Here is a 112,956-nt window from a genome sequence, read left to right as displayed (position 1 = left end):
ATTCACCGCCGTCATCAACTTCCCATCCGGCATCGTCCCCAGCGCAAACGGCGCGCAACCGCACTGCCTGCAGAAGTGATGGGCGATCACGTGCTTGTTGAAGCGATACACGCCGAGCTGGTCTTCGCCGCCGTGGACCTGGACCTGCTCGCGCGGCACGAACCACAGCAGGTAACCCTTGCGGCTGCAGTGCGAGCAATTGCATTCCATCGCCTGCTCCGGCAGATCGGCGCGGTCGACTTCCAGGGTGATCGCACCGCAGTGGCAGCTGCCTTTGAGCATGGGGAGTCCTCCTTGCCGGGTGAGGCGCAACCCTACGCGCCGCGGCTGCGGCGGACAACGTCCGCCAGCGCCAGCCATGGCGCCAGGTCCCAATGCCCGCGCGCCTGCCCGGATGGCGAGGGCAGCACGAACAAACGCGTCGCGCCGATGCGCTCCGGCTGCAGGCCGTAATCGGCCGCGCGGCCCAGCGCCGCGCGCGCGGCGGCCTTGCTGGTGAAGGCGAGCAGGGCAGGGGCGTAGCGTTCGATCTTGGCGTGCAGGGCCGGGGCGTCGAAGGCGCCGCGCGGCAGTTCGTCGTCGTTGCCTGAGTGCAGCTTGGCTACGTCGGTCAGGCCCACGCCGTAATCTGGCAGCTGCGGATACTCGGCCGGCCGCAGCAGGCGCGGCGTCAGGCCGCAGGCATGCAGTGCGCGCCAGAACATGTTGCCGGGATGCGCGTAATAGGCCTGCTCGGCCGCCGAGCGCTTGCCCGCGGCGGTGCCGCAGAACACCAGGGCCAGGCCAGGGCGCAGCACGTCGGGAAGGATATGCGCCGGCGCGGCGGCGAGCGGGCGGGGAGTGGCGGGCATGACGCGCACTGTAACGGGGCGTCGCGCGTTCATCGATCGACCACGGAATCTGGACATCCCCTGCGGCACGGTAGGGCGTCGTTGTATCCCCTACGCCTCCCCCGCGACGTATGGCCATCGATCTCGCCAGTTTCTGGAACGACCATCCGCTCGGCCGCCTCGGCATCACGGTGGCCATCGCGCTGGCGCTCGCCTTCGTGCTGCGCCGCGTGGCGCGCGCGGTGCTGCGGCGGCTGTCGCGCCGGCACCCCGCCGCCTACGGCATGGTCAGCCGCGCCAATGCGCCGATGGAATGGCTGGTGCCGCTGCTCACCGTGGCGGTGGCGCTGCGCGTCACGCCGGACGTGGAGTCGCTGCGCTTCATGGGCGACGTCCGCCACCTGCTGCTGGTGGCGCTGATCGCCACCACCACCTGGCTGGTGGTGCGCTGCATCGGCGCGCTGGAAGACCTGGTCATCCGCCTGCATCCGGTGGACCTGGCCGACAACCTGCGCGCCCGCAGTGTGGTCACCCAGGTGCGCGTGCTGAGCCGCTCGACCATGGTGCTGTTCATCCTGGCCGGCCTGGCCGCGGTGCTGATGACGATTCCCGCCGTGCGACAGTTCGGCGCCAGCCTGCTGGCCTCGGCCGGCCTGGCGGGGCTGGCGCTGGGCATCGCGGCCAAGCCGGTGCTGAGCAACCTCATCGCCGGCCTGCAGATCGCCCTGGCCCAGCCGATCCGCCTGGACGACGTGGTGATCGTGAAGGGCGAATGGGGCCGCATCGAGGAGATCACCGGCACCTACGTGGTGGTGCGCATCTGGGACGAGCGCCGGCTGGTGGTGCCGCTGAACTGGTTTATCGAGAACCCGTTCGAGAACTGGACCCGCCGCAGCGCCCAGCTGATCGGCACGGTGTTCCTGTGGGTGGATTACCGCCTGCCGCTCGACCCGCTGCGCGCCGAGCTGGAACGGCTGTGCCGCGAGACCCGGGAATGGGACCGGCGCGTCTGCGTGCTGCAGGTGGTGGAGGCCGGCGAGCGCGCCATGCAACTACGCGCCCTGGTCAGCTCGGCCGACTCCGGCCAGGGCTGGGACCTGCGCTGCCGCATCCGCGAGGGCCTGATCGCCTTCATCCGGCGCGAATACCCGGACTGCCTGCCGCTGACCCGGATCGACTGGCGCGCCGGCCACGAGGACGAGCCCGCCGCACCGGCCCGGGGCCCGGCGCCGGGCTGACGAAGGCCCCGAACCGGGCGAGGCTGATGAAACCCGCAGCCGCCGAGCCTGTCTCAAGCCAGGAGGCGCCGGCCACGGCGCGAACGGGTTCGCGGCCCGCGCACGGGCGCATCGACGCCCGTCCGCCCAGCCGCTATAAAGACCCTCCGAGAGGGGAGTGTTCGGTGAGTGAAGAGATTCTGATCAATGTGACGCCGCGCGAAACCCGCGTCGGCGTGGTCGAGAACGGCATGCTGCAGGAAGTGCATGTCGAGCGAGCCTCCCGCCGCGGCTACGTGGGCAATGTCTACAAGGGCCGCGTGCAGCGCGTGATGCCCGGCATGCAGGCGGTGTTCGTGGATATCGGCCTGGAGCGCGCGGCCTTCCTGCATGCCTCCGACATCGTGCGCCCGCCGCTGCCGGTGGCCGCCGAGGGCGAGGCGGTGGCGGTGCCGGCCGGCAACGGCCATACCCCGTCGATCAGCGAGCTGGTGCACGAGGGGCAGGAAATCGTGGTGCAGGTGGTGAAGGACCCGATCGGTACCAAGGGCGCCCGGCTGTCCACCCACCTGTCGATTCCCTCGCGCTACCTGGTGCTGCTGCCGCATGCGCGCACCCTGGGCATTTCCGCGCGCATCGAGGACGAGGCCGAGCGCCAGCGCCTGAAAGAGGTGATGACCTCGCTGATCGGCGAAAACCCGCTGGGCTACATCGTGCGCACCAACGCCGAGGAGCAGACCGCCGAGTCGCTGGCCTTCGACGTCACCTACCTGGGCAAGGTCTGGCGCGTGGTGCAGGAGAACATCGCCAAGGCCAAGGTCGGCGAGCGCGTGTACGAGGAACTCTCGCTGCCGCTGCGCAGCCTGCGCGACATGCTCAACGACGACATCGAGAAGGTGCGCGTGGATTCGCGCGAGACCTACGAGAAGGTCGTGAAGTTCGTGCACAAGTTCATGCCGAGCCTGGACGACCGCGTCGAGCATTATTCCGGCGAGCGCCCGATCTTCGACCTCTACGGCGTGGAAGACGAAATCCAGCGCGCGCTGCGCAAGGAGGTGCCGCTGAAATCCGGCGGCTACCTCATCGTCGACCAGACCGAGGCGATGACCACGATCGACGTCAACACCGGCGGCTACCTGGGCACGCGCAACCTCGAGGAAACGGTCTACCGCACCAACCTCGAAGCCGCCCAGGCGGCCGCGCGCCAGCTGCGCCTGCGCAACCTCGGCGGCATCATCATCATCGACTTCATCGATATGACCGACGAGGAACACAAGCGCCAGGTGCTGCGCATGCTGGAAAAAGGCCTGCTGCGCGACCACGCCAAGACCACGGTGTATCCGATGTCCGCGCTGGGCCTGGTGGAGATGACGCGCAAGCGCACCACCGAAAGCCTGGAACGCCAGCTGTGCGAGCCGTGCCCCGCCTGCGGCGGCCGCGGCACGGTGAAGACCGCCGAGACGGTGACCTACGAGATCTTCCGCGAGATCACCCGCGCGGTGCGCCAGTTCAATGCCGAGAAGCTGCTGGTGATGGCCAGCCCGAAGGTGGTCGGCCGCATCCTCGAAGAGGAGTCCGTGGCCGTGGCCGAATTGGAGGAGTTCATCTCCAAAAGCATACGCTTCCAGGCCGAAGAGCATTATTCGCAGGAACAGTTCGATGTCGTTCTCCTCTAGTTCGCTGCGCGGCGAGAGCCCGCAGTGAACATTGCCGCGCGCCACCTGCACCGGATCGCCCGCGCCCTGGGCTGGATCCTGGGCGTGGCCCTGATCAGCCTGGCGGTGCTGGCCGGGCTGATCCAGCTGCTGCTGCCGACCCTGGCCAGCCATCCGCAATGGGTGGCTGCGCAGCTGGGCAAGCTGCTGGAGCGGCCGGTCTCGTTCAGTTCGCTGGAAGGGCGCTGGGAGCCGTCCGGCCCCTTGTTCGTGATGCGCAATACGGTGGTGGCGGCGGGGCCGGGCGAGAGTCCGCTGAGCATCCCGGAGACCGAGCTGAAACTGGACCTGGGCGGCTGGCTGATGCCCTCGCGCCACCTGGTCAACCTGCGCGTGCGCGGCATGCAGCTGGACCTGGCGCGCGGCAAGGACGGCAGCTGGCACGTCAACGGCATCGGCGTGGCCGGCGGCGGCGAACGGCAGAACCCTTCCTTCGGCCGGCTCTCGGTGGAGCTGTGGCTGCGCGACCTGCGCCTGGACATCGCCGACGAAACCACCGGCAAGCACTACGCGCTGCTGGCCAGGCAATTGCGCGCCAGCCGCCAGGGCGGCCGCGTGCGCGTGGGCGCGATCCTGCAGCGCGAAGGCGTGGCGGGCGAGCTGCGCGGCGCTGGCAATTTCCGCGAGGACGGCGCCGACGGCCGCCTGTGGATCAGCGGCAGCAAGATGGACCTGCACGCCTTTACCGCCGGCGTGGATATGGGCGGCTATACGGTCGACAGCGGCAGCGGCAGCTTTTCCAGCTGGCTGGACTGGCGCGACGCGAAAGTGGTGCGCAACCTCACCCGCGTGGATCTGGACGGCCTGGCGCTGACCAACCCGCAAGGCCGCCAGGCCCGCATCGCCTCGCTGCATGCGCTGGGCGACCTGCACAAGACCGACCAGGGCCTGCACGTGCGCTGGGGCGCGGACGACGGCGGCGCGCTGGCGCTGGATGTGCGCAGCGGCAGCGACGGCCATGCCGACGAGGCGCTGATCGCCGCGCGCGACCTGCAGCTCAGTGCGCTGGCGCCGTGGGCGGCGCTCAAACCCGAACTCTCGCCCGGCATGGCGCAATGGCTGGGCACCGGCAAGCCGCGCGGCAAGCTGGGCAACGTGGCGCTGCGCTGGACGCGCGCCGACGGCCTGGCGAGCGCCACGGTCGGCTTCAGCGGCTTGGGCATCGACGCGGCGGGCAAGCTGCCCGGCATCGATCACCTCGACGGCACCCTGCGCGGCGACGCCGGCGCGCTGGCCATCGAACTGCCCGCGCAGTCCACCGTGCTGCGCTTCCCGCACACCTTCCGCAAGCCGTTCGTGCTGCCGCACCTGGCCGGCAGCTTCGCGGCCTGGCACGAAGACGGCGACTGGCATCTGGGTATCGAGCCGCTGGACTTCGAGGGCGAAGGCTTCGGCGGCCATGCGCGCGGCGAGATCCGCCTGCCTGACGCCGGCGGACGTCCATTCCTGGACCTGTACGCCGTGCTCGACCACGCCGACATGGAGGCCGCCAAGCTGTTCTGGCCGACCGACTCGATGTCGCCGCAGGCGATCGAATGGCTGGACCGCGCGCTGGTCTCCGGCAAGATCGAGCGCAGCGACCTGCTGGTGCGCGGCGACCTCAAGGACTGGCCTTTCCATGCCAACGAAGGACGCTTCGAAGCACGCGCCGAAATCAGCGGGCTGAACCTGGACTACGGCAAGAACTGGCCGCGTGCCGAAGGCATCAACGCGGTGGCCAGCTTCGTCAACAACAGCATGCTGGTGGAGGCCAGCGACGGGCAGTCGCTGGGGGTCAAGGCCGAACGCGCGGTGGCGCTGATTCCCGATCTCGCCCACACCGTGCTGGACCTCAACGTGCATGGCTCCGGCAGCGGCGCCAGCCTGCTCGATTTCGTCAAGCACAGCCCGATCGGCAGCCGCCAGGCCGATGCGCTGAACAAGCTGAGCCTGGGCGGCGCCGGCAGCTTCGATTTCCATCTGTCGCTGCCGATGAAGGACTCGAAGGACTTCTTCCTCAATGGCACGGCCGAGCTGAAGGACGTCGACCTCAATGCGCCGGACTGGAACCTCAAGCTCGACAACATCAGCGGCCCGGCCACCTTCGATGCGCACGGCTTCCACGGCGGGCCGCTGGATGCCGTCTTCCGCGGCCAGCCGTCCAAGCTGGACATCGCCATCGCCGCCGCCACCGGGAAGCCGGACACCGAGTTCTCCGCGCGCCTCAGCGGCCGCTACGGCATGGCCGAGCTGGTGCAGGGGCTGTCCCAGCTCGACTGGCTGAAGGACGTGGCCAGCGGCCGCAGCGACACCACCGTCGGCTTCGACATCGTGCGCCAGGACACCGTGGCCAGCAGCGCGCAGCTGCTCACGCTGGACACCAATTTCGCCGGCATGGCGCTGGACCTGCCGGCGCCGCTGAAGAAATCCGCCGACGGCAGCCTGCCGACGCATCTGGCGCTGACCCTGCCGGTGTCGGGCGGCGACCTGCAGATCGCGCTGGGCCAGGTGATGCGCCAGCGCTTCCGCCTGCCCGACGACAAGCGTCCGCTCGCCGCTACCTTCAACTTCGGCACGCGCATGCCCGATACCGTGCCCGACAAGGGCATCCGCGTGCGCGGCCGCGCCGCGCGCATGGACGTCACCGGCTGGGTGCAGCGCGCCGCGGCCGGCAGCAGCGGCGGCCCGGGGCTGGAGAGCATCGACGTCAGCGCGGACCAGGCCGAAGTGTTCGGCCACGCGTTTCCGTCCATGCGCATCCAGGCGGCGCCGGAAGGCGGCCAGCTGAACGTGGACGTGGACAGCGCGGATATCGTCGGCCGCTTTGTCGTGCCCACCGCCGATCTCGATAAACGCGGCGTCACGGCGCGGCTGCAGCGCTTGTACTGGCCCAAGACCAATAGCCAGTCCGGCGACAACAAGAACAACTCCGGCGACCAGCCGAAAGCCGATCCCGCCAATACCGGCATCACACCGTCCGCGCTGCCGCCATTCCACCTGTGGGTCGGCGACCTGCGCTTCGGCGAATCCAAGCTGGGCGAGGCGCGCCTGGAAACCTGGCCGACCGACCGCGGCATGCATATCGACCAGCTGCGCGCGCTGTCGCGCAGCGTGCAGATCAATGCCAGCGGCGACTGGGAAGGTACCGCCAGCAACAGCCACAGCCATCTGCGCATCGACTTCGCCGCCGAGAACCTCGGCGACATGCTCGGCGCCTTCGGTTTCGCCGGCATGTTCAACGGCGGCAAGACGCGCGCGCACCTGGACGCCACCTGGCCCGGCGCACCCTCGGCGATGGAGCTGGCCAATATGGACGGCAAGCTGAGCATGCAGGTCACCGACGGCAGCATTCCCGAAGTGGCGCCCGGCGTCGGCCGCCTGTTCGGCCTGGTCTCGCTGGTGGAACTGCCGCGCCGCCTCACGCTGGATTTCGGCGACGTGTTCGGCAAAGGCCTGGCCTTCGATTCGATCACCGGCGACTTCGCGCTGGCCGGCGGCAATGCCACCACCAACAACCTGGCCATGCGCGGCCCGGCGGTGGAGATCACCATCAAGGGCCGCACCGGCCTGCGCAGCAAGGACTACGACCAGCAGGCGCTGGTGATTCCGCATGTGGGCAACAGCCTGCCGATCGTCGGCGCGGTAGTGGCCGGTCCGCTGGGCGCGGCCGCGGGCTTCGTCGCGCAGGGCCTGCTGGGGCGCGGCCTCAACCGCGTGGCCAGCGCGCGCTATCACATCGGCGGCAGCTGGGATAAACCGGATATTTCGCTGGTGGAGAAGAAAAACCTCTCCGCCGCCGAAGCCGCGGCGGCAGCGCCGGCACCCGCCGCGCCGGTGCCGGTACCCGCGCCGGCGAGCAGCGCGGCGCGCTGAAGCGGTTTCAGGACTCGCCCGGCTCCACCGGCCTGGTGCTGCCGCGGAACGGGAACAGCTGCTGGCGCACGAAGCCGTCCGGCATGTAGTCGCCGACCACGCCGTACTTCTCCGGGAATTTCTTCGTCGACTTCACCGCCGTGCCGAATACGTAGTCGAGGAAGGCGTAGTGCGCCGCGTAGTTCTTGTCGATCGCCTCGTCGTCGGAGGCGTGGTGCCAGTGGTGGAAATCCGGCGTCACCACCACGTACTTCAGCGGGCCCCACGGCAGGTGCACGTTGGCGTGGTTGAACACCGCCTGGAAGCCGACCACGATGATGTAGGCATTCATCACGCCTTCGCTGAAGCCCAGGATGTACAGCGGCGCCAGCACGCAGACGCGGGTGAAGATCAGTTCCAGCATGTGCTGGCGCGAGCCGGCCAGCCAGTCCATGGTCTTCACGCTGTGGTGCACCGCGTGGAAGCGCCACAGGAACGGTACCTCGTGATACGCGCGGTGCGTCCAGTACTGCGCCAGATCCGCCACCAGGATGCACAGCAGCAGCTGCGGCACGAAGGCGATGTCGCGCACCGTCTGCTGGAAACCGCTGCTGACCAGCCAGCCGAACAGATGGTGCAGCAGGAAGTTCACCACCAGTAGGGCCAAGCCCACGATGAAATGATTCACCGCGAAATGCTTGAGGTCCGTCTGCCATTCCTTGCGGAACAGCGACTGGCCCTTGTACAGCGGAAACAGTTTCTCGATCACCACGAAGATCAGGGTGGAGCCGAGCAGGTCGAGGATGAACCAGTCCAGCCCGATATACGGCGTGTGATCCGGAAAATTGCCCACCGGCACGCGCGAGCCGCCCATCGCGGTGGCGGCCACCACCAGCGCGAACGCGACGATATTGATATTGCGCAGGCGCCCGAGAATGACATTGCCGAGCGAGATGCCGCCGGCGATCAGCAGCGCGGCCAGCAGCAGCTGGCGCAGCAGGTCGACCGAATACTTGTGGCGCAGGTCCGGCGTGGTCAGGTACTGCGGGAAATGGAAAGCCAGCACGCCGAGCAGGCTGAGCACGCCGAGCGACAGCGCGAGCACGCTGCTGATCTTGCCCAGGCCGGGCTTCAGCTCGCCGTCGCGGTGCAGCAGTTCGCGGGTGTCTTCGAGTGGTGCCTTGACGGTGCGGTCGATGACCTTCTGGGCCAGCTCGCGTTTGGAGGTGTCGCTCATCGGTGGTCCTTCACGTGGGGCGCCGGCGGTTCCGGCCAGCCTGGAGCATGGTAGCCGGGCGGGGGCGTGCCGCTCCACAACGGCTTTAAACGCGTGGCGGCGGCCCCCACTTGCTACAGTCTTACGTCCCATCGCACAGGCCGTCACCCCATGGATTCATTGATTGCCCAGGCCGAGCGCCGCCTCCTGGCGCCGGGCGGCCTGGCCGCCACCGATCTCGACCGCGTGTTCTCCCAGCTGATGGGGCCGTCGATCGACGCCGCCGACCTGTATTTCCAGCATTCGCGCAGCGAGTCGTGGATTCTCGAGGAAGGCATCGTCAAGGACGGCAACCACTCGATCGAGCAGGGCGTGGGCGTGCGCGCCATCGCCGGCGAGAAGACCGGCTTTGCCTATTCCGACGAGATCGTGCTGCCGCAGCTGCTGGAAGCCTCGCGCGCCGCGCGCGCGATCGCCCAGGACGGCAACGGCGCCGGCAAGCCGCTGGCGCTCAACGGCGCGCGCCAGCTGTACCCCGCGATCGACCCGGTGGAAAGCCTGCCCAACCCCGACAAGATCGCCCTGCTGCGCGAGGTGGACGCCTATGCGCGCTCGCGCGACCCGCGCGTGAAGCAGGTGATCGTGAGCATCGCGGCGGTGATGGACACCATCCTGGTGGCGTCCTCCGACGGCACCCTGGCCGCCGACGTGCGCCCGCTGGTGCGCCTGAGCGTGCAGGTGATCGCCGAGCAGAACGGCCGCCGCGAGCAGGGCCACTCCGGCGGCGGCGGCCGCTACGGCTACCGCGAGCTGATGGAAAACGGCCGCGCCCTGGCCTTCGCCGACGAAGCCGTGCGCCAGGCGCTGGTGAACCTGGACGCGGTCGACGCGCCGGCCGGCAGCATGACCGTGGTGCTCGGCCCCGGCTGGCCCGGCGTGCTGCTGCACGAGGCGATCGGCCATGGCCTGGAAGGCGACTTCAACCGCAAGGGCAGCTCCGCCTTCGCCGGCCGCATCGGCCAGCGCGTGGCGGCGCCGGGCGTCACCGTGGTGGACGACGGCACCCTGCCGGGCCGCCGCGGCTCGCTCAGCATCGACGACGAAGGCACGCCGACCGAGTGCACCACCCTGATCGAGGACGGCATCCTCAAGGGCTACATGCAGGACAAGCTCAACGCGCGCCTGATGGGCATGCAGCCCACCGGCAACGGCCGCCGCGAATCCTTCGCGCAGCTGCCGATGCCGCGCATGACCAACACCTACATGCTGGCCGGCCAGCACGATCCGCAGGAGATTCTCCGCTCGGTCAAGCGCGGCCTGTACGCGGTGAACTTCGGCGGCGGCCAGGTCGACATCACCAGTGGCAAGTTCACCTTCTCGGCGAGCGAGGCGTACTTGATCGAGGACGGCAAGGTCACCCGGCCGGTGAAGGGCGCCACCTTGATCGGTTCCGGCCCCGACGTGCTCACCCGCGTGTCGATGATCGGCAACGACCTGGCGCTCGACGAAGGCGTGGGCGTGTGCGGCAAGGACGGACAGAGCGTGCCGGTGGGCGTGGGCCAGCCGACCTTGCGCGTGGACGGCATGACGGTGGGCGGCACCGCTTCCTGATGTTTGCGATGCGCTTTCGCGCATGCGCTATTCGCGAGAAATCTCGCTGTATTCGCAAGGACTTTCTCGCTTTTTAAAAGGCAAACGAAAGCTTCTTCCCGTGTGCTAGCGGCACGCGGGGAGGGGCGGTGCGTTGCCGGGGAACGGGAGCTTCACAGGGGGAATCCAGACAAGGAACGGCGAGGTATCCGGGTTGCCTGCGTCCGGCGGCGTGCCGCCGGTACTCACGCCCATCACGGGCATCGAAGACAACCTTTTGGAGATGTTTTCATGCAGATGAAGAAGACCTCGTTGTGCCTGGCGCTTGCCGCGATCGTGGGGACGATCGCAGCCGCACCCGCCATGGCCGCAGGACCGAACAGCGCGTGGGCGAACACCGCCACGCATGCGCACGAACTGGCCGCGACGGCGACCACCGCGGACCTGGCCGAAGCCAGCCTGCCGGTGCACGTCGAAGTGGTGCTGAAGCTGCAGAACCGCTCGGCGCTCGACGACTTCATCAAGGCCTCGCAGGACCCGGCCAACGCACTGTTCCACGCCCGGCTCAGCACCGCCGATGCGCAGGCGATGTTCTCGCCGAGCCAGGCGCAGGTGCAGGCGGTGGTCGACCATCTGCGCGGCGCCGGCTTCAGCAATATCCAGGTGTCGGCCAACCGCCTGATCGTTTCCGCCGACGGCAACGCCGGCACCGCGCAGAACGCGTTCGCCACGCGCCTGGTCAAGGCGCACGACGCCGAAGGCCGCGCGGCCTACGCCAATATCGACGACGCCAAAGTGCCGGCCCATCTGGGCGACTCCGTGCTGGCCGTGATCGGCCTGCAGACCGTCGCGCACCCGCACACCATGCTCAGACTGGCGGCGCGCAGCGGCACCAACGCCACCACCGGCGTGACCGGCCACAATCCCACCGCGTTCCCGACCATCTACAACGTGGGCAGCACGCCGAACGCATCCACGATCACCGTCGGCATCATCAGCGACGGCAACATGACCCAGCCGCTGAAGGACCTGGCCAGCTTCACCAGCGCCAATGGCCTGCCGGCGGTGAACACCCAGGTGGTGACGGTGGGTACGGCGGGTACCGATACCAGCGGCACGCCGGAATGGGACCTGGACAGCCAGGACATCGTGGCGATGTCCGGCGGCGTGGGCAAACTGATCTTCTACGCGGCCAACTCGCTGTCCAACAGCGCGCTCACCCAGGCCTACAACCAGGTGGTGACCGACAACCAGGCGCGCGTGATCAATGTGTCGCTGGGCGAGTGCGAGACGTCCGCCAACAGCGACGGCTCGATGGCCGCCGACGACCAGATCTTTGCGCTGGGCGTCGCGCAGGGGCAGACCTTCTCGGTCTCCACCGGCGACTCGGGTTCGAACGAGTGCAGCAAGGCGCCGCGCGGCACCACGCCGAGCTATCCGGCCAGTTCGCCCTACGTGGTGGCGGTGAGCGGCACCACGCTCAGCACCGGCACCGGCAACAGCTGGGCCGGCGAGACGCTGTGGTCCAAGGCCGGCGGCAGCCCGAGCACGCTCGAACCCAAGCCGAGCTGGCAGACCCAGGGCGGCGGCACCACGCGCGACGTGGCCGACGTGGCGATGGATGCGGATCCGAACTCGGGCTCCATCATCATCGTCAATGGCAGCAACGCGCAGTACGGCGGCACCAGCCTGGCCGCGCCGCTGTTCGCGGCGACCTGGGCGCGCATGCTGGCGGGTCATTCGACCCTGGGCTTTGCCGGTCCGCATCTGTACCAGGTGCCGGCGACGGTCTATCACGACATCACCTCCGGCAGTAACGGCGGCGAGACGGCGACGGCCGGCTGGGACTATGCCAGCGGCTTCGGCAGCACCATCGTGACCAATCTCAACAGCAGCCTCTGAGGTTTCGCCACGCGCAAATGCAAAGGGGCGCCGCGAGGCGCCCCTTTGTCGTATCCGCCGGCGTAGGTTGGGGTTCGCCTGCGGCTCACCCCAACCTACGTCATTCGTCTTCGCCGGCGGCGGCCAGATCCTTCAGCAGCTGGAAGATCTCGCGGTACGCGCGCGGCGGCTTGTTCTTCTCGCGTTCCAGCCGCGCCTGGCGCAGCAGCGAGCGCAGGTGCTGGCGGTCGAGCTGCGGATAGGCGGCGATCAGTTCCGGCAGCGCGCTTTCCTCGTCGGCGAGCAGCCTGTCGCGGGTGGCTTCCAGGCGATGCATCGCCGCGGTTTCCTGGCGCTGGCGCTCGCGGTTCTCGCCGAGCGCGGCGCGCACGCCGTCGAACACCTCGGTGTCGTGCTTGCGCATGGTCTTGGCCAGAAAGCCGAGCTGGCGCTTGCGTGCGATATGCGAGGTGATCTTGCGGGTGTTGGCGATCTCGCGCAGCACGTCTTCCGGCAGGTCGAGCTTGGCCAGGCGGCTGGGCGGCAGTTCGACCAGCTGCTGCGCGAGCTCCAGCACGGCCAGCGCATCGCGGCGCTGCTGCGTGCGGGTCGGGCCGTAGTCGTGGTCGGGATTGTCGGTATAGGTGCGATGCACGGGTTCAGTCTCTTTCTGCGTCAGGGCGCGGCGATGGCCGCGCCAATGGCGATGCCGGGTTCGGCGCGTTCGAGCGCGAAGCGCGGCACGGTTTTTCCGTCGACCTGCACCGTCTCGCAGAACATCGCCGCGGGACGCACCCACAGGCCGTGCTCGCCGTACAGCGCCTGGTAGACCACCAGCGTTTCCATGGTCTCGCTGTGGCGGGCGGTGCCGAGCACGCGGTAAGGCTGCCCTTTGTAGTGACGGTACAGGCCGGTCTCCGGCACCATGGCGCTTTTCTCCGCGGCGAGGGCTTTGCATCGGCCGCGGCGCCCCCACGTCGGGAGGCTGCGCGGCTGCTGCTTGGAATGGGCCGCGTATTCTACCCGCCAGTCTTCAGGAAGCCCATGTGAGCGCGATTTCGGCCCCTTCAGACCGTTCCTCCGACCGCAGCCAGCAGGATCTCGACCGCCTCGCCGAACTCGCCCAGGACGTCATCCGCCGCGCCCGCGCCGCCGGCGCCAGCCAGGCCGAGGTAGCCGCCAGCATCGACACCGGGCTGAGCGTGAACGTGCGCCTGGGCGAGGTGGAGACGGTGGAGCACACCCGCGACCGCGGCTTCGGCCTCACCGTGTACTTCGGCCAGCGCAAGGGCTCGGCCAGCACCGCCGACCTCAACCCGGACTCGATCCAGGCCACCCTGGACCAGGCCTGCGCCATCGCCCGCTACACCGAGGAAGACCCCGCCGCCGGCCTGGCCGACCCCGCGCGCATGGCCACGGTCTTCCCCGAGCTGGACCTGTGGCACCCCTGGGCGCTGGACACGCCGGCCGCGATCGAGCTGGGTCAGCGCGTGGAGCAGGCCGGCCGCGCGCAGGCCGGCATCACCAATTCCGAGGGCGCCAGCGTGCAGGCGGGCGAGAGCCTGTCGGTGTACGCCAATTCGCACGGCTTCGTCGGCCGCGAGCGCGGCACGCGGCATTCGCTGTCGCTGTCGCTCATCGCCGGCGACGAGGACGGCATGCAGCGCGACTACTGGTACGACAGCGTGCGCAGCGCCGACGATTTCATGAGCGCCGAGGCGCTGGGCCGCAAGGCCGCCGAGCGCACCCTGGCGCGGCTGGGCGCGCGCCGCCTGTCCACCCGCCAGAGCCCGGTGCTGTTCGCGCCGGAACTTGCGCGCAGCCTGGTCGGTCACCTGGTGGGCGCGGTCTCCGGCGGCGCGCTGTACCGCCGCGCCAGCTTCCTGCTCGACCACGCCGGCAAGCAGGTGATGCCCTCGTGGCTGAACATCGTGGAGCGGCCGTTCCTCAGCCGCGGGCAGGGCTCGGGCGCGTTCGACGCCGAGGGCGTGGCCACGCGCGACAGTTCGCTGATCGAGGACGGCGTGCTCGCCCGCTACGTGCTGGGCAGCTATTCGGCGCGCAAGCTGGGGCTGGAATCGACCGGCAATGCCGGCGGCATCCACAACCTGATCGTGGAAGCCGGCGCCGCCGACGGCGGCCGCGACGACTTCGCCGGCATGCTGCGCCGCCTGGGCACCGGCCTGCTGGTGACCGAGGTGATGGGGCAGGGCGTAAACACCATCACCGGCGACTATTCGCGCGGCGCGGCGGGCTTCTGGGTCGAGAACGGCCGGATCGCCTACCCGGTGGAGGAAATCACCATCGCCGCGAACCTGCGCGACATGTACCTGGGGATCCAGGCGGTGGGCACCGACGTGGACCCGCGCTCGCATCTGCTGACCGGGTCGATCCTGCTGGACAGGATGACCATCGCGGGCGAGTGAGTCCGGCCGGACGGCCGCATAGGCCGCCCGTTGGCTCGGCAAACCGCCGCGCCCCTTGCTAGCATCGGCGCCACCGGCACCGAGGCCGGATCACCGCATGGCCAGGAGAGCACGCATGAGCGTCCCACCCGAATCCGTCGAGCCTACCGATCCGACACCGCCCTCGGACATGCCCAGCGCCGAGGAGCGTCAATGGGCCATGCTGGCCCATTTGTCGGCCCTGCTGGGCACCCTGGTCACCGGCGCCTGGTTCGGCATCGGCTGCTTCCTGGGGCCGCTGATCATCTGGCTGGTGAAGCGCGAGACGATGCCCTTCGTCGACGACCAGGCCAAGGAAGCGCTGAACTTCAACATCACCATGGCGATCATCGCGGTGGTGCTGCTGCTGATCACCGTGCTCACCTTAGGCATAGGCATCATCCTGGCCGTGCCGGCCGGCATCATCATCGGCATCGCGTGGCTGGTGCTGGTGATCATGGCGACGATCAAGTCGAACGAAGGCGAGCGTTACCGCTATCCGTTCTGCCTGCGCCTGATCAAGTAAGCCGGCTTGCCGGCGCAACGAAAGAGGCAGCCCACGGGCTGCCTCTTTGCGTTTCAGTGGTGGCGCCGCGCCGCGTACAGCGCCAGCCGTTCCAGCAGCGCGCCGCGTTCGCCCAGCGGGGCGATCGCCTGCAGCGCGGTGGCGGTGAGTTCGTCCAGCCGCGCGCGCGAGGCGTCCAGGCCGATGATCGAAGGGAAGGTCGGCTTGTCGTCGGCCGCGTCCTTGCCGGCGGTCTTGCCGATCACGGCGGACTCGCCTTCCACGTCGAGGATGTCGTCGCGCACCTGGAAGGCCAGGCCCACGGCGTGGGCGTAGCGGTCCAGCGCGTCGAGCGTGGCTTCGTCGGCCCTGGCGGCCAGCGCGCCCAGGCGCACCGAGGCGCGGATCAGCGCGCCGGTCTTGCAGGCGTGCATGTGTTCCAGCGCGGCCAGGCTCAGCGTGCCGCCGACCGCGCCCAGGTCCAGCGCCTGTCCGCCGGCCATGCCTTCGGCTCCGCAGGCGCGGCCCAGGCTGCGCAGCATGGCCAGGCAGCGGGCCGGGTCGGTGTGGCCGTCGTTGGCCAGCAGTTCGAAGGCCAGCGCCTGCAGCGCGTCGCCGGCCAGGATCGCCATGGCCTCGCCGAACACCACGTGGCAGGTGGGGCGGCCGCGGCGCAGGTCGTCGTCGTCCATCGCCGGCAGGTCGTCGTGCACCAGCGAGTAGGCGTGGATCAGTTCGACCGCGCAGGCCGGTGCGTCCAGCGCGGGGCCGTCCTCGCCCAGCGCGTGGCCGGCGGCGTACACCAGCAGCGGACGCAGCCGCTTGCCGCCGCCCAGCACGGCATAGCGCATGGCGCGGTGCAGGTCGGCGGGGGAGCGTTCTTCGGCGGGGAGGGCGCCGGCGAGAGCCTGGTCGGCGCGGACGATCAGCGCCTTCAGCGCCGGACCTAGATCAAAGTTCGGGTTCAAACGGTTCTGCGCTGTCGGGATGTTCGGGGTCGAGCAGCAGGCGCACGCGCAGTTCGGCCTGTTCCAGGGCCTGCTGGCAGTGGCGATAGAGGCCGATGCCGCGCTCGAACGAGGCCAGGGAGTCGTCCAGGCTCAGGTCGCCGCCTTCCATGCGCGCCACCAGCTGTTCGAGCTCGTCCAGCGAATGTTCGAAATCGGCGGGAGCAGCGGGTTCGGCAGGGGCGGGTGCGGGCTTGGCCATGGCCGGAAAAATTAACGCAGCACCCGCGCGGAATCAATCCGCGCGAGACTGAAAAGCATGCCGGAACGCGCCCGCCCGCGCTGGCGGCGCAGCGCAGCGGCTCAGCCGGCGGGCCGCCAGCGCGGCTGTCCGCCGGCAGCGCGGAACCGGTCCGCGCCGGCATCGCTGCGCCAGCGATCGGCGACGGCGAGCAATTCCTCGCCGGCATAGATCAGCGGACAGGCCGCACGCTGCCACGGCGGCAATTCGCCCTGCTGGAACAGGTCGCGCAGTTCGCGCGTGTGGCGGTCGCCGCTGGGGCGCAGGCGTTCGCCGCCCCGGCGCAGGCGCACGGTCAGCGGCTCGCGCAGCGGCGTGCCTTGCCACTCCAGCAGGCCGCCATCGGGCAGGCGCAGCGGCTGGCCCGTCCATGCCGCCTCCCAGTTGGGCGCTGGCGCCGGTGCCGGCGGCACGGCCCACAGGCGGCCTTTCCAGATGCGCAGGTCGGTGTCCGGCCAGTGGATGCACGGCACGCGTCCTTCGCGCAGCTCGCGCAACTGGCGTTCGACCTGTGCGCGTTGCGCCAGGGTGGGGATGCGCCGTCCGCGGGCGCGCAGCCAGTGGTCGAGCAGCGGGTCGCGCAAGGCGGGCGGCAAGGCGAGCCATGCCGCCGCGTCGAGGCTGCCGGTGGCGCGGTCGTGCAGCCGCTCGAACTGCACCAGCCACTGCTCGCGCAGCGTGTCCGCCGCGGCGCGCTGGTGCGCGGCGGCGTGCAGGATGGCATCGATCGCGTGCGGCCAATGTTCCATCACGCGCGGCAGCACCTGATGGCGCAGATAGTTGCGCGACAGCTGCGTGTCGGCATTCGACGGATCGTCGATCGCCGGCAGGCGGTGGCGCAGCACGTACTCGCGCAGCACCTCGCGCGGCGTGCGCAGCAGCGGACGCCACAGCAGGCCCGCGCCGAGCGGACGCAGCTCGCGCATGCCGCCCAGCCCTTCCGGACCGCCGCCGCGCAGCAGCTTGAGCAGCACGGTCTCGGCCTGGTCGTCGCGGTGATGGCCGAGCAGCAGGAGTTCGTGCTCGCGCAGCACGTCGGCGAATGCGGCATAGCGTGCGTGGCGCGCCGCGGCTTCCAGTCCCTCGCCGCCCTGGCGCTGCACCTGCACGCGCACGACGCTGCAGGCGATCTCCAGCACGGAGCAGAACTGCCGCGCCTGCTCGGCCCAGGCGCCGCTGTGCGCATGCAGGCCGTGGTCGGCATGCACGGCGCGCAATCCACGAGCCCGCGCTTGTTCCAGTCCGGCCAGCGCATGCAGCAGTGCGGTGGAATCGGGCCCACCACTGAAGGCGACGCACAGGCCGCCCGCGGGTTGTTCGTGCAAGGCCTGCCGCAGTCGTGCGTGCAGTGGTTCGGCGTTACTCACGAGTCACGGGTTTCTTCGACTTGTTGCGCACGTAGATCACCTTCGGCCGCCCTTCGCCCGGACTGCGCGCATCCACCTCGAACAGCGAGGTGGCGGCGATCAGTTCGCTGAGCTTGTTGTAGCCGTAGCTGCGCGCGTCGAAGTTCGGCCGCTGCTTGGTGATGATCGAGCCGACGCCGCCGAGCCCGGCCCAGCCTTCGTCGTCCGAGGCCGCTTCCACCGCGTTGCGCAGCAGGTTGACCAGGCCGCTGTCCTGCTTCAGCTGGGCGGCGGTGCGCGGCTGGCGCGGCGCTTCCTCGTCGGGCTTGGCGAGCAGGATGTCGGTGTAGATGAACTTGTCGCAGGCGGCGACGAACGGGTCCGGCGTCTTGCGCTCGCCGAAGCCGTACACGATCAGGCCGGATTCGCGGATGCGCGCGGCCAGCCGGGTGAAGTCGCTGTCGCTGGAGACGATGCAGAAGCCGTCGAAGCGGCCGGAGTACAGCAGGTCCATCGCGTCGATGATCATCGCCGAGTCGGTGGCGTTCTTGCCGCTGGTGTAGCCGAACTGCTGGATCGGCTGGATCGACTGCGTGAGCAGCTGTTCCTTCCAGGTCTTCAGGTGATGGCTGGTCCAGTCGCCATAGGCGCGCTTGACGTGCGCGGTGCCGTACTTGGCCACTTCGGCAAGCAGGGCTTCGGCGAGATTCGGCTGCGCGTTGTCGGCATCGATCAGGACGGCGAGCTTGGTGCTGTCGCTGGCCATGGCGGCCTCCGGCGGAATGGGCCGGGGGATGATAGCGCTAAGGAAACGCGGCGTAGGTTGGGGTGAGCGCAGCGAACCCCAACGTGAGGATGGCGTGGGAGGCCTGTTGGGGTTCGCCTTTGGCTCACCCCAACCTACGCGCTTCGTTGTTACTCGCTGTACGCGCCGTACCCGCGCAGCCGGTGATAGCGCTGCTCCAGCAGTTCGTCGATCGGCAGCGCCTCCAGCTCGTCGAGCTGGTTCATCAGCACGGCCTTCAGGCGCACCGCCATCGAATGCGGATTGCGGTGGGCGCCGCCCAGCGGCTCGCGCACCACCTTGTCGATCAGGCCCAGCTCCAGCAGGCGCGGCGCGGTGAGGCCCAGGGCCTCGGCGGCGTCCTTGGCCTTTTCGGCGCTCTTCCACAGGATCGAGGCGCAGCCTTCGGGCGAGATCACCGAATACGTGGAGTACTGCAGCATCACCGTGCGGTCGCCCACGCCGATGGCCAGCGCGCCGCCGGAGCCGCCTTCGCCGATCACGGTGCACACGATGGGCACGCGCAGGTCGGCCATTTCCAGCAGGTTGCGCGCAATCGCCTCGCTCTGGCCGCGCTCCTCGGCGCCGACGCCGGGGTAGGCGCCGGGGGTGTCGATGAGCGTGAGCAGCGGCAGCTTGAAGCGCTCGGCCAGCTTCATCAGGCGCAGCGCCTTGCGGTAGCCCTCGGGACGCGGCATGCCGAAGTTGCGGCGCACCTTGCCCTTGGTATCGCGTGCCTTCTGGTGGCCGATGATCACCACCGGGCGGCCGTTGATGCGGCCGATGCCGCCGACGATGGCGGCGTCGTCCGCGTAGGCGCGGTCGCCGGCCAGCTCGTGGAATTCGTCGCAGATCACGCTGATGTAATCCAGCGTGTAGGGGCGGGCCGGGTGGCGCGACAGCTGGGTGATCTGCCAGGAGCTGAGGTTGCGGAAGATCTCCGCGGTCTTCACCTTCAGCTTCTCGCGCAGCCGGACCACCTCGTCCTCGATGTTGAACGCCTGCCCGTGGCTGGCGTGGCGAAGCTCTTCGATCTTCGCTTCCAGTTCGGCGATGGGTTGTTCGAAATCGAGGAAGTTCGGGTTCATTCGATGCTATGGAGAGACGCAGAAGCCGCGCAGTATACCGGGGCGGCGGGAAAGGCGGAGAACGGGGCCGTATGGGGGTGGAGCCGGCAATAGGGAATGGGGAATAGAGAATAGGAAGAGCAGGCGCCCACAAGCTCGTGGGACGGCGCTCTTACCTATTCTCTATTCCCCATTCCCTATTCCCCGCGGCCTTCGGCCGTCCTGACGATGCGCAGCTTGGCCGCCTGCACCCCGGGCACGGCGCGCACGGCGCGCAGCAGGGCCGGGATGGCCTCCACCCGCCATTCGTCGCCCAGCTCCAGGTCGGCCTGGGCGACGGCGTTGTGGTAGCCGTGGAGCACCACGCTGGTGCGGCCGTTGCGGTAGCCGGCCAGGATCTGGCGCAGCTGGTCGACGAAGCCGGGGCCGACCCCGTTCAGCTTCACATGCAGCACGCGGGCGAAGCGGCGGCAGGCGTCGGCCAGGGTGTGGGCGCTGCGCGCGCGCACGGCGAAGCCGCCGCCGGAGAAATCGTCGATGCGCAGGCCGCCCTCGACCACCAGGATCTCGTCGCGCGTCAGCAGCGGCGCCACCTGCTGGTACAGCTCGCCGAAGAAGCTCACCTCGATGATGCCGGTGCCGTCTTCCAGCCGCACGAAGGCGTCGCTCTCGCCGCGCTTGCGGATGGCGGTGACCATGCCGGCCACGGTCCAGGGCGTGTCGGGGCCGCGGCGGAAGCGGTTGTCCTCGTCGCCCTTGCGCGGGCGCGGCGGCTGGTAGCGGTCGGCGATCTCGCCCAGCGGGCAGGTGGACAGCTGCAGCAGTTCTTCGCGCCAGGGGTCGGTGGGATGGCCGGAAAGGTAATGGCCCAGCGTGTCGCGTTCGCCTTGCAGCTTCTGCTCCAGCGGCCATTCGGGGGCGGTGGGCAGGTCGATCTGCACTACGGGCGCTACCGCACCCATCATGGCTCCGAACATATCGTTCTGCCCCGACTGCTTGTCGCGCAGATGCTGCTCCGCCGCCTTGATCGCATCCGGCAGCTGCAGCATCAGGCTGGCGCGGGTCGGCGCCAGCGCGTCCAGCGCGCCGGACAGGATCAAGGCTTCCAGCACGCGGCGGTTGAGCTTGGTGGAATCGACGCGGCGGCAGAAATCAGCCAGGTCCTTGTAGTTGCCGCCGCGCTTGCGCTCTTCGGCGATCGACTCGCAGGCGCCCTGGCCGACACCCTTGATGGCGCCCAGGCCGTAGCGGATCACCTTCGGTTCCACCGCGACGAACATGAACTCCGAGGCATTGACGTCCGGCGGCAGCACGGTCAGCCCGATCGCCTTGGACTCGTCGATGAAAGTCACCGCCTTGTCGGTGTTGTCCATGTCCGACGAGATCGTCGCGGCCATGAACTCGGCGGGGTAGTGCGCCTTCAGCCACGCGGTCTGGTAGGAGACCAGCGCATAGGCGGCGGCGTGCGACTTGTTGAAGCCGTAGCCGGCGAACTTCTCCATCAGGTCGAAGATCTCGTCGGCCTTTTCGCCGGAGAGTCCGTCCTTGGCGGCGCCCTCGCGGAACTTGGCGCGTTCCTTCGCCATCTCCTCGAGCTTTTTCTTGCCCATCGCGCGGCGCAGCAGGTCGGCGCCGCCGAGCGAATAGCCGCCCACGATCTGCGCCATCTGCATCACCTGCTCCTGGTAGACCATGATGCCGTAGGTCTCTTTCAGGATCGGCTCGACGCGCGGGTCGGGGTACTGCACTTCCTCGCGGCCGTGCTTGCGCGCGACGAAGCTGGGGATCAGGTCCATCGGGCCGGGGCGGTACAGCGCCACCAGGGCCACGATGTCTTCGAAGCGGTCGGCGCGCGCATCTTTCAGCATGCGCTGCATGCCGGAAGATTCGAGCTGGAACACCGCCACCGTCCTGGCCTGCTGCAGCAGCTTGTAGGTGGCGGCGTCGTCCAGCGGCAGCGCGGCGATGTCCAGCGGCTCGCCGCCTTCCTTCGCGCGGCGCGCGTTGATCGCCTTCACCGCCCAGTCGATGATGGTGAGCGTGCGCAGGCCGAGGAAGTCGAACTTCACCAGGCCCACGGCTTCGACGTCGTCCTTGTCGTACTGCGTGACCACGCCCGCGCCGCCGGCTTCGCAGTACAGCGGGGCGAATTCGGTGAGCGGCTTGGGCCCGATCACCACGCCGCCGGCATGCTTGCCGGCGTTGCGGGTGAGGTTTTCCAGGCTCAGCGCCAGGTCGATCAGCGTTTTCGCTTCCTCGTCCTGGTCGTACAGATCGCAGAATTCCTTGACGACGCGGTCGGGTTCTTTCTTGGCTTTCTCCGAGCGGCCCAGCGCGCACGACAGCGTGAGGTCGAGCGGGCGCGGCGGAATCAGCTTGGCGATCTTGTCGACCGCGTTGTAGCCCATGCCCAGCACGCGGCCGGAGTCGCGCAGCACCGCCTTCGCGGCCATCGAGCCGTAGGTGATGATCTGGCTGACGTGGTCGCGGCCGTACTTGCGCGCGACGTAGTCGATCACCTCGTCGCGGCGGTCCATGCAGAAGTCGATGTCGAAGTCGGGCATCGACACGCGTTCGGGATTGAGGAAGCGCTCGAACAGCAGGTTGAACGGCAGCGGGTCCAGGTCGGTGATCTTCAGCACCCAGGCCACCAGCGAGCCCGCGCCCGAACCGCGTCCCGGGCCCACCGGAATGCCGTTCTGCTTACCCCAGTTGATGAAGTCCGCCACGATCAGGAAGTAGCCGGGGAAGCCCATCTTGATGATCACGTCCAGCTCGCGGTCGAGCCGGGCGATGTAATCGTCCAGGGTGTAGCCGGGCGCCAGCGGATGGGTGGCGAGGCGCTCCTTCAGGCCTTGGTGCGACAGCTCGCGGATATAGCTGCCCAGGTCGTGGCCTTCCGGCACCGGGAAGTTCGGCAGGTAATAGGTGCCGAAGCTCAGTTCCAGCGTGCAGCGCCTGGCCAGCTCGACGGTGTTTTCCAGCGCCTCGGGGATGTCCGCGAACAGCTCGGCCATCTGCGTGGGCGTCTTCAGGTATTGCTGGTCGCTGTACTCGCGCGGGCGCTTGGGGTCGGCCAGCACGCGGCCCTGGTGGATGCAGACGCGCGCCTCGTGCGATTCGAAGTCGCTCTGGCGCAGGAAGCGCACGTCGTTGCTGGCGATCACCGGCAGGTCGAGCTCGGCGGCCAGCGCCAGCGCGGCGGCGTTCCAGGTTTCCTCGCCCTCGCGGCCGCAGCGGGTGAGCTCCAGGTACAGGCGGTCCTGGAACAGCCGCGCGAACGGGCGCAGGCGCGCGGCCGCGGCGGCGACGCCCTGGTTGACCGCGATGCGCGCCACTTCGTGTTCGCGCCCGATCAGGGCGATCAGGCCTGCGCTCGCCTGCGGCGTGAGCCAGGCCATTTCGGCCATCGGCTTGCCGTTGCCCTGGCCTTCGCGCCATACGCGCGAGACCAGGCGCGACAGGTTCAGATAACCGTCGCGGTTCTGGCAGAGCAGGGTGACGCGCGAGGGGCGCGGGTCGTCCGGCATCGACAGCCACAGGTCGCAGCCGCCGATCGGCTTGATGCCGGCCGCGCTGCAGGCTTTGTAGAACTTCACCAGCGCGAACATGTTCGTCTCGTCGGTGAGCGCGACGGCGGGGATGCCTTCGCGCACGCAGGCGTCGACCAGCGCTTTGATGCGGATGGTCGAGTCGACCAGCGAGTATTCGCTGTGCAGGTGGAGGTGGGCGAAGCGGACGGTCATGCGGACTCACGCGGTGAGTTTGGGGAGGCTAGCTGGCGCTTGCGGGCGGGGCAAGATTGACTTCCGCCGAGTTTGTGCGGCGCGGCTTTGCGCCGCGCCCGGCGTAGGTTGGGGTGAACGTAGTGAACCCCAACGGGGGGGGGCTGGTGATGTGCTGTCGTGTGAGTGTCTCGCCGTTGGCGAGGGTTTCGCCCCGCTGCCGCGGGGCGAGTTACTTCTTCTTTGCGTGCCCAAAGAAGAAGTAACCAAGAAGAAAGGGCACCCTGCTTGGCGCCCTCAGCAGCGCAGCTGCTGAGGGTCCGTGAGGGCTGGCCGGGCTTTTTGACAGGGCATCCATGCCCTGATCAAAAAGGCGGGGACATCGTGTCCCCGCCCCCCTGCGGGGGCCTTTTCGTCCAGCCCTCACCGCCGGCGCCAAGGGGACCCGGTAGAGCAAAAGCGCACAAGCGGAACGCCGCGGCTGCGCCGCGAGCTCTTCGCTTGATTGTCGCCCCGCCCGTCATCCCCCTCTCCCCGCCGGGGAGAGGGTCGGGGTGAGGGGCGGCACTTGCCACAAGGCCGCAACCACAGGCCCCACCCGATTCCAGTTGCCACGGCAGCCCCTGGCTGGCATGGTTCCTGGCTCTCTACCGCGCCCCGGAGCGCTCCGATGTCGTTGATCCGTTCGCTGTTTGCCGTGAAGCCTGTCGAGGCCTCGCTCACTGCCGATGATTCGCTGCGGCGGACTCTGGGGCTGAAGGAGCTGATCGTGCTGGGCGTGGGTGCGGTGATCGGCGCGGGTATTTTCGTGATCACGGGGCAGGCGGCGGCGGAGCATGCGGGGCCGGCCTTGACCTTGTCGTTCGTGCTGGCGGGGCTGGCGGCGGCGCTGGCGGCGCTGAGCTATGCCGAGTTCGCGGCGATGCTGCCGGTGTCGGGCAGTGCCTATGTCTACGCCTATGCCACGTTCGGCGAGCTGCTGGCCTGGTTTATCGGGTGGAACGTGGTGGCGGAATATCTGCTGGCGGTGTCGTCGGTGGCGGTGGGCTGGTCCGGTTACGGCGTGGGTCTGCTGAAGACGCTGGGTATCCATGTGCCGGAGGCGCTGGCCAATGCGCCGCTGAGCTTCAAGGACGGGCATCTGCAGTTCACCGGCGCGCTGCTGAATCTGCCGGCGCTGCTGGTGGTCGCGGCGCTTACCGCGCTGCTGTATCGCGGGACGAGGCAGTCCACGGCGTTCGCCAGCGTGGTGGTGGCGCTGAAGGTGATCGTGGTGGTGCTGTTCGTGGTGTGCGGGTTGCAGTACGTGGACCCCGCGCTGTGGCACCCGTACGTGCCGCAGAACCAGGGCGGCGATCACTACGGCTGGGCCGGCGTGTTCCGCGCGGCGACCAGCGTGTTCTATGCCTACATCGGCTTCGATGCGGTGGCGACGGCGGCGCAGGAAACGCGCAACCCGCAGCGCAACGTGCCGGCGGGCATCCTGATTTCGCTGGCGGTGTGCACGGTGCTGTACATCATCGTGGCGGCGGTGCTCACCGGCTTGGTGCCGTACCCGCAGCTGGGCACGGCCGAGCCCGTGGCGACGGCGCTGGCGGCGCATCCGCCGCTGGCCTGGCTGAAGCTGCTGACCCAGGTGGGCGCGGTGGCGGGGCTGACCTCGGTGATCCTGGTGATGCACCTGGGCCTGTCGCGCATCCTCTACACCATGGCCGGCGACGGCCTGCTGCCGACCTTCTTCGGCGCGGTGCACGAGCGCCACCACACGCCGCACCGCACCACCCTGCTGGTGGGCACGGTGGGCGGCATCCTGGCCGCGGTGTTTCCGCTCAGCCTGCTGGGCGACCTGCTTTCGATGGGCACGCTGCTGGCTTTCGCCACGGTGTGCATCGGCGTGCTGGTGCTGCGCCGCACGCATCCGAACCTGCCGCGCGGCTTCCGCGTGCCGGCCGCGCCGGTGGTGTGCAGCCTGGGCGTGCTGGTGTGCGGCTTCCTGCTGGCGCAGATGAACCTGGCCAATTGGATCCTGCTCGGCGCGTGGACCGCGCTGGGCATGCTGATCTACATCGCCTACGGTTATCGGCACAGCCTGCTGCGCGGGCGTTGAGCGGCAGTCCCGCTTCCGTTGGGGTTCGCCTTCGGCTCACCCCCACCTGCGTGTGCGGCGTGCGGGGTCAGGAAATGCGGAAGCGTTCGTTACCGTCGGGCTGGTCGATGAAGTGATCGAGGCCGCTCACCTTCAGCGGGTGCAGGTTGTAGTCGACGTGGGCGGTATCCAGCAGCGGCGGCGCGTCCTGCGTAGACGCGGGGGAGATCGCGGCCGGTTCCGCCGACGGGGCGTCGCCACCGTTCGGGACGACGGTGAGTGGCGTGTTGGGAAGTGTCATGGCTGAACTCCTGCGGCGTCTTGCATGCGCCGCTGGCGTGTTCCGCGTGGCGACGCGGAAGGCTGTACCTTGCGTCCGTGCCTGAAGCGGCGACCGTGCCGTGGAACCGGGGTGGCTCGGCGGTCGGCGGGGCGGTCGGCCCGGCTTCGTCCTGCTTCGAACCTTCGATGCGCGCCGCTGGAGAAGGGTTGCGCGGCGCGTGCGAGGGCGAAGCGCCGGTCGGATGGGCTCGGGGCCTGGTCCGACCGTGGAGCCAGTCTAGACCCGCATCGCAAGAAAAAACCCGTGTCGAAGGGCATGACGGAAATCGTTTGCGCGCGGCGGCTTTTGGCCTCGTTGATGCTTTGCGCCCGTGGACGAACAGCCGTCTAAAAAAGCACGCCCTGATCGAGCATGATCTTCACCGGCGCAAAGCTGCGGCGGTGCTCGGCGCACGGCCCCAGCCGCTGCAGCGCTTCGAAATGCGCCGGCGTGGGATAGCCCTTGTGCGCGGCGAAGCCATAGCCGGGGTACTGCGTTTCCATCGCCACCATCAGGCGGTCGCGGGTGACCTTGGCCAGGATCGAGGCGGCGCTGATCGCCGGCTCCAGCGCATCGCCGCCGACGATGGCGCGACCGGGGCAGGGCAGGTTCTTCGGCAGCGCATTGCCGTCGATCCAGGCCTCGTGCGCCACCAGCGACAGGCCCGCGACGGCGCGGCTCATCCCGGCCATGGTGGCCTGGAAGATATTGAGCTGATCGATCTCGGTGACGCTCATGGCGACGATGCAATGCGCCAGCGCATTCGCCACGATCTGCGGATACAGCGACTCGCGTTTCGCTTCGGTGAGCTTCTTCGAATCGTTCAAGCCGTCGATCGGGCGCTTGGGATCGAGAATGACCGCGGCCACCACCACCGGCCCCGCGAGCGGGCCGCGGCCGGCTTCGTCGACGCCGGCGATATGGCGCAGCGTTTTCCTGTTCATCGCGGACGCTCGATCAGTTCGATGATCGCGTCGGCCGCATGGTCGCCCGCTTCGCCTTCCAGCTCGCCGCGCAGCGCGCGGTGCAATTGCTCGAAGGCGGCGACGATCTCGCCGCGGCGCTGGCTGTCCTGGAACAGCGCGAGCACGGCGGCGGAGAGTTTCTCCGGCGTGCAGTCGTCCTGCATCAGCTCCGGCGCCAGCATGGCCCGGTCGCCGAGGCCGCAGGCGCGGGCCAGGATGTTCGGCAGCGCGTAGACGTCGGTCTTCAGCATGTTCAGCGCGCGCGCGATGCGGTAGCTGATCGGCGACACGCGGTAGCCGACCACCATCGGACGCTTGGCCAGCATGGCTTCCAGCGTGGCGGTGCCGGAAGCGAGCAGCACCACGTCGGCGGCGAGCATCGCTTCGTGCGCGCGGCCGTCGAGCAGGATGGGGGTGTCATCGTTGCCGGGACCTTCGCCAAGCATCGCTTTCAGCGTCGCATGCACGCGCGTGTTGGCCGCCGGAACGATGATGCGCAGGCCCGGCAACTGCGCGGCCACGCGGCGCGCCGCATCGAGAAACACGCGGCCCAGCTTTGCCACTTCCGAGGCGCGGCTGCCCGGCAGCACGGCCAGCACCGGTGCGTTCTGCGGCAGCTCGAGGAAGTCGCGCGCGCCGACGCGGTCGGAGACCAGGGCGAAGCGGTCCGCCAGCGGATGGCCGACGAAGCGCGCGTCGACGCCGTGGCGCGCATAGATCGCCGGCTCCATCGGGAACAGGCACAGCACGCGGTCGGCGCTGCGGCCGATCCTGGCCGCGCGCTCCTCGCGCCAGGCCCACACGGACGGGCTGACGTAGTGCACGGTGCGCAGGCCGGCGGCGCGGACGCGCTGTTCCACGCCGAGGTTGAAATCCGGTGCGTCGATGCCGACCACTACCGCGGGCTTGGCCGCGATCAGCCGCGCCACCAGTTCCTTGCGCAGGCGCAGCAGGCGGGGCAGGTGGCTGATCACTTCGGCGAAGCCGAACAGCGACAGCTCGCGGATGTCGTACCAGGATTCGAAACCCTGCGCCTGCATGCGCGCGCCGCCGATGCCGGCGAAGCGGGCGCCAGGGTAGCGCTTGCGCAGGGCCACGATGAGGTCGGCGCCGAGCTGGTCGCCGGAGTCTTCTCCGGCGATGAGTGCGATGACGATGGGGGTTTCGGCGGCTGAGCTCATGGCGTCAGCGTGCGAGAGCCCGCTCGCTGCGATCCAGGAATTCCAGCATCGAGCGCACGTCGTCGCTTTCCTGCGCCAGCGACACCAGCTGCTCGCGCGCGTCGGCCTGGGTCAGGCCGGCCATGTACAGCGTGCGGTAGGCGCGCTTGATCGCGGCGATGCGGGTGGGGTCGAAGCCGCGGCGCTTCAGGCCTTCGCTGTTGATGCCGCGCGGGCGGCCGCGCTGCTCGTTGGCCATCATCACGAACGGCGGCACGTCGGAGCCGACCAGGCAGCCCATGCCGATGAAGGCGTGCGCGCCGACCTTGCAGAACTGATGCACGCCGGAGAAGCCGGACATGATCACGAAGTCGCCGATCTCCACGTGCCCGGCCAGCGCCGAGTAGTTGGAGAACACGGTGTTGTTGCCGATCTGGCAGTCATGCGCCACGTGCACGTAGGCCAGCAGCCAGTTGTCGTTGCCGATGCGGGTGATGCCGCCGCCGTCGCCCGTGCCGCGGTTGACCGTGACGAATTCGCGGATCAGGTTGCGGTCGCCGATGACCAGCTCGGTGCGCTCGCCCTGGAACTTCTTGTCCTGCGGCGCGCCGCCGAGCGAGGCGAACTGGCTGATGCGGTTGTCGCGGCCGATGCGGGTGGGGCCTTCGATCACCACGTGCGGACCGACGACCGTGCCTTCGCCGATCTCCACCTCGGCGCCGATCACGCTGTAGGCGCCGACGCTGACGTTGGCGCCCAATTTGGCGGAAGGATCGATCTGTGCGGTGGGGTGGATGGCGCTGGCCTGGCTCATTTGTCGGACCTCGCCGCGCAGACCAGCGTGCAGGAAGCGACCTTCTTGCCGTTGACGCGGCTCTCGGCCTCGAACATGCCCATGCCGCGCAGCAGGCGCAGCAGCTTCACTTCCATCAGTAGCTGGTCGCCCGGCACCACCGGGCAGTAGAAGCGCGCGTCGTCCACCTTGGCCAGGTAGAACAGCGGGCTGCCGGTGTCGCCCTTCATGCGGCTGCTGATCTGGGTGAGCAGGCCGGCGGTCTGCGCCATGGCCTCCACGATCAGCACGCCGGGCATTACCGGATGGCCCGGGAAATGGCCCTGGAAGAACGGCTCGTTCATGGTCACGTTCTTCAGGCCCACCACGCGGTGGTCCGGCTCCAGCTCGATCACCCGGTCCACCAGCAGGAACGGATAGCGGTGCGGCAGCAGCTTCTGGATCTGCTCCACCGTCACCGGCAGGTGGTAGGGCTCGGTCTTGTCACTCATTGTTGCTGTCCTTCTCCAGCGCCGAAAGCCGGCGCACGTACTCGTCAAGGTGCTTGAAACGGGCCGCATTGCGCCGCCACAGGCGGTTTTCCTGCAACGGTACCCCCGAGGAATACTCGCCGGGCTCGCGGATCGAATGGGTCACCAGGCTCTTGGCCGTAATGGTAACCCGGTCGGCCAGCTCCAGATGGCCCAGCACGCCGGCGTTGCCGCCGATCATGCAGTAGCGGCCGATCTTCGCGCTGCCGGCCACCGCGGCGCAGCCGGCCATGGCGGTGTGCGCGCCGACGTGGACGTTGTGGGCGATCTGGATCTGGTTGTCCAGGCGCACGTCCTCTTCCAGCACGGTGTCTTCCAGCGCGCCGCGGTCGATGGTGGTGTTGGCGCCGATCTCGCAGTCGTCGCCGATGCGCACGCCGCCGAGCTGCGGCAGCTTGATCCAGTGGTCTTTGTCGAAGGCGAGGCCGAAGCCGTCCGAGCCGATCACCGCGCCGGGGTGGACCAGCACGCGCTTTCCCAGGGTCACGCGGGTGACCAGGGTGACCCGCGCCACCAGCCGCGACTGCGCGCCCACCGTGCAGCCGGCGCCGACGATGCAATGCGGGCCGAGCACGGCGCCGTCTTCGATCACGGCGTCTTCTTCCACCACGCAGCAGGGGCCGATGCTGGCCGTCGGCGCGATGCGCGCGGCGGGCGAGACCACGGCGCTGGCATGGATGCCGGCGGGCGAAGCGGGCAGGCGCTCGAACAGCGCGGCAATCTTGGCGTAGGCGACGTAGGGGTCCTTGGCGATGAGTGCGGCGGTGGGACAGTCGCTGAGGTTTTCTTCGCGCAGCACCACCACGCCGGCGCGCGCGCCGGCGAGCTGGGCGCCGTACTTGCTGTTGGACAGGAAGCTCAGCTGGCTGGGGCCGGCGCCGGCCAGGGTGCCGACGCCGTCGATCACGCGCTGGCCATCGCCCTGGAAGGCCAGGCCGAAGCGTTCGGCCAGCTCGGCCACGGTGTATTGGAAGGTGCTCATGCGGGCTCCCTGGCGGTGCGGGCATTGTAGGGCGCGGGGGGCGCGGCGTCTTTCCGCACGGGCAAAAGAAAGCGCGGCCGTGGCCGCGCTTTCGGGGGTGTTGCGGTGCTTCGGACCCTGCCGGTCAGGTGATTGCCCGGCTTAGAACTGGCTGCCGAAGGTGAACTGGATGCGCTCTTCGTAGTGACGATCTTCCTTCTTGGAGCGGATCGGCGTGGCGAAGTTGATGATCAGCGGGCCGATCGGCGCCTGCCACTGCAGCGAGATACCGGTCGAGGCGCGCAGCTCCGAAGCCTTGAAGGCGCTGTAGTCCTTGTACACGTTGCCGACGTCGACGAACCACGACACGCGGGCGGTGTTCACGTCCTTCAGGAACGGCAGCGGGATGAACACCTGCGCGGTGCCCAGCACCTTGAACGCGCCGCCGACCGGCTGGGCGTAGGTGTAGTAGCCACCGTTGCAACGGCCGTCCTTGTCGGCCTGCAGCGGCTTGCCGCTGGCGTCGGTGCCCACGCAGAGCTTCGGGCCCAGCGTGTTGTCCTGGAAGCCGCGCACGTCGCGCACGCCGCCGGAGTAGTAGTTCTCCCAGAACGGGAAGTCGATCTTCTGGCCCTTCACGTAGTCGCCGAAGCTGTTGTCGTACTCCTGGCCATAGGTCTTGCCGTAGCCGACCTGGCCGTCCAGGTACAGCACGAAGCCGCCGCCGATCGGCCAGTAGTGGTTGGCCTCGCCGAAGATCTTGTAGTACTGCACGGTGGAGCCGGGCAGCGCGATGTCGGTGGACAGCGTCATCATGCCGCCGCGGGTCGGCGCCCAGTAGCCGTTGCGCGTGTCGTGGGTCCAGCCCAGCTGGCCGGTCCACGAGTGGATGGTCTTGTGGCCGATCGCGTTCTGGTAGTCGATCAGCTGCTGCGGCGACAGGCTCTGCGTGACGATCTGGCCGGTGGAGTCGTAGGTCTGGTAGTCCAGGTTGATCTTGTTGCTGCTCAGGCCGAGGCCGGCGCGCAGGCTGTCGAAGTCGGTGATCGGGATGTTGAGGAAGGCCGAGAACGACTTCTGGCTGCTGGTGAAGTTGACGAAGTCGCTGTTGGCGTCGCCGTAGTCGCTCTTGCTGTACGCGGCGTTGTAGCCGATGCCGATGCCGTTGTCGGTCAGGTACGGGTTGAAATAGGTGGCGCTGACGCTGGTGACGTAGTCGCTGCGCTGCGCGGACACCGAGAAGCTGTCGCCCGTGCCCAGGAAGTTGTTCTGCGACACCGAGGCGGACAGGATGATGCCCGAGTACTGCGAATAGCCCACGCCGAACATCAGGCTGCCGGCGGACTGTTCTTCCACCTTCACCGTCAGGTCGACCTGGTCCTCGGTGCCCGGCACCAGCTTCTTGTCGATGTCGACCTTCTTGAAGTAGCCCAGGTGCTGCAGGCGGATCTTCGAGCGGTCGATCGCCGGCTGCGAGTACCAGCTGCCTTCCAGCTGGCGCATTTCGCGGCGCATCACGTCGTCTTCGGTGCGGGTATTGCCGTTGAACACCACGCGGCGCACGTACACGCGCTTGCCGGGCTCGATGTAGAAGGTGAGGTCGACGGTGCGCTTGTCCTTGTCCAGCTTCGGCACCGGGGTGACCTTGGCGAAGGCGTAGCCGATGCTGGCCAGGATGCTCTTGATCGCATCGGAGCTGGCTTCGATCGCCTTGCGGTTGAAGGTCTGGTCCTTCTTCTGGAACACCAGCTGGCGCAGGGTTTCTTCCGGCAGCACCAGGTCGCCGAGCAGGTGGATGTCGGAGACGGTGTAGATCTCGCCTTCCTTCACCGCGGCGGCGATGTACATCTCGCGCTTGTCGGGGGCGATGCTGACCTGGGTGGAATCCACGCCGAAGTCGGCGTAGCCGCGGTCCATGTAGTAGGACTGCAGCTTCTCCAGGTCGCCGGAGAGCTTCTCGCGCGAGTACTGGTCGTCCTTCGAATACCAGGACATCCAGTTGGTGGTGTCGGATTCGAAGTCCTTGCGGATTTCCTTGTCGGTGAACGCCTTGTTGCCGACGATGTTGATCTCTTTGATCTTGGCGACCTTGCCTTCGCGGATCTCGATGTCGATCGCCACGCGGTTGCGGTCGAGATTGGTGACGTGCGGTTCGACCGAGACGTTGTACTTGCCGCGGTTGTAGTACTGGCGGATCAGTTCCTGCTGCACGCGGTCGAGCGAGAGGCGGTCGAAGGTCTCGCCTTCGGAAAGGCCGATCTCCTTCAGGCCCTTGCGCAGGTCGTCTTCCTTGATGTCCTTGTTGCCGCGCAGGGTGAGCTTGGCGATGGACGGGCGCTCGGTGACCTTGATCACCATGATGTCGCCTTCGCGGTCGATCTCGACCTCGCTGAAGAACTTGGTCTGGTACAGGGCGCGGATGGCGCGCTGGGCGGCGTCCGTGGTCAGGCGGTCGCCCTTGTTGACCGGCAGGTAGTTGAGCACCGTGCCCGCCGAGATGCGGCTTAGGCCATCGATGCGGATGTCGGAAACGACGAACGGCTCGAACGCAAGCGCGTTGGCGGTGAGTGAGGCAAGCAGGATCAGGGCGGCGATACGCTTCATCGTCGATTCCGTTGTTTATGCGGACGCAGCGGCCGCCTTGGCCGCTGCGCGTATGAATTGAGCCGGAAAAGTGCCCGGACTCGAAAAAAAGCGCGCGCCGTTCGCGAGCGCGGCGGAGGATGCTTCAACGCATGGCGCGCCGGCACGGGCGACAACCGGTGTCGCCTTGCCGCGGGCCGGCCGTCCCCCGACGCTGGCGTTGGGCACGCGCGTCACAAGAACAGACTGCGATGGATGTCGTTGTAAAACGCCAGACCCATCAAGGTGAGCAGCAGGAACAGGCCGACGTACTGGCCGGCCATCATCGTGCGCTCACTCAGCGGACTGCCCTTGACCAACTCGATAAGGTAATACAGCAGGTGACCGCCGTCCAAGACGGGGATGGGCAGCAGGTTCAATACCGCCAGGCTCAGCGAGACCAGGGCGAGGAAGCGCAGGAACCAGGCGGGGCCCATGCTGGCCGAGGCATTGGCCACCTGGGCGATGCCGATCACGCCGGAGAGGTTCTTGGTCGAGGCCTGGCCGCTGACCATCTTGCCGATCATGTTGAACAGCGAGACGGTGTTGTCCCAGGTCGCGCCCAGCGAGGCGCCGACCGCGGCCACCGGCCCGTAGCGGCGCACCACCTGTTCCGGCTGCGGCGGCGACACGCCGATCAGCCAGCGCGGCGGCTGGCCTTCCATCGATTCCATGCGCGCGGTGACCGTGAAGTTCAGCGGCTTGCCGTTGCGCTCCACCGCGATGGCCAGGGCCGGCGACCGGGTCGCCTCGGCCACCACCAGGCGCGAGAAGGCTTCGAAATCGGCCACCGGCTGGCCGTTGATGCTGACGATGCGGTCGCCGCCCTGCATGCCGGCGGCGGCGGCCGGGAAGCCTGCGCGCACCACGGCGGCGACCGGCGCGGCGGGCGCGGTCTTGATGCCGAGCTTTTCCAGGTACTGGCCGATGTCCTGCCCGGCGGGCAGCTGGTTCAGCGGCAGGGTGACCACGCGCTCGGCGCCGTCGGTGCCGCGCAGGCGCAGCGGCAGCGGTTCGCGGCCGAGCAGGGCGTTGGCGATGGCGTCGTAGGCGTCGCTCAGGGTGTCGACCGGCTTGCCGTCGACGGCGAGCACGCGGTCGCCCGGGCGCACGCCGGCGTCGGCGGCCATGCTGTGCGGCACGGCGGTGACGTTGGGCGCGGCGTCGGGCATGCCGACCACGAACATGGCCCAGAACGCGGCCACGGTGAAAATCAGATTGAAGGCGGGGCCGGCCGCGACGATGGCGATGCGCTGCCACACCGGCTTGCGGGTGAACTCGCGGCCCTGTTCGGCCGGGTCGACCTCGCCCTCGCGGGCGTCCAGCATCTTCACGTAGCCGCCCAGGGGAATGAGGGCGACCTGGTACTCGGTGCCGTCCTTGCCGATGCGCTTCCAGATGGCGCGGCCGAAGCCCACCGAGAAGCGCAGCACCTTGACGCCGCAGCGGCGCGCGACCCAGTAGTGGCCGAACTCATGAAAGGTCACCAGCACGCCCAGCGTGACCAGCAACCAGAAGATCGAGCCGAAAAAGGAATTCATCTGCAAGAGCTTATCAGCATGCGTTGCGGAGGATGCGGCGGGCGGCCTCGCGGGCTGCCCGGTCACGTTCAGTAAGGGACCGGACATCGACCACGGCTTGCGGCGGCAGTTCCATGAGCACGCTTTCGACCACGTCGGCGATCGACAGGAAGGGCAGCGCGCCGGCGAGGAAGGCTTCCACCGCCACCTCGTTCGCGGCATTCAGGACGGCGGTGGCATCGCCCCCCGCGCGCAGTGCCTGGAAGGCCAGGGCCAGGCAGCGGAAGGTGGCCAGGTCCGGCGCCTCGAACTGCAGGCTGCCATGGGCGGCCAGGTCCAGCGGCGGCACGCCCGAATCCACCCGCTCCGGCCAGGCCAGCGCATGGGCGATCGCCGTGCGCATGTCCGGATTGCCGAGCTGGGCCAGCACCGAGCCGTCCACGTAGTCGACCAGGGAATGCACCAGGCTCTGCGGGTGCACCAGCACCTCGATCGCATCGGGGGCGGCCTGGAACAGGTGGTGGGCCTCGATCACTTCCAGGCCCTTGTTCATCAGGGTGGCCGAATCGACCGAGATCTTGCGCCCCATCGACCACTTCGGGTGCCGGCAGGCCTCGTCCGGGGTGATGCCGGCCAGCTCGGCGCGGCTGCGGCCGCGGAACGGGCCGCCGGAGGCGGTCAGCACCAGCCGGCGCACGCCGCTGCGGGCCAGCTCGGGGCGGCCGCCGGGCAGGCACTGGAAGATGGCGTTGTGCTCGGAATCGACCGGGATCAGCTCGCCGCCGCCTTCGCGCAGCGCGGCCAGCAGCAGCTCGCCGGCCATCACGATCGATTCCTTGTTGGCCAGCAGCAGGCGCTTGCCGCTGCGCGCGGCGGCCAGGGTGGAGTCCAGGCCGGCGGCGCCGACGATGGCGGCCACCACGGTGTCGCACAGTCCGCCGGAGGCGGCGGCGGTAATCGCGTCGTGGCCGGCGGCCACCTCGCAGCGCACGCCAGCGGCGGCCAGGCGGCGGGCCAGTTCGCCCTCCAGCGCCGGATCGCCGATCACGGCGAGATCCGGCCGGTGCCGCTCGCACAGCGCGGCCAGCGCTTCCACCTGGCGGTGGGCGGCCAGCACGCTGGCGCGGAAACGCTGCGGATGGCGCGCGATCACGTCCAGCGTGCTGCCGCCGATGGAGCCGGTGGCCCCCAGTACCGCGATCTGGCGCAGCCCGCTCATAGACCCAGCAGCAATTTGCCGGCGGCGAACACGGGCAGGGCGGCGAACACGCTGTCCAGGCGGTCCAGCAGGCCGCCGTGGCCGGGGAACAGGTTGCCGGAGTCCTTCACCGCGGCATGCCGCTTCATCAGGCTTTCCAGCAGGTCGCCGACGATCGAGGCGACCACGGTCACCATCGACAGCAGGATCAGGCCGACCAGCCCGCCGTCGCGCACCTGGAGCAGCCAGCCGCCCACGCCGGCCACCAGGGCGCCGGCGACGAAGGCGCCGTACACGCCGGCCCAGGTCTTGCCGGGGCTGATGGTCGGGGCCAGCTTGCGCTTGCCGAACAGGCGGCCGCTGAAATAGGCGCCGATATCGGCGGCCCACACGATGGCCAGCGCCAGCACGGTCCACTCGTGCCCGTACGGCTGGGCGCGGTGGATGCTCATCGCGGCCACCCACGAAGGCAGCAGCACCAGCGCGCCGGCGCCGAGCTTGAACAGCTGGTTCTCGCGGGTCGGCGCGGCGCCGAAGGCGAAGTGCCGCAGCCACACGCAGACCAGCGCCCACCACAGCACGCCGGCGGCGATCAGCACCGCCCACAGCGCGGTATCGCGCGCCCACCACAGCAGGGCGAACAGCACGGCGGCCACCGCCAGCAGGCCGATGCGCACGCCGGTGTCCTTCAGGCCGGACAGGCGCGTCCATTCCCACAGCGCCAGCAGGAAGGCTGCCGACACGAGCGGCGCGAACACATGGGTCGGCGGCCACAGGATCAGCAGGATCGCCAGCGGCGCGAGCAGCAGTGCGGTGAGAGTGCGCTGGAGCAGCATGCGATTCCCTGGGTTAGGCCTTGGCGGCGACCTGTTCGCCGGTGCGCCCGTAGCGGCGCTCGCGGCGTGCATATTCCTCGATGGCCTGCCGCAGGCAAGCCTGGTCGAAGTCCGGCCACAAGGTATCGGTGAAGTAGAGCTCCGCGTAGGCGGCCTGCCACAGCAGGAAATTGCTGATGCGCAGCTCGCCGCCGGTGCGGATGAACAGGTCCAGCGGCGGCAGGTCGGCCAGGCTCATCCAGTGGCCGAGCAGGTGCTCGTCGATCTCGTCGGCGCGGAACTCGCCGCGGGCCACCGCTTCGGCGGCCTTGCGCGCGGCCTGGACCACGTCCCAGCGGCCGCCGTAGTTCACCGCCACGTTGAGGTGCAGCTTGTCGTTGCCGGCGGTATGCGCGATCGCCTGGTTCATGCGCTGGCGCAGGCCCGGCTCGAACGCGCCCAGGTCGCCGACGAAGCGCATGCGCACGCCGTGCTGGTGCAGTTCGTCCACTTCCTTGTCGAGCGCGCGCACGAACAGTTCCATCAGCGCGCCGACCTCGTCCTGCGGACGCTGCCAGTTCTCGCTGGAGAAGGCGAATACGGTCAGCGCCTGCACGCCCTCGCGCAGGCAGCCCTCGACCACTTCGCGCAAGGCCTTGCGGCCGGCGTTGTGGCCGAAGCTGCGCGGGCGGTGGCGCGCCTTCGCCCAGCGGCCGTTGCCGTCCATCACGATGGCGATGTGGCGCGGGATCCGCGCGGCGTCGGCGCCGGTCATGGAGTGGGAACGATGGCGCGTCAGAGCGCCATCAGTTCCTCTTCCTTGGCCTTGGCGATGGTGTCGACTTCCTTGACGAAGCGATCGGTGAGCTTCTGGATGTCGTCCTCGGCCCGGCGCTCGTCGTCTTCGGTGATCTTCTTGTCCTTGAGCAGGTCCTTGACCTGCTGCATCGCGTCACGGCGCACGTTGCGGATCGAGATCTTGGCGTCCTCGCCCTCGTGCGCCACGTGCTTGGCCAGCTCGCGGCGGCGCTCTTCGGTGAGCGGCGGCATGTTCAGGCGGATCACGGTGCCGGCGGTGGTCGGCGTGATGCCGACGTCCGAGGACAGCAGGGCCTTCTCGATCGCGGCGATGTGGCTCTTGTCGAACGGCGTGATGATGATCGAGCGGGCGTCGCCCAGCGAGATCGAGGCTACCTGGTTGAGCGGCATCTCGGAGCCGTAGGCCGGCACCCTGATGTGTTCCACCAGCGCCGTGCTGGCGCGGCCGGTGCGCAGGCGGGTGAGGCTGTGCTTGAGCGAGTCGATGCTTTTGCCCATGCGGGTCTGGGCATCGGTCTTGATGTCGTTGAGCATGGGCATACCTCTTGAACGTGCAAGCCTGGAAGTATAGCAGCGGGGGAAGCCCGCACGGGGGCGGGCTTCCGGGGCTGGCGGGGCGCCCTGGGGCGGCCCCGCGAAGGCGTCAGCGGTCGGTGACGATGGTGCCGATCGATTCGCCGCGCATGATCCGCAGCAGGTTGCCCGGCACGGTCATGTCGTAGATGCGCAGCGGCATGCCGTGGTCGCGGCACAGCGCGATGGCGGCGGTGTCCATCACCGCCAGCTTGCGCTCGATCACCTGGTCGTAGGTGAGCTGGTCGTAGCGGGTGGCGCTGGGGTCGCGGGCCGGGTCGGCGGTGTACACGCCGTCGACCTTGGTGGCCTTCAGCAGCAGGTCCGCGCCGATCTCCACCGCGCGCAGCGCGGCGGCCGAGTCGGTGGTGAAGAACGGATTGCCGGTGCCGGCCGCGAACAGCGCGATGCGGCCCTTCTCGATATGGCGGATGGCGCGGCGGCGGATGAAGTCCTCGGCGACGTCGTGGATCTGGATGGCGCTCATCACGCGGGCGAAGCCGCCGCGGCGTTCGATCGCATCCTGCATGGCCAGCGCGTTCATCACGGTGGCGAGCATGCCCATGTGGTCGCCGGTGACGCGGTCCATGCCCGCCGCGGCGAGGCCGGCGCCGCGGAAGATGTTGCCGCCGCCGATGACCACGCCGATCTGGATGCCGGCCTTCTGGATGTCGATGATCTCGTCGGCCAGGCGGCCGATCACTTTCGGGTCGATGCCGTAGTCGGCTTCGCCCATCAGCGCTTCACCGGAGAGTTTGAGCAGGATGCGGCGATATTTAAGCGGTTCGCTCATGGGGTCTCCGGATTGTGTGTGGCAAAACGCGCGCATTGTAGCGGCTGCGCCGCTCCTAAGGTAAGCGCGAGGCGCCTGGTGGCGCGGGGTGCGACGATGTTTCGTTCATGCTTGCGTGTTTCCGCGGCGTGGCGCGGACGTCCGGCCGTCCATCCATGCGTGCTGCGGCAACGAATCGCGGGCAATAAAAAAGCCGCGGTTTCCCGCGGCTTTTTTATTGCATGCGCAAGCAGGTCAGACCTGCATGGCCTTCTGCACTTCGGCGAGATAATCCTCCTGGATCTTCTCGATGCCTTCGCCCACGACCAGGCGCACCACCTTCACCACGTCCGCGCCTTCCTTCTTGAGGGCGTCGCCGACGGTGACGTTGGTGTCCAGCACGTAGGGCTGGCCGACCAGGGTCACGTCCGACACGATCTTGTTGATCTTGCCGGAGATGATCTTGTCGAGGATGTCGGCCGGCTTGTTCTTTTCCTTGTCCGACATGGCGGCGAGGGCGATGTCCTTCTCGCGCGCGATGAAGTCGGCGGGAACGTCCTCGGCCTTCACGTAGGGCGGGTTCATGGCGGCCACGTGCATGGCGATGCCCTTGGCCAGCTCTTCCGAGCCGCCCTTGAGCGCCACGATCACGCCGATCTTGCCGCCGTGCGAATACACGCCGAGCGGGCCGTCGTTCTCCACGCGGGCGGCGCGGCGCACGTCGATCTTCTCGCCGATGGTCGCGGTCTTGGCCTTGGCGGCCTCTTCGATGCTGGCGAAGCCTTCGATCGCGGCGGCCTTGACGGCCTCGATCTCGGTCACGCCGGCCTTCAGCACGGCCTGCGCCACGGCATTGGTGAAGTCGACGAATTCGGCGTTCTTGGCGGCGAAGTCGGTCTCGCTGTTGACCTCGACCAGCACGGCCTTGCCGTTGTCGCTGGCGGTGGCCACGCGGCCTTCGGCGGCGACGCGGTCGGCCTTCTTGTCGGCCTTGGCCAGGCCGGTCTTGCGCAGGTGCTCGATGGCGGCTTCGATGTCGCCGTTGGTCTCGGTGAGCGCCTTCTTGCAGTCCATCATGCCGGCGCCCGAGCGCTCGCGCAGTTCGCCGACCAGTTTTGCGGTAATGGCAGTCATCTGGGTTCCTCGAAAATCTTTGAAACGCCCCGGCCGGTGCCGGCCGGGGCAGGGGATGGCTTACTCGCCGTCCGCTTCGCCTTCGGCCTGGCGGCCACCGCGGCCGCCACGGCCGCCGTCGCGGCGCGGGGCGCCGGCGCCCTTCTTGGCCGGACCGCGGTTGTTGTCGCGGCGCGGAGCGGCCTTGCGCTCTTCCTTGGCGACCGGGTTGCCTTCCTCGTCGAGCTCGACGAACTCGTTGGCGTCGCCCTGGGCGGCAGCCGGAGCGGCGGCACGGCCCTCGAGGATCGAGTCGGCGGCGGCGCGGGCGTACAGCTGGATCGCGCGGATGGCGTCGTCGTTGCCCGGGATGGCGTAGTCCACCAGCTCCGGGTTGTAGTTGGTGTCAACGACCGCGACCACCGGGATGCCGAGCTTCTTGGCTTCCTGCACGGCGATGTCTTCATGGCCGATGTCGACCACGAACAGCGCGTCGGGCAGGCGGTTCATGTCCTTGATGCCGCCCAGCGAGTTCTCCAGCTTGTCGCGCTCGCGGCGGCGGGCTAGCACTTCGTGCTTGACCAGGCGGTCGAAGCTGCCGTCGGTCTCGGCCGCTTCCAGCTCCTTCAGGCGCGCCACGGACTGCTTGACGGTGCGGAAGTTGGTCAGCATGCCGCCGAGCCAGCGGGCGGTGACGAAGGGCATGCCGGCGCGGCCGGCTTCCTCGGCCAGGGCCTCGCGGGCCGAGCGCTTGGTGCCGACGAACAGCACGGTGCCGCGCTTCTGCGCCACGCCCGACAGGAAGTTCATCGCGTCGGTGAACAGCGGGAGGGTCTTTTCAAGGTTGATGATGTGGATCTTGCCGCGGGCACCGAAGATGTACGGAGCCATCTTGGGGTTCCAGTAGCGGGTCTGGTGACCGAAATGCACGCCGGCTTCAAGCATCTGGCGCATGGTGACTTGTGCCATGGGAAAACTCCTTCGTTGGGCCTTGTCATGTGGCCCGGGGGTTGGGACCTCCACGCATCCCCGGCTTCGACCGCGGTACCCCAAGGGCCCGCGGCACCCCGAAGGCGGTGCCGATGCGTGTGTGGCGTTGGTTTGTCCGATCAAGGACTTAGGCGATCATGCCGCAGCGCGGTTACAATCGTTTTTCGCTTTGCGGCCGGTCGGGAAACGCCATGTATGGCGGGTTCTCCGGGCAGCAAAACTCCGAAATTATAGCCGGCGCGCCGGCATAGCAGCAAGCCGCCGGCCGGTTCAGCCTGAGCTGGGCCCATTGAAGCCGGGGTTTGCGGCGCCATTTGAGTGGAACTATGGCCGTTACCCTGAAATCCCCCGCCGATATCCAGGCCATGCGCGAGGCCGGCAAGCTGGCCGCCGAAGTGCTGGCCATGCTTAAAGAGCACGTCAAGCCCGGCGTCACTACCGAGGACCTGGACCGCCTCGCCTACGAGCACATCGTCAACGTGCAGAAGGCGATCCCGGCCAACGTCGGCTACAACGGCTTCCCCAAGACGCTGTGCACCTCGGTCAACCACGTGATCTGCCACGGCATCCCCAGCCCGTCCAAGCTGCTGAAGGACGGCGACATCATCAACCTGGACGTCACCGTCATCAAAGACGGCTGGCACGGCGACACCAGCCGCATGTACTTCGTCGGCACCCCGTCGGTGCTGGCCCGCCGGCTGGTGGAGACCACCCACGAGGCGATGATGCTGGGCATCCAGTCGGTGCGCCCCGGCGCCACCCTGGGCGACGTCGGCCACGCCATCCAGAAGCATGCCGAGGCGGCCGGCTTCTCGGTGGTGCGCGAGTACTGCGGCCACGGCATCGGCAAGGTCTACCACGACGAACCGCAGGTGCTGCACTACGGCAAGCCCGCCAGCGGGCTGGAACTGAAGCAGGGCATGACCTTCACGGTCGAGCCGATGGTCAACGCCGGCAAGCCGCAGACCCGCCAGCTGCCGGACGGCTGGACGGTGGTCACCAAGGACCACTCGCTCTCGGCCCAGTGGGAGCACACCATCGCGGTGACCGAGGACGGCTTCGAGATCCTCACGCCCTGGCCGGATGCCTGAGGGGCGGGCATAGAGAATGGTAAACAGGGAATCGGAGGGCGGCCGGATGGCCGCCCTTTTTGCTTTACGGGTCGTCATTCGAGCTCGTCGCCGATCCGTCGTGGCAGACTCCTATTCCCGATTCCCTATTTTCTATTCCCTCACCCATGACCGTCGTGCTGCCCCCGCTGCCCCGCCTGCCCATCGCGGTCCCGCGTTCGGGCGTGTCGACCGAGGCGCGGCGGGCCCTGCGGCAGCTGCTGGGCGACGTCGACCGCGCCATCGCCACCGCCTTCCGCGACGGCGCCGACGCCACCGCCCTGGCGCGCCGGCGCGGCGATTCGGTGTCGCGCATCGTGGCCCACGTGTGGACGGCCTGCCTGGGCGAAGTCGATGGCGCGGCGCTGTTCGCCGTCGGCGGTTTCGGGCGCGGCCTGCTGTTTCCGCATTCGGACGTGGACCTGCTGGTGCTGGCCGAGCGCGCCGAGCCGGCGCGGCTGCGCGCGCTGGAGCAATGCTTCGCCACGCTGTGGGATATCGGCCTGAAAGTGGGCCACGCCGTGCGCGATCCGGCGCAGTGCCGCACGCTGGCCGCGCAGGACGCCAGCGTGTTCACCAGCCTGCTCGATGCGCGCCGGCTGGCCGGCGATCCGGCGCTGGAGCAATCGCTGCAGGCGATCGTCGACGATCCCGCGCTGTGGCCGCCAGCCGCCTACCTGGCCGTGCGCCTGTCCGAACGCGACAGCCGCCACGCGCGCTACAACGACACCGCCTACAACCTCGAACCGAACATCAAGGACGGCCCCGGCGGCCTGCGCACGCTCGATTCGCTGCGCTGGCTGGGACGCCGCCTGGCGCATGCGGACGACTTCGACGACATGGTGGAAGAAGGCCTGCTCGACCCGGCCGAACGCTCCACGCTGGAAGAAGCCGAAGCCACGCTGCGCCGCTACCGCTTCGCGCTGCACCTGGAAGCCGGCCGCGCCGAGGAGCGCCTGCTGTTCGATTACCAGCGCGCGCTGGCCGAGCAGCTCGGCTTCCGCGACGAGCACGAAAAAAATCTCGGCGTCGAACAGTTCATGCAGGGCTATTACCGCGCCGCCAGCCAGGTGGAGCGGCTGGGCGTGCAGATCGCCGAGCGTTTCGAGGAAATGCTCGAACCGCCGATCGAGCCGCAGGCCGTGGGCGCGGATTTCCTGCGCTACGGTTCGCGCCTGGCGGTGCGCGATCCGGATCTGTTCGTGCGCCGGCCCGCGGCCCTGGTCGAAGTGTTCATCCTGCGGCTCGGCGAGCCGGGCATCGTCGGCTTCACCGCCGACACCATGCGCCGCATCCACCAGGCCACCGCGTTCTTCGGCGCCTCGCTGGCCGACGATCCGCAGGTGCTCGATGCCTTCCTGCGCCTGCTGCGCAAGGGCGCGCCGGCGGTGGAAGCGTTGTGGCGCATGAACCGGCACGGCCTGCTGGCGGCGGTGCTGCCGGCCTTCGGCAAGGTGTTCGGGCGCATGCAGTACGACCTGTTCCACGTCTACACCGTGGATGAACACACGCTGCGCGTGCTGCGCAACGTGGCGCGCTTCGCCGACCCGGCCGCGCGCGGCGAATTCCCGCTCGCCTGCGGCATCTGGCCCACGCTGGAAAAGCCCGAGCTGCTGCTGCTCGGCGCGCTGTTCCACGACATCGCCAAGGGACGCGGCGGCGACCACTCGGTGCTGGGCGAAGAAGACGCGCGCGCCTTCGGCGCCCGGCTCGGGCTGCCGCGCGAAGACATCGAGCTGATCGCCTGGCTGGTGCGCTGGCATCTGCTGATGAGCGTCACCGCGCAGCGCCAGGACATCACCGACCCCGACGTGGTGCAGCGCTTCGCCGAAGCCGTGGGCGAGCGCGAACGCCTGGACCTGCTCTACCTGCTGACCATCGCCGACATCATCGGCACCAGTCCGCGCTTGTGGAACGCGTGGAAGGACCGCCTGCTCGCCGACCTCTACACCGCCACCCGCTACGCGCTGGCCAGCGACGACGAGCTGCCGCGCGATGCCGCCGCGCGCGTGCGCGAATGCCGCGAGGCCGCGCTGGCGCTGCTGCTTACCGAAGGCTTCGCGCAGGCCGCCTGCGAACGCGTGTGGCTGGATTTCCCCGAGCAGAGCTTCCTGCGCCACCGGCCCGAGCAGATCGCCTGGCAGACCGCGGCGATCCTGCGTTCGGCCGGCGCCACGCCTTTGATCGAAGTGCATCCGCTGTCGGTGCGCGGCACGACGGAGCTGTTCGTCTACACGCCCGACCGCGACGGCCTGTTCGCCTCGGTCACCGCCATGCTCGACCGCCTGCATTTCTCGGTGATGGAGGCACGCATCCTCAACAGCCGCAACGGCATGGCGCTGGATACCTTCCTGCTGCTGGAATCGGACAGCCAGCAGCCGGCCAGCGCGGAGCGCGCCGAGGAGCTGCAGCAGCGCCTGCATCGCGCGCTGTCGCAGCCGGCGCATGCGCACCAGCCGTCGCGGCGGAACATGTCGCGGCACCTGAAGCATTTCCAGGTGGCGCCGAAGATCGCCTTCAGCGCGGTCGGCGACCGCACCCGGCTGTCCCTGGTGTGCAGCGACCGGCCGGGCCTGCTCGCCGCGGTGTCGCAGGCCATGGCCGACGCCGAGGTGCGCGTGCACGACGCGCGCATCGCCACCTTCGGCGAGCGCGTGGAGGATTTCTTCCTGATCAGCGATCGCCGCAACGCGCCGCTGAGCGTGGTGCAGCAGGACCGCCTGCTGCACGCCCTGCTGGACCGGCTGGGCGCGGCCAGGCGCGCGGGCTAGGGCAAAGTCCGCAACACGCGCGATGGACGGCCAAACGGCTCGCCCGCCGCGGCCAATCCCGCTAGCATGGCCGGGTTCTCACCAGCCCCCTTCAGCACCCCATGCAAAGCATCGAATCCCTGATCAACGACGCCTTCGAGCGCCGCAACGACCTCACCCAGTCGGACATCGAAACCTATCTGCGCCCCGCCGTGGAGCAGGTGATCGACCTGCTGGAATCCGGCGAACGCCGCGTCGCCGAGCCGGACGGCAACGGCGGCTGGACGGTCAACCAGTGGATCAAGAAAGCCGTGCTGCTGTACTTCCGCATCAACGGCAACCGCGTGGTCGACGGCGGCTCCGCGCTGGCCTTCGACAAGGTGCCGCTGCGCTTCGCCCACGGCAACGACGCCGAACTGCAGGGCCTGGGCGCGCGCGTGGTGCCCGGCGCGCTGGTGCGCCGCGGCGCGCACGTGGCCAAGGATGCCGTGCTGATGCCCAGCTACGTCAACATCGGCGCCTATGTCGGCGCCGGCAGCATGGTCGATACCTGGGCCACGGTGGGCTCCTGCGCGCAGATCGGCGCGCACGTGCATCTGTCCGGCGGCGTCGGCATCGGCGGCGTGCTGGAGCCGCTGCAGGCGAACCCCACCATCATCGAAGACAACTGCTTTATCGGCGCGCGTTCCGAAGTGGTGGAAGGCGTGGTGGTGGAGAAGGGCAGCGTGATCGGCATGGGCGTGTTCCTGGGCCAGTCCACCCGCATCTACAACCGCGCCACCGGCGAGATCAGCTACGGCCGCGTGCCGGCGGGCAGCGTGGTGGTGGCCGGCAGCCTGCCGGCCAAGGACGGCACGCACAGCCTGTACGCCGCCATCATCGTCAAGCAGGTGGACGAGAAGACGCGCAGCAAGACCGGCATCAACGAACTGCTGCGCAGCGCCGACTGATGGCGGCCACGGCCGGGGTGAGTGTGGCCGCGGCGCGCAAGCGCGGCTATCTGCTCGCCCTGGCCGGCGTCGTGCTGGCGGTGCTGGCGTTCGCGCTGCCGCCGGTGGCGCAGCCGCAGGCTTACCACGGCTTCGCCGACGCGCGCGGCTGGCTGGGCGTGCCGAATTTCGGCGACGTGATGTCCAATCTCGCGTTCCTGCTGGTGGGCGTGCTGGGCCTGTCCGCCATGCGCGAGCCGCGCGTGCAGGCGATGGGCAGGATCCCTCAGCATGCCTATGCCTTGACGTTCGCCGGCCTCGCGCTGACCGCCTTCGGCTCCGCCTACTACCACTGGGCGCCTTCGGACGCGCGGCTGGTATGGGACCGCCTGCCGATGACCCTGGTGTTCATGCCGCTGCTCGCCGCCACGCTGGCCGAACGGCTGAACTGGCGCTCCGACCTGCCGCTGCTGGGCCTGTCCCTGCTCGGCGTGGGCTGCGTCGTTTACTGGACCGTCACCGGCAATCTGTTGCCGTATTTCGTGGCCGAGGGCGGCTCGATCCTGCTGCTCCTGCTGGCGGTGGCCCTGTTGCCGACGCCGTGGAGCGGGCGCGCGCAGCTGTTCGCGGTACTGGGTACCTATCTGGTGGCCTTTGCCTGCGAGCAGGGCGACAAGCAGGTGTTCCAGGCAACCGGCGGCACGGTCAGCGGGCACACCATCAAGCACCTCGTCGCCGCCCTGGCTTTCTACGTGCTGCTGCGCATGCTGCGGCGGCAACAACCCATCGACGGATAGCAACGCATGAGCAACCCCACGCTGTACGGCCTGCCCAACTGCGACACCTGCAAGAAGGCGCGCAACTGGCTCAACCGCTTCGACGTCGAACACACGTTCGTCGACTACCGCGCCAACCCGGTGCCGGCCGACACGCTGAAGGACTGGGCGCACCGGCTCGGCGGCTGGGAGAAGCTGGTGAACAAGGCCGGCACCACCTGGCGCAACCTGCTGCCGCAGCGCAAGAACCCCGGCAGCGATCCGGAGTGGACTTTGCTGCTGAAGGAATATCCGGCCCTGGTGCGCCGCCCGGTGGTGGTGCAGGCGGACGGTTCGGTGAGCGTCGGCTTCACCGACAACGGCTTCAAGAAGCTGTTCGCGCGCTGAGATGCCGGCGCGCTACGCCAAGCTGCTGCTGGTCTGCGGGCTCGCCCTGCTGGTGAGCCTGGTGGCGTTCGGCAACCTCACCGACTACGGCAGCAACTTCGCCTTCGTGCATCACGTGCTGGCGATGGACACGATCTTCCCCGGCGCCACCATCCGCTACCGCGCCATCACCACGCCGTGGCTGCAGCACGCGGCGTATGCGCTGATCATCGCCACCCAGCTCGTCACGGCCGCGCTGCTGTGGGCTGGTGCGTGGCGCATGTGGCTGCGCCGGCGAGCACCGGCAGCGCTGTTCGTGCGCGCGAAGGGCCTGGCGACGGCGGGGCTGAGTCTTGGCGTGCTGCTGTGGCTGGCCGGCTTCATGGCGGTCGGCGGCGAGTGGTTCGGCATGTGGATGTCCTCGCAGTGGAACGGCGTCGAGACGTCCTTCCGGCTGGTGGCGCTGCTGCTGGGCGCGCTCATCTACCTGGGCCAGAGCGAGGCGGAACCGGCATGAACGATCGCAGCGCACGCCGCTATCTCGCCAACCTGCGCATCGAGCGCGACAACGCCGCGCTGTACGAGCGCCTGGCCGACCTGGCCAGCGACGAACGCAAGCAGCGCGCCTATCGCCGCATCGCGCTGGCCGAAACCGCCAACGCCGCGTTCTGGGAAGCGCAGCTGCACGCCATGCGCGTCGAGGTGCCGCGGCACGAAGCCGGCATCCGCGTGCGCGTGCTGTCGTGGTTCGCGCGCCGCTTCGGCACCGAGTTCGTCATGCCCACCGTGGTGCGGCTGGAACATGCCGACCATGTCGAACCCTCGGTGGACCGCAAGGAGCTGCGCAACCATTTCGCCGAAAGTGCGCCGCTGCGCAGCGCCAGGCGCGACAGCCGCGGCCAGAGCGGCAATACGCTGCGCGCCGCCGTGCTGGGGGCGAATGACGGGCTGGTGTCCAACGTCAGCCTGGTGATGGGCATGGCCGGCGCCTCCGGCAACGACAAGGCCGTGCTCACCGCCGGCATCGCCGGCCTGGTTGCCGGCGCATGTTCGATGGCGCTGGGCGAATGGCTGTCGGTGAACAGCTCGCGCGAGTTCTACCAGGCGCAGATCGCGGTGCGCGCGGAGCGCCTGGCGGTGGCGCCGGAAGACGGCGCGCGCAGCATCGCCGGCATCTATCGCGACAAGGGGCTGGAGCCGCAAGTCGCCGAGACCGTCGCCGAGCGTCTTTCCGAAACGCCGCGCGCCGCGCTGGATACGCTGGTGCGCGAAGACCTGGGCATCGATCCGGAAGACCTGGGCGGTTCGGCCTACAGCGCGGCCATCTCTTCGTTCTGCATGTTCGCGCTGGGCGCCGCGTTTCCGGTCGCGCCGTATCTGTTCCTCGGCGGCAGCGCCGCAATGCTGGCCAGCGCCGCTGCCACGGCGTTCGCGCTGGCCCTGATCGGCATCGGCACCTCGCTGTTCACCGGCCGTAGCGTGGTGTTCTCGATCGCGCGGCAGCTCGGGATTACTGCCGCGGCAGCTTCGATCACCTATGCCGTTGGACACGTGATCGGCGGCGCGCTGATCGGCTAGTTTCTTCTCCACGGCGAGACCGGCCCTCGCTGCATCCATGGGAATCCGCATGTCCGCCGTCTTCGACCTCACCGCCGAACTGATTCGCCGCCGCTCGGTGACGCCCGACGACGCCGGCTGCCAGGCCGTGCTGGCCGAGCGCCTGGCGCGCGCGGGTTTCAAGGTCGAGCACCTGCGCTACGGCGAGGTGGACAACCTCTGGGCCACGCATGGCGAAGGCGGCCCGCTGCTGGTGTTCCTCGGCCATACCGACGTGGTGCCGAGCGGGCCGGCGGAAAGCTGGCAGAGCGATCCGTTCGAACCGGTGGTGCGCGACGGCTATCTCTACGGCCGCGGCGCGGCGGACATGAAAGGCTCGGTGGCGGCGATGGCGGTGGCGCTGGAGGCCTTCGCCGCGGCGCATCCGGAGCATCGCGGCCGCGTCGGTTTCCTGATGACCAGCGACGAGGAAGGCCCGACCAATCTCGACGGCGTGCGCAAGGTGGCCGAACATTTTCGCGCCAGCGGCGAGCGCATCGACTGGTGCGTGGTGGGCGAGCCGTCGTCGAAGGAGCGCCTGGGCGACCTGATCCGCGTCGGCCGGCGCGGGTCGCTGTCGGCGACGCTGACGGTGCGCGGCATTCAAGGCCACGTGGCGTATCCGGAGAAGGCGAAGAACCCGATCCACGCTTTCGCGCCCGCGCTCACCGAGCTGGCGGTGGAACGCTGGGATGCCGGCAATGCGGATTTCCCGCCGACCTCGTTCCAGGTGTCCAACCTCAACGCCGGCACCGGCGCGAGCAATGTCATTCCCGGTGCGCTGGTGGCGCTGATCAATTTCCGCTACAGCACCGCCAGCCGCGCGGACGAGCTGCGCGCGCGCGTCGAGCGGATTCTCGACCGCCATCATCTCGACTACGCGCTGGAGTGGAGCCTCTCCGGCGAACCTTTCCTCTGCCCCGCCGGCGGCGCGCTGCGCGACGCGGTGGCGTCGGTATGCCGCGAGCTGTGCGGCACGGAGCCGGAGCAGAGCACCGGCGGCGGCACCTCGGACGGGCGCTTTATCGCACCGCTGGGCGCCGAAGTGGTGGAGCTGGGGCCGGTCAACGCGACCATCCACAAGGTGGACGAATGCGTCGCCGTGGCCGACCTGGAAAAATTGCCTTCGCTGTACCAGGCCATCTGCGAGCGTCTGCTGGGCTGAGTGCCAGCGGGCGATGGTGGCTACGTTTTCCCCGCACGAAGCACGCACCAAGGAGAAGGGTATGCGCAAGCTGTTGCTCGCCGCGGCCATCGCCGCCGCCGGTCTGTCCGCCACCATGGCCTGGGCGGATACCGCCCCCGCCACCAGCGCGCCGCTGATCGAGCGCGCCAAGCTGTTCGGCAATCCGAGCCGCGTCGCCGGCAAGCTCAGCCCGGACGGCAAGTGGCTGGCCTGGATCGCGCCGCGCGACGGCGTACTCAACGTATGGGTGGCTCCGGCGGGCGAGCCGGACAAGGCCAAGCCGCTCACCGCCGAAAAGCAGCGGCCGATCCGCCAGTATTTCTGGGCGCCGGATTCGTCCTCGGTGCTGTACGTCAACGACCGCGGCGGCGACGAGAATTTCCTGCTCTACAAGGTGGACGTGCAGGGCGGCGAGCCGCAGTCGCTGACGCCGTTCCAGAAGACCCGCGTGCGCGTGGTCGGCACCAGCGTGCATATCAAGGACCGCATCCTGATCGGCGTGAACAACCGCGACCCGCGCTGGCACGACATCTACAGCCTGGACCTGAAGACCGGCAAGCTCACCGAGGTGTACGAGAACAAGGGCGAATACGCGGGCTTCGTCGCCGACGATCAGCTCGTATTGCGCATCGCCGAGAAATCCCGCCCCGACGGCGGCACCGACTACTACCGCATGGCCGACGGCAAGGTCGACGCCAAGCCGTTCAGCAGTGTTGGCCTGGACGATTCGCTCACCACGCAGCCGGCCGGTTTCACCGTGGACGGCAAGACGCTGTACTGGCTCGATTCGCGCGGCCGCGACACCGCGGCCTTGCTCGCCGAAGACGTCGCCACGGGCACTACCCGCGTGCTGGCGCAGAACGCCAAGGCCGATATCGACGACACGCTCAGCGACCCGGCCACCGGCAAGGTGCAGGCGTATTCCTCGCAATACCTCAAGCCGGAATGGACGGCGCTGGATCCGGCGGTGAAGGGCGACCTGGATTTCCTGAAAGACCAGCTCAAGGGCAAGTTCGAGATCACCTCGCGCACCGACGCCGACGATGTCTGGACGGTGGTGGTGGACCCGGTGGTCAAGCCCGGCACCACGTATCTGTACGAGCGCAAGGCGAAGAAGCTCACCGCGCTGTTCGTCAGCCGGCCGGAGCTGGCGGATGCGACGCTGGCGCCGATGTATCCGCAGGAGATCCGCACGCGCGACGGGCTGACCGAAGTGTCGTATCTGACCTTGCCCGCCGGCAGCGACAAGGCGCATCCGGGCCGCCCCGACAAACCGCTGCCGATGGTGCTGTTCGTGCACGGCGGGCCATGGGCGCGCGACACCTACGGCTACAGCAGCTACCACCAGTGGCTGGCCAACCGTGGCTATGCGGTGCTGTCGGTGAACTACCGCGGCTCGACCGGCTTCGGCAAGAAGTACATCTCCGCCGGCGACCTGCAGTGGGGCCGCAAGATGCACGACGACCTGATCGACGCCGTGCAGTGGGCGGTGAAGAACCGCATCACCACCGCCGACAAGGTCGCCATCATGGGCGGCTCCTACGGCGGCTACGCCACCCTGGCCGGCCTGGCCTTCACGCCGGATATCTTCGCCTGCGGCGTGGACATCGTCGGCCCGTCCAATCTCGCCACGCTGCTGAAGACCATCCCGCCGTACTGGGAAGCCGGCAAGGCGCAGTTCTACAAGCGCATGGGCGACCCCACCACCGAGGCCGGCCGCCAGCTGCTGCAGGAGCGCTCGCCGCTGTTCAAGGCCGGGGCGATCAAGCGCCCGCTGCTGATCGGGCAGGGCGCCAACGACCCGCGCGTGAACCAGGCGGAGTCGGACCAGATCGTCAAGGCCATGCAGGCCAAGAACATCCCGGTGACCTATGTGCTGTTCCCCGACGAAGGCCACGGCTTCGCCCGTCCGGAGAACAGCATCGCCTTCAACGCGGTGGCCGAGCAGTTCCTGGGCAAATGCCTGAGCGGGCGCGTCGAGCCGATCGGTGGTGCCCTGAAGGCCTCCAGCGCCAAGGTGCCGAGCGGGAAGGAATTCGTACCGGGCTTGCCGGAGGCGGTGGGGGCAGGCGACTGAGGGGCCGTCCTGCCAGGGATGAAAAGAGCCGCCCTCGGGCGGCTTTTTTCTGGGTGCAGTGGGCTCGATCCAGCCGGCCTTTTCATTTCGTATATATAGATATTTACAATTGGCGCCGTTTCGTTATAATCTATATATATGCCAAAGCTTGCCCGCGCCCTCCAGCAGCTCCCTCCGGCAACCTCCGCCGCCATTGAAAAACTCGGCGCCGACCTCGCCGTGGCGCGCCTGCGCCGCAAGGAATCCCTGAAGACCTGGGCCAACCGCATGGGCGTTTCCGTACCCACCCTGCAGCGGCTCGAAGCGGGCGACCCCTCGGTCGGCATCGGCATCGTCGCCACCGCGCTGTGGCTGATCCAGCGCGACGGCGAACTCGGGAAACTCGCCGCACCCGAGCACGACCAGGGGGCGATCGAGATGGATGTCCGCAAGGCCGAGGCGCTGGGGCGCACGCGCGCCCTGGCATCGGCCGAGGCGCGCGCCTACAAGCGCCAGGCAAAGAGCTGAGATGCGCCTGGACGATCTCTACCTCTGGTACCTGGCCGATCCGGCGCATCCGCGCCCGGTCGGCGCCTTGAAGCTGGTCTCCGCCGGCAAGGGTGTTTCGCTGCGCTACGGCGAGGCATGGCTGTCCACCGGCTTCGCCTTGAGCGAGGACCTGCCCCTGGTCGACGTGGAACAACTGCCGCCCGGCCGGCTGGCCGCCGATGCGCAGCGCGCGGTCGGCGCGGTCGACGATGCGCGGCCGGACCGCTGGGGCGAGAAGGTGATCCGCTTTGTCGACAAACCCACGCGCCTGTCGCTGATGGAATATCTGTATTACGCCGGCGACGAACGCTTCGGCGCGCTGGGCGTATCGACCTCGCCGCATACCTACAGTCCGCGCGAGGGAAGCACGCTGCCCCGGCTGGGACAGGCGCAGCAGCTCGGCGAGGTGGTGGCGAAGATCGAAGCCTCCGAACCGATCAGCGCCCAGGAAGCGCGCATCGTGCGCGCCGGCGGCAGCCTCGGCGGCGCCAAGCCCAAGGCGCTGATCGAGATCGACGGCGAGCCGTGGGTGATCAAGTTCTTCAACGGCGAGCCCGTCGACACGCCGCTGATCGAGCACGCGGCCATGACGCTCGCCGCGCGCGCGGGCATCGCCGTGGCCGCCACGCGGGTCATTGCGCTGGACGGCCAGCACGCGATCGCCGTGCGCCGCTTCGACCGCACGGCGGGCGGCCGCATCCACAGCATCTCGGCCGGTACGGCCATCCGCGCGGCCACCGCGTCAGGCAGCGAGCCGGAGATGGGTTATCCGGAGCTGGCGCGGATACTGCGGCGCGTCGGCATCGTCGAGCGGGACACCAACCGCAATGACGCGCGCGAACTGTTCCGCCGCATGGTGTTCAACATCCTGATCGACAACACCGACGACCACGAGAAGAACCACTCGCTGCTGGTGGTGAATCCGTTCGATAACGGCCGCCTGAAGCTGGCGCCGGCCTACGACGTGCTGCCGACGAACTCGGGGCAGGGCTATCAGGAATTCATCTGCGGCGCGGATGGCCGGGATTCGACGCTGGCCAATGCGATGTCGCAATGCGAGGCGTTCGGCCTGTCGCCGGCGGAAGCTGCCGCCGAAACGGCTGCGGTGATCGATGTCGTCGAGCAGTGGCGGGAGCACTTCGCGCAAGCCGGCGTAAGCGAGCGCGATATCGACGACCTGGCGCGGCGCATCGATGGCGAAGCGCTGCGCAGCCAGCGCAGCGGATTCGATCCCTCCGGCTACCGGTCCGCTCCCGGCAAGAGCAAGCGGACCAGTCCGTTCCAGCGCAGCTGACGTTACTTGCCCGGCTTCGCCGGCGCGGCCGGCGCCGCGGCCGGAGCGGGCGCGGCCGGCTGCTGCTGTACCGGGCGCACGATGTAGCCGACCGGCACCCAGTTCGTGCCGGCCTGGCTCAGCGACACGGTTTCCACCGCCGGGGCGGTGGCGTGGCGGGCCACGAACACCACGTTGAGGTACTGGCCGGGAGGCAGGCCCTGCGGGTTGTCGACGCGGCCGAGCTGCACCCAGTCGCGGCTCTGGGTGGCGCCGAGCTGTTTCTTCACGCCGTCGAGGTACTTGGCCCAGTCCGCCGAACTCACGCTCTTCTGCATCATCGGGCCGCTGCTCTTCCACATCGCGTCGGCCTGGCCGGCATCGGCCTGGGCCGCCCAGCGCGTGGCGGTGGCGATGGCGCTGTCCAGCGAGGGCAGCTGCTGGGCCTGGGCATGGCCGCTGGCAAGCAGCGCGGCGACGAGGGGCATGGCTGCAAAACGACGGTACTGGTTTGCCATAGGTCTCTCCTTGGGTGGGTTCCGATCAGCGTGACCGCGGTTGTGCTCGCGGGAGTCCGGACGCAAGCCCGTCTTCCACGGGGACGATGTTCGGGTCGCCGGGGGAAACGGGTCCTGGATCATGCGCAATCAGGAAATCTAACGGTTGTGGCGCATGCTGGATTCTGGACGTTTCCAGACCTGCTGTGATCCCGGCGTGCCTTAAGCCTTCCTGGCGGGGCGCAGCGTCAGCACGTGCTGGTCCGGCCCTGGCAGCAGCGGCGTCGGACGGCCGTTGACCCAGTCCTCGTGGCCGGCGCCGTAGTAGGGCGACAGCGGATTGTCGCTCTGGCCGCCGGGCAGCTCCAGGATGCTGCCGGCCTCGTGGCCCGGCGTCACGTCCAGCCGTTCGGAGGCGCCGAAGCCGGGGCGCGCCACGCGCGGCATGTTGTCGTCGCCGGGCAGCGGCTCGTCCGGCATGTCCAGCCAGCGGCCGGCGAAGGACGGCAAGGCGCGCGACAGCGGATGGCGGATGGCCGTGCGGTTGTACTCGCCCCAGGTGCGCGCGGCGAGGCCGCCGGGCGGCTTGCCCAGCTCGTCGGCGACCTGGCGCGCGGCGTCCTGCAGCAGCGCGTTCCAGTCGGCGTAGCGCGCATCCAGCAGATGGATGGGACGGTCGCGCACCAGCGCCCAGACCGCCGCCTCGGTGTGGCTGGGGCGCGGCCAGGTGAAGTCCTTGTAGCGCCCGGTCACTTCCTCCGCGAACGGCGCCAGCACTGCCTCGTGCACCTTGTCGCGGAAGGCGCGCACCAGGCGGTAGTCCACGCTGTCGGCGGCGGCGCGGCCGCGCCAGCTGGCGGTGAGCTGGCGCAGCTGGGCCAGGGTGGGATCGGTGGTGCCGGCCAGGGTGTCCTGCAGCAGGCGCTGCCAGCGCACCAGCAGCAGGGCGCGATGGTCGAGCTGGATATCCAGCAGGTTGCCCGGGGCGAAGCTGCTGCGCGTGCGCAGGCCGTCGCGGATCTGCTGCGCACGCGCGCCCAGGTCGTGGCCGCCTTCGCCGAGCAAGGCCAGCGCGGCGCCGTCGACGGTGCGGTTGTTGGCGGTCCACAGGCGGCCGTCGGCAGGGTTCTCGATGCGCGGGTATTGCGCCGGCGTGGCCCAGCCCTGCCAGCCGGTGCCGGGCTTGGACCAGTCCGCCGGCAGCAGCGGATCGACGCCGCTGCGCAGCGGAATGCTGTTGCCGGTGACGGTCCAGCCGATGTTGCCGGCGCTGTCCGCCGCCAGCAGGTTCTGCGGCGGCATGCCCATGGCGGGGGCGAGGTCGAGTGCGGCGTTGACGCTGGCGGCATGCTCCAGCTTCATCACACCCAGGTTGTAGGCGCGCGGCAGGTCGCCGATCCAGGCCAGCGCCAGCGGCGTGCCGTCGGTGTCCTGCGCCAGGATCGGACCCCAGCGCGTGCTTTCCACCTTGATGGTGCGCGGCGCGGCGCCTTTGATGCGGATGGTTTCCTCGTGCGTCTCGATGGAGTCGACGCCGTCCGGCACCTGATAGCGCGCGGCGTCCTTCGGGTCGCGCAGCACGCGCACCCAGTCCAGCCAGTCGCCATAGCTGTTGGTGAAGCCCCAGGCCACCTGCCCATTGGAGCCGGCGACCAGGGCCGGCGTGCCGGGCAGGGTCACGCCGCTGGCGTCGCGGCGGCCGTTCGGCGCGGCGGGGTCCGCGTAGCGCAGGCGCGCGCGGAACCAGATGTCCGGCACGCGCAGCCCCAGGTGCATGTCGTTGGCGAGGATGGCCGCGCCGCTCTCGGTCAGGCGGCCGGCCACGGCGAAGTTGTTGCTGCCGGGGCGCGGCTCGTCCAGCGCGGGCGCCAGTGCGGCCAGCGCGGCGGCGTCGGAGCTGGAAGCCACCGGCTTGTCGCGCAGGTTGAATACGTCCGCACCCGGAATCACCGGCGGATGCGAGAGATCGCCGCTCAGCGGCGCTTCCCATTCGGGATCCGGCGCCAGCAGGAAATCCACCAGCGGCGAGGGCAGCGCGGAACGCATCTGCGCGAAGCTCAGCTCGCGCTGGTTGCGGCCGTCGCCGTTGAGGTCCAGGTACATCGCACCGATCACCAGGAAGCTGTCTTCCGGTTTCCAAGGCTGCGGCTGCGCGCCCAGCAGTAAATATTCCCAGGGCTTCACCCGCAGATCGGCGAGGCCGCGGTTCACGCCGGCGGCATAGAGCTCCAGCGTATGCCGGTCCTCCGGCGACAGCTGCGCCAGCGCGGCCTGCGCCGTGGCGCGCAGGCGATGGCGGCGATGTTCGATGTCGGTATCCACCGCCGCGGCGCCGACCAGTTCGGCCAGCTCGCCCGCGGCGACGCGGCGCATCAGGTCCATCGGAAAGAAGCGTTCCTGCGCGTGCACGTAGCCGAGCGCGAAGGTCACATCGTCGCGGCTCTTGCCGTCGATGGTGGCGCTGCCGAGCGCGTCGCGCGCGATGCTGGTGGTGTCGCACAGGCCTTGCACGGCCACTTCGCCGTCGAGCTTCGCGCGGCTGCCGGCGAGCAGGAACCAGCCAGCCGCCAGCACGCCAACGATCAGGATCGACAGGGAGAGCAGCAGGGAGCGCAGCCAGCGGAAGCGTCGGACTCGGGGCATCGGGAGGCGGACCTTGGGTGGCGATGCTCCCGAGTGTAGTCCCAACGCTCAGGGCTTGGCCGTGGTGAACACCGCGAAGATGCCCGCATAGGGCTTGACCATGAAGGTGGGCGCGCCGGCATAGCCTTCGCCGTCCACATAGAACTGCGAGATGGTGCCGTCCAGGTACAGCGCGTCGCGGCAGCCCAGTTCATCGCGGAAAAGCCGCGCGAAGGTGTGAAAGTTCACCGGCGATTCGCTCACCGCGAACACCACCCGATGCGGCGTCTTCGCGCATACGCCGCTGCGCCACTTCAGGCTGGCCGAATCGTCCACGAAGCGGTCGTTGATCTGCCCATCGACCAAGAGCATCGGCCCCGACTGCGTGGCCCAGCGCGCGGGCTTGGCGTCGGCCTTGAAGGCGGTGCTGGTGCGCACGGCGGCGTGGCCGTCGGCATACACGGCGAACACGCCATTGGGCTGGATCGAGAAATTGCCCGCGGCCGGATTGCCCTTGAACAGATTCAGCGGCACCACGGTGCGGCCGTCTTCCACGTACAGGCCCAGCGGCGCGAACTGGCGGTCGTAGATGCCGGCATTGGCGGCGAACAGCAGGCGGCGGTCGTGCGCCATGCCCCATTGGCGCAGGCTTTCGATGGTGGCGTAGGGCTGGCCGCTTTCCGGGTCTTTCCAGTGCAGGCTCAGCGGCTCGCGTTCCAGGTCCACGCGGACCACGCGGAAGCTCTGGCTTTCGAAGGTGACTTCGTCGCTGTCCACCGCCTGCGCCTGGCGCGAACAGCCGCTGGCGCCGGCGAGCATGGCCAGCGTGGCCAGCCAGTACAGCCATGGGCGGCGGGCAGTGGATGCGGGGAGGGCGGAGGCCTGCATGCGCACGATGGTGGCCGGGGCAGTGGTGCGGGTGCAAGCCCGGCGTGACATTTCGCATCTATCCGAAGCCATGGCCGTTATAGACTGCCGTTTTTCCGCTACGCGCCGCCTCATGCCTTACACGCCCATCGTCGCCACGCTCGGTTATGTGCTCTCGCCGGATCGGCGCCGGGTGCTGATGATCCACCGCAATGCGCGCCAGGACGACATGCACCTGGGCAAATACAACGGCCTGGGCGGCAAGATGGAGCCGGGCGAGGACATCGCCGCCTGCATGCGCCGCGAGATCCTCGAGGAAGCCGGCATCGAGTGCGCGTCGATGCAGCTGCGCGGCACGCTCAACTGGCCTGGCTTCGGCAAGCAGGGCGAGGACTGGCTGGGCTTCATCTTCGTGATCGACCGCTATGCGGGCGAACCGTTCGCCGCCAATCCCGAAGGCACGCTCGAATGGGTGGAGCTGGAGCGCCTGATGGAGCTGCCGATGTGGGAAGGCGACCGCCACTTCCTGCCGCTGGTGTTCGACGGCGACCCGCGGCCGTTCCATGGCGTGATGCCGTACCAGGACGGGCGCATGCAGTCCTGGTCGTACTCGCGGCTGTGATGCGGCGCATCGGGATCGTCGCGGCGATGATCCGCGACAGCGCGGGCCGCGTCCTGCTGGTGCGCAAGCGCGGGGCGGAAGTGTTTCAGCAGCCGGGCGGCAAGCGCGATCCGGGCGATGCGGACGACCTGCACACGCTGGCGCGCGAACTGGAAGAAGAACTCGGCTGCCGCATGCGGCGCGAAGGCGCGCGGCTGCTGGGACGCTTCAGCGCACCGGCGGCGAACGAGCCGGGGTGCGTGGTGGAGGCAGTGGTCTACGAAGTGGCCGCGGACGGGCCGTTCGAGGCGAGGGCGGAGATCGAAGCGCTGTGCTGGGTGGATCCCGCGCAGCCGGGCGATCTGCCGATCGCGCAGCTGAGCCGTGAGCAGTTGTTGCCGTTGCTCGCCAGCTAGAACCCGTCGTTTCGCAACCTCACACCCTCGTCATCCCGGCGCAGGCCGGGATCCAGTGGCGATGCCATCGGGTTTTCACCGTAACGCTCAAAAGCCGCGTCTTTCGACGCCTCGCTCGTACGCAGCTTGCCGCTGCTGGATCCCGGCCTGCGCCGGGATGACGAGAGTGGGCGGGTGCGCCGCGATCAGGCCTAACCGGCGCACCAGCGCCGGTGGTTCAAGGCATGCGCCGCAGCGCCACCACCGCATTGAGCCCGCCGAAGGCGAACGAATTGCTGATCGCCGCATGCACCGGCATCTTGCGCGCCTGGTGCGGCACGTAGTCGAGGTCGCAGGCGGGATCGGGTTCGAGATAAGCCAGCGTCGGCGGGACGATGCCGTGGCGCAGCGCGCCGATCACGGCGATCAGCTCCAGCGAGCCGGACGCGCCCAGTGCATGGCCGTGCATCGGCTTGGTGGAGGAGATGGCCAGCGCGCGCGCATGTTCGCCGAACACGCGGTGCAGCGCAGCCGTCTCGGTGGCGTCGTTGGCCATCGTGCCGGTGCCGTGGGCGCTCACATAATCCACTTCGGACGGCGAGAGATTGCCGTCGCGCAGCGCGTTCTCGATGGCGGCGGCCGCGCCCAGCTCGGACGGCGCGGCGATGTCGCCCGCGTCCGAACTCATGCCGGTGCCGACCAGTTCAGCCAGGATGGTGGCGCCGCGCGCCTGCGCCTGTTCCAGCGTCTCCAGCACGAACATGGCCGAGCCTTCGCCCAGCACGATGCCGCGGCGGCCCTTGCTGAAGGGGCGGCAGGTATCCGGCGCCAGCACGCGCATGGCTTCCCATGCGAGCAGGGTGCCCAGGTTGAGGCAGGCCTCGGTGCCGCCGACCACGGCGGCGTCGACCAGGCCGGAGCGGATCATCATCGCCGCCTGCGCGAACGCGTGGTTGGACGAAGCGCAGGCGCTGGCCACCACGAAGGCCGGGCCGGTGATGCCGTGCGCCATGCTGATCTGGCTGGCCGGCGCGTTCATCATCATGCGGATGATGCCCAGCGGGTGCACGCGCGGCAGCTTGTCGGCGTAGATCCGGTGGTACTGGGTGTCGCGCGTCACTTCGCCGGCCGCGCCGCTGCCCACCACCACCGCCGTGCGCGCGGCGCGTTCGCCTTCGAACGACAGCCCGGACTGCACGATCGCCTCTTTCGCGGCGACCAGGGCGTACTGCGTGGACAGGTCGAGCTGGCTGAGCTTGGCTTCGTCGAAGTGCTGGCCCGGATCGAAACCCTTGACCTCGGCCACCACGCCGGCGGCGCGCACGCGTTCGGGATCCACGCGGGAAACAGGAGCGATGCCGCTGCGGCCCTCGGCCATGGCCTGCCAGACCGAGGGTGCGTCGTTGCCGAGCGCGCAGATCGCGCCCATGCCGGTGATGACGAGACGTTGCATGGAGGAGTTCAGTCGTTCTTCTTGGCGGCGAGCTGGCGCTCGATGGCTTCCACCAGCTGGCCCACGGTGCCGTTGTCGAAGTCCGTGTCCTCGTTGGGGAGGTTGATGCCGAAATGCTCTTCGATATCGAAGATCACTTCGATGGCGTCGAGCGAGGCGACGCCCAGGTCCTTCAGGGTGGACTCGGGCTTGATGGTGTCGATGTCGATCTTCGCCTGCTTGGCGATGATCTCGGTGGTTTCCTGCTGTACGTTGCTCATGGGTCGTATCCCTGGTCCGTGGCGTTCGCCGCTGGCCGCACCGCGCGGCCGACCCGGCAAGCCTGACCAAGCACGGGGTGCTTGTCCAGACGCGACGGTCCTGTAGTCGGTCGATTCTGCGCGGGTTCGCCTTTCGCCAATCTTTGGGGTGGCCGGGCCAGCCGGCGGCGGCAGGGTAAGCGGCGTGAAAGCCCCGTCGTCCATGCTGCACGGCCCGGCTTGCGGCATCATGCGCGCGGCGTCCGGGACGGCGGCGCCCCACTTGCGGAAACCTTGCGTGCGTTATCTCAACCAACTCGAACCGGATGGCCTGGTCGCGTCGTTCGCGGCGCATCCGCCGCTCGGCTTCCGGGTGCTGGAGGCGCAAGGCACGCCCGCCTTCGTGGCGCCGTTCGACCTGCTGACCACCACCGATGACGCACTGCGCCGCCGCGTGCTGAAGGCGCCCGGCTACCGCTGGTGGGGGCGCCTGCTGCGCTGGCGCACCGCCTTCGTCGGCACCACGGTGTCGGAGTACGCGCTGTTTCCGCGCGAAGCGGACCCCACGGTGCTGCCCGGCGCGCTGCGCCGCGAGCTCGGCGGCGGACAGCGCCTGCTGGTGGTGAAGGACATCCCGCAGGATTCGCCGCTGTGCGACGCGGCCAGCCGCGACTGGTGCGCGCGCTTCGCCGAAGCCTGCCGCGCCGAGGGCTATCTGCTGCTCGAGGGCCAGGCGCTGGCTTACGTGGCGATCGATTTCGCCGACGAGGAGGCGTATCTCGCGCGCCTGTCGTCTTCGCGCCGCAAGGACATCCGCCGCAAGCTGCGCAAGCGCGACGAAGTGGCGGTGGAGACGGTGGCCTGCGGCGATGCGCGCTTTGCCGACGATGCCACCGTCGATGCGTTCTATGCCTTGTACGAGAACGTCTACGCGCAAAGCGAAATCCATTTCGACAAGCTCAGCCGCGCGTTCTTCGCCACTGTGCTGCGCGATGCCGGCAACGGCGGCTTCGCCTTCGTCTACCGCCACCAGGGCGAGCTGATCGGCTGGAACCTGTGCTTCGTCGCCGACGGCAAGCTGATCGACAAATACGTGGGCTTCGCCTACCCGCAGGCGCGCGAGCGAAACCTGTACTTCACCAGCTGGTTCCACAACCTGGCCTGGGCGCGCGAGCGCGGCCTGAGCCACTACGTGGCGGGCTGGACCGATCCGCAGGTGAAGTCCTATCTTGGCGCCAGCTTCACCCTGACCCGCCACGCCATCTGGCTGCGCAATCCGCTGCTGCGCGCCGCGGCGCGCAAGCTGGGCCACCTGTTCGAAAGCGACAGCCAATGGGCGCCGACCCCGACCGATGCGCAGACCTGATTCCATGCGGCCCGGCCCGCTGATCCTGGACTTCGACGGCGCCGTCGGCCCGATCGAGGGCGCCACCACGCTGCCGCTGGGCGACTGGCAGGAAGCGATCCGCTTCGGCTGCACCCTGCGCACCTTCAACCGCCTGCGCCGCCATCTCGCTGAAACCGCTCCGGCCGAGCACGGCACGGTGCTGATGGGTTCGGGCGACTACCACCACCTGACCTGGCCGCTGGTCGAGCGCCAGCGCGCGCGCGGCCCGTTCCAGCTGGTGGTGTTCGACAACCATCCGGACAATATGCGCTTTCCCTGGGGCATCCATTGCGGTTCGTGGGTGCGCAAGGTGGCGATGCTGCCTTACGTCAACCACGTGCACGTGGTGGGCATCACCTCCGGCGACATCGGCGCGGCGCATGCCTGGGAGAACTACCTGCGGCCGCTGCGCGCGGGCAAGCTCAGCTACTGGTGCATGGATGTGGATGTGGCCTGGGCGGCGCGCCTGGGGCTGCAGCACGCGTTCCACCGTTTCGAGGATCCGGATGCGCTGACTTGCGCGTTCGTGGAGCAGTTGCGGCGGGCGCCGCAGGCGACTTATCTGTCGATCGATAAGGATGCTTTCAGCGTGGATACTGCGCGGACGAATTGGGACCAGGGCCGGCTGGAGGAGCACCATGCGATGGCGATTATTGAGGCTTTGCGCGGGCGCATTGTGGCCAGCGACATCAATGGCGAGGTGTCGGCTTATCGCTATCGCACTTGGTGGAAGCGCTTGCTCAGCGGGATGGATGGGCAGGAGCCCGTTCCGCAGAGTGAGTTGGATGCTTGGCAGCTGCAGCAGCGCGCGCTGAATTTTAGGTTGTTGGCGGCTATCGCCGATAGCGTGGCGTGAGGCTGCGCTTCTGGCTCGTCATCCCGGCGTAGGCCGGGATCCAGTTTCTGTATCGCTCGGTTGTCGCGGTGCCGCGATTTGGCCGCTTATGCAGCGGGCATTTCGGACGCCTGCCGGCGCCCGAGTCACTTTCTCTTTGCTGGCCCAAAGAGAAAGTAACCAAAGAGAGAATGGCCTGAGAGCCAAGGCTCGCGACGCGACTAGAAGGAGCGGTGGACGGCTGCGGTAACCTGATTAACCTGGGTCTACACGAAACGACAGTGCGTTTACGTAGCGGCTGCTTCAACGTGCCGTGGCGAAGAGGATGTTCAAGGACTGAGGCCAGCTTTTGTTCTTCGTTCCTGCCTACCTCACGCCATCACCCCTCTCCCCTCCGGGGAGAGGGCAGGGTGAGGGGCCGGGCGGAGCGCAACGTTAATTCTTGCCGTGGCGTAGGTTGGGGTGAGCCGCAGGCGAACCCCAACACCCGCACCTTCACGCGCCTCGCCACGTTGGGGTTCGCCTATGGCTCACCCCAACCTACGCCGTACGCTTACGCAACGAACAGGGCTAAGCCTAAAAGCTGGCCTCAATCACTGAATTTCCTCTCGGCAACGGCACGTTGAAGAAGCCGCTACGTAAACGCACTGTGGTTTCGTGTAGACCCAGGTTAATCAGGTTACCGCAGCCGCTCACTGCTCCTTCTAGTCGCGTCGCGAGCCTTTGCTCTGAGGCTATTTCTCTTTGGTTACTTTCTCTTTGAGCCAGCAAAGAGAAAGTGACTCGGGCGCCGGCAGGCGTCCGAAATGCCCGCTGCATAAGCGGCCAAATCGCGGCACCGCGACAACCGAGCGATACAGAAACTGGATCCCGGCCTACGCCGGGATGACGAGAAGGGGGCGCGACCTACTTCACCCCCTCCACATACCAATAAGTGCGCTTGCGCTTCCCCGTCCCCGGCGGCACAACCTTCTGCGTCCCCAGCGAAGAAGTATTGTTGCCGCCCACCAGTCCCAACTGGTTACCACCACCAATCAACACCGGCGTCAGCAACGTCCCACCCCCCGAAGTGGGCAACTGCACCAGCCCGAAGATCGGCGACGGCGGCATGCCGCCACCATCGAACTTCACGAAGCGGTTCGAGTTGAGCCCGCTGCCGTCGAGGAAACTGATCGCGTAGCCACGCGCAATACCCAGGTTCGGATAGCACATGTTCGGATTGTTGGTCGGATTCGCCGGCTGATTCGTGCCGAAGTAGGTATAGCCGGCCACCGTCAGCGGCGCATTCACCGCCTTCTCGCCCGCATTGGCCAGCGTGACGTAGAAACCGGGGCCGCTGCCGGTGTACAGCGTATTGGTGGCGTCGGTCAGGTTGCTCTCGGTGATGGTGGCCCAGGTGGGGGCCACGCTGTTGCCGGTGCTGGTGTCGCGCAGGCTGTAGAAACGGTTGATCACATTGGAGGCCGCGTTCGAAGCCAGCGGGTGTTCGCGGTCGCCGCTCGCTGCCACCACCGCGTCGTAGCTGCCGGTCGGCACCACGTCCGGCGGATAGAAGAACTTGCGTGCATTGGTGCCGGTGCCGCCGAGGCTGGCGAGTTTGGTCACGGTCCAGTTGGACGGCGAGGTGAGCGCATTCGGCTCCAGGTCCACGCGCCAGATATTGCCGCCGAGGTCGCCGGCGTACAGGCGCTCGATCTTGCCGTCGCCGTCGCGGTCGAGCAGGGTGATGTCGGACGGGATCGCATACGTCATGCCCGGCACCGCGGTGCAGGGGCTGGGCTGGCCGGTGCAGCTGGGGGCGGCGATCCATACCGGCGCGCCGGTGACCGCATCGAGCATGACGACGGCGCGGCCCATGCTGTCGGCGCTCTGCACGGGATCCACGTCCTCGGCGGTGTCGTAGCCGCCGCCCATGATCAGCACAGGGTTGGTATTGCCCTTGATGCGCGCGACCTTCGGCTGCGACCAGGTCATGCCGAGTTCCGGAATATCGGAGCTGGACTTCTTCCACAGGAAGCGCGGCGCGGTCGGCGTGCTCACGTCGAACGCATAGATGAAGCGGCCGCCGCGGCGCGCGGTGAGGTAGATGTAGGTGGTCGCGGGCGTGACGCTCTGGTTCTGGTACACCGTGGTGGTGCCGTCGAAGAAATAATCCTTCGGCTGCGCGGTGGCATCGGTGATGCCGGGCAGCTTGATCACGGGGCTGTTGTCGCGCTGGCGCTTCAGCTTGCCGAAGAACTCCGGCGCGATGAACGACCACAGCTCGCCGCCGGGCCGCACCGTGCCGATGCCGGTGGTCTGGTTGCCGTTGATCGCGCGGAAGTAGCCGTCGTTGGAACCGTAGAACACCACCACGCCGGTGCTGCCGCCGTAGTTGATGATGGCCGGACGCGAATGCAGCACGTCGCCGTGGATGGACGGGCGCACCGTCACCGCGCCGCCGGGGCCGGGTTCGGCCTCGTTGTTCGGGCTGGTGTTGTCGGCGCCGCGCACCCAGTTGATCAGGTTGGGCAGGTCGCTGGCGGTGGTGCCGAGCAGCGCCGCCGTGATGTTGCCGTTGCTGGTGTCGAACTTCGGCATCGCGGCGCCGGTAGGGCAGCTGCCGACGCCGTTGCAGGTGTAGACGGTGCGGCCGGTCTGCGAGGTGAGATAGTCCGCGCGCAGCATTTCGCCTACGCCGCCTTTCTCCACCACTTCGCCGTCCACCGCGTCGTAGGCCAGGGAGATGCCGGAAGGCTTGTTGATCCAGAAGCCGGTCGCCGGCCAGTTGCTCACCACGCTGCTGCCGGGGAAGGCCAGGGGGCCGTTGCGCGGCGTGCCGGCCTGCTGGTCCGAGGTCCAATAGCTCAACGCATTGGGCGAAATGAAGCCGGAGCCGTTGTTGCTGATCGCCGAGTTGCCGAGCGAATCCTCGGTGATCACGTTGTTGCCGCTGTCCAGGCCCAGCTGGTACTGCTTCAGATTGCCGACCCAGCGCGGCTGCGCGGTCGGGTCGGGGCGGAACACGCCGACGTAGACCTGGTTCAGCGATACGCCCTGGCTGTTCACGCTCACCGGCAGGCTGACCGAAGCAAACACGCTGTTGATCGACTGCACTTCGTTGAAGATCTGCAGCAGGTCGTTCACCAGCGCATTGAGCGCGTTCGGGTCGTTGATGTTCACCACGAAGGCCTTGCCGCCGCCGTGGCTGGACATGCTTTGCAGGAACTGCACGTAGTCCGGGTTGCTGCCGTCGGTGACGGCGATGGTGTAGGTGATGATGTTCTGCGGATTGGTGGAAGAGCCGCCGGACAGGTCGGTCTGGTACATGAACTGCGCCCACTCGTCGCCCCAGTTGGCCTGGTACTTGTTGTTCGGCGGCGGGATCACGATTTCGGTGGGATTGGACTGCCCGGTGGCCTGCTGCAGCGAGGACTGCGCGCTGGGCGAATTGCCGGCATCCTGCGGCTTGCCGTTCTTCACCGCATTGGCAATGTAGATGACGAAACTCTTCTGGCACACGCCGGAGAGCGGCGAATGGTAGGTGACGCCGGACAGGCCGGTCTTGCCGGCGAAGTACGCCCACATCTCTTCCATGCCGCCGCCGACGGCGGAGTTGTTGGAGTTGTCGGCCTGGCGGTCCAGCGCCTTGATGGTGGTCTGGAAATTCGCCACGCCCGTGGCGTCCATCAGCGGCAGCGCGCCCGGATCCCTGGCGCGGCCCACATTGGGAAAGCGGAACCAGCCGCCGTTGCTCGACGGATCGAACAGCATCAGGCCCATGTTGATCTTGCCCAGCAGCACCGGGTTGCTGCCGATCGCGGTCACGGCCTGGTACAGCGAGCACTGCTCGAAGCCGACATCCTTGCCGGCATTGTTGGCCGATACCACGCCTGCGGTCGGGCAGCTGAAATTCACTGAGCCGTTCCAGGCGCTGGCGTTGTCCAGCAGGATCAGCAGGTTCGGCGAACCGCCGTTCACCGGCGCGCCGGTGTACAAATCGATGTCCTCGCTCAAGGCCAGGCCCGGCACCGCCAGCAGGGCGGCGGCGCAGGCCAGCCGGCGCAGGCGGCGGCTCAAGGATGGGCGCGTGTGGAGCATGGCGGCGTCTCCGCGGAGGCTGCTGGGTGTGTTCATGGACAGGGGGTTCCGACGGGGACGCGTACCGACGCGCCCTGGTGCACGGTGACCGAGGTCGCGCTGTTGTTCGGATCGGTGACGGACGACTGGATTTCCCACTGCGTGTCCGAGCACAGCGAGAACGCGGCGGCGCCGCCGCTGGAGCCGACCACGAGGTCGCCGCTGCTGCTGGTGGGCGTGCGGCAGACGTCGCCCAGCGACAGGTCGCGGTTGAGCACCGGCTTGCTGTCCAGGCAGATCGGCGCGGCCACTTGCGCGGTGAAGTCGTTGTTGCCGTCGCCGGTGACGTCGATCGGCACCGAACTGGCGGGAATCGGATTGAGCGTGAAAGCCTGGTTCATCACCGCCTCCACGCCCTGCTGCGCCACCGAGCGGGCTTCCATGCGGTATTGCTGGTTCGACGCCACCTTGGTGTTGATCATGCTGGAGCTGGCCATGGAGATGGCGAACAGCAGGAAGATCACCAGGAACACCAGCGTCATCATCAAGGTGAAGCCGCGCTGGCGCCGCGATGGATGCGATGAAGGATGCATGCTCAGTTCTCCCGCACGCCGCCGACGTTCCACAGGCGCGCGACCGCGCTGTAGACGTGGCGCTTGTAAGCGTCGTTGTAGGGACCGTCCGGCGCCGCGCGGCCCAGGTCGTAGGTGCGCGTGTCGTTCCAGCCGGTCGTGGCATCGAGGTTGCGCGCCAGCACTGTCACGCGCACCGCGGTGACGTTGGCCCAGTTGGTGGTGGCATTGGTCCAGGCGTAGCCGCTGCTGCCGGTGCAGGTGGCGGAGTTGTCGATGGCGGGGTTGTCGACGTAGCAGTCGGGCGAGCCGTTGCCGTCGGTGTCCACGCCGTAGCTCAGGTGCACGTCCTGGATGCCGGCGACCAGCGAGGACACCTGGATCGAGCCGTTGACGAATTCCGCCACTTTCAGGGTCGGCATGCTGTCGCCGCCGCTGGCGCAGTTGTCGCAGGCCGCCAGGTAATAGCTGCGCACCACGTATTTGCGCAGTTCCGCCGGGCTGCCGCTGCTGCAGGTCTTGCCGAGCAGGGTGAAGTTGGCCGAACTCTTGTCGTAGACCAGCTGCTTGGTGTCGGTGGTGCAGCTCGATTGCTGCAGGTAGTACTCGGTACCGGACACCGCCGCCGAGACATTGCCGGAGGCGTAGTGCACGGTCAGCGCCTCGGTGCCGGTGCTCATGCTGGAAAAACACGCGGGCTTCGCGCCGCCGGCGGCCACGCCCGAAAGCGCCACCGGCACGGTGAGCGGCGAGGTGGTGTTGTCGAAGCCCATCGAGGCCTGCGTCGTATTGCAGGCGCCGGGCAGGTTGTACTGCAGCGTGGCGGGCAGGCCGGGGCGGCCGTAGAAGCCGGCCATTTCCACGTCGCGCACCATCGATTCCAGCGCGTAGCGGCCGTTCTCGACCTGCTCGCCGGTCTTGTTGAACTCGGCGCGCGCCTTGGAGGTGGCGACGTACAGCGAACCCAGCGCGGCCAGCATGGCCAGCCCGATGGTGACGCCGATCATCAGCTCGACCAGCGACAGGCCGCGCTGGCGATGGAGGGGCGGGATGGAAGAAGGCATGCGCATGGCGGCGGTCACGAGAGGCTGGCGATGCGGACTTGCACGCTGACGGCGCGGCGCAGGCTGTCGTCGCCGAATTTGTTCTGCCCGCAGGTCACGCCCGGCGCCGCGGTGGGCATCAGGCCCTGCCACACCACGGTGATGCGGTAGACGTTGTTGGTGGCGTCGATACGCTCGACGCAGCCGATCGCGCCGAGCATCGCGCCGACCTTGTTGCCGCCGGAGTTTTCGCCCGCGCCGAGCAGCGCATTGCGCCAGGCAGCGAGGTCGGCATTGGCGGTGGCCGCCTGCAGCGCGGTGGGCGAGGGCGTGCCGGTGGCGCAGGTGGGCGGCGCGGCGTAGCCGGAGCCGGTGGCCAGGCCGGTGGCGCCGTTGGAATAGCAGGCCGCCACCTGCCGGTTCGCGTTGAGGCGCGAGACCATGTCCTGCACCAGGGTCAGGGCCTGCACGCGCTGGTAGGACTCCATCTCGTTGCGGGTGGAGCGCGCCATCATCATCACCGTGCCCAGCAGGGCGACCGATGCGATCAGCATCGACACCAGCACCTCGATCAGCAGAATGCCGCGCTGGCGTTTCATGAGCAGGCTCCCTTGGTGGTCTGCACGCGCCCGGTGGCGCCCACCGCTACGCACAGCGGCTGCTGCCCCTGCGAGGTGACGGTGGGGTTGAGCGTGAACGACATGCCGGTGCCGGACATGCGCCCGTCGCCGCCGAAATTGAACGAGGTGTTGCCGCCGCCTTCGTTGATGCGCATGCCGTCCAGCGTGCCTTGCGCGCGGATGGTGCTGGCCGGGGTGACGGCGCTGGCGGTGCTCACCGTCCAGCCCTTGCTCCAGTCCGTGCCGTTGGCCACCACGTAGACGGTGCCGTTGCGCTTGATCGCCTCGCTGCGCGCCAGCACCACGGTGGAGGCCAGGTCCATGGTGGCGTTCTTCAGCCGCTGGCGCTGCAGGAACGGCGCCATCTGCGGCACGGCGAGCACGGTCAGCACCAGTAGCACCGAGACGGTGACCATCAGCTCCACGGCGGTGAAACCCCTGGCGTATGCGCGGCGCATGGCTATCGCTTCCAGCAGGTGGTGGAGGTGCCCGAGGCGGTCTTGCTGCCGTTGCTGCCGAGCTTGAGCGTGCCGCAGCCGCTGTCGCGGGTCTGGTTGCCGATCGGGGTGGCGGTGATGGTGTAGCTCGGCGGCGGGCCGGAACTGGTGGCCACCGCGATGGTGTAGTTCGGCGAGACCGTATCCGGCAGCGCGCCGTAGCCGAGCAGCGCATTGCTGGTGGTGTACTGGCGGCTGTCGATCATGTAGCGCTCCTGCGCGCTGGACATGTCGAGCATGACGGCCTCGGCCGCCGCGCGGTTGGCGCGCAGCATGTAGCGGTAATAACTGGGGATGGCCAGCGCCGCGAGGATGGCGATCACCGCCACCACCACCATCAGCTCGATCAGGGTGAAGCCCTGCGCCGCACGGCACCGCGCGGGCGTGCCGGGCGGCGTGGCGGTGAATGGCGAGATGGGCGCGACCATGTGAAAGCTCCCCCATGAGTTCACTTGGTCATTCCGCGGCGCGGCCTTAATGCGAAAATCCGCCGGCAGTGCTGGGAATGGCAAGTGGAGCGTAGGTATCGGGAATATCCAATGTCAATTTGCCGCACGGCCGTTTTCCTATAATCGCGGCCCTAGGCCATCAGGTGTAACAGCCGGTTATCACCCTGGATGGCGGGGAAATCATATGCATCGGGCGTGCCGGGGAAAGTCAGGCGCAAGCCGGGCGGACGAAAACACGAAAAATCGCCTTCCGGCCGATTTTCCACGAGATAACGGCATTGATTTTCGTTAATCGATCGGGCGTCTCTATATCTTTCGGTCTATGCTTTTTGCGGTTATTTAAAGCGGCCCGACCAAAAAGGTCTTTTGCGCCCCATTTGGTCACCCGCCGGCGCATTGGCCTATGCATTCGGTGCGGGCGTCGTCGTAAGGATCCGCTAAGCAAATTGGGTTACCAAGACGGCCAGCTGGCCGTCCGTGGGTACAGGCGCTCTGCGCCTCACGGCAGCCATGGCAAAGCGTTGCCGGCAGCGTCGAGCTTCACGGCCGCAGGGGGATGGCGCGAACCGGTCTCGAGAGAGGGCGATCGATCGTTCGTTGAACCTAGACCAGGGAGACCATCATGTTCCTCAAGCAGACCGGCGCCGCGGGCGCCGCGTTGTGTATCGCCGTGGGCGCGTCGTGCATGGCAGGCGCGCATGCCCAGGATTCCTCTGCCGTAGAAGTGACGCCGGCCGCGCAGCACGACACGCTGCATTCGCTGCGCGGGGTGATGCCGCGCCCCGATGACTTTTCCAAGAGCCCGCGCGAGCACGCGGCGCGTCCCTTGCCGTGGATCGACGGCCCCGGCTCGCCGCCCGACGGCGCCGTGCAGGGCAGCGCCACCGGCGCCGCGCCGACGGCCGGCAGCGGCGTGGACGGCGTGGGCCAGGGCTTCAGCGGGCCGCAGGGCAGCTTCACGGTGGACAGCGCGCCGCCGGATACCAACGGCGCGGTGGGCGCCACCCAGTACGTGCAACTGGTGAACACCGGCTTCGCGGTGTTCGACAAGGCGAGCAAGCAGGTGGTGTACGGGCCGGTGCAGACCAACACCTTGTGGTCCGGCTTCGGCGGCCCCTGCGAGACCGACAACGACGGCGACGGCGTGGTGGTGTACGACAAGGCCGCCGGCCGCTGGATCATCACGCAGTTCGCCGTGACCGCGGCGCCGTACTACCAGTGCGTGGCGGTTTCGGCCACCAGCGATGCCACCGGTGCGTATTACCGCTACGCGTTCAACTACGGCAGCGTGTTTCCCGATTATCCGAAGCTGGGCGTATGGCCGGACGCCTACTACATCACCTTCAACATGTTCAGCGGCAACAGCTTCTCCGGCGCCAGGCTATGCGCCTACGACCGCAACGCGATGCTGAGCGGACAGGCCGCGACGCAGCAGTGCTTCCAGCTTTCCAGCAGCTACGGCAGCGTGCTGCCGGCGGACCTGGACGGCGCCACCGCGCCGCCGGCGGGCGCGCCGAATTACCTGATGAACTTCGGCACCAACAAACTCAATCTGTGGAAGTTCCACGTCGACTGGAGCAACAGCGCCAACAGCACGCTGAGCGGGCCGACCGCCATCCCGGTCGCCACGTTCTCGGCGGCGTGCAGCGGCGGCACCTGCATTCCGCAGTCGGGTACGAAGCAGAAGCTGGACTCGCTGGCGGATCGCCTGATGTTCCGCCTGGCTTACCGCCGTTTCGCCGACCACGAATCGCTGGTGGTCAGCCATTCGGTGAAGGTCGGCACCAGCAAGCAGAACCCGTATACCGGCGTGCGCTGGTATGAAGTCCGCAGTCCCGGCGGTACCCCGGTGGTGTACCAGCAATCGACCTATTCGCCGGATACCACCTATCGCTGGCTCGGTTCGGTGGCGATGGACAAGCAGGGCAATATGGCGCTCGGCTACAGCGCGTCGAGCAGCACCATCCATCCGGCCATCCGCTACACCGGCCGCCTGGCCACCGATGCGCTCAACACCATGCAGGCCGAGGCGAGCATCGTCGAGGGCACCGGTTCGCAGAGCGGCAATAACTTGTCGCGCTGGGGCGACTACAGCGCGATGACGGTGGACCCGGTGGACGACTGCACGTTCTGGTACACCAACGAGTATCTGAAGACGACCGGCTCGTTCAACTGGAGCACGCGGCTGGCGTCGTTCAAGTTCCCGTCCTGCCAGTAAGCCTGGTGTCCGTTGCGCCACGCAAAACCCCGCTTGTGCAAGCGGGGTTTTGTTTTGCCTTCAGCCGCGCAGCGTGCGCCGCAGCGTGTCGACGATGCGCGCGAACTCGTCGCCGCGCAGCCACGGGCTGTTGCCGATGGTGAGCGAGCGCGCGGCGAAGTCGCGCGCGTTGGGCAGCTCGGTGGCCGGCACGATGTCGCGCAGGTAGCCGTAGTCGGGCAGAGCGTGGATGAACAGGCGGCTGACGCCCAGGCCCGCGGTCCACAACGTGCCGAGCGCGGCGTCGCGCGCGGCGGCGGTGGGCAGGGTGAGCAGCAGGAAGGGCCATGCGCCCTGCGTGCCCGGTGCATCGTCGAACACGGTGACGCCGGGCAGCGCGCGCAAGGCGTCCAGACGCGACAGCGCCTGCTTGCGCGTGAAATCGAGAAAGGCGGGCAGGCGGGCGAATGCGGCGGTGCCCACGCCCTGGCGCCAGCGGCCGAGCGGATGCAGCGGAATATCGGGGCCGAAATCGTCGCCCACCGCGGCCACGGGATCGCCTTCGGCCAGCGCCTCGCGCAGCGGCTTGCCGTACACCGCGTAGAGCAGCGAGGGGCGATAGGCGACCGCATAGCCAAGCAGTTCCGCCGCGCGCTGCAGGCTCCAGCGCAGGCTGGAACGGATCACCTCGCGGCGGCTCGCCATGAAGGCCTCGCGCAGTACCGCATCGCGCGCGATCAGCACGCCGCCTTCGTACAGCGTGAGTCCCTTGCCCACCGCCAGGCTGAAGAAGCCCGCGTCGCCCTGCAGGCCCACGCTGGCGCCGCCGCTGCGGGCGCCCAGCGCCTGCGCGGCGTCTTCCAGCACATAGGCGCCGCAGCCGCGCGCGATCGCCATGGCGGCCGGCACGTCGACCACGCGGCCGGCCAGGTGGGTCGGCACGATGGCCAGGGTGCGCGGGCCGCACAGCGCGCGCAGCTGCGCGGCGTCCATGTCGATGCTGCCGGGGGCGAGATCGCACAGCTTGAGTTTCAGCCCCGCGCGATGGATGGCCAGCGCGACCAGCGGGCAAGTCCAGGCCGGCACCACCACTTCGTCGCGCTGCGGGCGCAGGCGGTGCATGGCATGCAAGGCCACCACCATGGCGGCGGTGCCGGAGCATTCGAGTTGCGGCTGCGCCACGCCGAGCCAGCCGGCCAGCTGCGCGGCGAAGCGTGCGCGGCGCGGCAGCAGGTCCGGCAGGCGCAGCGGCAGGCCGGCAGTGGGCGGCAGCTCGCGGCGCATGCGGCTCAGTCTCCGGCGGCAACGCCGAGCGCGCCCTTGGCCTCGGTGGGCGCATCGCCTTCGGGATGCGCGCCGCTCTCGGCCAAGGCGAGGCAGACGATGCCGGCCACGATCACCAGCGCGCCGATCGCGCGCGCCCAGGTCAGCGGCTCGTTGAACAGCCAGATCGAAAACAGCATCACGCTGACCACTTCCAGATGGGTCACCGCGAAGGCCGGGCCGATCGGCGCGTGCTTGAGCAGGGTCATCCAGGTGAAGAAGTTGCCGACGTAGCCGACCACCGCCAGGTAGATCCACGGATGGCCGAACACGCGCACGATCCAGGCCCAGTTGGCCTCGGGCGGAAACGCGTGGTTGCCGGCGTACTTGAAGGCCAGTTGCACCACGGTGTCGAACGCCACCAGGATCAGGAAGCCGAAGAAATAGAAGCGCCCCAGGCGCTGCGGCGTCGATGCCATGCGCTCAGCCTCCACCGGCGATCCCCACGATGCAGACGCCGGCGGTGACCAGCAGGATGCCGGTGACGCGCAGCGGGGTGAGCTTCTCGCGGAACAGGATGCGTCCGGCGATCATGATCACCACGATGTTGATGGAACCGAGCAGCACGCCCTCGGACAGATCGACCAGCGAGAGGAAGGCGATCCACACCAGGAACTCGGCCACGTAGGAGCCGATGCCGATCCAGATCCACGGCCGCGCGGCCATGTAGCGCCAGCGCGCCAGGCCGTCGCCCGCGTTGGGGTCGCCGGCGGCGGCCTTGAAGGACAGCTGGCCCACCGTGTCCAGGGTGACGTTGAGCAGCCACAGCGTGACGGCGAGCGGGCTCATCGGCGCGCTCAGGCCGCGGCGCGCGCGGCGGCTGCGGCAGCCGGGTCGGCGATGCGGCCGAAGAAATCGGCGGAGCGGTCGATCAGCAGGCGCCGTTCGCGGTCGATGGTGATCATGTGATAGCTGTCTTCCAGCAGCAGCATCTCCACCGGACCGGACACCCCGCGCTCGACCAGGTGCGCATTCCCGACGCTGGCGATGTCGTCCTCGGTGGCGTGCGCGATCAGGCAGGGCGCGGTGACCTTGGGCAGGTCGCGCTTCACCACCGCGGCCATCTTGTACATCTCGGCCAGCGACGGCCACGGGTTGCCGGGCAGGCCGGCCGCGGCGCTGTCGCCGCCGAGCATCAGCGAGCTGATCTGGGCGCGGATGCGCTCGTCGCGCAGGCCGTAGGGTTCTTCCTCCTGCACCATCCACTTGCGGCCGATGCCCAGGCGGGTCACCAGCGGCAGCAGGAAGGAAAACTTGCCGTACCACGGCGTGGCCCAGCCGTCGTAGCGGAAGGTGGCGCCGTACACGCCCACGCCCTTGACCAGGTCGGGGCGGTCGGCGGCGAGCTTGAGCGCCAGCACGGCGCCCATCGACAGGCCGGCCACGAACAGGTGATCGAGCTGGCTGGCGTAGCGCTCGGCGGCGGTCTTTACGCTCTCGTACCAGTCGTGCCAGCTGGTGGCGAGCAGGTCATCGGCGTCGCCGCAGTGCCCGGCCAGCTGCATGCCGTAGACGTCGAAGCCGGCGCGGTTCAGGCCCTTGCCGACCAGGCGCATTTCGGCCGGGGTGCCGGTGAGGCCGTGGATCAGCATGACGCCGGCGCGCCCGCCTTCGAAGCGGAATTCGACGTTCTGGATCACGGCTGGGAGCCCAGGCTGGGAGAGGTTTGAAGCGTAACGGCTGGGCGCATGATTTCGCGAGAAAGGCTGAGACTGACCGTGCCAGTCTGGCCGGGGGCTCTTTCTAAAAACTTTCGACCTGCTTGCGGATCCAGGACTTAGCGCCGCCGGATCGTGCGCCTCAGCGCCCGTTGAAGCGGCTGACGCCGATCGACAGGCCGATGCTGCCGGTGGGGTGCGAGCAGTCGCCGGTGCGCTGGGTGATGTTCACCGCGCCGCTGTTGTAGGTGCCGGAGCCCCAGTGATTGCCGGTGACCACGCCCATGCCCACGCTGCCGTGCACCTGGGGCTGGTTGTAGGTGGCGTCGTCGCAGTGCGGGCGGCTGGCCTCGGCTTCGGCCTCGTCCTGGGCGGCGGTGCGGCCGCTGGTGTCGCCGTAGTAGACGCCGGGGGCGGGACGATTGGCGTTGGCGCTGGGGCGGGTGTTGACCGGGTCCATCGCCGGCGGGGCATCGCCGGGCCGGGCCGGCGCGGCGGCCGTGCTGGCGCTGGCCGGGACGCTGCCCGGCGGGAGCTTGAGGTTGAGGCTGCCGGCGGTCTGCGCCTGGGCGGCGGCGACGAGCAGGGCGGTGGCGAGCGCGATGGGGATGAGCTTGGTGTTCATGGGGTGGCTCCGGGGGCGCTGCCGATAACGGTTGGGGCGGGAGAAGCGTGCACAACGGGGTTGGATGGCCGGACATGCGGCGAAGTTCCAGTTCGAAATTCTTCTCCCTTCCGGGCGACCCGAAGGTAGTCCCTGTGGGAGAGAAGATGCCGGCAGGTAGATGAGGGGCCAATCTTGCGATCCCGTTGATACGGAAGCGAAGAAAAGCTGTTGAGCTTGAGAAGACCCTCAGCTCACGTCTCCGCCCGGCCCCTCACCCCGGCCCTCTCCCCGGAGGGGAGAGGGGGAAGAGCGGGTTACGGCACTTCGGCGGTCCACTCATGCTTGTGGAACTTGTTCGCCGCCAGTTCGCGCGCGCGAGCCAGCTCGTCCGGCGTCAGCGCCCCGTCGCGCAGGCCGTGCAAACGCCGGAACGTGTCGATCATCCGCTGGATCACCGCCTCGCGCGGCAGGCCGGTCTGGCTGCGCAGCGGGTCGACGCGCTTGGCGGCGCTGGCGGTGCCCTTGTCCGAAAGTTTCTCGCGGCCGATGCGCAGCACGTCCAGCATCTTGGCCGCGTCGATGTCGTAGGCCATGGTCACGTGGTGCAGCACCGCGCCGGCATGGCGCATCTGCGCGGCGCCGCCGATCTTGCCGGCGGCGGAGGCGATGTCGTTGAGCGGCAGGTACCAGGCTTCGATGCCCAGTTCGCGCAGCGCCGCGATCACCCACGCATCCATCAGCGCGTACGACTCCTGGAACGACAGGCCTTCGACCAGGCCCAGCGGCGCATAGATGGAATAGGTGATGGTGTTGCCCGGCTCGATGAACATCGCGCCGCCGCCGCTGATCCGCCGCACCACTTCGATGCCGTGGCGGCGCGCGCCGTCCAGGTCCACTTCGTTGCGCAGCGACTGGAAGCGGCCGATCACCACCGCGGGCGACGCCCATTCCCATATGCGCAGGGTCGGCGCGCGGCGGCCGGCGGCGACTTCGTCGGTCAGCACCTGGTCCAGCGCCATGTGCAGCGCAGGGGGCTGCGGGTCCTGGTGGATCAGCTCCCAGCCGTGCGCGCTCCACTCGCTGCGGCTCATGCCTGCGCGCCCTCGTGCAGGGCGCGGCGCACCGCCACGGCGATGGCCTCGGGCGAGATGCCGTACATCAGCACGTCGGCGCTCAGCGCGCTCTGGATGGCGAAGGCCAGGGTGGCTTCGTCGGCGCTGGCGCTGCGGCCTTCCAGCGCGGCGTTGATGTCGCGCAGCGCGCGGTCCGGCTCCAGGAAGAAATCGCCGCTGACCTGCACGCGGCACAGGCGCCCGGCGTGGACGTCCAGATCCACCACCACCAGCTTGCCGCCGGGCATCTTGTATTCGCCGTGCATGTGCAGCCTCCGGCAGACCGCCGCCCCGGCGCACCGGGGCGGCGCGATGGATCAGCCCGTGGTTTCGATCCGCTCCACGCGGCGCAGGCCGCGCGGCAGCACGCCGCCGCGGCTGGCGCGGTTGCCGCCGAACTCCACCAGGTCGGACCAGCGCAGGGTGAGCTTGCGCTGGCCGGCATACAGCGTGACCTCGCCCTTGCCTTCGGTCACCACCGCCACGCCGGCGACGCGCTCGTCGCCCGAGCTGAGCTTGCTCTTGGGAATCTCGATCAGCTTGTTGCCCTTGCCCTTGTCCAGCTCCGGCAGCTCGGCCACCGAGAACATCAGCAGATGGCCTTCGGTGGTGACCACCACCAGGCGGTCGCGCGAAGGATCGGGACTGACCTGCGGCGGCAGCACGCGCGCGCCGTCGCCCAGGGTGAGCATCTGCTTGCCGGCCTTGTTGCGGCCGGTGAGCGCCTCGAAGCGGGTGACGAAGCCGTAGCCGAAGTCGGTGGCCAGGATCAGGCGCGTGTCGTTGTCGCCCGCGCACAGCGCGTCGAAGCTGGCGCCGGCCGGCGGGCTGAAGCGGCCGGTCAGCGGCTCGCCGTTGCCGCGCGCGGAAGGCAGCGTGTGCGCCGCCGTGGAATAGCTGCGGCCGGTGGAGTCGATCACCGCGATCTGCTGCGTGGTGCGCGCCTTCACCGCGGCGAGCAGGCTGTCGCCCTCGCGGTAGGAGAGGCCCTCGGCGTCCACGTCGTGGCCCTTGCCGGCGCGGATCCAGCCCTTCTGGCTGAGCACCACGGTGACCGGCTCGCTCGCCACCAGGGCGCTTTCGTCCAGCGCCTGCGCGGCTTCGCGCCTGACCAGCGGCGAGCGGCGCTCGTCGCCGAACTTGGCGGCGTCGGTGCGCAGTTCTTCCTTGATCAGGCCTTTGAGCTTGGCCGGCGACTTCAGCAGCACGTTGATGCGGGCGCGTTCTTCTTCCAGCTGGTCGCGCTCGGCATTGATCTTCATTTCCTCGAGGCGGGCCAGCTGGCGCAGCTTCGTTTCGAGGATGTAGTCGGTCTGTTCTTCGCTGAGCTTGAAGCGGGCCATCAGCACCGGCTTGGGCTCGTCTTCGGTGCGGACGATGCGGATCACCTCGTCCAGGTTGAGGTAGGCGATGCGCAGGCCTTCCAACAGATGCAGGCGGCGCTCCACCTTGGCCAGGCGGTGCTCCAGGCGGCGCGTCACGGTGGCGGTGCGGAAGCTCAGCCACTCGGTGAGGATGCGCTTGAGGTCCTTCACCTGCGGACGGCCGTCCAGGCCGATCATGTTGAGATTGACGCGGTAGCTCTTTTCCAGATCGGTGGTGGCGAACAGGTGCTGCATCACCTCGTCCGGATCGATGCGGTTGGAGCGCGGCACCACCACCAGGCGGATCGGGTTCTCGTGGTCGGACTCGTCGCGCAGGTCCTCGATCATCGGCAGCTTCTTCGCGCGCATCTGCGCGGCGATCTGCTCCAGCACCTTCGAAGGGCTGACCTGGTGCGGCAGCGCGGTGATCACGATGTTGCTGTCTTCGCGCTGGTACACGGCACGCGCGCGCAGCGAGCCGGTGCCGCTCTGGTAGATCGCGAGCAGTTCGTTGCGCGGGGTGATGATCTCCGCTTCGGTCGGATAGTCCGGACCCTGGATGTGCTCGCACAGGTCGGCCACCGTGGCGTCCGGATCGTCGAGCAGGCGGATGCAGGCGCTGACCACTTCGCGCAGGTTGTGCGGCGGGATGTCGGTGGCCATGCCCACGGCGATGCCCATCGAGCCGTTGAGCAGCACGTGCGGCACGCGCGCCGGCAGCCAGCTGGGTTCTTCCAGGGTGCCGTCGAAGTTGGCCACCCAGTCCACCGTGCCCTGGCCCAGCTCGCCCAGCAGCGCCTCGGCGATGGGGCTGAGCTTGGATTCGGTGTAGCGCATCGCCGCGAAGCTCTTCGGGTCGTCGGGCGAGCCGAAGTTGCCCTGGCCGTCGACCAGCGGATAGCGGTACGAGAACGGCTGCGCCATCAGCACCATGGCTTCGTAGCAGGAGCTGTCGCCGTGCGGATGGAATTTGCCGATGACGTCGCCGATGGTGCGCGCGGATTTCTTCGGCTTGGAGGTGGCCGAGAGGCCGAGTTCGCTCATCGCGTAGACGATGCGGCGCTGGACTGGCTTCAGGCCGTCGCCGACGAAGGGGAGGGCGCGGTCCAGGACCACGTACATGGAGTAGTCGAGGTAGGCGCGCTCGGCGTATTCCTTGAGTGGGATTTGTTCGAAGTTGGCTTGCAGGTTCATTTAGTTATGGGGGGGCGAGGTGGCGCGCGGGGCGCGCGGGTAGGCTCGGGATGGTGCCAGATTGGGCGTTTGGCGTCATTTCCATGTTGGTCATCCTGGCGGAGGCCTCCCTACTCGTCATCCCGGCGTAGGCCGGGATCCAGTGGCGGTATCGTCTGGTTTTCGCGGTGACGCGAATGGGCCGCTTATGCAGCGGGCATTCCGGACGCCTGCCGGCGCCCGGGTCACTTTCTCTTTGCTGGCCCAAAGAGAAAGTAACCAAAGAGAGAATGGCCTAAGAGCCACTGCTCGCGACGCGACTAGAAGGAGCAGTGAGAGGCTGCGGTAACCTGATTAACCTGGGTCTACACGAAACCACAGTGCGTTTACGTAACGGCTGCTTCAACGTGCCGTTGCCGAGAGGATGTTCAAGAATCGAGGCCAGCTTTTGCTCTTCGTTCCTGTATGCGACACCACCCCACTTCTCCCTCTCCCCTCCGGGGAGAGGGCAGGGTGAGGGGGCGGGCGGGGCGCAACGTTAAATCTTGCCGTGGCGTAGGTTGGGTGAGCCGCAGGCGAACCCCAACGTGGCGAGGCGGTGGGTTACTGCCGCTGCACTTCGATCCCCAGCTTCTCCAGCTGCTTCTGCAGGCTGTCGGGGCCGGCGAGGTGGCCTGCGCCTACGGCAACAAACGTCACGCCGGGCTGCTTCATCCGTTCCGCGATGTTTTTTGCCCAGGCCTCGTTGCGCTTCACCAGCATGCGGTCGTACAGCTCGGGGGAGCCTTTGCGCAGGTCTTCGTCTTCGATGCGGGCGATTTCGTCGGTGTCGCCGCGGCGCCAGGCGTCGATCAGGTCGCGGAGGCGGGCGGGGCCTTGGGCTACTTCGTCGAGGCTTTGGCGGAGGAAGGAGAGCTGGAGGGGTTCGGGCATGTCGGCGAGCATGCGCAGCTGCTGCTCGGCGGTTTCCAGGCCTTCGACGGGTTTGTTGGCTTTTTCCATCAGGGCGCGCAGGGTCTTGTCGACGCCCTGGGCGGGGTCCATGCCGGCGCGGACCAGCGGGCCGACGGCCAGGGAGACGGCGGCGAGCCAGGGGCGCATGGCCTGGAGGGTGGCGGCGCCACCGGGGAGCTGGGCCTCTTCGGCGGCGCGTTCCAGGCGGCGGCGGTCGCGTTCGGACAGCTTGCTGGACAGCGGATGCGCGGGGTCGAGGCCGTACTTCATCACCAGCGCCTGCATGTTGGCGGGGTTGTCGTCGGTCAGTTCGATCACCAGCCGGCTGCTGGCGTCCAGGGCCTGGTCCAGCTGCCTCGACGACCAGTTGGCATCGGACGGCAGCAGGTGCACGGTGCCGAACAGGTAGACGGTGGCCTGGTCCTTCTTCGCCACCCACAGGCCGGGGTTGGCGAAGGCGGGAGCGGCGAGCAGCAGGCACAGCGCGAACAGGACGCGGATACGGCGGAACGGCTTCAACGGCAACTCCAGGTGGGACGGCGGGCGGGTGTCAGTGCGCGGCCTGGCCGGCTTCGACGTCGTGCAGGAAGCGGGTAAGGCCGTCGAAGTAGGTGCGCTGGTCATCGTACATCGCCATATGGCTGCCCTTGGGGCACAGCAGGAAACGGCCCTGCGGCAGCTTCTTCGCCATCGCGGCCATGTAGGCGGGGTCCATGGTGTCGTACTGCGCGCCGATCACCAGGGTGGGCACGCGGATCCGGTGCAGGTCCTTGCTGCGGTCCCAGTGCTCCAGGCGGCCGCTGGCGCCCAGCTCGCTGGGGCCCTGCATCAGCGTGTAGACGCGCTCGTTCAGATGCGCGAAGGCGCGCTGCACCGGGTCCGGCCATTGCGCCTCGGGCATGCGCAGCACGTGCTGCTCGTAATGCATGGGGGTGAGGATCTGCATGTAGCGCGGGTCGGCGGTGCGGCCGCTGGCTTCGAGCTGCTTGGCCTCGGCCAGCAGCTTGGGATCCATCGCCGGCTCCAGCACTTTTTTCGCGTACGCGTTATAGGCGGGAATCGAATCCACCATGTTGGAAATCACCAGGCACTTCAGGTGCTGCTGGTATTTCAGCGCGTACTCCATGGCCAGGATGCCGCCCCAGGAATGACCGAGCAGGCAGAAGTTGTCCTGATCCAGGTGCAGCGCCTGGCGCACCTGCTCCACTTCCTCGACGAAGCGCTCGGTGGTCCACAGCGAGTCGTCCTTGGGCTGGTCGCTGTAGGCCGAGCCGAGCTGGTCGTAGTAGTAGTACTCGACGCCGGCGGCGGGCAGGAAGCTGTCGAAGGCTTCGAAGTATTCGTGGGTGGCGCCGGGGCCGCCGTGCAGCAGCAACAGCTTCAGCTTCGGGTTGTTGCCCACGCGCTTGGTCCACACGCGGAACTTGCCCTTCGGGGTGTCGATCACGATGGTCTTGACGCCGCCGCTGAGCACGTCGTCACGGCCGCTGTTGTCGAAATAGCTGGCGGGGTTGCGTTGGGCGGGCTCGTCGGCGGCGTGCGCGGCGCACAGGCACAGCAGGGCGGCCAGGGTGGCAAGCAGGCGTTTCATCGCGACTCCCCTCATCGACGGCGCTTGGAATGCGGCACTATCCCGCGCCCGTTGCACGGCGGCAAGCCGCGGGATTCAGCGCGGCACGCGGTAGCCGCCGGGCACGCCCTCGGGACTGAGCGTGAGCTGCCACAGCTGGTCGCGCCGGCTGCGGAACACGGCCGCCGACACCGACAGGTAGAACTGCCACATGCGGCGGAAGCGGTCGTCGTAGTTGCCGGCCAGGCGCGGCCAGGCCGCGTCGAAGTTGGCGCGCCAGGCGTCCAGGGTGCGGGCGTAGTCGGCGCCGAAGTTGTGCCAGTCCTCCACCACGAACAGGTCCTGCAGCGCCTCGGCCACCTGCTGCGCGGAGGGGATCATCGAGTTGGGAAAGATGTATTTCTCGATCCACGGGTCCGGCCGCGAGGGCGCGCCGTTGCTGCCGATCGAGTGCAGCACGAACAGGCCTTCGGTCTTGAGGCAGCGGCGCGCCACTTCGAAATAGGTGCGGTAGTTGAGCGCGCCGACGTGCTCGAACATGCCGATCGAGAACACCGCGTCGAAGGGCTCGTCCAGTTCGCGGTAGTCCTGCAGGCGGATCTCCACCGGCAGCCCGGCGCACAGCTCGCGCGCGAACTCGGCCTGCTCCTGCGAGACGGTGACGCCCACGCCCGCCACGCCGTAGCGCTCGGCCGCGAACTTCAGCGCCTCGCCCCAGCCGCAGCCGATGTCCAATACGCGCTGGCCCGGCTGCAGGCGCAGCTTGCGGCAGACCAGGTCGAGCTTGGCGGCCTGGGCGTCGTCGAGGTTGTCTGCCTCGGCCCAGTAGCCGCAGGAATACACCAGCCGCTTGCCCAGCATGGCCTGGAAGAGGTCGTTGCCCAGGTCGTAGTGGACGCGGCCGATCTCGTAGGCATGCTCGCCGCGCTGCAGGTTGATGAAGCGGGCTTTGAGGTGCGCCAGCAGCGTGTCCAGCGTCTTCAGTTCCTGGTCCACGTGCGAGCGCAGCAGGCGGGTGAACATGCCGGGCAGGTCTTCGGCATCCCACCAGCCGTCCATATAGGCCTCGCCCAGGCCGAGCGAGCCGTGGGCGAACACGCGGGCGTAGAGGCCATCGTCGTGCACGCGCAGGTCGGTGGGAGCGCCGCCGTCGAGATGGATGCCGGCGTGTTCCAGCAGGGTGACGGCGCGTTGCTTCAGCGAATCCCGGCTCATGCTTGCCCCTGAATGGTGTGGATGTCGATCAGTGTCTGCCGAGCACTCGAAGCCTGCCGCCAGCGATGCATAGATCATGTCGACGCGGGCGTGGCCGGCCTCTCCTCAGGCGCGCAGCAGCAGGCGGGTAAGGGCGATCCCGGCGACGGTCATCGCGATCGAACCCGCCAGGTGGAAAGCGACGTGGCCGGCGAACCACAGATATTGCTGGCGCAGCAGCAGGGTGGTCGCCTCGGCCGAGAACGTGGAGAAGGTGGTCAGGCCGCCGAGGAAGCCGGTGGCGACGAACAGGCGCAGCTCCGGCGGCAGGGTCTGGTAGTGGTCGAACACGCCCAGCACGCAGCCCATCAGCAGGCCGCCGACCAGGTTGGCGGCGAGCGTGCCCAGCGGCACGGTGGGAAACAGAGGGTTCAACAGCACGCCCAGCACCCAGCGCAACCAGCAGCCCAATGCGCCGCCGACGCCAACGACCAGGAATCCGGAATAGCTCACTTGCCAAGTCTCCTAAAGGGATCAGGCCCACCCCTCTGGAACCAGGCACGCGCCTGCGCCCCGGCGCGGGCCGGTGTGCAGGCATCATCAGCGCCGGGTCCGAAGCGAATGCAGCGGGCGGCGGCGCGGTTCGTCCGTATCGGCACGGAACGGGAGGCATGCCATCTCCCTTGGGTTGGGCATGCTAGCCGAAGGTGTCGGCATGGCGCCAACCCCGAGCTGACGAGTGGACCATGCGGCCCGGATGGCGCGCCCCTATACTCGCAAGCCTCGCATCCCCCTCCCGTTGCACGCCATGAATGCCACTCCCCGCGCCGTGCAGCGCAGCCTGCCGGTGCTGCTCGCGGGCCTGTCGATGATCGGCCCGTTTTCCATCGATGCGGTGTTCCCCGCGTTCCCGCTGATCGGGGCGCAGTTCGGCGTGGACAACGCGCAGCTGCAGCAGCTGATCAGCGTGTATCTGCTCACCTACGCGGCGATGAGCCTGTTCCACGGCGCGCTGTCGGACGCGGTGGGCCGCAAGCCGGTGCTGGTGGCCGGCATCGCGGTGTACGCGCTGGCTTCGGCGGGCGCGGCGCTGGCCACGTCGTTTCCGATGCTGCTGGCTTGCCGCGGCCTGCAAGGCATGTGCGCGGGCGCCGGCCTGGTGGTGGGGCGCGCGATCGTGCGCGACTGCTACGAAGGCGCGGCGGCGCAGCAGCTGATGTCGCGGGTGATGATGATCTTCAGCATCGCGCCGGTGGTCGCGCCGATGGTGGGCGCGCAGATTCTTTATTTCGGCAGCTGGCACGGCATCTTCTGGGTGCTGATGGGTTTCACCGCGGTGCTGGCCGCGGCCCTGGTGCTGCTGTTGCGCGAAAGCCATCCGCCACAGGCGCGCACGCGTTTCGCGCCGCGCGAGCTGCTGGCCGGCTATGCCGGCTTCGGGCGCGACCGGCCGTTCCGGCCGCTGCTGGTGTCGTGCTCGGTGAACTTCGCCGGGTTGTTCCTCTACATCGCCTCGGCGCCGCGCATCGTGCGCGACCTGCTGCACCTGTCGGCGCAGGGCTTTCCCTGGCTGTTCCTGCCGGTGGTGGCGGGACTGATGACCGGTGCGTGGCTGTCCGGCCGGCTCGCGGTGCGGCGCAGCCAGGTCTATACGGTGAACCTGGGGTACCTCTCGATGCTGGCGGCGTGTGCGCTGCATCTGCTGCTGGCGCTGGTGTCGCCCGAGCCGGTGCTGCCGTGGTCGATGCTGCCGCTGATCCTGCATGGCATCGGCGTGCAGCTGGCGTTCCCGACGCTGACCCTGCTGCTGCTCGACCGCTTTCCGCATCACCGCGGCGGTGCGTCCTCGGTGCAGGCTTTCGCCAGCCTGCTGTTGTGCAGCGTGGTGGCCGGTGTGCTGTCGCCGCTGCTGGCCGGCCACATGCTTTATCTGGCGCTGGGCGCGTCGGGGCTGACGGTGCTCGGCTGGGTGTCGTGGCGGTGGTATCGGCGCGCGGTAGAGACGCGCGAAGCAGTAGGCGAAACGGCGTAGGTTGGGGTGAGCCGCAGGCGAACCCCAACGATGCGATGCATTTGAAGGTGGCGATGTTGGGGTTCGCCTGCGGCTCACCCCAACCTACACCGTGTCGAAGGTCGGGTGTCCCTGCGCATCGAGCAGCGCATGCTCGACCAGCCATTGCCGCGCGTTCTCGGCATCCTCGGCGAACCACGCCGCGGTGGAACCCAGGCGGAAGCTGTAGCCCCAGGCGTCCATGTCCGCCATCAGGCGCGCGCGGCCGACGCCGGGCAGTTCGTCGGCCAGCACGATCTGCAGATAGCAGGTGGCGTCTTCTTCGGCGATCGAATCGGTGGCGTCGGTGTGCACCTGCGCGCGCCGCTCCGGCGGCAGCACGATCAGGTGGCCGGCCTCGTGCAGCAGCGAATGCACTGGCGTGTCGCCGCGTGCGTAGACCATGGTGCCGATGATGCCGGCCTCTTCGTCGCCCCAGAAGCTGCCGGGAATCGGCTGCTCGTCGGGCACGCGCTGCAGGCTCAGGCCGTAGCGGGCGAGCAGGGCGCGCGCGCGTTCTTCCTGGATATCGGCCAGGCGCAGCACGTGGGGCGGGGCGGGGGTGTCTGGCATGCGTCGCTGCGCTAGGGGCGGGCGCCCGGCGCGGAAGTCGATGAGGAAAAGACGCCGGCGGGCGCGCTGGCCCGCCGGCGGTGCATCAGCCGGCGACCGGAGCGGTCGAGCCGGGCTTGTCGTTCTCGGGCAGGGCGACGGAGAGTTCCAGCACCTCGTGCCCGCTGTCGCGCTCGACGTTGATGTTGATCGCTTCGATGTCCACGTGGACATATTTCTTGATCACTTCGAGCAGCTCGTTGCGCAGCAGCGGCAAGTAGTCGGGCGCTCCGCGGGTGGAGCGCTCCTGCGCCACGATGATGCGCAGGCGCTCCTTGGCCACCACGGCGGACGGCTCCGGCCTGCGCTTGAGGAAATCAAGAATACCCATCGCGTTCAACCTCCGAATACGCGCTGGAAGAAGCCCTTCTTCTGCACTTCGAGGAAGCGCAGCGGGCGCTCTTCGCCCAGCAGGCGGGCCACGGTGTCGGTATAGGCCTGGCCGGCATGCGAGGTCTCGTCGAGAATCACCGGCACGCCCGAGTTGGACGCAGCCAGCACGTTTTCCGATTCCGGAATGACGCCGACCACCGAGATGCCGAGGATGTCCTCCACGTCCTTGACGCTGAGCATTTCGCCCACCGCCACGCGCGCGGGGTTGTAGCGGGTCAGCAGCAGGTGCTGCTTGATCGCGTCCTCGCCCTTCTCGGCGCGGCGGGTCTTGCTGGACAGCAGGCCCAGGATGCGGTCGGAATCGCGCACCGAGGAGACTTCCGGATTGACCACCACCACCGCGTGGTCGGCGAAATACATGGCCAGGTGCGCGCCCTTCTCGATGCCGGCGGGCGAGTCGCACACGACGTAGTCGAAGCCTTCCTCGGACAGGCCCTGCAGCACCTTCTCGACGCCCTCCTGGGTGAGCGCGTCCTTGTCGCGGGTCTGGCTGGCGGCCAGCACGTAGAGGGTTTCGTAGCGCTTGTCCTTGATCAGGGCCTGCTTGAGCGTGGCCTCGCCGTGCACGACGTTGACGAAGTCGTACACCACGCGGCGCTCGCAGCCCATGATCAGGTCGAGGTTGCGCAGGCCGACGTCGAAGTCGATCACGGCGACCTTCTTGCCCTGGATGGCCAGGCCGGTGGCGAGCGAGGCGCTGGTCGTGGTCTTGCCCACGCCACCTTTGCCCGAGGTGACTACGATGATCTCTGCGGTCAAGGGTTCATCTCCCAGAATTTGTTTTTTGTAATGGTGTTGCGATTAGTAATGTCGCGATCGTTGCAGGCGGGCGATGCCGCGTCAAAGTTTCGCGATCAGCAGTTTTTCACCGTCGAGCCAGCATTGCACAGCCTGGCCTTCGAGGTCCTTCGGCAACTGTTCAAAGACGCGGTAGTGGCCGGCGATGGCCACCAGCTCCGCGCGGAAATCGGACACGTAGATGCGCGCCTTGGCATCGCCCTGGGCGCCTGCCATGGCGCGGCCGCGCAGGCCGCCGTAGATATGGATGCTGCCGTCGGCGATCACCTCGGCGCCGTTGGCCACGCCGCCGGTGACGATCAGGTCGCGGTCGCGCGCATAGACCTGCTGGCCCGAGCGCACGGTGCCGTCGTGGTACTGGCCGCCGGGCCCGGCGGGCGCCGGTTCCGCCTCGCGCGCGGCGGGGGCGGGTGCTGGCGCGGGAGCCGGAGCGGCGGCGGGCGCTGCCGGCGCCGGCGCGGCGGCCGGCGGGGCGATGCTGCCGCCGTCGGCGGGTTCGTAGGCGGCGCGGAACTTGGCCAGCAGCGGCAGGCCCATGCGGCGCGACAGCGCCTCGGTCTCGCTGGTGCCGTAGGCCAGGCCCACCGGCAGCATGCCGGCGCTGCGCACCGCTTCGAGCAGGGCGTCGACGATGCCGTCGTCGGGCAGGTTGAGCAGGTGGCTGAGGTCCAGGATCACCGCGGCGCGGGAAAACAGCTGCGGCGCGGCGCGCACGCGGCGCTCCAGTTCCTCGAACAGCGCGGCGGCGTCGGCACGGCGCACGCGCACGCTGGCAATACCGACCTGGCCGAAGCGCAGGTCGCAGACATCGGTGGTATCCATGCGGGCATTCACGGGCGCCGCTCTCCAGCGAGGCGGCGCTTGTCATTGTTATGGGTGGGGCGGGGACGCTCGGCCAGCCAGCTCACGTCGGGCAGGCCGCCGCGCTCCAGGTAGGTCTCGCGCACATAGGGGTAGCTGGGCAGTTCCTTGGCCAGCAGGCTGACCTGCGGACCTTCCTCGCCCATGCGCTGCTGGCCGACCTCCTGGAAGCCGTAGGTGCCGTGGAACAGCAGCACCTTGTCGTCGCGCGGCTCCAGGAACACCTCGCAGGTGAGCAGCGGCGCGCGCACCTCGGCGTAGCTGGTGACGTCGCAATAGAAGATGCGGCCCAGGCCGTGGCGGCGGTAGGCATTGGCGATGACGATGCGGTCGATATAGACGAACTGCGCGTAGCGCTCGCCGAACCACAGGTAATTGGTGCTGTCGTACCCGCCGCCCTCGCGCAGGGCGATCAGGAAACCGGCGATGTGGCCGTCGATTTCGGCCACGCGGAAATAATCGGCGTGGTCGTAGAAGTAACGCAGGTGCCCGGCGTCCAGGGCGAGGATGGTGCGCCCGGCGGCGTTGTTGAGCGCCAGCACGGCATCCAGGTCGTGCTCGCGCACGTCGCGGATGGCAAGGGCCATTCGTTGCTCCGCAATAGATGTTGCCAAAGAGATTGCTCGGGACAGACCGGCTGACGGCCCCACGTATCGGGGCGCATTATGGCACGGGGGCAGGGGGCGCACATATCACGGCGCACCATGTAAAACCTTTGTAAAGCGCACAGTGCGGTGGCCGCGGGCCTGCCTGCCATTGCTTCTGGCAGGCCATGGCTTCTGGCAGGGATGGGCCAGTGACTTCTCGCGCATTGCACCACCGGACCTCCGGCCTATGATGCTTCGCATGCGATGGTCCAACTTCAACCATATCCGGCTGCTGCGCCTGACCGGCCTGTTCGCCTATGTCTGCTCCGGCACGCCGCTGATCATCCAGTGGGCGGTCGAGCGCATGGACCGGCTGCACCAGCCCAATTTCGCCCTGCTGCTGTGGTCGCTCTTCTATCTGCTGTTCGGCGTGCTGTACCTGCTGCTGACCAGCAACCTGGGCTCGCGCCGCAACCTGGGGGCGCGCCTGGTCGGCCTGACCCTGATCACCGCCTCGGCCCTGGCCGTGGGCTGGTACAGCCACAGCGGCCTGTCGGCGATCCTGATGGTGGTGTCCTCGGTGATCCTGCCGTGGCTGCTGCCGTTCTGGCTCAGCGTGGCGTGGATCCTGCTGCAGTGCCTGGGCCTGGCCGTGCTGTTCTCGACCTTCCCGGAATTCAACTACAGCGTGACCCTGGCCCTGCTGCAGGCCTGCATCTATACGGGTTTCTCGGCGGTGGGCTTCGTCGCCTCGGTCATCGCCAGCCAGCAGGCCGAGGAGCGCGAGATGCAGCGCCGGCTCAATTCCGAGCTGCGCGCCACCCGCGCCCTGCTGGCCGAATCCACCCGCATCGCCGAGCGCATGCGCATCGCGCGCGACCTGCACGACCTGGTAGGCCATCACCTCACGGCCCTCACTTTGAACCTGGAAGTGGCCAGCCACCTGAGCAACCCCGCCGCGGCCGAGCACGTGCTCAAGGCCCAGGCCACCGCCAAGCACCTGCTGAGCGACGTGCGCGAGGTGGTCAGCGAGCTGCGCCAGGACGACGCCATCGACCTGACCCAGGCGCTGCGCAGCCTGGTCGAAGGCGTGCCGGGCCTGAACGTGCACGTGGAGACGCCGCCGCGCTTCAGCGTGGAAGACCCGCGCCGCGCCCAGGTGCTGCTGCGCGTGGCGCAGGAAATCATCACCAATACCGCCCGCCATGCCGGCGCGCGCAACCTGTGGCTGGACTTCTGCTACGACGAAGCCGGCGTGCTGCAGCTGCGTGCGCGCGACGACGGCCGCGGCGCCGACCAGTTCCGCCCCGGCAACGGCCTGTCGGGCATGCGCGAGCGGCTGGCGGAATTCGGCGGCACGGTCCAGGTGGACACCGCCGCCGGCCAGGGCTTCGCCCTCAACGTCAGCCTGCCGCTGGGCGAGGAATCGGCCCTGGCGCATGCGCCGACCCGCTTCGAGCCGCCCGCCCTGAGCGTGTCGTGAGTCCGCACCGCCTGCCTTCAGCCATGCCAGAATGGGCGGCCGGCCTGGAAGGCCGCGCCGCTGTCTATCCCGTCGTCCCCGGCGATGGCGCCGGGGAACGCAATCGCTCCGAGGAACCGCGATGATTTCCGTGTGTCTTGTCGACGACCAGAACCTGGTGCGCCAGGGCGTTCGCTCGCTGCTGGATCTGGCTGAGGACATCCGCGTCGTGGCCGAATGCGCCGACGGCGCCCAGGCCGTGCAGGACATCCCCCGCATCAAGCCCGACGTGGTGCTGCTGGACCTGCGCATGCCGAACATGAGCGGCCTGGAAGTGCTGCAGGCGCTGTCCGCCCGCAACGAACTGCCGCCGACCATCATCCTCACCACCTTCGACGACGACCAGCTGGTGCTGCAGGGCCTGAAGGCCGGCGCCCGCGGGTATCTGCTTAAAGATGTGTCGCTCGAACAGCTGGTGGAAGCGGTGCGCACCGTCGCCGCCGGCGGCTCGCTGGTGGCGCCGATGGTCACCCAGCGCCTGCTGGCCGGCGTCGGCCGCATGCAGAACCAGTTCACCAGCCTCGAGCAGCCGGATCCGCTGACCGAGCGCGAGACCGAAATCCTGCGCCTGCTGTCCGGCGGCTACAGCAACAAGGAGATCGCCAACTCCCTGAAGGTGGCGGAGGGCACGGTGAAGAACCACGTGTCCAACATCCTCTCCAAGCTCGGCGTGCGCGACCGTACCCGCGCCGTGCTCAAGGCGCTGGAACTGGGCATCGTCTAAGGCCCCGCGCAGGCTCCGGAAGGCCTGTTCCGGGGCCTTTCGGGGCGCCCTCCGGGGCGGATAGCGTTCCAGGCCATGAACCGGTACCATCGGTGGCTTCGGCGCTGGCCGACCCCTGTCACGAATGCGATTCCTTCGGGTTTTTCATAAGGAAGCGCATCCGTGCCGGACCGGTCTCCGGCGACGCACTCGTGCCGCCAAGAGAGATGTTCGGAGAGCCCTGGAATGATGCGTGTTCTTGAATTCATTGTTGCCCTAGTCATCGTCGTCGTGGTCGGCGTCGTGGTGGGCGTGATCATGCCTGGCAGTGGCCATGTGGAGAGGTCGCTGGTGGTCGGCAAGGACATGCGTCAGGTGTACGACGTGCTCGCCAATTTCCGCCGCTACCCCGATTTCACGGTGCAGCGCAAATACGACCGCAATACCCAGTTCACCTTCTCCGGCAAGGCCTATGGCCCGGGCGCGGAGCTGAGCTGGAGCAGCAACGACGACAAGGTGGGCAAGGGCAAGCTGACCGTTGCCACCGCCGAGCCGTCGTTCGACAAGATCGACTCGACCGCCAAGTCCGCCAAGATCGTCTGGAACCTGGACAACGACTGGCGCGGCCAGGACAAGCACTTCACGCTGGACCTGGATCGCCAGGGCAGCCGCGGCCAGCTGACCAAGATCACCTGGTCGTATGACGTGGCCTACGGCTTCAACCTGATCGACCGCTACTCGAACCTGTACATCCACGGCGACCCGGATGCCTTCATCCAGTTCAGCCTGAACGACCTGCAGAACGTGCTGGCCTCGGTGCAGAACATCGACTACGGCAAGCTGGTTCCCTACATCGAGCAGACCCAGCCCACGCCGATGCTGCTGGTGTCCAGCTCGATCGAGCGCAAGGGCGGCCTCGAGGCGCTGAACGAAGCGACCGACAAGGCCGAGGCCCAGCTGCAGGCCGCCGCCAAGAAGCTGGGCGTGACCGTGACCGGTCCGCGCGTCATCTTCACCACCAACTACGGCGACCAGACCTACACCTTCGACGTGGGCCTGCCGATCAGCGCCACCAGCCTGACGGTCAATGGCCAGAGCCACGAGCTGGCCGCCGCCAAGGCGCCGGACCTCACCGCTCCCGCCAGCAGCGGCACCGCTGCCGCGCCGGCCAGCGACAACACCCCCGGCAACACCGACCGCTTCGGCCGCCTGATCGTCGACAACGACGTGCGCGGCGTGCTCGCCTTCGGCGGCCCGGCGCTCAAGGGCATCTGGAACGGTACCGCCGCCGGCGTGCCGCAGACCCGCGACATGCTGAAGGCCTACTCGCAGACCCACGGCTACAAGTTCGACGAAGTGGTCAACCGCCCGTACGACATCCTGGTCAAGCCGGAAGTGAAGCAGGGCGACCAGGTCACCAGCTACGCGCAGTTCGCCATCTACCTGCCGCTGACCGGCGACGCCCCGGAGAAGACCCCGGAGCAGGAAGCCAACCTGCAGCCGCCGTCGCTGGACGCGGGCGCCTCGGAGGCTCCGGCCTCGTCGGGCACCGCTGCCGCTCCGGCCTCGGCCGCCAGCGCCGGCCAGCAGTAAGCCTCAGCGCTGCGCAAGATCGGAAAGGCCCTTCGTTCGCGAAGGGCCTTTTTCTTTGCGCGAGGTTTTTTGCGCAGGCGTGGCGGCGCGAACTTTTCCGCTTCGATGGGGTACATTGCTTCGTCGCTGCGCCGCCCGGGCCCACGACCATTCCGCCGTTTTTCCTTCCGCTCCGGACATGATCGAAACCGAACAGCTCACCCGTCGCTACGGCACGCTCACCGCGGTCGACGCGCTCAGCTTCCGCGCCGAACCGGGACAGGTGCTGGGCCTGCTCGGTCCCAACGGCGCCGGCAAATCCACCGTGATGCGCATGATCGCCGGCTTCCTGCGGCCCACCGCGGGCACCGCGCGCGTATGCGGCCACGACGTGCGCAAGGAATCGCTCAAGGCCAAGCGCGCGCTCGGCTACCTGCCCGAAGGCGCGCCCAGCTACGGCGAGCTGACGGTGCGCGAATTCCTCACCTTCATCGTGCGCTCGCGCGGTCTCCCGGCCGACCAGGGCTTCCGGCGCTTCGAGGAAGTGGTCGGCCATCTGCAACTGGAGGAAGTGCTCGACACCTGCATCGAGACCTTGTCCAAGGGCCTGCGCCGCCGCGTCGGCCTGGCCCAGGCGATCGTGCACAACCCGCCGGTACTGATGCTGGACGAACCCACCGACGGTCTGGACCCGAACCAGAAGCACGCCGTGCGCCAGCTGATCGACACCATGGCGCGCGAGCGCACCATCCTGATTTCCACCCACCTGCTGGAAGAAGTCCACGCGCTGTGCAACCGCGTGGTGATCATCGCCAACGGCCGCCTGCTCGCCGACGCCACGCCAGCGGAACTGGAAGCGCGCTCGCGCTATCACGGCGCGGTGTCCTTCAGCGCGCCGGGCAGCGGCGTGTCGCAGGAGATGCTGGGGCGCCTGCCGCAGGTGGCCTCGATCGAAGTGGATCCGCTGGACGGCCGCATCACCGTGTTTCCGCGGCCGGGCGAACGCATCCTGGAACCGGTGGAATCGCTGCTGCGCCAGCAGGGGCTGGAGGTGTCGGAAATCCAGCTCGAACGCGGCCGCCTGGACGAAGTGTTCCGCCAGATCACCACCGGCCAGTCCAGGCCCGGGCCCGTGCGCGAGGCCGGCGCATGAGTCCCGTGATGGCGGTCGCGCGCCGCGAACTGCGCAGCTTCTTCGTCACGCCGGTGGCTTATGTCTTCCTGGTGATCTTCCTGGTGCTGGCCGGCATCCTCACGTTCTATGCCGGCGATTTCTACGACCGCGGCCAGGCCGACCTGCAGCCGTTCTTCGTGATGCATCCGTGGCTGTACCTGCTGCTGGCGCCGGCGGTGTCGATGCGCATGTGGGCGGAAGAGGCCAAGGGCGGCACGCTGGAGCTGCTGCTCAGCCTGCCGATGACGCTGGCGCAGGCCATGCTGGGCAAGTTCCTGGCCGCGTGGTTCTTCATGGGCATCGGCCTGCTGCTGACCTTCCCGATCTGGATCACGGTGAACTACCTGGGTTCGCCCGACAACGGCGTGATCGTCGCCGGCTATCTCGGCAGCTGGCTGATGGCCGGCTCCTTCCTCGCCATCGGCGCCTGCCTGTCGGCGCTGACGCAGAGCCAGGTGGTGGCCTTCATCCTCACCATGGTGGTGTGCTTCCTGCTGCTGCTCGCGGGCCAGCCGCAGGTACTGGATTTCCTGCAGGGCTCGGTGCCGCGGCGCCTGCTCAACGGCGTGGCGCACCTGAGCCTGCTGCGCCACTTCGAGGCGATCGCGCGCGGCGTGCTGGACGTGCGCGACGTGCTGTACTTCGTGCTGTGCATCGCCTCCTGGCTCACCGCCGGCGTGCTGGTGCTCGACCTGAAGCGCACGCCATGAGCCTGCTGCGTCCCACTTTTTCCCGCCGCGTGCGCGTGATCGGCCTGCTGATCCTGCTGGTGGCCGTATCGGTGACCCTGGCCGTGGCCGGCAGCCGCTGGATGCGCGCCACGCGCTTCGACCTCACCTCGGACCGCCTCTACACCCTCACGCCCGGCACCGTGCGCATCGTGGACAAGCTGCGCGCGCCGCTGCGGCTCACACTGTATTTCTCCGAGCACTCCACCCGCGACCTGCCGCAGCTGCGCAGCTACGAGCAGCGCGTGCGCGAGCTGCTGCAGGAAATGGTGGCGCGCTCGCACGGCCGCCTGCGCCTGCAGGTGGTGGACCCGGTGCCGTATTCGGACGACGAAGCCGCCGCCGAAGGCAGCGGGTTGAGTCCGCTGAGCGGCGGCACCAACGGCGAGCGCGTGTTCTTCGGCCTGGTCGGCACCACCTTGGCGGGCCTGCAAGACGGCGAGGCCGACACCGAGACGCGTCCCGGCGCCAAGAACCTGGCCATCCCGCTGTTCGATCCGGGCCGCGAGACCTTTCTCGAATACGACGTGGCCAAGCTGTTGTACGAGCTCAACGAGCCGGCCAAGCCGCATATCGGCGTGATCAGCAGCCTGCCGGTGCAGGGCAATCCGGTGCTGGGCGAAGAACCGTGGACGGTGATCCGCCAGCTTGGCCAGCTGTTCGAAGTGAAGTCGCTGGACCCGAACAAGCTCGATCGCGTGGGCGACGACATCCAGGTGCTGCTGCTGATCCATCCCAAGCACCTGTCCGACGCCGCGCTGTATGCGATCGACCAGTACGTGCTGCGCGGCGGCCACCTGGTGGCCTTCGTCGATCCATATTCGGAACTGGACACTACGCCCTTCGTCGACAGCAACGGCGTGATCGACGACCACGACTCCGACCTGCAGCGCCTGTTCGAGGCCTGGGGCGTGCAGTTCGATCCGCAGAAAGTGGTGCTGGACCGCTCGCGCGCGCTGCGCATCGAGCTGGCCGACAACAGCGCGGCCAACCATCCGGCCATGCTCGGCCTCACCGGCCAGGAGCTCAACCACGGCGACGTGACCACGGCGAGCCTGCAGCGCATCAATCTGTCCAGTGTGGGTTACCTGGATCTCTCGCCCAAGGCCACCACGCGCCTGCTGCCGCTGATGCAGACCACCACCGACGCCGAAGTGGTGCCGGCGCAGCGCGTGCGCGAAGCCACCACCGACCCCAATGCCCTGCTGGACGGCTACAAGGCCGACAACACCCGCTACGTGGTGGCCGGGCGCGTGCGCGGCAGCTTCCCCTCGGCTTTCCCGGAGCGCGCCAAGCAGCCGGGCTTTATCGCGCAGGCCAATGCCGAAGTGATCCTGGTGGCCGATACCGACCTGCTCACCGACCGCCTGTGGGTGTCGTACTCGCAGAGCCTGCTCGGGCCGCTGCAGCTGAGCGCACTGGCCAACAACGGCGACTTCGTCACCAACCTGGCGGACAACCTCAGCGGCTCCTCCGAGCTGCTGTCGATCCATGGCCGCACCAGCTCGCAGCGCCCGTTCACCCGCGTGCTGGCGCTGCAGGCGGCGGCGGACCAGAAGTTCCTGGCCAAGAAGCAGGAGCTGCAGCGCGAGCTGGCCGTCACCCGCAGCCGCTTGTCCGAGCTGCAGCCGGCCAAGGCCGCGCGCGGCGACAACGCCGGCACCGAGCAGCGCGCGGAGATCGAGCAGTTCCTGCAGCGGCAGCTGGCGATCAACAAGGAGCTGCGCGACGTGCAGCACCAGCTCAACGCCGAGATCGACGCGCTGGGCCTGCGCCTGAAGTTCCTCAATATCGTGCTGGTGCCGGCCCTGGTCACGCTGTTCGGCCTGGCCTACGGCTGGCGGCGCTCGCGCCGTAACCGGCGCCGCGCATGATGCGGGCATCTGCCGCAGTCCCGCCGGCAAGGGGCGGGACTATGCTTGACGCCTGCCGTGCGCCGGGATCCGAACCGCGATGATGTCCAGCCTGCTCAAGTGGATCGTGCCCTGGGAGTTCTCCTGGGTCTTTCTGCTGAGCTTCCTGGCGATCTGCGCGCTGTATCTGCGCGGCAGCCGTCGCCTGCCGGTGAGCTTCAGCCGCAGGCTCTCGTTCTGGACCGGCATGGCCATCGTCTACGTGTCGCTGCACACGTACTTCGATTACTACGCCGAGCACGAATTCTTCATGCATCGCATCCAGCAGGTGCTGCTGCATCATCTGGCGCCGCTGCTGCTGGTGGCTTCGTATCCGGGCACGGTGCTGCGCGCGGGCCTGCCGCTGGCGTGGCGCGCGCGTGCGCTGCGGCCGCTGGAGCGTTCCTGGCCGTGGCGCGCGGTGACCGGCGTGCTGCTCAATCCGGCGGTGGCCACGGTGCTGTTCGTCGGCTTCATCCTGATCTGGCTGATCCCGGCGATGCAGACGCTGGCGATGCTGGACTGGCGCATCTACCGCTTCATGAACTGGTCGATGATGCTCAGCGGGCTGAGCTACTGGTGGCTGGTGCTGGACCACCGTCCGCGTCCGCCGGGGCGGATGACGCCCGGCGTGCGCGTGCTGTCGCCGGCCATCACCATGAGCCCGCAGATTCTCGCCGGCGCCATCGTCACTTTTTCCAAGAGCGATCTTTATCCGATCTTCGAGATCTGCGGCCGCGCCTTTACCTTCAACGTGCTGACGGGTCAGCTGGTGGGCGGCGTGATCATGTGGGTGCCGGCGGCCCTGATCGAATCGATCGGCGGCCTGCTGGCGCTGCGGCAGTGGGTGCGCCTGTCGCGCAACGGGCGGATCAAGTCCAAGCGGCAGCTGCAACTCGAGCGTAGGTTGGGGTGATAACCCCAACCATGCGGTGCCCATGCAGATGAGCGATGTTGGGGTTGCCACCCCAACCTAGGTCAGTGGTGGTGCATTTCCGGCATCTCGCCACCATCCACCGTATTCGCCGGCTTCGCCTCGAACTCCGTATCCAGCGTGCTGCCATCGGCGAAGCGCAGGGTGACGCGCACCTTGTCGCCCACCTTCACCGGTGCGGCTGCCTTCATCAGCATCAGGTGATAGCCGCCGGGCGACAGCGCCGCCTTGCCATGCGCGGGAATCGGCAGCGCGTCGACGCTTTCCATGCGGCCCATGCCGGTGTCGGTGCTGCTCTTGTGCAGCATCACATCGGCATAGGCCGGGCTGCTGGCCGAGCGCAGCGACACGGGACGGTCGCCATGATTTTCCAGCACCACATAGCCGCCGGCGGGCAGGGCGCCGGGCATCACGCGGATCCAGCCGCGGCTCGCCGCGACATGCTCGGCGTCGCCGGCACTGGCCGCGCCCGCGAACAGCAGGCCGGCGAGCAGGAAAGCGCAGCGTGCGTTCATGGCTTGGCTCCGGGGTCGAGCAGCAGATGCAGGTCGTGGACCAGGTCGTCCTGGGCGTCGGCGGCAGTGGAGAGCAGGCGCGCCTTGCCATCGCGGTCGAACAGATAGATGGCCGAGCTGTGGCTCACTTCGTACTGGCCGTCGGCCTTGTCCGGTTCGCGCGTGTACGCGGAGCGATAGCGCTTGCTCAGCGCCTCCAGCGCGCGCGGTTCGCCGGACAGGCCCACGGCGCGCGGATCGAAGGCGTTGACGTAGGCGTGCATCACGTCGGGTGTGTCGCGCGCGGGGTCGACGCTGACGAACAGGATGCGCGCGCCGTCGGCGAGCGGACCCAGGCGCTGCATCACCACGTGCAGCTGCGCGAGCGTGAGCGGGCATACGTCGGGGCAATGGGTGTAGCCGAAGTACAGCAGCACCACCTTGCCGCGGTAGTCGGCGCCGGTGACCGGCTTGCCGTGGTCGTCGACCAGCTTGAAGTCCAGGTCCGGCATATGGCCGGTGACATTGGTGAGCTTCCACGGCAGCTCGTCGCTGCGCTGGCAACCGGCCAGCAGCAGCGCAGCAAGCAGCAGGGGGAGCAGGAACAGGCTGCGGACGAGGCGTCGGGGCTTCATGCGAGAATCCTGGATCGGCATCGCGCCAGCATACGACACCGGCACGGCCGCCAGCCCGAGGACGCCTTTCCCATGCGACAAAGTGTCAGTTCCGCCGCCGGCCTGCTGGCCGGTTTCGCCGGCGCCAGCGCGGTGATCCTCGGTGCGTTCGGCGCGCACGCCTTGCGCGGCGTGCTGGACGAACGCGGCACCGAGTTGTGGCATACGGCCGTGAACTACCACGTGTGGCATGCGCTGGCCTTGTGCCTGGCGCTGTTCGTGCTCGACGCACCGCACCGGCGCCGCGCGGTGATCGCCTTCGCCATCGGCATCGTGCTGTTCAGCGGCAGCCTGTATGCGCTGGCGCTGGGCGCGCCGCGCTGGTTCGGCGCGATCACGCCGCTGGGCGGCGTGGCTTTTATCGCGGGATGGTTGCTGCTGGGCTGGGGTGCCGCGAAACGCAGTGGCTGAGGGTGTCAGGCCAGCGCTGCCAGCACCAGTTGCGAGCCGACGTGCAACACGAAATCTCCGGCGAAGTGCGCGACCATCGCGTGTTCCAGTCCGTATTTCCAGAACAGCCAGCCGCAGGGCAGGCCCACGATCAGATTGGGCAGCACGATGCGGACGATGGCCAGCGGGCTGCCGGCCATGCCGAGGCTGACGGCGGCAGGAAGATGCAGGGCGCCGAACAGCAAGGCCGCAACTACGATGGCGACGATGAACATCCATGGCCGTACGCCGCCACCCAGGCGCGCCATCAGCCACACCAGCAGGCTCATGGTGAACAGGCGGCACATGATCTCTTCGGTGATGCCGCCCTGGAACATCGCCAGTGCGCCGCGCCATGCCCAGTCCAGCATCTGCGCCGCGGATGGATGGCCGAGCTGCTGCCAGTCGGTGGTGATGGCGATGGTGGGCAGGGCGCTGAGGATGCCCAGCAGGATCGCCCACCACCACCGCTGCGGTGACCGCGGCGGCGGCTGGCGATAGACCCAGGCGCGCAGCCAGGGCGCGGTCAAGCCGTAGCGCTCGCCGAACCACAATCCGAGCCAGGCAAAGATGAAGCTGGGTGGGCCGTACTGAAGCAGTACCAACCCCGCTACGGTGAGGTGCGACATGTGCGCGCCGCCACGCTGCAGCGGCATCAGCACGCCGAATACGTAGGGCAGCAGCGCGAGCGTTGCGATGACCGCTGCCAACCCCAGCAGCAAGGCCAGCTTCAAGCGTGGTAGCGGTGCAGCGGGCAGGGCGGTCATGGCGATGTCCTCGCTCAGTGATGCGGTTGGATAAAGAACCCGGCCACCTTGCCTTGCGCATCGCAGGTGACCTTGGAGTCGATCGTGCTCTGGCCGTAATGCAGCGGCGTGAGCACGACGGTGAGATCGCCGGCCGGCACCACGGTCGCCGCGTCGCGCGCCCCGCGCTCGCCGAACTGCTGCGCCACCGCCGGCCAGATCTGGCCGAGTTTTTCCGGCAGCAGCCTGGCCTTCATGGTGTCGTTGAAATCGCCGGTGGCGCCGGCGTAGTCGCCTTTGTCGAGCGCGTCGAGCAGATGCGCCGAGGCGGTTTCGCACGGCGATTCGGCACGCGCGCCCGCCGCGGCGGACAAGCAGATACCCAGGCAGACGATGACTGCCAGCGACTTCTTCATGGTGCGGTTCCCCTGTTCCTGTCGGTGTCGGATTGCGTGGATTTACGTGGGATCGTCCTGATCGTCCGCCACCGGCGCGGCCTGGCCGGCCTTGAGGCGTCCGCTCTTGCGCAGCGCTTCGCGCAGTACGTATTCGATCTGCGCGTTGACGCTGCGCAAGTCGTCGTCGGCCCAGCGCTGCATCGCCTCCAGCACGGCGGGGCTGATGCGCAGCGGATAGGCTTTCTTTTCGGCCGGCACGCGCGACTCGCTCAGCCGCCGTAGAGCGTGCCGGCGTTGACCACCGGCTGCGTGGCGCGGTCGCCGCACAGCACCACCAGCAGGTTGCTGACCATGGCCGCCTTGCGCTCTTCGTCCAGTTCCACCACGCCCTGCTGGCGCAGGCTGTCCAGCGCCATGGCGACCATGCCGACGGCGCCTTCGACGATGCGTCCGCGCGCCGCCACGATGGCGCTGGCCTGCTGGCGCTGCAGCATGGCCTGGGCGATTTCCTGGGCGTAGGCGAGGTGGCTGATGCGCGACTCGATCACGCTGACGCCGGCCTTGTCCAGGCGCGCCTGGATCTCGTCGCGCAGATGGTTGTTGATCACTTCGCCGTGGCTGCGCAGCGAGGGCTTGCCGTCGTCGTGCGCGTCGTAGGGGTAGTTCTGCGCCATCTGGCGCAGCGCTGACTCGCTCTGGATATGCACGAAGTTCTCGTAGTCGTCGACCTGGAACACCGCCTCGGCCGTATCCACCACCTGCCACACCACCACCGCGGCGATCTCGATCGGATTGCCGTCGCTGTCGTTGACCTTGAGCTTGCCGCTCTCGAAGTTGCGCACGCGCAGCGAGACGCGCCGGCGGGTGAAGAACGGATTGGTCCAGCGCAGCCCTTCCGTGCGCACCGTGCCGGCGTACTTGCCGAACAGCTGCATGACCTGGCCTTCGTTCGGCGCGACCTGGAAGAAGCCCTTCAGCAGGAACGCGGTGAACACCAGCACGACCACGCCGCCGAAGAAGCCGGCCAGCGGCGGCTGGTGGCCGGCCGAGCTGAGTACCAGCCAGATGCCGAAGGCGCCCAGCAGCAGGCAGAAACCGACGAACGGGATACCGGCAAGCGAAAAACCCTGACGCTCATTCATGGTGATACCTCCCTTGGATGGGAGGTATCTGATATCAAAATGATGTCACTTGCAAGTGCCTAGTGGCTGCCACCGCCCCCGTTGCCCACCGGGGCGGCCGGTGCCGCCACCACCGGGGCCGTGCTCATGAACTCCCACGAGGGCATCACGTCGACGATCTGCATGGCGTTGAACAGGTTGGTGACGGCGAAGAAATGCCAGGGGTCGCCGTCGCCGGTGTCCAGCGCGATATGCGTGCTGTCGAAGCGGCGCAGCGCCGCGTCGTAGCTTTGCCAGCGCCCGTCCACCCAGGCCTGCACCCATTCGTGCGGCACGAACACGCGCGAGGTGCTGGCGTAGCGGTCGGCGTAGACCATGCCGGTGACTACCCGCGCCGGAATGCCCTGGGCGCGCGCCATCGCGGCCAGCAGCACGGCGTATTCGGTGCAGTCGCCCTGGCGCGTGTTCACCACTTCCAGCGCCGAGGCGTAGCCGATGTCCAGGCCGTGCTGGGTGATGTAGTGGCTGACGAAGCTGCGCAGCCGGCGCATCTTCTGCCGGTTGTCGACCGCGGTGCCGACGGCTTCGGCGGCCAGCGCGCGGATCGCCGGCGCGTCGGATTGCAGCCAGTCGTTGGCGCGCAGGTCCTCCGGCTGCGGCGGCGCCTGGCCGCCGGCGTAGGCGTTGCCGATGTCGATCTGCCAGTCGTGGCCGCCCAGGTGCAGCACGCGCTGTTCGTCGGTGTTGATGATCGGCGCGGCGATGTCGCCTTCGATGGTCAGCCGGTAGCGCAGGAAGGAATCGCGCAGGTTCGGCGTGAGCGGCCGCGGCGAATCGACCATGGCGGCGCGGAACATGTCCACGTCCTGCTCCGGCGCCAGCGCGCAGGCCTGGTCGCAGGCGATCATTTCCAGCTGCCGTCCGAGCATCGAGATGATGCCCTTGCGGGCGCGGCCCTGGCTGTCCAGCCACAGGTCCAGGATCTGGTCGCCGCGGTCCTGGTGCAGGCGCTGGCGCTGGTGGCTGAGCGTCTCGGTGCCGCCGGGCAGGTCGACCGGCTCGTTGCCCATCACTTCCACCGCCACGTCCATCACCTGCTGGGTGGCGGGGTCGAACATCGCCATGCGGTAGCGCAGCCCCGGCTGCTTCGCGGCGTCGAGCATGGTGCGGCGCTGGGCGTCGTTGAGCAGGGCCTGGCCCGGCCAGGGGATATAGGCGTAGCGCGTGGCGCCGCCCACCGTGGTGGTGATGCGGAACGAGCCGTCGGCCTGGCGCTCGCCGTTCACCGTGCTGTCCATGGCGGACATCGAGGTGCGGGTGGCAAAGCCCAGCGGCTGGCCGGCGGTGCTTTCCACGCTGCGGATCATGTTGCTCAGCGGGATGCTCTTGCCGCTGCGGTTGAGCAGGATCGACAGTGTCTGGGTGGTGGTCACCGTGCCTTGCGCGGTGGCGCGGTCGATGCGCAGGTGGCCGATCTTGCGGCCGCCCAGCAGGACGCTCATCCAGGTGGTGTCGGCGGAGTTGCCGGGCGCGCTGTCGGCGGCCATGGTCCCGGCGACGGGACACGGCAACAGCAACAGCACCAGCAATAGCTTGGCGGTCTTCAGTCGCATATGCGTATCCGTGGGGACGGCTTGGATGACAGTGAATGCCGACTTAAGGCTGTCGTCAATGCGCAATGCAGCGAGACCGGAAATGGGCTGGGACAAGGCTTGCGGGGCGCTTACGGGCGGCGCGGCTTTTTGCGTTTCCGGGCCGGTGGCCGGAAGCGTTTTTCCGCCCGGCGATTGTGCGAGGATCGGCGGATTCAACCAACCCGACAGTGCGGCGCCGGCCGCACCAACCCGGCAGGGAGCAGGCATGCAGTCCTCGGCATTTGCGCATTGGCTGGTAGTGATCGTGGAGACCTTCGCGGCGCTGTTCCTGCTGCTGCTGGCGATCGGCGTGATGGTGGTGCTGGTGGTGTGGCTGGTGGACCGCAACCAGACCTCCAACTCGGTGTTGCGCAACTTCCCGGTGATCGGCCACTTCCGCTACTGGTTCCTGCACCTGGGCGAATTCTTCCGCCAGTACCTGTATTCCAGCGACCGCGAGGAAATGCCGTTCAACCGCGCGCAGCGCATGTGGGTGTACCGCGCGGCCAAGGACGTGGAAAACACCAACGCCTTCGGCTCCACCCGCGACCTGCACGCCGAAGGCCTGCCGTTCTTCGTCAATGCGCCGTTCCCCTCGCTGGGCCAGAGCCACGTCGTGCCCAAGCCGATCACGCTCGGCCCGTATGCGCGCGAGCCGTACAGCCATTCCTCGTTCTTCAACATCTCGGCGATGAGCTTCGGCGCGCTGTCCGCGCCGGCGGTGCGCGCGCTGTCGATCGGCGCGGCCAAGGCCGGCATCTGGATGGATACCGGCGAGGGCGGACTGGCGCCGTACCATCTGGAAGGCGGCTGCGACATCGTGTTCGAGATCGGCACCGCCAAGTACGGCGTGCGCACGCCGGAGGGCAAGCTGGACGACCAGAAGCTGCTGGACATCTGCAGGCACCCGCAGGTGAAGATGGTCAGCATCAAGCTGGGCCAGGGCGCCAAGCCCGGCATGGGCGGCCTGCTGCCGGGCGCCAAGGTGACGCCGGAGATCGCGGCGATCCGCGGCATCGCGGTGGGCGAGGACTCGCAAAGCCCCAACCGCCACCTCGACATCGGCAACGTGCGCGAGCTGATGGATGCGATCGCGCATATCCGCGAACTCACCGGCAAGCCCACCGGCTTCAAGGCGGTGTTCGGCGGCATGGAATGGATCGGCGAGCTGTGCGAGGAGGTGCGCCGCCGCGGCATCGAGAGCGCGCCGGACTTCATCATCGTCGATGGCTCCGAAGGCGGCACCGGCGCCGCGCCGCAGACCCTGATGGAAGGCGTCGGCCTGCCGCTGCGCGAAGCGCTGCCGGCGCTGATCAACACGCTGATCACGCAAGGCCTGCGCGAGCGCATCAAGGTGATCTGCTCGGGCAAGTGCATCACCGCCTACGACGTGGCGTGGGCGTTGTCGATGGGCGCGGACTTCGTCAATTCGGCGCGCGGCTTCATGCTGGCGCTGGGCTGCATCCAGTCGCTGCAGTGCAACCGCAATTCCTGTCCCACCGGCATCACCACGCAGAACCCCAAGCTGCAGCGCGGCCTGGTGGTGACCGACAAGAGCGAGCGCGTCTATCACTACGCCACCAACGTGATGCGCGAGGTCGGCATCATCGCGCACAGCTGCGGCGTGGAAGAGCCGCGCGAACTGGACCGCACGCATTGCCGCGTGATGGGCGACGACGGCATCTCGGTGCCGCTGGTGAAGCTGTTTCCGTATCCGGAGGGCTACGTCCCGCAGGCGTAGGTTGGGGTGAGCCGCAGGCGAACCCCAACGATACGATGCGTTAGAGCGTGGCGATGTTGGGGTTCGCCTGCGGCTCACCCCAACCTACGGCATGTCCACCCAGCCGTCGACGGTGCGGATCTGCAGCGGCTGGAAGTGGCGCTTGTAGTCCATCTTCGGATGGCCTTCGATCCAGAAGCCCAGGTAGATCCACGGAATGCCGCGGCGGCGCGCCAGTTCCACCTGCTGCAGGATGGCGAAGGTGCCCAGGCTGCGCTCGGTCTCGTCCGGCTCGAAGAAGGTATAGACCGCCGACAGGCCGTGCAGCGACACGTCGGTCACCGCCACGCCGAGCAGGCGCGGGCCCTGGCGCAGTTCCAGGAACAGGGTGGGGCTCCACGGCGCGGTAAGGAAGCGGCGGAAGTCGCTGGCGTCGGCCTCGTCCATGCCGCCGCCGGGATGGCGCTGGCGCAGGTAGCGCTCGTACAGCGCGTGGCGCTCGCTGTTGTAGCCGGCCATGGATTCCACCACCTGCAGGTCGGCATTGCGCTTCAGGCAGCGCCGCTGCGAGCGGCTGGGGCGGAAGCGTTCCACGTCGATGCGGCAGGGCGTGCAGGCCCGGCAGCTGCTGCAGTAGGGGAAGTACAGATGCCCGCCGGCGCGGCGGAAGCCGCGTTCCAGCGCCGGCCCGTACAGCTGGTCCAGGTGCGGGGCCGCCGGATCGATCACCAGGTTCTGCGCCGTGCGGTCGGGGAAATACCCGCAGGCGTGGGGCAGGGTCTGGAAGAGGCGGACGCGATCGGAGCGCATGGCAGATTCTACGTCCGAGGCGGCTTGCCGTGACAAGCGTCTCAAATCCGCTGCACCGGGCCCGTCCATACGGTGTAGGACGGTGCCTAGGCCGCTACCGGGTCAGATCACCCCCATGTAGCGCAGCATCACCACCACGAAGGCGCCGGCCACCGCCAGCATCACGATCCGGCGCACCCGGTTGGCGACGCTGCCGCGGCGCGCCTCGGGGCTGGGGTTGCGGGCCAGGGCCAGTTCCTCGGCGTGGCGGATCACCGGTTCGATGCCCAGCTCGCGCAGCAGGGTGCGGGCGCGGGTGTAGTCGTCGGCCTTGCTGATCCAGACCTGTTCCCAGCGGTCGCGGTTTTCCTTGCGCTGGGAGTAGCTGAAGCGCTCGTAGCTTCGCTTGTTCCAGTTGGAGCGGTTCTCGATCGAGCATTCGATGCCGTGCTCGCCGAGCATGGCGGCGACGCGGTCGATGTTTTCGGGACGGGGCGAGGTATAGATCTGGCGCATGGGGCGATGTTACTCCGTCGGCTCAGGGGCGCAGCCGGATCAGGCCTTCCTGCGCGGTCGAGGCCACCAGCCGCCCGTCGCGGCTGAAGATCTGCCCGCGCGCCAGCCCGCGCGCGCCCTGCGCGGTGGGGCTGTCGAACGAATACAGCAGCCACTCGTCCACGCGGAACGGGCGGTGGAACCACAGCGCGTGGTCCAGGCTGGCCATCTGCACGTTGTGCGTGTAGTACGAAATGCCGTGCGGCAGGGTGGCGGTGCCGATCAGGTTGAAGTCCGAGGCGTAGGCGAGCAGGGCGCGGTGCAGCACGTCCGAATCGCCCACCGGCGCGGCCACGCGGAACCAGATGTGCTGGTAGGGCGGGCGCTTGCTCGGGTGCAGCTTGTCCTGCGGCCACACGTGGCGGAATTCGATCGGCGCTTCCAGGCCCAGCCAGCGCTGCAGTTTCTCCGGCAGCTTGGCCAGCTTGTCCGGCGGCAGCGGCTGCATCGGCGCGATGTCTTCCGGCGCCGGCACTTCGGGCATGGCGGTCTGGTGCTCGAAGCCGGTTTCCTCGATCTGGAACGAGATCGAGCCGTTGAGGATGGGCTGGCCGTGCTGGATCGCCACCACCCGGCGCGAGGAGAACGTGCCGCCGTCGCGCGTGCGCTCCACGCTGTAGACGATCGGCGCGTCGATATCGCCGGCGCGCAGGAAATAGGCGTGCAGCGAATGTGCCGCCCGCGAGCCGTCGACCGTCTGCTGCGCGGCCGACAGCGCCTGGCCCAGCACCTGCCCGCCGAACACGAAGCGCGTGCCGATGTCGCGGCTCTGGCCGCGGAACAGGTTGTCTTCCAGGCGTTCGAGCTGCAGCAGGTCGACCAGCTCGCGGACGTGGTTTTCCGTCATGTCTAAGCAATCCAAGGGGGAATCGGGCCGGCGGCCCGCGCCGTGAATTATAGCCGCGCCGGGCCCTTCACCCCTTCCCCCTTAACTCCTGGACCGGCCGCGCCGGCAGGCGGTGCAGGCCGCTGCCGGCCAGCACCTGGTCCCAGGGGAACATCGGACCGGGGTCGAGCTTGCGCGGCACTTCGCGGCCGGGGTCGTCGCTGGCCGGCAGGCGGGCCAGGTCGAGGTCCTCGTGGCCGGCGATATCGCGCAGCCGGGGGAATTCGCTGCGCAGCTGGGCCAGCAGGGCGCGCAGGGCGTCGATCTGGGCGGCCGGGTAGGGTTCGGTCATGGTCTGGTTGCCGGCGTGCCACCAGTCCGGATAGCGGCCCCGGTTGACCAGCTCGATCCCGATCGAATGCGGATTGAAGCCGCGCACGTGGTGCGCCACGCGGGTGCCGGGCACGTAGCGCCAGGTCGAGCCGTCGCGGTCGATGTAGTAGTGGCCGCTGTTGCCGGTGCCGCTGTCGTGCACGATGCGCTCGCCGTATTCGCGGGCGGTGGCCAGATCCGGCAGTTCGGTGCAGTGGATGACCACCAGTTCGACGGCGTCGGCGGGGCGTTCGGGGAGGAGATCGACGTACGGAAGAAAGTGGTCGCGGATGTTCATGCCGGCGAGTCTCGCATGCGGCCCGGTATCATGGGCGCCTTGTACCTGCTCGTTGGAGACCGCGATGCGCGGCCAGATCATTCTTTCCCACGGTTCGGATTCCGGCCCGGATGCCACCAAGGTCAGCGCGCTGGCCGCCATCGCCGAATCGCTGGGCTGGTCCACGCAGCGGCCCGATTACCGCGAAGACGACCACCACGGCTACGCCGCCTCGGTGGCGCCGCGGGTGGCGCGCCTGCGCGCGGCCATCGACGCGCTGGAGGCGCCGCCGGTGCTGGTCGGCTCCAGCATGGGCGCGTTCGCTTCGGGCCTGGCTTCGCTGGAGCGGCCGGTGGCCGGCCTGTTCCTGCTGGCCACGCCGGTGGCCATTCCCGGCTACCAGGCGGCCTTCGACCTGCGCCAGGACGTGCCGACGCTGCTGATCCACGGCTGGCACGACGAACTGTGCCCGCTGGACGACCTGCACGACTTCGCCCGCCGCCGCAGCCTGCCGCTGCTGGTGCTGGACGGCGACCACCGCCTGAGCTCCAGCGTCGACACCATCGGCGCGCAGTTCCGCCTGTTCCTCGACGGTCTGACCCTCGGCAGCCCGACCCTCGACAGCGCGTCCCTCGACCGCATGGCGGGCGTCCAGTGAGCGCCTACTTCGCCACCTGCCCCAAGGGCCTGGAATACCTGCTGCGCGACGAACTGGCCGCGCTGGGCGCCGAAGACGTGCGCGAGGCGCTGGCCGGCGTGTACTTCTCCGGCCCGCTGGAGATCGCCTACCGCGCCTGCCTGTGGTCGCGCCTGGCCAGCCGCGTGCTGCTGCCGCTGGCGGAATTCGACGCGGCGGACGGCGACGCGCTGTACGCCGGCGTGGAAGCCATCGACTGGTCGAAACACCTGGCCGCTCACGGCACCCTGGCGGTGGAGGCGGTGACCGCGCAGAGCAAGCTCACCCACAGCCAGTTCATCGCGCTGCGCGTGAAGGACGCCGTGGTCGACCAGTTCCGCCAACGCGACGGCTCGCGTCCGGACGTGGATACGGACGAACCCGACGTGCGCATCCACCTGCGCCTGCGCCGCGACCGCGCCACGCTGTCGCTGGACCTCGCCGGCGCGCCGCTGCACCGCCGCGGCTGGCGCGAAATGCAGGGCGACGCGCCGCTGAAGGAAAACCTCGCCGCCGCGATGCTGGTCCGCGCCGGCTGGCCCGCCATGTATGCGCAGGGCGGCGCGCTGCTCGATCCGATGTGCGGCTCCGGCACTTTGCTGATCGAAGGCGCGCTGATGGCCGCCGACGTGGCGCCGGGCCTGCGCCGCGAATATTTCGGTTTCCTCGGCTGGCTCGGCCACGACATCGCGGTGTGGCGCAGCTTGCTGGAAGAAGCGCGCACCCGCGCCGAAACCGGCCTGCGCACGCTGCGCCCGTGCTTCTTCGGCAGCGACTCCGACCCGCGCATGGTGCAGACCGCCAAGCGCAACGCGCAGGAGGCCGGCGTGGCCGGTTTCCTCACCCTGGACCGCCACGATGCGCTGCACGTGGCGCCACCGCCCGGCTATGAGCGTGGCCTGGTCATCACCAATCCGCCCTACGGCGAGCGCCTGGGCGCGCGCGAGGCGATGCCCAAGCTGTACCGCGCGCTGGGCGAAACGCTGAAGCAGCGCTTCGCCGGCTGGCATGCCGCCGTGCTGGCCGGCGATGCCGAACTGGGCCAGGCCATTCCGCTGCGCGCGAACAAGAAATACGCGCTGTACAACGGCGCGCTGGAAACCGTGCTGCTGCTGTTCGAGCTGCGCGCGGCCGGCGACACGCCGCGCGAAGCCAAGCCGCTGTCGGCCGGCGCGCAGATGCTGAAGAACCGCCTGGAGAAGAACGTCCGCCATCTGCGCAAGCGGCTGGAACGCGAAGCCATCCATTGCTGGCGCGCCTACGACCAGGACCTGCCGGAATACGCGGCGGCCATCGACGTCTACGGCGACGCCAAGGGCGGCCAGTGGCTGCACGTGCAGGAATACCGCGCGCCGGCCGACATTCCCGCCGAGACCGCGCGGCTGCGCCTGCGCGAGATCGTGCGCGTGGCCGGCGAAGTGTTCGGCGTGCCGCGCGATCGCGTGGCGCTGAAGACGCGCGAGCGCGGCAAGGGCGGTTCCAAGTACGGGCAGTTCGACCAGCGCGGCGAGTTCGTCCCGGTGGAGGAGGGCGGCCTGCAGTTCCTGGTCAATCTCACCGACTACCTGGATACCGGACTGTTCCTGGACCACCGCCTGGTCCGCGCGCGCCTGCGCGAGCTGGCCGAGGGGCGGCGCTTCCTGAACCTGTTCGCTTATACCGCCACCGCCAGCGTCTACGCGGCGGCGGGCGGGGCGCGCGACACCACCAGCGTGGATCTGTCCGGCACTTATCTGGACTGGGCTTCGCGCAATCTCGCCCTGAACGGATTCACCGGGACGAAGCACCGGCTGATGCAGGCCGACGCGATGGAGTTCCTGCGCCACGAACGCGAGCGTTACGGGCTGATCTACGTCGATCCGCCGACCTTCTCCAATTCCAAGCGGGCCGACGACTTCGACGTGCAGCGCGACCATGCCCGCCTGCTGCTGGCCTGCGCGGACCGGCTGGCGGGCGACGGGGTGATCGTGTTCTCCAACAATTTCCGCCGCTTCACGCTGGATCGCGCGGCGCTGGAAGAGCGCTTCGAGATCGAGGACTGGAGCGCTGCCAGCATCCCGTTCGACTTCGCCCGCCGGGCCGATATCCACGGCTGCTGGGTGCTGCGCCTGCGCGCCGAAGAGTCGCCCTGGGGCGACAGCGTGCGGCATATTCACAACCGGGGTAAACGCTAGGAAAACGGGGTGAAAATGCTCAGTCCGGATTCAGCCCTCCGGCCCGAGCATGAGCACCGGCAGACAACGCCGGAACGGCCCTCCGCACCACCCTTTCCCGGACCGCCCGCACCGTTGCCGCCGCTCTCTCGGAGACCGAAAGCCATGAACAAGTCGAAGCCTTCCAGCCTCAAGCGCGTGGTCCTTGCCGCCGCCGTGCTGCTGGGTTGCGCGGCCGCCGCCCCGTCCTTCGCCCGCAGCCACGTCAGCGTGGGTATCGGCGTCAATCTGCCGGGTGTCAGCATCGGCTACTCCGACGGCTACCGCGGTCACTATCGCCACCCGTATTACGGCGGCGGCTATTACGCCGGTGGTTACTACGCGCCGCCTGTCTACTATCGTCCGGCCCCGCGCGTGGTGTATTACGACGAACCGGTGGTGGTGGAACGTCCGGTGTACGTGCGCCGCGTGTACGAAGAGCGCGGCTACTACAGCGACGGCTATCGCACCAGCCGCTATTACGACGGCGATTGATTCCGCCGCGATGCGCAAAAAGAGAGCCCGGCTTAAGCCGGGCTCTTTCGTTTCATGGCGCGTCCGTCATGGCCGCGTCGGCGGCGTGCCGCCGTTGCTGAGGAAGCCGTGCTGCGACGCGTGCTTTTCCAGCTTCTCGAATTTCGCCTTGTCGATCTTGCTCACCGACTGGATCGCGCAGGGCGGCTGGTCGCGCGAGATCACGCTTTCGCCCACCTCGCCGCAGACCGCGCCCAGGCCGGCCGCGCGGTTGGAGTCGTTGGCGCGGAACAGCAATTGCTGGCCGATGCCTAAGCGCGGGCAGTCGGCGGTGAGCTTGACCAGGTAGCGGTCCGGACCGGTGCGTGCGATCACGGTGCGGTTGTCCACGACATACCATTCGTTGACGCGATCCGGACGCAGGCATTCGCTGACCGGACGCATCGGCTGGCGCTCGGGTGCCGGACCGTCGGCATGAGCCATGCCGGTGGCGGTGGTCATCGCAAGCAGCAACATGGCGGTGACGGTTTTCATAGGGGTACCTCTAGGGGTGACAGTGCTGCCCGTTGCCGGGGCCCTTGCCTGGTGAAACCACCGACGTCGTGCGCGCGCATTTGAGCGCCGCCCGGCCGCCGCGTGTCAAGCCTTTGCCATCGCCGGATCACGGAAATTGAACGGTTGCTACGGCAAGGTATCTGGATGCGGGTCCTCGAGTCGCCAAGCCCTTCCTATAACGTTCGACGGGGCATTTCGTTGCAACGGAGGCCCGCGTGAGCCTGTCGGATCTCGCCTCGCGCGCCGAGTCGCTGGCGCAGCGCTTCCATCGCGTGCGCAGCCGCACCCTCGGCTTGTCGGCCGGCCTCAGCGCCGAGGACATGATGGTGCAGTCGATGCCCGACGCCAGTCCGGCCAAATGGCATCTGGCGCACACCACGTGGTTCTTCGAGCAGTTCCTGCTCGCCCGCGATCCGGCCTGGCATCCGCCGCATCCCGAGTGGCACTACCTGCTCAACTCCTACTACCAGACGGTAGGCCCGATGCATGCGCGTCCGCGCCGCGGCCTGCTGTCGCGTCCCAGCCTGGACGAGGTGCTGGACTATCGCCGGCGCATCGAAGACGCGGTGGCGCAGCGCATCGAATCCGGCCTCGACGCCGCAGGCGCAGCCATCGTCGAACTCGGCCTGCAGCACGAACAGCAGCATCAGGAACTGCTGCTCACCGACATTCAGCACGCGCTGTGGTGCAACCCGCTGCATCCGGCCTACGACGCAGCGCTGCCGTCCGCGCAACACCGTGTGCCCGCCGAATCGATGCGCTACATCGACGGCCGCGAGGGCATCGTCGAGATCGGCCACGACGGCCATGGCTTTTCCTTCGACAACGAAGGCCCGCGGCACCGCACCCTGCTGCAGGCGCATGCGCTTGCCAACCGCCCGGTGACGAACGAGGAATTCCGCCTGTTCGTGCAGGACGGCGGCTATCGCGAACCCGCGCTGTGGCTTTCCGATGGCTGGGCCACGGTGCAGGCGGAAGGCTGGCAGCATCCGCTGTACTGGCAGGACGACCTCGACAGCGCCTACGGCCTCGGCGGCATCCGTGCGCTCGATCCCGCCGCGCCGGTGTCCCAGCTCAGCTATTTCGAAGCCGACGCGTTCGCGCGCTGGGCCGGCGCGCGCCTGCCCAGCGAAGCGGAATGGGAAAGCGCGGCCTCCACCCAACCGGTGCACGGCAACCTGCTCGACGAGCGCGCGCAAGCGCCGCGCGCCGCCAGCGGCGAAGGCCTGCTGCAGATGTACGGCGACGTGTGGGAATGGACCGCCTCGCCTTACGTCAGCTATCCCGGCTTCCAGCCGTTGCCCGGTGCGCTGGGCGAATACAACGGCAAGTTCATGAACGCCCAATGGGTGCTGCGCGGCGGCTCCTGCGCCACGCCGCGCGAGCATATCCGCGCCAGCTACCGCAACTTTTTCCCCGCCCAGGCGCGCTGGCAGTTCGCCGGCCTGCGCCTGGCACGCGACCGGTAAGCGAGACAACAACAATGAGCCTGCAAGCCCTGGAACCCCGCGACGACGACCGTCGCCCACCCGCCAGCGAACTGCTGGAAATCGTGCAGCGCGGATTGCGCGCGCAGCCCAAGCGCCTGCCGTCCTGGCTGTTCTACGACGAGCGCGGCAGTGAGTTGTTCGAGCAGATCTGCGAGCAGCCGGAGTACTACCTCACCCGCGCCGAGATCGCCCTGCTCGAAGCGCATGCCGGCGACATCGCCCGCACGCTGGGGCCGGACGTGCGCCTGGTCGAATACGGCAGCGGCAATGCGGTGAAGACGCGCCAGCTGCTGGAGCACCTGGTCTCGCCGGTGTGCTACGTGCCGGTGGAAATCGCCTCCGAAGCGCTGGCCGCCAGTGTGCAGCGCCTGTCCGCGCGTTTCCCGTCGCTGCCGATGCAGCCGCTGCATGCCGACTTCACCCGCCCGCTGCGCCTGCCGATCCCGCCGCGCGCGCCGCGCCGCACGGTCATCTACTTCCCCGGTTCCACCATCGGCAATTTCGAGCAGCGCGAAGCGATCCAGCTCCTGCGCACCATGCGCGACGAAATGGGCGAGGCCGGCGGCGTGCTGATCGGCGTGGACCTGAAGAAGGACGCCGCGCGCATCGAGGCTGCCTACAACGACGAGGCCGGCGTCACCGCCGAGTTCACCCTCAATATGCTGGCACGCCTCAACCGCGAGCTGGGCAGCGATTTCCGCCTCGACGCATATCGCCACCGCGCGCATTACAACCCGCTGGCCGGGCGCATCGAGACGCACATCATCAGTACCTGCGAGCAGAAGGTGCGGGTGGGGCGGATGCTGGCGAGTTTCGGCGAGGACGAGGCGATGCTGGTGGAGTACAGCTGCAAGTATTCGCCGGAGGATTTCGCCGCGATGGCGCATAAGGCGGGGCTTGAGGTGGCCAAGGTTTGGCTGGATCCGGAGGAGTTGTTCTCCGTGCAGTATCTGGTGCGTCGCGCTGGCTGATTTGATCTGGTTTTCGCGGTGGCGCTATTTGGGCGCTTATGCAGTGGGCATTTTGGGTTGCTCGCTATTTCGGCGTAGGGCGGGATTCTTTTGCGGGATCGCCTGGTTTTTGCGGTGACGCGACCTGGCCGCTTATGCAGCGGGCATTCCGGACGCCTGCCGGCGCCCGGGTCACTTTCTCTTTGCTGGCCCAAAGAGAAAGTAACCAAAGAGAAATGGCC

Annotated in this window: 104 protein-coding genes, 1 pseudogene and 1 riboswitch (1 of these 106 only partly in view); of the genes and pseudogenes, 39 read left to right on the top strand and 66 right to left on the bottom strand. The window is 68.4% G+C overall.

What is annotated here, in order from left to right; all coding sequences use genetic code 11:
- Positions 1–282, bottom strand: the 5' portion of a protein-coding gene (locus FHW84_RS20570; protein ID WP_167257894.1) for a GFA family protein. 69 nt of this gene lie to the left of the window's left edge; 282 of the gene's 351 nt are visible here — the first part of the coding sequence; the start codon lies at positions 280–282; the stop codon falls past the left edge of the window.
- Positions 283–314: 32 nt separating this feature from the next.
- Positions 315–851: a mismatch-specific DNA-glycosylase gene (locus tag FHW84_RS20565; RefSeq protein WP_167257892.1), complete on the bottom strand. Its 537-nt coding sequence runs from the start codon at positions 849–851 to the stop codon at positions 315–317.
- Between the two features lie 110 nt (positions 852–961).
- On the opposite strand from FHW84_RS20565, the gene FHW84_RS20560 reads away from it, so the two are divergent.
- The 3 genes from FHW84_RS20560 (at position 962) to FHW84_RS20550 (ending at position 7,614) form a co-directional block, all read left to right on the top strand.
- Complete coding sequence (locus FHW84_RS20560) at positions 962–2,068, top strand: mechanosensitive ion channel domain-containing protein (protein WP_167257890.1); 1,107 nt, start codon at positions 962–964, stop codon at positions 2,066–2,068.
- A 164-nt stretch (positions 2,069–2,232) separates the two neighbouring features.
- Positions 2,233–3,723 carry a ribonuclease G gene (gene rng, locus FHW84_RS20555; RefSeq protein WP_167257888.1) on the top strand — a complete coding sequence of 497 codons (1,491 nt, stop codon included), beginning with the start codon at positions 2,233–2,235 and terminating at the stop codon, positions 3,721–3,723.
- A gap of 24 nt (positions 3,724–3,747) precedes the next feature.
- Positions 3,748–7,614, top strand: coding sequence for a YhdP family protein (locus FHW84_RS20550; RefSeq protein ID WP_167257886.1), 3,867 nt, complete (start codon positions 3,748–3,750; stop codon positions 7,612–7,614).
- 7 nt (positions 7,615–7,621) lie between these two features.
- Here the strand turns inward: FHW84_RS20550 and FHW84_RS20545 are convergent, their stop codons facing one another.
- Positions 7,622–8,830: a sterol desaturase family protein gene (locus FHW84_RS20545; protein ID WP_167257884.1), complete on the bottom strand. Its 1,209-nt coding sequence runs from the start codon at positions 8,828–8,830 to the stop codon at positions 7,622–7,624.
- Between the two features lie 150 nt (positions 8,831–8,980).
- On the opposite strand from FHW84_RS20545, the gene tldD reads away from it, so the two are divergent.
- Together tldD and FHW84_RS20535 are read left to right on the top strand one after the other, a co-directional pair.
- Positions 8,981–10,420, top strand: coding sequence for a metalloprotease TldD (gene tldD / locus FHW84_RS20540; protein WP_167257882.1), 1,440 nt, complete (start codon positions 8,981–8,983; stop codon positions 10,418–10,420).
- A gap of 270 nt (positions 10,421–10,690) precedes the next feature.
- Positions 10,691–12,301, top strand: coding sequence for a S53 family peptidase (locus tag FHW84_RS20535; protein ID WP_167257880.1), 1,611 nt, complete (start codon positions 10,691–10,693; stop codon positions 12,299–12,301).
- A gap of 100 nt (positions 12,302–12,401) precedes the next feature.
- Here FHW84_RS20535 and yjgA read toward each other — a convergent pair whose 3' ends face one another.
- Positions 12,402–12,935 carry a ribosome biogenesis factor YjgA gene (gene yjgA / locus FHW84_RS20530; RefSeq protein ID WP_167257878.1) on the bottom strand — a complete coding sequence of 178 codons (534 nt, stop codon included), beginning with the start codon at positions 12,933–12,935 and terminating at the stop codon, positions 12,402–12,404.
- 20 nt (positions 12,936–12,955) lie between these two features.
- Positions 12,956–13,207 carry a DUF1653 domain-containing protein gene (locus tag FHW84_RS20525; protein WP_167257876.1) on the bottom strand — a complete coding sequence of 84 codons (252 nt, stop codon included), beginning with the start codon at positions 13,205–13,207 and terminating at the stop codon, positions 12,956–12,958.
- Between the two features lie 119 nt (positions 13,208–13,326).
- Between FHW84_RS20525 and pmbA the strand changes: the two genes are divergently transcribed.
- Together pmbA and FHW84_RS20515 are read left to right on the top strand one after the other, a co-directional pair.
- Positions 13,327–14,706 carry a metalloprotease PmbA gene (gene pmbA / locus FHW84_RS20520; protein ID WP_167257874.1) on the top strand — a complete coding sequence of 460 codons (1,380 nt, stop codon included), beginning with the start codon at positions 13,327–13,329 and terminating at the stop codon, positions 14,704–14,706.
- A gap of 115 nt (positions 14,707–14,821) precedes the next feature.
- Positions 14,822–15,250: a DUF4870 domain-containing protein gene (locus FHW84_RS20515; RefSeq protein WP_167257872.1), complete on the top strand. Its 429-nt coding sequence runs from the start codon at positions 14,822–14,824 to the stop codon at positions 15,248–15,250.
- 53 nt (positions 15,251–15,303) lie between these two features.
- Here the strand turns inward: FHW84_RS20515 and FHW84_RS20510 are convergent, their stop codons facing one another.
- The 6 genes from FHW84_RS20510 to dnaE all read right to left on the bottom strand — a co-directional run bounded on the left by FHW84_RS20510 (position 15,304) and on the right by dnaE (position 23,420).
- Positions 15,304–16,167 (bottom strand): farnesyl diphosphate synthase, encoded by an 864-nt coding sequence (locus FHW84_RS20510; RefSeq protein WP_243868222.1) that lies wholly within the window; start codon positions 16,165–16,167, stop codon positions 15,304–15,306.
- Positions 16,168–16,180: 13 nt separating this feature from the next.
- Positions 16,181–16,438 (bottom strand): exodeoxyribonuclease VII small subunit, encoded by a 258-nt coding sequence (locus FHW84_RS20505; RefSeq protein WP_167257868.1) that lies wholly within the window; start codon positions 16,436–16,438, stop codon positions 16,181–16,183.
- Between the two features lie 101 nt (positions 16,439–16,539).
- Positions 16,540–17,844, bottom strand: a complete 1,305-nt coding sequence (gene tilS, locus FHW84_RS20500; RefSeq protein ID WP_343203633.1) for a tRNA lysidine(34) synthetase TilS — start codon at positions 17,842–17,844, stop codon at positions 16,540–16,542.
- The gene (locus FHW84_RS20495) at positions 17,837–18,589 is read right to left on the bottom strand and encodes an NYN domain-containing protein (protein ID WP_167257866.1); all 753 of its coding nucleotides are present in this window, start codon (positions 18,587–18,589) and stop codon (positions 17,837–17,839) included. Before FHW84_RS20495 ends, tilS begins: the two co-directional genes overlap by 8 nt.
- Positions 18,590–18,738: 149 nt before the next feature.
- A complete protein-coding gene (locus FHW84_RS20490; RefSeq protein WP_167257864.1) occupies positions 18,739–19,695 on the bottom strand; it encodes an acetyl-CoA carboxylase carboxyltransferase subunit alpha in 957 nt (318 codons plus the stop codon).
- 176 nt (positions 19,696–19,871) lie between these two features.
- A complete protein-coding gene (gene dnaE / locus FHW84_RS20485; protein ID WP_167257862.1) occupies positions 19,872–23,420 on the bottom strand; it encodes a DNA polymerase III subunit alpha in 3,549 nt (1,182 codons plus the stop codon).
- A 649-nt stretch (positions 23,421–24,069) separates the two neighbouring features.
- Here dnaE and FHW84_RS20480 point away from each other — a divergent pair.
- A complete protein-coding gene (locus tag FHW84_RS20480) occupies positions 24,070–25,506 on the top strand; it encodes an amino acid permease (RefSeq protein ID WP_167257860.1) in 1,437 nt (478 codons plus the stop codon).
- A 67-nt stretch (positions 25,507–25,573) separates the two neighbouring features.
- On the opposite strand, the gene FHW84_RS20475 is transcribed toward FHW84_RS20480, so the two are convergent.
- From FHW84_RS20475 to rpsB, 15 genes are all read right to left on the bottom strand, one after another.
- Positions 25,574–25,786: a hypothetical protein gene (locus tag FHW84_RS20475; protein WP_167257858.1), complete on the bottom strand. Its 213-nt coding sequence runs from the start codon at positions 25,784–25,786 to the stop codon at positions 25,574–25,576.
- 368 nt (positions 25,787–26,154) lie between these two features.
- Positions 26,155–26,751, bottom strand: coding sequence for a ribonuclease HII (rnhB, locus tag FHW84_RS20470; protein WP_167257856.1), 597 nt, complete (start codon positions 26,749–26,751; stop codon positions 26,155–26,157).
- Positions 26,748–27,953 (bottom strand): lipid-A-disaccharide synthase, encoded by a 1,206-nt coding sequence (gene lpxB, locus FHW84_RS20465; protein WP_167257854.1) that lies wholly within the window; start codon positions 27,951–27,953, stop codon positions 26,748–26,750. Before lpxB ends, rnhB begins: the two co-directional genes overlap by 4 nt.
- 4 nt (positions 27,954–27,957) lie before the next feature.
- Entirely contained in the window at positions 27,958–28,746 is a 789-nt protein-coding gene (gene lpxA, locus FHW84_RS20460; RefSeq protein WP_167257852.1) for an acyl-ACP--UDP-N-acetylglucosamine O-acyltransferase, read from the bottom strand.
- The gene (gene fabZ / locus FHW84_RS20455) at positions 28,743–29,216 is read right to left on the bottom strand and encodes a 3-hydroxyacyl-ACP dehydratase FabZ (protein WP_167257850.1); all 474 of its coding nucleotides are present in this window, start codon (positions 29,214–29,216) and stop codon (positions 28,743–28,745) included. The genes lpxA and fabZ overlap by 4 nt, the downstream gene beginning before the upstream one ends.
- Positions 29,209–30,237, bottom strand: coding sequence for a UDP-3-O-(3-hydroxymyristoyl)glucosamine N-acyltransferase (gene lpxD / locus FHW84_RS20450; protein ID WP_167257848.1), 1,029 nt, complete (start codon positions 30,235–30,237; stop codon positions 29,209–29,211). The genes fabZ and lpxD overlap by 8 nt, the downstream gene beginning before the upstream one ends.
- A 141-nt stretch (positions 30,238–30,378) precedes the next feature.
- Positions 30,379–32,820, bottom strand: a complete 2,442-nt coding sequence (bamA, locus tag FHW84_RS20445; RefSeq protein ID WP_167257846.1) for an outer membrane protein assembly factor BamA — start codon at positions 32,818–32,820, stop codon at positions 30,379–30,381.
- Positions 32,821–33,032: 212 nt separating this feature from the next.
- Positions 33,033–34,379: an RIP metalloprotease RseP gene (rseP, locus tag FHW84_RS20440; RefSeq protein WP_167257844.1), complete on the bottom strand. Its 1,347-nt coding sequence runs from the start codon at positions 34,377–34,379 to the stop codon at positions 33,033–33,035.
- 13 nt (positions 34,380–34,392) lie between these two features.
- Positions 34,393–35,577, bottom strand: coding sequence for a 1-deoxy-D-xylulose-5-phosphate reductoisomerase (locus FHW84_RS20435; RefSeq protein WP_208399893.1), 1,185 nt, complete (start codon positions 35,575–35,577; stop codon positions 34,393–34,395).
- A complete protein-coding gene (locus tag FHW84_RS20430; protein ID WP_167257842.1) occupies positions 35,574–36,392 on the bottom strand; it encodes a phosphatidate cytidylyltransferase in 819 nt (272 codons plus the stop codon). Before FHW84_RS20430 ends, FHW84_RS20435 begins: the two co-directional genes overlap by 4 nt.
- Positions 36,393–36,405: 13 nt before the next feature.
- A complete protein-coding gene (gene uppS, locus FHW84_RS20425) occupies positions 36,406–37,146 on the bottom strand; it encodes a polyprenyl diphosphate synthase (RefSeq protein ID WP_167257840.1) in 741 nt (246 codons plus the stop codon).
- 20 nt (positions 37,147–37,166) lie between these two features.
- Complete coding sequence (gene frr, locus FHW84_RS20420) at positions 37,167–37,724, bottom strand: ribosome recycling factor (protein ID WP_167257838.1); 558 nt, start codon at positions 37,722–37,724, stop codon at positions 37,167–37,169.
- A gap of 109 nt (positions 37,725–37,833) precedes the next feature.
- Positions 37,834–38,556, bottom strand: a complete 723-nt coding sequence (gene pyrH / locus FHW84_RS20415) for a UMP kinase (RefSeq protein WP_167257836.1) — start codon at positions 38,554–38,556, stop codon at positions 37,834–37,836.
- Positions 38,557–38,790: 234 nt separating this feature from the next.
- Entirely contained in the window at positions 38,791–39,669 is an 879-nt protein-coding gene (gene tsf, locus FHW84_RS20410) for a translation elongation factor Ts (RefSeq protein WP_167257834.1), read from the bottom strand.
- A gap of 60 nt (positions 39,670–39,729) precedes the next feature.
- Positions 39,730–40,617 (bottom strand): 30S ribosomal protein S2, encoded by an 888-nt coding sequence (gene rpsB, locus FHW84_RS20405; protein ID WP_167257832.1) that lies wholly within the window; start codon positions 40,615–40,617, stop codon positions 39,730–39,732.
- A gap of 347 nt (positions 40,618–40,964) precedes the next feature.
- Here rpsB and map point away from each other — a divergent pair, with 347 nt between their 5' ends.
- The 11 genes and pseudogenes from map (at position 40,965) to FHW84_RS20350 (ending at position 53,249) form a co-directional block, all read left to right on the top strand.
- Positions 40,965–41,729 (top strand): type I methionyl aminopeptidase, encoded by a 765-nt coding sequence (gene map, locus FHW84_RS20400; protein WP_167257830.1) that lies wholly within the window; start codon positions 40,965–40,967, stop codon positions 41,727–41,729.
- Positions 41,730–41,875: 146 nt separating this feature from the next.
- The gene (gene glnD, locus FHW84_RS20395) at positions 41,876–44,518 is read left to right on the top strand and encodes a [protein-PII] uridylyltransferase (protein ID WP_167257828.1); all 2,643 of its coding nucleotides are present in this window, start codon (positions 41,876–41,878) and stop codon (positions 44,516–44,518) included.
- 101 nt (positions 44,519–44,619) lie between these two features.
- Positions 44,620–45,447, top strand: a complete 828-nt coding sequence (gene dapD, locus FHW84_RS20390) for a 2,3,4,5-tetrahydropyridine-2,6-dicarboxylate N-succinyltransferase (protein WP_167257826.1) — start codon at positions 44,620–44,622, stop codon at positions 45,445–45,447.
- Positions 45,447–46,223 (top strand): ceramidase, encoded by a 777-nt coding sequence (locus FHW84_RS20385; protein ID WP_167257824.1) that lies wholly within the window; start codon positions 45,447–45,449, stop codon positions 46,221–46,223. Before dapD ends, FHW84_RS20385 begins: the two co-directional genes overlap by 1 nt.
- A 6-nt stretch (positions 46,224–46,229) precedes the next feature.
- Complete coding sequence (locus FHW84_RS20380) at positions 46,230–46,589, top strand: Spx/MgsR family RNA polymerase-binding regulatory protein (protein ID WP_167257822.1); 360 nt, start codon at positions 46,230–46,232, stop codon at positions 46,587–46,589.
- Between the two features lies 1 nt (position 46,590).
- Positions 46,591–47,085 (top strand): DUF2165 domain-containing protein, encoded by a 495-nt coding sequence (locus FHW84_RS20375; protein ID WP_167257820.1) that lies wholly within the window; start codon positions 46,591–46,593, stop codon positions 47,083–47,085.
- Positions 47,082–48,146: a VIT1/CCC1 transporter family protein gene (locus FHW84_RS20370; protein ID WP_167257818.1), complete on the top strand. Its 1,065-nt coding sequence runs from the start codon at positions 47,082–47,084 to the stop codon at positions 48,144–48,146. The genes FHW84_RS20375 and FHW84_RS20370 overlap by 4 nt, the downstream gene beginning before the upstream one ends.
- 49 nt (positions 48,147–48,195) lie before the next feature.
- Complete coding sequence (dapE, locus tag FHW84_RS20365; RefSeq protein WP_167257816.1) at positions 48,196–49,329, top strand: succinyl-diaminopimelate desuccinylase; 1,134 nt, start codon at positions 48,196–48,198, stop codon at positions 49,327–49,329.
- Between the two features lie 68 nt (positions 49,330–49,397).
- Positions 49,398–51,427: pseudogene (locus FHW84_RS20360) on the top strand (S9 family peptidase); the annotation flags it as partial.
- Between the two features lie 138 nt (positions 51,428–51,565).
- On the top strand, positions 51,566–51,934 hold the full coding sequence (locus tag FHW84_RS20355; RefSeq protein WP_167257813.1) for an XRE family transcriptional regulator: 369 nt from the start codon (positions 51,566–51,568) through the stop codon (positions 51,932–51,934).
- A gap of 1 nt (position 51,935) precedes the next feature.
- Positions 51,936–53,249 carry a HipA domain-containing protein gene (locus tag FHW84_RS20350; RefSeq protein WP_167257812.1) on the top strand — a complete coding sequence of 438 codons (1,314 nt, stop codon included), beginning with the start codon at positions 51,936–51,938 and terminating at the stop codon, positions 53,247–53,249.
- Between the two features lie 2 nt (positions 53,250–53,251).
- On the opposite strand, the gene FHW84_RS20345 is transcribed toward FHW84_RS20350, so the two are convergent.
- The 3 genes from FHW84_RS20345 to FHW84_RS20335 form a co-directional block, all read right to left on the bottom strand.
- Complete coding sequence (locus FHW84_RS20345) at positions 53,252–53,746, bottom strand: DUF4019 domain-containing protein (RefSeq protein WP_167257811.1); 495 nt, start codon at positions 53,744–53,746, stop codon at positions 53,252–53,254.
- Between the two features lie 201 nt (positions 53,747–53,947).
- Positions 53,948–56,368 carry a penicillin acylase family protein gene (locus FHW84_RS20340; RefSeq protein ID WP_167257810.1) on the bottom strand — a complete coding sequence of 807 codons (2,421 nt, stop codon included), beginning with the start codon at positions 56,366–56,368 and terminating at the stop codon, positions 53,948–53,950.
- A 48-nt stretch (positions 56,369–56,416) separates the two neighbouring features.
- Positions 56,417–57,166: a phosphodiester glycosidase family protein gene (locus tag FHW84_RS20335; protein ID WP_243868221.1), complete on the bottom strand. Its 750-nt coding sequence runs from the start codon at positions 57,164–57,166 to the stop codon at positions 56,417–56,419.
- A 181-nt stretch (positions 57,167–57,347) separates the two neighbouring features.
- On the opposite strand from FHW84_RS20335, the gene FHW84_RS20330 reads away from it, so the two are divergent.
- Entirely contained in the window at positions 57,348–57,836 is a 489-nt protein-coding gene (locus FHW84_RS20330; RefSeq protein ID WP_167257809.1) for an 8-oxo-dGTP diphosphatase, read from the top strand.
- Positions 57,836–58,231: an NUDIX domain-containing protein gene (locus tag FHW84_RS20325; protein ID WP_167257808.1), complete on the top strand. Its 396-nt coding sequence runs from the start codon at positions 57,836–57,838 to the stop codon at positions 58,229–58,231. The genes FHW84_RS20330 and FHW84_RS20325 overlap by 1 nt, the downstream gene beginning before the upstream one ends.
- A gap of 217 nt (positions 58,232–58,448) precedes the next feature.
- On the opposite strand, the gene FHW84_RS20320 is transcribed toward FHW84_RS20325, so the two are convergent.
- Together FHW84_RS20320 and FHW84_RS20315 are read right to left on the bottom strand one after the other, a co-directional pair.
- Complete coding sequence (locus FHW84_RS20320) at positions 58,449–59,663, bottom strand: beta-ketoacyl-[acyl-carrier-protein] synthase family protein (RefSeq protein WP_167257807.1); 1,215 nt, start codon at positions 59,661–59,663, stop codon at positions 58,449–58,451.
- Between the two features lie 8 nt (positions 59,664–59,671).
- Positions 59,672–59,923, bottom strand: coding sequence for a phosphopantetheine-binding protein (locus FHW84_RS20315; protein ID WP_167257806.1), 252 nt, complete (start codon positions 59,921–59,923; stop codon positions 59,672–59,674).
- A 277-nt stretch (positions 59,924–60,200) separates the two neighbouring features.
- On the opposite strand from FHW84_RS20315, the gene FHW84_RS20310 reads away from it, so the two are divergent.
- Both FHW84_RS20310 and FHW84_RS20305 read left to right on the top strand, forming a co-directional pair.
- Positions 60,201–61,268, top strand: a complete 1,068-nt coding sequence (locus tag FHW84_RS20310) for a GNAT family N-acetyltransferase (protein ID WP_343203632.1) — start codon at positions 60,201–60,203, stop codon at positions 61,266–61,268.
- Complete coding sequence (locus tag FHW84_RS20305; protein WP_243868216.1) at positions 61,255–62,145, top strand: arginase family protein; 891 nt, start codon at positions 61,255–61,257, stop codon at positions 62,143–62,145. The genes FHW84_RS20310 and FHW84_RS20305 overlap by 14 nt, the downstream gene beginning before the upstream one ends.
- Positions 62,146–63,030: 885 nt before the next feature.
- On the opposite strand, the gene FHW84_RS20300 is transcribed toward FHW84_RS20305, so the two are convergent.
- Genes FHW84_RS20300 through FHW84_RS20275 form a run of 6 tightly spaced genes read right to left on the bottom strand, consistent with a single transcriptional unit; the run spans position 63,031 to position 69,343 of the window.
- Positions 63,031–66,204 carry a PilC/PilY family type IV pilus protein gene (locus tag FHW84_RS20300; protein ID WP_167257805.1) on the bottom strand — a complete coding sequence of 1,058 codons (3,174 nt, stop codon included), beginning with the start codon at positions 66,202–66,204 and terminating at the stop codon, positions 63,031–63,033.
- Between the two features lie 32 nt (positions 66,205–66,236).
- The gene (locus tag FHW84_RS20295) at positions 66,237–66,776 is read right to left on the bottom strand and encodes a PilX N-terminal domain-containing pilus assembly protein (RefSeq protein WP_167257804.1); all 540 of its coding nucleotides are present in this window, start codon (positions 66,774–66,776) and stop codon (positions 66,237–66,239) included.
- Between the two features lie 2 nt (positions 66,777–66,778).
- The gene (locus tag FHW84_RS20290) at positions 66,779–67,819 is read right to left on the bottom strand and encodes a PilW family protein (RefSeq protein WP_167257803.1); all 1,041 of its coding nucleotides are present in this window, start codon (positions 67,817–67,819) and stop codon (positions 66,779–66,781) included.
- Positions 67,820–67,833: 14 nt separating this feature from the next.
- Complete coding sequence (gene pilV, locus FHW84_RS20285) at positions 67,834–68,397, bottom strand: type IV pilus modification protein PilV (RefSeq protein ID WP_167257802.1); 564 nt, start codon at positions 68,395–68,397, stop codon at positions 67,834–67,836.
- Positions 68,394–68,876 carry a GspH/FimT family protein gene (locus FHW84_RS20280; protein ID WP_167257801.1) on the bottom strand — a complete coding sequence of 161 codons (483 nt, stop codon included), beginning with the start codon at positions 68,874–68,876 and terminating at the stop codon, positions 68,394–68,396. Before FHW84_RS20280 ends, pilV begins: the two co-directional genes overlap by 4 nt.
- Positions 68,877–68,878: 2 nt before the next feature.
- Entirely contained in the window at positions 68,879–69,343 is a 465-nt protein-coding gene (locus tag FHW84_RS20275) for a type IV pilin protein (RefSeq protein ID WP_167257800.1), read from the bottom strand.
- Positions 69,344–69,986: 643 nt separating this feature from the next.
- Here FHW84_RS20275 and FHW84_RS20270 point away from each other — a divergent pair.
- A complete protein-coding gene (locus FHW84_RS20270; RefSeq protein ID WP_243868215.1) occupies positions 69,987–71,582 on the top strand; it encodes a hypothetical protein in 1,596 nt (531 codons plus the stop codon).
- 60 nt (positions 71,583–71,642) lie between these two features.
- Here the strand turns inward: FHW84_RS20270 and FHW84_RS20265 are convergent, their stop codons facing one another.
- The 12 genes from FHW84_RS20265 to crcB all read right to left on the bottom strand — a co-directional run bounded on the left by FHW84_RS20265 (position 71,643) and on the right by crcB (position 83,029).
- Positions 71,643–72,854, bottom strand: a complete 1,212-nt coding sequence (locus FHW84_RS20265; RefSeq protein WP_167257947.1) for a DegT/DnrJ/EryC1/StrS family aminotransferase — start codon at positions 72,852–72,854, stop codon at positions 71,643–71,645.
- A complete protein-coding gene (locus FHW84_RS20260) occupies positions 72,851–73,303 on the bottom strand; it encodes an EamA family transporter (protein WP_208399892.1) in 453 nt (150 codons plus the stop codon). The genes FHW84_RS20265 and FHW84_RS20260 overlap by 4 nt, the downstream gene beginning before the upstream one ends.
- Positions 73,304–73,307: 4 nt before the next feature.
- On the bottom strand, positions 73,308–73,673 hold the full coding sequence (locus tag FHW84_RS20255; protein WP_167257799.1) for an EamA family transporter: 366 nt from the start codon (positions 73,671–73,673) through the stop codon (positions 73,308–73,310).
- A gap of 8 nt (positions 73,674–73,681) precedes the next feature.
- Positions 73,682–74,524, bottom strand: coding sequence for an alpha/beta fold hydrolase (locus FHW84_RS20250; RefSeq protein ID WP_167257798.1), 843 nt, complete (start codon positions 74,522–74,524; stop codon positions 73,682–73,684).
- A gap of 160 nt (positions 74,525–74,684) precedes the next feature.
- The gene (locus FHW84_RS20245) at positions 74,685–75,167 is read right to left on the bottom strand and encodes a hypothetical protein (protein WP_167257797.1); all 483 of its coding nucleotides are present in this window, start codon (positions 75,165–75,167) and stop codon (positions 74,685–74,687) included.
- Between the two features lie 296 nt (positions 75,168–75,463).
- Positions 75,464–76,240, bottom strand: a complete 777-nt coding sequence (locus FHW84_RS20240) for a biotin/lipoate A/B protein ligase family protein (RefSeq protein WP_167257796.1) — start codon at positions 76,238–76,240, stop codon at positions 75,464–75,466.
- Positions 76,237–76,527, bottom strand: a complete 291-nt coding sequence (locus FHW84_RS20235; protein ID WP_167257795.1) for a biotin--protein ligase — start codon at positions 76,525–76,527, stop codon at positions 76,237–76,239. The genes FHW84_RS20240 and FHW84_RS20235 overlap by 4 nt, the downstream gene beginning before the upstream one ends.
- Positions 76,528–76,578: 51 nt before the next feature.
- Positions 76,579–78,819 carry a DNA topoisomerase IV subunit A gene (gene parC, locus FHW84_RS20230; protein WP_167257794.1) on the bottom strand — a complete coding sequence of 747 codons (2,241 nt, stop codon included), beginning with the start codon at positions 78,817–78,819 and terminating at the stop codon, positions 76,579–76,581.
- Positions 78,820–79,401: 582 nt separating this feature from the next.
- Positions 79,402–80,271, bottom strand: a complete 870-nt coding sequence (locus tag FHW84_RS20225) for a TraB/GumN family protein (protein WP_243868214.1) — start codon at positions 80,269–80,271, stop codon at positions 79,402–79,404.
- Positions 80,272–80,302: 31 nt separating this feature from the next.
- On the bottom strand, positions 80,303–81,343 hold the full coding sequence (locus tag FHW84_RS20220; protein WP_167257792.1) for a proline iminopeptidase-family hydrolase: 1,041 nt from the start codon (positions 81,341–81,343) through the stop codon (positions 80,303–80,305).
- Positions 81,344–81,418: 75 nt separating this feature from the next.
- The gene (gene cfa / locus FHW84_RS20215; RefSeq protein WP_167257791.1) at positions 81,419–82,537 is read right to left on the bottom strand and encodes a cyclopropane fatty acyl phospholipid synthase; all 1,119 of its coding nucleotides are present in this window, start codon (positions 82,535–82,537) and stop codon (positions 81,419–81,421) included.
- A 105-nt stretch (positions 82,538–82,642) separates the two neighbouring features.
- Positions 82,643–83,029, bottom strand: a complete 387-nt coding sequence (gene crcB / locus FHW84_RS20210) for a fluoride efflux transporter CrcB (protein WP_167257790.1) — start codon at positions 83,027–83,029, stop codon at positions 82,643–82,645.
- Between the two features lie 71 nt (positions 83,030–83,100).
- Positions 83,101–83,207, bottom strand: a riboswitch (Fluoride riboswitch).
- Positions 83,208–83,324: 117 nt separating this feature from the next.
- On the opposite strand from crcB, the gene FHW84_RS20205 reads away from it, so the two are divergent.
- Positions 83,325–84,548: a multidrug effflux MFS transporter gene (locus FHW84_RS20205; RefSeq protein ID WP_167257789.1), complete on the top strand. Its 1,224-nt coding sequence runs from the start codon at positions 83,325–83,327 to the stop codon at positions 84,546–84,548.
- 84 nt (positions 84,549–84,632) lie between these two features.
- Here the strand turns inward: FHW84_RS20205 and FHW84_RS20200 are convergent, their stop codons facing one another.
- From FHW84_RS20200 to FHW84_RS20180, 5 genes are all read right to left on the bottom strand, one after another.
- Positions 84,633–85,139, bottom strand: coding sequence for a hypothetical protein (locus FHW84_RS20200; protein WP_167257788.1), 507 nt, complete (start codon positions 85,137–85,139; stop codon positions 84,633–84,635).
- A gap of 85 nt (positions 85,140–85,224) precedes the next feature.
- On the bottom strand, positions 85,225–85,509 hold the full coding sequence (gene minE, locus FHW84_RS20195; protein ID WP_167257787.1) for a cell division topological specificity factor MinE: 285 nt from the start codon (positions 85,507–85,509) through the stop codon (positions 85,225–85,227).
- A gap of 5 nt (positions 85,510–85,514) precedes the next feature.
- Complete coding sequence (minD, locus tag FHW84_RS20190; RefSeq protein ID WP_167257786.1) at positions 85,515–86,330, bottom strand: septum site-determining protein MinD; 816 nt, start codon at positions 86,328–86,330, stop codon at positions 85,515–85,517.
- Positions 86,331–86,411: 81 nt separating this feature from the next.
- Entirely contained in the window at positions 86,412–87,203 is a 792-nt protein-coding gene (gene minC / locus FHW84_RS20185) for a septum site-determining protein MinC (protein ID WP_167257785.1), read from the bottom strand.
- On the bottom strand, positions 87,200–87,817 hold the full coding sequence (locus FHW84_RS20180; protein WP_167257784.1) for a GNAT family N-acetyltransferase: 618 nt from the start codon (positions 87,815–87,817) through the stop codon (positions 87,200–87,202). Before FHW84_RS20180 ends, minC begins: the two co-directional genes overlap by 4 nt.
- Before the next feature lie 259 nt (positions 87,818–88,076).
- Here FHW84_RS20180 and FHW84_RS20175 point away from each other — a divergent pair, with 259 nt between their 5' ends.
- The 7 genes from FHW84_RS20175 (at position 88,077) to FHW84_RS20145 (ending at position 96,324) form a co-directional block, all read left to right on the top strand.
- Positions 88,077–89,300: a sensor histidine kinase gene (locus FHW84_RS20175; RefSeq protein ID WP_167257783.1), complete on the top strand. Its 1,224-nt coding sequence runs from the start codon at positions 88,077–88,079 to the stop codon at positions 89,298–89,300.
- A gap of 121 nt (positions 89,301–89,421) precedes the next feature.
- On the top strand, positions 89,422–90,063 hold the full coding sequence (locus FHW84_RS20170; RefSeq protein WP_026635939.1) for a response regulator transcription factor: 642 nt from the start codon (positions 89,422–89,424) through the stop codon (positions 90,061–90,063).
- Positions 90,064–90,288: 225 nt separating this feature from the next.
- On the top strand, positions 90,289–91,635 hold the full coding sequence (locus FHW84_RS20165; protein ID WP_167257782.1) for a polyketide cyclase: 1,347 nt from the start codon (positions 90,289–90,291) through the stop codon (positions 91,633–91,635).
- 178 nt (positions 91,636–91,813) lie between these two features.
- On the top strand, positions 91,814–92,767 hold the full coding sequence (locus FHW84_RS20160) for an ABC transporter ATP-binding protein (RefSeq protein WP_167257781.1): 954 nt from the start codon (positions 91,814–91,816) through the stop codon (positions 92,765–92,767).
- Complete coding sequence (locus FHW84_RS20155) at positions 92,764–93,498, top strand: ABC transporter permease subunit (RefSeq protein WP_167257780.1); 735 nt, start codon at positions 92,764–92,766, stop codon at positions 93,496–93,498. Before FHW84_RS20160 ends, FHW84_RS20155 begins: the two co-directional genes overlap by 4 nt.
- Positions 93,495–95,390, top strand: coding sequence for a GldG family protein (locus tag FHW84_RS20150; protein ID WP_167257779.1), 1,896 nt, complete (start codon positions 93,495–93,497; stop codon positions 95,388–95,390). Before FHW84_RS20155 ends, FHW84_RS20150 begins: the two co-directional genes overlap by 4 nt.
- 79 nt (positions 95,391–95,469) lie before the next feature.
- Positions 95,470–96,324 (top strand): cytochrome c oxidase assembly protein, encoded by an 855-nt coding sequence (locus FHW84_RS20145; RefSeq protein ID WP_167257778.1) that lies wholly within the window; start codon positions 95,470–95,472, stop codon positions 96,322–96,324.
- Between the two features lie 62 nt (positions 96,325–96,386).
- On the opposite strand, the gene FHW84_RS20140 is transcribed toward FHW84_RS20145, so the two are convergent.
- Together FHW84_RS20140 and FHW84_RS20135 are read right to left on the bottom strand one after the other, a co-directional pair.
- Entirely contained in the window at positions 96,387–96,857 is a 471-nt protein-coding gene (locus tag FHW84_RS20140) for a copper chaperone PCu(A)C (RefSeq protein WP_167257777.1), read from the bottom strand.
- Positions 96,854–97,471 (bottom strand): SCO family protein, encoded by a 618-nt coding sequence (locus FHW84_RS20135; protein WP_167257776.1) that lies wholly within the window; start codon positions 97,469–97,471, stop codon positions 96,854–96,856. Before FHW84_RS20135 ends, FHW84_RS20140 begins: the two co-directional genes overlap by 4 nt.
- 72 nt (positions 97,472–97,543) lie before the next feature.
- On the opposite strand from FHW84_RS20135, the gene FHW84_RS20130 reads away from it, so the two are divergent.
- Positions 97,544–97,921 carry a DUF423 domain-containing protein gene (locus FHW84_RS20130; RefSeq protein WP_167257775.1) on the top strand — a complete coding sequence of 126 codons (378 nt, stop codon included), beginning with the start codon at positions 97,544–97,546 and terminating at the stop codon, positions 97,919–97,921.
- Between the two features lie 5 nt (positions 97,922–97,926).
- Here the strand turns inward: FHW84_RS20130 and FHW84_RS20125 are convergent, their stop codons facing one another.
- From FHW84_RS20125 to FHW84_RS20105, 5 genes are read right to left on the bottom strand one after another with little or no spacing between them, the layout of a single operon-like run.
- The gene (locus FHW84_RS20125; RefSeq protein WP_167257774.1) at positions 97,927–98,706 is read right to left on the bottom strand and encodes a CPBP family glutamic-type intramembrane protease; all 780 of its coding nucleotides are present in this window, start codon (positions 98,704–98,706) and stop codon (positions 97,927–97,929) included.
- Positions 98,707–98,720: 14 nt separating this feature from the next.
- The gene (locus FHW84_RS20120) at positions 98,721–99,101 is read right to left on the bottom strand and encodes a DUF3887 domain-containing protein (protein WP_167257773.1); all 381 of its coding nucleotides are present in this window, start codon (positions 99,099–99,101) and stop codon (positions 98,721–98,723) included.
- 42 nt (positions 99,102–99,143) lie between these two features.
- Complete coding sequence (locus tag FHW84_RS20115; protein ID WP_167257772.1) at positions 99,144–99,341, bottom strand: Arc family DNA-binding protein; 198 nt, start codon at positions 99,339–99,341, stop codon at positions 99,144–99,146.
- An 11-nt stretch (positions 99,342–99,352) separates the two neighbouring features.
- Positions 99,353–100,225 carry an SPFH domain-containing protein gene (locus tag FHW84_RS20110; protein ID WP_167257771.1) on the bottom strand — a complete coding sequence of 291 codons (873 nt, stop codon included), beginning with the start codon at positions 100,223–100,225 and terminating at the stop codon, positions 99,353–99,355.
- Positions 100,226–100,284: 59 nt separating this feature from the next.
- A complete protein-coding gene (locus FHW84_RS20105; RefSeq protein ID WP_167257770.1) occupies positions 100,285–101,817 on the bottom strand; it encodes a transglutaminase-like domain-containing protein in 1,533 nt (510 codons plus the stop codon).
- Positions 101,818–102,064: 247 nt separating this feature from the next.
- On the opposite strand from FHW84_RS20105, the gene FHW84_RS20100 reads away from it, so the two are divergent.
- Positions 102,065–103,579, top strand: a complete 1,515-nt coding sequence (locus FHW84_RS20100; protein WP_167257769.1) for an FMN-binding glutamate synthase family protein — start codon at positions 102,065–102,067, stop codon at positions 103,577–103,579.
- Between the two features lie 84 nt (positions 103,580–103,663).
- On the opposite strand, the gene FHW84_RS20095 is transcribed toward FHW84_RS20100, so the two are convergent.
- From FHW84_RS20095 to FHW84_RS20080, 4 genes are all read right to left on the bottom strand, one after another.
- Complete coding sequence (locus FHW84_RS20095) at positions 103,664–104,368, bottom strand: arginyltransferase (RefSeq protein ID WP_167257768.1); 705 nt, start codon at positions 104,366–104,368, stop codon at positions 103,664–103,666.
- Positions 104,369–104,470: 102 nt separating this feature from the next.
- A complete protein-coding gene (locus tag FHW84_RS20090; RefSeq protein WP_167257767.1) occupies positions 104,471–104,863 on the bottom strand; it encodes a hypothetical protein in 393 nt (130 codons plus the stop codon).
- A 22-nt stretch (positions 104,864–104,885) separates the two neighbouring features.
- Positions 104,886–105,749 carry an acyl-CoA thioesterase II gene (gene tesB / locus FHW84_RS20085; protein ID WP_167257766.1) on the bottom strand — a complete coding sequence of 288 codons (864 nt, stop codon included), beginning with the start codon at positions 105,747–105,749 and terminating at the stop codon, positions 104,886–104,888.
- 67 nt (positions 105,750–105,816) lie between these two features.
- A complete protein-coding gene (locus tag FHW84_RS20080) occupies positions 105,817–106,398 on the bottom strand; it encodes an N-acetylmuramoyl-L-alanine amidase (RefSeq protein ID WP_167257765.1) in 582 nt (193 codons plus the stop codon).
- Positions 106,399–106,462: 64 nt separating this feature from the next.
- On the opposite strand from FHW84_RS20080, the gene FHW84_RS20075 reads away from it, so the two are divergent.
- The 3 genes from FHW84_RS20075 (at position 106,463) to FHW84_RS20065 (ending at position 109,740) form a co-directional block, all read left to right on the top strand.
- Complete coding sequence (locus FHW84_RS20075) at positions 106,463–107,035, top strand: alpha/beta hydrolase (protein WP_167257764.1); 573 nt, start codon at positions 106,463–106,465, stop codon at positions 107,033–107,035.
- The gene (gene rlmKL, locus FHW84_RS20070) at positions 107,032–109,227 is read left to right on the top strand and encodes a bifunctional 23S rRNA (guanine(2069)-N(7))-methyltransferase RlmK/23S rRNA (guanine(2445)-N(2))-methyltransferase RlmL (RefSeq protein ID WP_167257763.1); all 2,196 of its coding nucleotides are present in this window, start codon (positions 107,032–107,034) and stop codon (positions 109,225–109,227) included. The genes FHW84_RS20075 and rlmKL overlap by 4 nt, the downstream gene beginning before the upstream one ends.
- 144 nt (positions 109,228–109,371) lie before the next feature.
- Positions 109,372–109,740 (top strand): hypothetical protein, encoded by a 369-nt coding sequence (locus FHW84_RS20065; RefSeq protein WP_167257762.1) that lies wholly within the window; start codon positions 109,372–109,374, stop codon positions 109,738–109,740.
- A 66-nt stretch (positions 109,741–109,806) separates the two neighbouring features.
- Here FHW84_RS20065 and FHW84_RS20060 read toward each other — a convergent pair whose 3' ends face one another.
- A complete protein-coding gene (locus FHW84_RS20060; RefSeq protein ID WP_167257761.1) occupies positions 109,807–110,253 on the bottom strand; it encodes a DUF6491 family protein in 447 nt (148 codons plus the stop codon).
- A 236-nt stretch (positions 110,254–110,489) separates the two neighbouring features.
- Between FHW84_RS20060 and egtB the strand changes: the two genes are divergently transcribed.
- Both egtB and egtD read left to right on the top strand, forming a co-directional pair.
- Positions 110,490–111,743 carry an ergothioneine biosynthesis protein EgtB gene (egtB, locus tag FHW84_RS20055; protein ID WP_343203631.1) on the top strand — a complete coding sequence of 418 codons (1,254 nt, stop codon included), beginning with the start codon at positions 110,490–110,492 and terminating at the stop codon, positions 111,741–111,743.
- A gap of 14 nt (positions 111,744–111,757) precedes the next feature.
- Positions 111,758–112,735: an L-histidine N(alpha)-methyltransferase gene (gene egtD / locus FHW84_RS20050; RefSeq protein WP_167257760.1), complete on the top strand. Its 978-nt coding sequence runs from the start codon at positions 111,758–111,760 to the stop codon at positions 112,733–112,735.
- The last annotated feature ends 221 nt before the right edge of the window (positions 112,736–112,956 follow it).

Origin of the sequence: Dyella sp. SG562 (assembly GCF_011759495.1) — a bacterium.
GTDB lineage: Bacteria > Pseudomonadota > Gammaproteobacteria > Xanthomonadales > Rhodanobacteraceae > Dyella_D > Dyella_D marensis.
Note: the sequence above shows the minus strand (reverse complement) of the source record. Positions and strands in the feature narration are given on the sequence as shown.

Coding starts and splice junctions, on each gene's coding strand:
- FHW84_RS20565 (WP_167257892.1), bottom strand. CDS start 851: ATGCCCGCCACTCCCCGCCCGCTCGCCGCCGCGCCGGCGCATATCCTT.
- FHW84_RS20560 (WP_167257890.1), top strand. CDS start 962: ATGGCCATCGATCTCGCCAGTTTCTGGAACGACCATCCGCTCGGCCGC.
- FHW84_RS20545 (WP_167257884.1), bottom strand. CDS start 8,830: ATGAGCGACACCTCCAAACGCGAGCTGGCCCAGAAGGTCATCGACCGC.
- tldD (WP_167257882.1), top strand. CDS start 8,981: ATGGATTCATTGATTGCCCAGGCCGAGCGCCGCCTCCTGGCGCCGGGC.
- FHW84_RS20535 (WP_167257880.1), top strand. CDS start 10,691: ATGCAGATGAAGAAGACCTCGTTGTGCCTGGCGCTTGCCGCGATCGTG.
- FHW84_RS20525 (WP_167257876.1), bottom strand. CDS start 13,207: ATGGTGCCGGAGACCGGCCTGTACCGTCACTACAAAGGGCAGCCTTAC.
- FHW84_RS20515 (WP_167257872.1), top strand. CDS start 14,822: ATGAGCGTCCCACCCGAATCCGTCGAGCCTACCGATCCGACACCGCCC.
- FHW84_RS20505 (WP_167257868.1), bottom strand. CDS start 16,438: ATGGCCAAGCCCGCACCCGCCCCTGCCGAACCCGCTGCTCCCGCCGAT.
- FHW84_RS20495 (WP_167257866.1), bottom strand. CDS start 18,589: ATGGCCAGCGACAGCACCAAGCTCGCCGTCCTGATCGATGCCGACAAC.
- FHW84_RS20490 (WP_167257864.1), bottom strand. CDS start 19,695: ATGAACCCGAACTTCCTCGATTTCGAACAACCCATCGCCGAACTGGAA.
- dnaE (WP_167257862.1), bottom strand. CDS start 23,420: ATGACCGTCCGCTTCGCCCACCTCCACCTGCACAGCGAATACTCGCTG.
- FHW84_RS20480 (WP_167257860.1), top strand. CDS start 24,070: ATGTCGTTGATCCGTTCGCTGTTTGCCGTGAAGCCTGTCGAGGCCTCG.
- FHW84_RS20475 (WP_167257858.1), bottom strand. CDS start 25,786: ATGACACTTCCCAACACGCCACTCACCGTCGTCCCGAACGGTGGCGAC.
- rnhB (WP_167257856.1), bottom strand. CDS start 26,751: ATGAACAGGAAAACGCTGCGCCATATCGCCGGCGTCGACGAAGCCGGC.
- lpxB (WP_167257854.1), bottom strand. CDS start 27,953: ATGAGCTCAGCCGCCGAAACCCCCATCGTCATCGCACTCATCGCCGGA.
- lpxA (WP_167257852.1), bottom strand. CDS start 28,746: ATGAGCCAGGCCAGCGCCATCCACCCCACCGCACAGATCGATCCTTCC.
- fabZ (WP_167257850.1), bottom strand. CDS start 29,216: ATGAGTGACAAGACCGAGCCCTACCACCTGCCGGTGACGGTGGAGCAG.
- lpxD (WP_167257848.1), bottom strand. CDS start 30,237: ATGAGCACCTTCCAATACACCGTGGCCGAGCTGGCCGAACGCTTCGGC.
- bamA (WP_167257846.1), bottom strand. CDS start 32,820: ATGAAGCGTATCGCCGCCCTGATCCTGCTTGCCTCACTCACCGCCAAC.
- rseP (WP_167257844.1), bottom strand. CDS start 34,379: ATGAATTCCTTTTTCGGCTCGATCTTCTGGTTGCTGGTCACGCTGGGC.
- FHW84_RS20435 (WP_208399893.1), bottom strand. CDS start 35,577: ATGAGCGGGCTGCGCCAGATCGCGGTACTGGGGGCCACCGGCTCCATC.
- FHW84_RS20430 (WP_167257842.1), bottom strand. CDS start 36,392: ATGCTGCTCCAGCGCACTCTCACCGCACTGCTGCTCGCGCCGCTGGCG.
- uppS (WP_167257840.1), bottom strand. CDS start 37,146: ATGACCGGCGCCGACGCCGCGCGGATCCCGCGCCACATCGCCATCGTG.
- frr (WP_167257838.1), bottom strand. CDS start 37,724: ATGCTCAACGACATCAAGACCGATGCCCAGACCCGCATGGGCAAAAGC.
- pyrH (WP_167257836.1), bottom strand. CDS start 38,556: ATGAGCGAACCGCTTAAATATCGCCGCATCCTGCTCAAACTCTCCGGT.
- tsf (WP_167257834.1), bottom strand. CDS start 39,669: ATGACTGCCATTACCGCAAAACTGGTCGGCGAACTGCGCGAGCGCTCG.
- rpsB (WP_167257832.1), bottom strand. CDS start 40,617: ATGGCACAAGTCACCATGCGCCAGATGCTTGAAGCCGGCGTGCATTTC.
- map (WP_167257830.1), top strand. CDS start 40,965: ATGGCCGTTACCCTGAAATCCCCCGCCGATATCCAGGCCATGCGCGAG.
- glnD (WP_167257828.1), top strand. CDS start 41,876: ATGACCGTCGTGCTGCCCCCGCTGCCCCGCCTGCCCATCGCGGTCCCG.
- dapD (WP_167257826.1), top strand. CDS start 44,620: ATGCAAAGCATCGAATCCCTGATCAACGACGCCTTCGAGCGCCGCAAC.
- FHW84_RS20385 (WP_167257824.1), top strand. CDS start 45,447: ATGGCGGCCACGGCCGGGGTGAGTGTGGCCGCGGCGCGCAAGCGCGGC.
- FHW84_RS20380 (WP_167257822.1), top strand. CDS start 46,230: ATGAGCAACCCCACGCTGTACGGCCTGCCCAACTGCGACACCTGCAAG.
- FHW84_RS20375 (WP_167257820.1), top strand. CDS start 46,591: ATGCCGGCGCGCTACGCCAAGCTGCTGCTGGTCTGCGGGCTCGCCCTG.
- FHW84_RS20370 (WP_167257818.1), top strand. CDS start 47,082: ATGAACGATCGCAGCGCACGCCGCTATCTCGCCAACCTGCGCATCGAG.
- dapE (WP_167257816.1), top strand. CDS start 48,196: ATGTCCGCCGTCTTCGACCTCACCGCCGAACTGATTCGCCGCCGCTCG.
- FHW84_RS20355 (WP_167257813.1), top strand. CDS start 51,566: ATGCCAAAGCTTGCCCGCGCCCTCCAGCAGCTCCCTCCGGCAACCTCC.
- FHW84_RS20350 (WP_167257812.1), top strand. CDS start 51,936: ATGCGCCTGGACGATCTCTACCTCTGGTACCTGGCCGATCCGGCGCAT.
- FHW84_RS20345 (WP_167257811.1), bottom strand. CDS start 53,746: ATGGCAAACCAGTACCGTCGTTTTGCAGCCATGCCCCTCGTCGCCGCG.
- FHW84_RS20340 (WP_167257810.1), bottom strand. CDS start 56,368: ATGCCCCGAGTCCGACGCTTCCGCTGGCTGCGCTCCCTGCTGCTCTCC.
- FHW84_RS20335 (WP_243868221.1), bottom strand. CDS start 57,166: ATGCTCGCCGGCGCCAGCGGCTGTTCGCGCCAGGCGCAGGCGGTGGAC.
- FHW84_RS20330 (WP_167257809.1), top strand. CDS start 57,348: ATGCCTTACACGCCCATCGTCGCCACGCTCGGTTATGTGCTCTCGCCG.
- FHW84_RS20325 (WP_167257808.1), top strand. CDS start 57,836: ATGCGGCGCATCGGGATCGTCGCGGCGATGATCCGCGACAGCGCGGGC.
- FHW84_RS20320 (WP_167257807.1), bottom strand. CDS start 59,663: ATGCAACGTCTCGTCATCACCGGCATGGGCGCGATCTGCGCGCTCGGC.
- FHW84_RS20315 (WP_167257806.1), bottom strand. CDS start 59,923: ATGAGCAACGTACAGCAGGAAACCACCGAGATCATCGCCAAGCAGGCG.
- FHW84_RS20305 (WP_243868216.1), top strand. CDS start 61,255: ATGCGCAGACCTGATTCCATGCGGCCCGGCCCGCTGATCCTGGACTTC.
- FHW84_RS20300 (WP_167257805.1), bottom strand. CDS start 66,204: ATGCTCCACACGCGCCCATCCTTGAGCCGCCGCCTGCGCCGGCTGGCC.
- FHW84_RS20295 (WP_167257804.1), bottom strand. CDS start 66,776: ATGCATCCTTCATCGCATCCATCGCGGCGCCAGCGCGGCTTCACCTTG.
- FHW84_RS20290 (WP_167257803.1), bottom strand. CDS start 67,819: ATGCCTTCTTCCATCCCGCCCCTCCATCGCCAGCGCGGCCTGTCGCTG.
- pilV (WP_167257802.1), bottom strand. CDS start 68,397: ATGAAACGCCAGCGCGGCATTCTGCTGATCGAGGTGCTGGTGTCGATG.
- FHW84_RS20280 (WP_167257801.1), bottom strand. CDS start 68,876: ATGCGCCGCGCATACGCCAGGGGTTTCACCGCCGTGGAGCTGATGGTC.
- FHW84_RS20275 (WP_167257800.1), bottom strand. CDS start 69,343: ATGGTCGCGCCCATCTCGCCATTCACCGCCACGCCGCCCGGCACGCCC.
- FHW84_RS20270 (WP_243868215.1), top strand. CDS start 69,987: ATGTTCCTCAAGCAGACCGGCGCCGCGGGCGCCGCGTTGTGTATCGCC.
- FHW84_RS20260 (WP_208399892.1), bottom strand. CDS start 73,303: ATGGCATCGACGCCGCAGCGCCTGGGGCGCTTCTATTTCTTCGGCTTC.
- FHW84_RS20255 (WP_167257799.1), bottom strand. CDS start 73,673: ATGAGCCCGCTCGCCGTCACGCTGTGGCTGCTCAACGTCACCCTGGAC.
- FHW84_RS20245 (WP_167257797.1), bottom strand. CDS start 75,167: ATGAACACCAAGCTCATCCCCATCGCGCTCGCCACCGCCCTGCTCGTC.
- FHW84_RS20240 (WP_167257796.1), bottom strand. CDS start 76,240: ATGAGCCGCAGCGAGTGGAGCGCGCACGGCTGGGAGCTGATCCACCAG.
- FHW84_RS20235 (WP_167257795.1), bottom strand. CDS start 76,527: ATGCACGGCGAATACAAGATGCCCGGCGGCAAGCTGGTGGTGGTGGAT.
- parC (WP_167257794.1), bottom strand. CDS start 78,819: ATGAACCTGCAAGCCAACTTCGAACAAATCCCACTCAAGGAATACGCC.
- FHW84_RS20220 (WP_167257792.1), bottom strand. CDS start 81,343: ATGAAACGCCTGCTTGCCACCCTGGCCGCCCTGCTGTGCCTGTGCGCC.
- cfa (WP_167257791.1), bottom strand. CDS start 82,537: ATGAGCCGGGATTCGCTGAAGCAACGCGCCGTCACCCTGCTGGAACAC.
- FHW84_RS20205 (WP_167257789.1), top strand. CDS start 83,325: ATGAATGCCACTCCCCGCGCCGTGCAGCGCAGCCTGCCGGTGCTGCTC.
- FHW84_RS20200 (WP_167257788.1), bottom strand. CDS start 85,139: ATGCCAGACACCCCCGCCCCGCCCCACGTGCTGCGCCTGGCCGATATC.
- minE (WP_167257787.1), bottom strand. CDS start 85,509: ATGGGTATTCTTGATTTCCTCAAGCGCAGGCCGGAGCCGTCCGCCGTG.
- FHW84_RS20180 (WP_167257784.1), bottom strand. CDS start 87,817: ATGGCCCTTGCCATCCGCGACGTGCGCGAGCACGACCTGGATGCCGTG.
- FHW84_RS20175 (WP_167257783.1), top strand. CDS start 88,077: ATGCGATGGTCCAACTTCAACCATATCCGGCTGCTGCGCCTGACCGGC.
- FHW84_RS20170 (WP_026635939.1), top strand. CDS start 89,422: ATGATTTCCGTGTGTCTTGTCGACGACCAGAACCTGGTGCGCCAGGGC.
- FHW84_RS20165 (WP_167257782.1), top strand. CDS start 90,289: ATGATGCGTGTTCTTGAATTCATTGTTGCCCTAGTCATCGTCGTCGTG.
- FHW84_RS20160 (WP_167257781.1), top strand. CDS start 91,814: ATGATCGAAACCGAACAGCTCACCCGTCGCTACGGCACGCTCACCGCG.
- FHW84_RS20155 (WP_167257780.1), top strand. CDS start 92,764: ATGAGTCCCGTGATGGCGGTCGCGCGCCGCGAACTGCGCAGCTTCTTC.
- FHW84_RS20150 (WP_167257779.1), top strand. CDS start 93,495: ATGAGCCTGCTGCGTCCCACTTTTTCCCGCCGCGTGCGCGTGATCGGC.
- FHW84_RS20145 (WP_167257778.1), top strand. CDS start 95,470: ATGATGTCCAGCCTGCTCAAGTGGATCGTGCCCTGGGAGTTCTCCTGG.
- FHW84_RS20140 (WP_167257777.1), bottom strand. CDS start 96,857: ATGAACGCACGCTGCGCTTTCCTGCTCGCCGGCCTGCTGTTCGCGGGC.
- FHW84_RS20135 (WP_167257776.1), bottom strand. CDS start 97,471: ATGAAGCCCCGACGCCTCGTCCGCAGCCTGTTCCTGCTCCCCCTGCTG.
- FHW84_RS20130 (WP_167257775.1), top strand. CDS start 97,544: ATGCGACAAAGTGTCAGTTCCGCCGCCGGCCTGCTGGCCGGTTTCGCC.
- FHW84_RS20125 (WP_167257774.1), bottom strand. CDS start 98,706: ATGACCGCCCTGCCCGCTGCACCGCTACCACGCTTGAAGCTGGCCTTG.
- FHW84_RS20120 (WP_167257773.1), bottom strand. CDS start 99,101: ATGAAGAAGTCGCTGGCAGTCATCGTCTGCCTGGGTATCTGCTTGTCC.
- FHW84_RS20110 (WP_167257771.1), bottom strand. CDS start 100,225: ATGAATGAGCGTCAGGGTTTTTCGCTTGCCGGTATCCCGTTCGTCGGT.
- FHW84_RS20105 (WP_167257770.1), bottom strand. CDS start 101,817: ATGCGACTGAAGACCGCCAAGCTATTGCTGGTGCTGTTGCTGTTGCCG.
- FHW84_RS20100 (WP_167257769.1), top strand. CDS start 102,065: ATGCAGTCCTCGGCATTTGCGCATTGGCTGGTAGTGATCGTGGAGACC.
- FHW84_RS20095 (WP_167257768.1), bottom strand. CDS start 104,368: ATGCGCTCCGATCGCGTCCGCCTCTTCCAGACCCTGCCCCACGCCTGC.
- FHW84_RS20090 (WP_167257767.1), bottom strand. CDS start 104,863: ATGCGCCAGATCTATACCTCGCCCCGTCCCGAAAACATCGACCGCGTC.
- tesB (WP_167257766.1), bottom strand. CDS start 105,749: ATGACGGAAAACCACGTCCGCGAGCTGGTCGACCTGCTGCAGCTCGAA.
- FHW84_RS20080 (WP_167257765.1), bottom strand. CDS start 106,398: ATGAACATCCGCGACCACTTTCTTCCGTACGTCGATCTCCTCCCCGAA.
- FHW84_RS20075 (WP_167257764.1), top strand. CDS start 106,463: ATGCGCGGCCAGATCATTCTTTCCCACGGTTCGGATTCCGGCCCGGAT.
- FHW84_RS20065 (WP_167257762.1), top strand. CDS start 109,372: ATGAACAAGTCGAAGCCTTCCAGCCTCAAGCGCGTGGTCCTTGCCGCC.
- FHW84_RS20060 (WP_167257761.1), bottom strand. CDS start 110,253: ATGAAAACCGTCACCGCCATGTTGCTGCTTGCGATGACCACCGCCACC.
- egtD (WP_167257760.1), top strand. CDS start 111,758: ATGAGCCTGCAAGCCCTGGAACCCCGCGACGACGACCGTCGCCCACCC.